Below are 115,343 nucleotides of genomic sequence, written 5' to 3'. Positions count from 1 at the left end.
GGAGGATCGGGTTTTTGGGGTGATGAAGTAGCCCTTTCTATCCGATACGCTTTCTAAGAAACAGAACAATAAAGTGTGCAAGGTCATGTTTTCAGAAACATGACCTTTTCTTTTTGTAAAAAGTACACTATAAAAAACTCATAATTTTCAAAAACAAAATATTATTCGGATTTGTGGGGAGTGCCAAATATTATTCTAAGGCTATATGATGTTGCATTGAATACCCTTGCCTTTCAAATAATTAACTTTTTCGCACTCTGAATTGCCAAAACCCACCCTATTTTTAAGATAGAAGTCAATTTTGCTTCCCCTCTTAATGGAATTGAAACCAATTTTCAAATCTTTTAATTTTTTTTCGAACTCATTTGGAACAAATTCTCCCACCTTTTCATCTGTTTGATCAAAATATATATAAAATTCAAAATACATGCGTATTTATTATAAAATATGTAATAAAATACGTTTAAAATTTTCTTGTATTGAAAGAAATACAAAATGTATTAAAAATAAAAAATTACACGCTCTTTTTGTTACCAAATAAAATTTTGTATACATCTACATAAGCTGCTATTTCCTAAATATTTGAAGTAGCTTATGACGTATTGCCAAATAATCACTTTTAAGCACCGCTTAGATGGTTTTTATGCCATTTGAATGAGGAATCCCCTGAAAATATAACAATGGTAAGATGGAATTAAAAAATATATATGAATAGCCTGTTAAAATTGGTTAAAAGTTTAATATTTCATGAAAATATAGAGTAGTCGAAGAATCTTGCGCCTATTTTGAAAAGTGCAATAAATAATTTTTCTTTACGCATCAACTAAACTAAATACCTTATGAGAAAAGCTTTACTCTTTGTTATTGCGCTTTTCACCATGGCACTCACGCTAGAGGTGTCGGCGCAACAACGGGTAATTACCGGAACGGTAATTTCCGATGAAGACGGACTGGGCTTGCCAGGCGCATCCGTTCTCGTTAAGGGTACAACCGTAGGTACTACCACCGATTTGGATGGTAATTACTCTATTAATGTACCTGACGGATCCAACGTTCTGATTTACTCTTTTGTGGGATTAAAATCCCAAGAAGAGGCAATCGGCAACAGATCCGTAATCAATGTAACCCTCACTATGGACGCTTCACAACTTTCAGAAGTTGTTGTAACTGCGATCGGTATTGAGAAAGACAAAAAAGCCCTAGGCTATGCAGTATCTACTGTGGGTGATGAACTCATCCAAAACAGACCGGAAGCTGACGTTTCAAGGGTATTACAAGGCAAAGTAGCCGGTGTAAACATTACCGCTACGAACGGTCTATCTGGTTCTGGTACCAACATCATTATCAGGGGTTACTCCTCTGCTACTGGTTCTAACCAGCCTCTATTCGTAGTAGATGGTGTTCCTTTTAGTTCTGGAACCAATACAGGTAGATCAGATGGTTCTTCTGGATTTTCCCAAGGTGCTGCAGCCACTTCATCTCGTTTCTTGGATATAGATCCTAACAACATTGAAAATGTCTCTGTGTTGAAAGGTCTTTCTGCTACTGTATTATATGGTGACCAAGGTAGAAACGGTGTGGTTTTGATCACAACCAAATCTGGTGCAAGCAAAAGAAGACAAGCTGAAGTAACTGTTAACCAATCAGTATTTGGTAACCAAGCTGCTTCTCTTCCTACTTTTGGACAGATTTATGGTAATGGTTTCCAGCAGCAGCCAGGTTTCTTCTTCTCTAACTTCGGTCCAAGAATGGATCAAGGTCTGCAAATTGGACATCCTATTTCTTCCTCAGGCGTTGCTTCAATCAGAAATGCATTCCCTGAATTCTTTGAAGCTGATGGAACTACTCCGATCAGATATGATTACCGTGCTTATGAAGATGTAGCTTCTGCTTTCTTCAGAACAGGTATTGTTTCCAACACTTCAATCCAAATCGCCGGATCTTCTGAAAGAACTTCTTATTCAGCTTCTTTCGGTTATACAGATGACGAAGGTTTTACTCCAGGTAACAACTTGAACAAGTACAACTTCGGATTGGGTATCAAGTCTTCAGTAACTGATAAATTGACAGTGAATTCATCATTCACTTTCGCTATCACTGACTTGGTTTCTCCTCCAGTTAACGCAGCTTTTGGTTCTGGACCTAGTGGTGGTATTCCTTCTGTGTTTGCGAACACCTTATATACACCACGTTCTGTCGATTTGAGAAATCTTCCATTTGAAAACCCAGTAGATAGGTCTAATGTGTATTTCAGAGGTAATAATGACCAAGTGAACCCTTACTGGTTGGCACAGAATTTCGTAGATGCTTCAACAGTAAACAGGTTCTTCAACTCTACCTCATTGAATTATGACATCAATGATAACTTCTCTGTTACTTACAGATTTGGTTTGGATACTTATTCTGAAAACAGACAATCTAGATACAACCGTGGTGGTGGTGGAGGTGTAAGCACCTTGATCAACACAGGTTATTTCAGGTCTATAGATGTAAACAATACAATTTGGAACCAAGATTTGATCATCAACTGGAGAAAAGATCTTTCTGAAAAAATCTCTATGTCTGCTTTGATCGGTGGTAACTCAAGATATGACAATTACGAGCAGGATGGTATAGCTTCAACTGGTCAATTGGCCTTTGATCTATTCAGACATTCTAACTTCCTTCAGGCATCAGCAAGAGATCCGTTGTCTAACTCACCTTTGAACTTCACACAAGAAGAAAGAAGAATGGGGGTTTATGCCAACATCACTTTTGATTATGATGACTATCTTTTCTTAAACTTGTCTGCAAGAAATGACTGGACTTCAACAGTAGAGCCGGAAAATAGAAGAATCCTATATCCAGGAGCTTCAGTTTCTTTCCTTCCTACTGATGCATTCAACTGGAATTCTTCTACGCTAAATGACTTGAAATTGAGATTGGGTTACGGTACTTCTGCCGGTTTCCCAAGCCCATATTCTACAAGAAACGTTTTGCAACAAAATGCAAGAGCATTCCAAAGCCCAGCTGGGTCACTTTTCCAAACGCAAACACTTAGTAACGAACTTGGTAATGCCAATTTGAAGCCTGAGTTGCATGAGGAAATTGAATTCGGTATCGAAGCTGGAATGTTCAATAACAAGTTAAGATTCGACCTTTCCTTGTATCAGAAAAACACCAGAGACTTGATCACATTTGCTCCGATTGATCCAGCTACAGGTTTTACGCGTTCTGCGATCAACATCGGTAGGATCAGAAACAGAGGTATTGAATTACAAGCAACAGCTAATCCTGTAACTACTGCTTCTGGTTTCAACTGGGAGTCTATTGTAAACTTTACACTTTACAGAACTGTAACCATGGAATTGGGTGAAGGTCTTGATGAGATTGTAGTAGCTGGTTTTACCAACTTGGGTAACTTCGCTATACCTGGAAGACCATTCAACATCATCAAAGGTTCTGGTTTTGCAAGAGATGAGCAGACAGGTCAGCCAATTGTATTGCCAAATGGTGATTACCAAACTGCAGGTGAATTGGTAGAATTAGGTGATCCTAACCCAGCTTGGACTGGATCATGGATCAACACTTTCCGTTACAAAGGCTTCTTTGCCAATGTGATGATGGAGTACAGACATAAAGGTGCTATCTTCTCAAACACAGTGACTGCAACTCTTGCAAGAGGTGTAACAAAAGATCCTGTAGTAGACAGAGAGTACACTTTTATCCTTCCAGGTGTTAAGCAAGATGGAACGCCTAATGATATTCAAGTAACGGCTTCTAACTATTTCTTCAACCAATACCACACAGGTGCTGACGAATCAAACGTATTTGATGGATCTGCAATTAGGTTGAGAGAACTTTCTTTCGGTTATGATTTGCCTACTTCAATTTTGGCTAGAACTCCTTTCAAAAGAGCTTCTGTAGCATTGAGTGGAACAAACCTTTGGTTCTTGGCGCTTAACTTCCCTCCTAACATGAACTTTGATCCAGATGTATTGGGTCTTGGTGTAGGTAATGGATTAGGCTTTGATTTCGTAACAGGACCTAGCTCTAGAAGATTTGGTGGTACAGTAACCCTTACTTTCTAATCCCCAAAAATGAAGATTATGAAAAAAATATATAGCTTACTTATCGCACTCAGTATGGTGTTGGTAAGTTCATGCGACTTGGATTTACAGCAAGATCCAAACAACGTATCTCCTGACACTGCCAGTTTAAACTTGGTGTTGAACAGGATTCAGATTGATTTTGCTACTTTCTTCAATCAGACTGGAGACACTGGTATGCGTTTGAGCAGAATGTTGAATCAAGGTTCTAACATTTATCAGCAAACACACTTACCTGTGGCAATGGATGCAAGATGGACCAATGCTTATGCAAACATCTTGAACAATGTGCAGTTTCTAGAGCCTTTGGCGCAAGAAGCGAATTTCAGAAGACACTTGGGTATGGCTAGAGTTATCAAAGCCTACACTTTGATGACTTTGGTGGATTATTTCGGTGATGTGCCTTGGAACGAAGCATTAAAACCTCTTGAAACACTAAATCCTAACTATACAGATGGTGCAGAGGTTTATGCAGTAGCTCTGGCTACATTGCAACAAGCTAGAGAAGATTTTGCAGCTACTACTATAGGTGCGCCACAGGATCTTTATTACAATGGTACTTGGGCCAACTGGGTAAAGTTGATCAATGCATTGGAATTGAAATACCATTTGAACAGAAAGTTGGTTGATCCTTCAGGCTCTGCATCTGCTATCAATGCTTTAGTTGCAGCAAATAACTTTATAGAGCCAGGACAAGAATTTGTATTCAGATTTGGTACAAACTTAACTGATCCAGATGCTCGTCACCCAAGATTTGCTGGTCAGTACACTCCAGGTGGAGGCGGTGATTACCAATCTACTTGGTTTATGTGGAGAATGACTGAAGAAAAATCAGTTACTGATCCAAGAGCTAGATTCTATTTCTACAGACAAAGAACTACTAATCCAACTGATCCAGATCAATTGAGATGTTTAGGTGAAATTGCACCAGGACATTACTTGGCTGGAGGATGGCCTTTCTGTCTTCCAGGAACAAGAGGATATTGGGGTAGAGATCACTTGAATGCTGAAGGTATTCCGCCGGATGGTTTGGGTAGAACTGCTTGGGGTGTATATCCAGCAGGTGGAAGATTTGATGACAATGCAGGTGCTCCTGTTAGTCCGACTGCTGGTGCAGGTGGACAAGGAATTCACCCAATCATGTTGCCTTCTTATGTTGATTTCATGATAGCTGAAGCTATTCACACCATGGATGGTGTGTCAGGTGATGCAAAGGCATTTGTAGAGTCTGGTATCTTGAAGTCAATGAACTATGTTAGGGCTTTTGCTGTAAGTACGAGCCAAGCAGGTGCTGTGAACACTTTCCAAAATCAAGCTGCTTTCAATGAGCAAGTTACGGCTTATATTTCAGTAGTAGGTAGAGATTGGGACTCAGCAAATGCTGACAACAGACTAGATATCATCGGTAGAGAATACTGGTTGGCTTTGTATGGTAACGGAAATGAGGCATACAACCTTTACAGAAGAACAGGTAAGCCTGATAACATGCAGCCTGGATTGTTGGAAAACTTCGGTGATTTCCCTAGAACCATGTTCTATCCTCAAAATCATGTTGTGACTAACAACAATGCTAGGCAAAGAGATGAAGCTAGAAGAGAGCGCGTATTCTGGGATACCAATCCTGAAGGTAACGGTTGGGTATATTAATCTCTAAATGACAGAAATAATGAAAATAAGAAAAATAAGTCTTGGTTTATTTGTGGTGCTCTTGGCATTTGTTTCCTCCTGTAGGGATTTTGTAGACCCCAATATTCCTTACTCAGAATTTGATACCGGTCTGTACTTACGTACTATAAGGGCAGCATCTACAAACAGTTTGTCTTTAAATTTCTTTGATCTTCAGAATTCAAGGTTTAATGTAACTGTTGAGGCTGTTGATGAAAAAGAAGGTACAAGTGTTTCATCTGTAGAAGTTAGAATCAGACATAGAAGGTTGATTCCTGGGGTAGGTTTAGAGTATACTCCAGCACAATCAGGAGGTCAAAGACAAGAAGTAACTGTTGCAACCATTTCTGGTTCTGAGTTCACTCAAAGTCCTGATAACAGATTCAAAAGAACTGTGATAGATGTCTCTGCAGCTGCGATGATTCAAGCTGTGGGCTTAACCGCAGATCAGATTGAAGGTGGTGATGTATTTGAGGTTCGCCTTTATGCAACAGATGATCAAGGTAGGGTTTTTGGTCCTGACAATAGATCTTCCGATGTGGCGGGTGGATTCTTCTACGATTCTCCATTCTTGTATAACGTGGCTATAGTTTGTCCAAGTGACTTGGCTGGAACTTACCGTTATGAATCTACAGAAATGCAGTCAGCTTTCGGATCATGTGCAGGTACTATCACAGGTGAAGTTTCTTTAACTGTGGCAGACAGCAACAATCCTCAAATCTATGTAGTTTCTGATGCCACTTTCGGTTTCTGGGGTTGCTATGGTGACACCTGGGGAAGTGGTAATGTCAGGCTGAATGATTCTTGTGGAATCCTTAGCTTCTCAGGAGCTGATAAATATGGAGATGGTTATACCATTGAAGTACTTAGCAACACTGGTTCTGAGCTACGTTTTATCTGGGTTAATAACTCTAATGAAACAGGTACTGTTACTTTGTTCGCTAACGAAGGAAGGCCATGGCCAGATACTTTAAGGTAAAAATTGATTTTATTGTATAATTTAAAAAGCCAGTCTAGCAATAGACTGGCTTTTTTTGTTTAGCAGGATTTTTTTCATCAAGCAACAGTTTCCATCGCATTTATGCGGTGGATAAGGGATGACCCTACAAAACCTAGGCTTCAGCCGAAATGCTATTTCGACTAAAGTCACTATGTCTTCGGTTTATGGCTTTGACCACTATCTGAAGATTTGGAAATTCTGGAGGTGGTTTTGGGTTTGAGTTTGGTACTTCCATTTGGGAGATGCCGCCGTTCGTGTCTTCACGAATGGCTAAAAATAGCTCCTTCAATCTACCCTATATTAATCCACGATCCGCTAAGCTCCCAATTTCCATCGCATTTATGCGGTGGATAAGAGATGACCCGACAATGACCAGGCTTCAGCCGAAATGCTATTTCGACTAAAGTCGATGAGTCCTTGGTTTGCAGCTATGGCCACTATCTGAAGATAGTGGAAATTTTGGGTCAAACCTTAAATCTAGATTGTCTTTACCATTCAGGGCTACCTCCAATTTCCATCGCATTTATGCGGTGGTTAAGGAATGACCCGACAATGACCAGGCTTTAGCCGAAAGGATTTTTCGACTAAAGTCGGGGGGGAGGGTCTAGGTTTAAGATGAAACCACTACTTAAAAGTAGTGGAAATTCTGTGGAGGTGGATTGTGGTTTTGGGTTTTGGTCCACGATTAAGGGTGATTTCAATTTCCATCGCATTTATGCGGTGGATAAGGGATGACCCGACAATGAATAGGCTTCAGCCGAAATGCTATTTCGACTAAAGTCACAATATCTTCGGTTTATGGCTTTGACCACTATCTGAAGATTTGGAAATTCTGGAGGTGGTTTTGGGTTTGAGTTTGGTACTTCCATTTGGGAGATGCCTCCGTTCGTGACTTCACGAATGGCTAAAAATAGCTCCTTCAATCTATCCTATATTAGTCCACGATCCGCTAAGCTCCCAATTTCCATCTCATTTATGCGGTGGTTAAGGGATGACCCTACAATGAATAGGCTTCAGCCGAAATGCTAATTCGACTAAAGTCGGGGAGTTCTTTGTTTGCAGCTATGGCCACTATCTGAAGCTAGTGGAAATTTTGGGTCAAACCTTAAATCTAGATTGTCTTTACCATTCAGGGTCACCTCCTATTTCCATCGCATTTATGCGGTGTTTAACAAAAAAACCTTTGGGGTCTTCAAGACCCCAAAGGTTATATACTTGCTGTAGATTTCTATGTTGGATTAAACCATCCTGCTGGACTTGTCCATTAAGTAGTATATACCGAATTGAACATCACATAATCGGTGGTCAGGTCCGTGCCCCATCCTATGCCTGTTTCGTGTCCGGTATTCAATTCAAGATGAACCCTTATTTGAGAGTCACGCAATAACTTTTTAACAAAGTTTTTGTCAAAATCCACAGGCTGCCCTTTTTCTAAAACTGGTACCAATTTGTCCTTGTCACCAACGAACAAGTTGACTTTGCTATAATTGAAATTTACGCCTGCGTTTCCACATGCCGCAATTATTCTTCCCCAATTGGGATCTCTTCCAAACATGGCAGTTTTCACCAAAGTAGAATCAGAGATGGCTCTCACAAGTTTTCTGGCAACTTCTTCTGAACGGGCTTTCGAAACCTTATATTCTATAAATTTGGAAGCACCTTCACCGTCAGAGACGATTAACTTGGCCAAATGAGTAAGGATTTCTTGAAGTTTTTCCCTGAACAGGATATATCCGGGCTCAGTTTCTTTTGTGATTTTTTTGTTTTCTGCCAGGCCATTGGCCATTATCGCTACCATATCATTGGTGGATGTATCTCCATCCACGGTAATCAAATTGAAAGTCCTGTCTACGCAATGTCTTAATGCCTTATCCAATAGCTTTTCATCAATGGAAATGTCGGTGACAATAAAACTTAACATGGTAGCCATGTTTGGGTGAATCATACCGGAACCTTTTGCAACCCCACCCATGTGAATGGTAGCTCCTTCATGTTCGAATTCTACAAAGCCTTCTTTGGCAAAAGTATCAGTGGTGAGGATGGCATTGGCTACAAAAGAGCCTGCTTTTGTGTTATCGGATAATTTTGGGATGTTTTCCTCAATACCCCTTATTACATCTTCGGTAGGGAATGGCTCCCCTATCAAACCTGTAGAGGCTACGATGACGTCTTCTTCAGGAATGTTAAGTAGCCTCGCGGTAGTTTTGACCATTGCTTCAGCTCCAAGTCTGCCCTGTTCTCCTGTACAGGCATTTGCGTTGCCTGCATTACAGACGATCACCTGGGCCCTGTTGTTGATTTTGATATTCCTTTCACTGATCTCTACCGGTTCAGCACGAACTTTATTTTGGGTAAAAACTGCTGCTGCTGCTGCTGGAACTTCAGAATATATGATAGCCAAATCACGTCTCATTGACTTCACTCCTGTATGGGCACCCCAACATTTTATTCCTTTTACACTGGATATATTCTTAATCATACTCATGATTTTAAGGTCTTAATGGTATTTGATTTAATCCTGATTGCTCATCTAATCCTAGCATCAGATTCATATTGTGAACTGCTTCGGAGGCAGCACCCTTGAGAAGGTTATCTATCGCTGCTATGCTGATGATACGCTTTGTCCTTGAATCCCAAAATGGGAAAATATCGCAGTAATGACTGCCTCTGACATCCTTGATAGAAGGTGCCGTTTCCCTTATTCTTATAAAGTGTTTGTCTTTGTAGAATTCTTCATAGATGCTCTTGAGTTTAGCTGAATCCATAGCTACTTTTGGTTTACTATAAGAAGTTACCAAAATTCCCCTATCTGCTGGGATCAAATGGGGAGTAAACTGAACCGTGGCAGTGGTGCCGGACAATGCCGACAGCTGTTCTTCAATCTCGACTGTATGTCTGTGTATGCCGATTCCATAAGCCTTGAAGTTGTCGTTGACATTGGAAAAATGCGTAGTAGCACTTGCTTTGATTCCAGCGCCTGTCAATCCTGATTTTGCGTCGATAATCAAAGAATCAGGATCAACCAGATTTGCTGCAAATAGTGGAGCTACAGAAAGGATAGACGCTGTAGGGTAGCAGCCGGGATTGGCTATCAATGAGCTGTTCTTAACTTTTTCTCCCATAAGTTCTGGAAGTCCATAGATGGCCTTTTCAAAACCATCGGTATAACTATGGTCCATGTTATACCAGCTTTTGTACACTTCAGGAGTACTTAACCTGAAGTCACCGGATAGATCTATTATTTTTGTTTTTTTGTCCTTCCACCTTTTCACAAACTCCATGGATACGCCATGAGGAAGCGCTAGAAAAATCACATCCAAATCAGCATTATCTATCACAGAGGCACTTTCCAGCTCTTTATCTACAATTTTCAAAAACTGTGGATGTAAAGTTGAAAAGGGTTTACCTGTATGGCTCTCGGAAGTAATATGCATGATCTCCACATGGGGATGCCCCGCAAGGAGACGGGTTAATTCAGATCCCGTAAATCCAGATGCGCCGACAATAGCTACTTTATATTTTGATCCTTTCATTTCTGTTCGATTTCAATTTTTTTGATTTCTTCTTTCAGTACCTCGATAAACTTTTCCAGATCTTCCATCGGAATATTTAAGGGGGGAACCAACCTCAATACATTTATTGCGGTTGCATTTGCGATAAAACCAGCTTTTAAGAGGCGTTGTACCAGATCGGCTGCGGGAATATGCAGTTCTACACCTAGCATCAAACCTTCTCCTCTTACCTCTTTGATAAGGCTACTTTCTAGCATCATTGCATTCAATTGGTCTTTGAGCCAATTTCCTTTTGTTTTGGCGGCAGAAAGCAAGCCTTCTTCCACGATCACTTGTAATGTGGCCAGTGAAGCTGCAGTTGCTAGAGGATTTCCCCCGAATGTTGTCCCGTGATCTCCAAATTGTATGGCAGAAGCGATTTTTTCATTACATAAAAAAGCGCCTATAGGCATGCCTCCGCCTAGCCCTTTGGCCAAAGTCATAATATCTGGTTGGATTCCATAGATATCTTTGGCGAACCATTTTCCCGTCCGTGCGATTCCGGATTGGATTTCGTCGAAAATCAAAACGATATCATGTTTCTCACAAAGGTCTTTAACCTCTTGGAGGTAAGATTGATCAGCCGGTCGAATACCTCCTTCTCCTTGGATAGGTTCCAAAATAATCGCAGCAATATCTTCGGAAAGCTCACTTTTTAGTGCTTCGATGTCATTTAAAGGGACTTGTACAAACCCATGTGGGATGGGGCCGAAGCCTTCTTGGTATTTGGGTTGTCCGGTAGCTATGGTAGCAAGGGTTCTTCCATGAAAAGAATTGTGCATGGAAATAATTTTACCGCCTCTGTCTTTACTATGTGAGTAGCGACGGGCGATTTTGATTGCTCCTTCCACTGATTCGGCACCGCTGTTTGTGAAAAACACCCTATCTAAGCCGGAGATGTTTACCAGCAATTCTGATAATGCCACTTGTGGTGGACTGACGAAAAAATTTGAAATGTGGATCAGGTCTTTAGCTTGTTCTTGTATGGCCTTGACCACCTTTGGATGACAATGCCCGACGTTGTTGACTGCAATGCCTGCTAAAAGGTCTACATATTCCTTGTTTTCAATATCCCAAAGCCTAGAACCCAATCCTTTGATAAAGGTTATCGGGATTCGCTTGAATGTAGGAAGGTAAAATTGTTGGTCTTTGATATGTAAATCTATGTTCTGCATGATTCAATGTGTTAAGGTTGTCCCGGCAATGCTGCCATTTTTGAAATAATCTTGCAATTGCGATGGTTTGGTGCCGTTTAGGATAAGTACATTTTTTACTCCTGATCTAAGTGCTTTTTCGCAGGATTGGATTTTGGGGATCATACCTCCTTGTATCGTTTTCCCATACATTTCGGTCAGATCTGTTAGTTTAATGCTTTTGATGATGGATTCAGGGTCAGGAAAATTACTATAAAGTCCGTCCACGTCTGTAAGAGAAATGTAGTAATCAGCTTGGATAGCTGCTGCCATAGCGCCGGCAAAATCGTCTGCATTGACATTCATACTATTTCCATTCTTGTCCGCTGCCACGCAAGCGATAATTGGTACAAACCCTGCGGAGATTAAGTGTTCCACCAAATTGGGCTGAATAGTTTCTATTTCACCTACTCTTCCTAAATCTGCAGTTTCATTTTGACCATCTTCCAAAATGCCTAAATGAAGTAATTTTTGCTTTACCCTTACCATTTTAGCATCAAGTCCAGAGATTCCTACTGTTTGAGTGCCGGCATGAGAAAACGCCCTTGTCAGATTGGCATTAACTTCTCCAATCAGTGTTTTTTGGATTTCAACCATGGCTTCAGGACTTGTTTTTCTCTGGCCTTGAATAAATTCAGAAGAAATGCCTGCTTCAGATAAAGCCTGATTGATAAACGGTCCTCCTCCATGTACCACACACACTTGGTGTCCTTGCTGTACAAGTTGGAAGATTACTTCTGCGATTTGATTTTGAAGAGAAGCGTTGATCATTGCATTCCCACCATATTTGATGAGAAGCTTTGAGGGTTTCATACGCGATTGTTTTTTTGTTTTTTATTGAAATTTACTTTCTGTTTTTCAGAATTTAATTTCGAAAAATTTAAATTTATAATATTTCTTATAATCTTATCAAATACCATTCCATGGCGGGCAAATAAAGTTGTTAATTTACTGCAAGTGTGTAATTCCTTTAAATGGTCTAATCTAGTATAAGAATATCCATAAAAATTTAAATCAAGAGAGATAGATTGTTAATTTGGCAGTCATATTGACCAATGAAATATGACACAGTTTTTTGGATTGATCTTGATAAATAAGTTTTATTCAAAATGAGCACAACATGACATCAATGGAGCTTGGAATCGGAAGCCAAATACGGCATCCTAAATTTGGAAAAGGGGTAGTGGTCGAAGCAGATGCTTCTTACTACAAAATTTACTTCAACTTCACAGCTGAGGTAAAAACCATAGCAAGGGATTTCCCTAATTTTGAATTGATCGAGAAAAAAGAGGCAGAATATATGCCAATCACGCTTTCTGATATAGAGAAGGCTGTCGAGAATGTTGTACGTAAAACCCAGCCAAAAGAGGAGATCACCAAAATCAGTATGGCGCAAAAATGGATAAATGGCACCTTGACATTCAATCCCTTCAACCCTGACTTGAGTAATAAGGAAATACCGATCAAGACATTTTTCCATAAAATTGTCATGCTTAGAGAAAGGTTGCGGGTTTTGGAACAGAACATCAATAATCACGCTAAGCTAGATGATGAAGACCGAATTCATCTGCAGCAGTATATTACAAGGATTTACGGTTCTTTGACTACTTTCAATGTGCTTTTTGTTGACAAAGCAGATCATTTTAAGGGTGCAGGGAAGGAGGATTGATTGGGGATTTTTAGTGGAAAAAGAGGGTTTCTTTCCCTTTGACTTCTGGGTTTCTAATCCTGTTTGATTGAGTCTGTAAATAAGTCAGATGCTATCAAGTTACTTTCACTCAAAACAATTAATCATAGTACAAAAATCAGAAGCTGTTTTAAAAGTAAGTATTAAAACTTAGGGCATTTATTAACTCAAAAATGGGCTGATTTACAATAAATCGGCCCATTTTGTTCTGGTTCAATTAGTATTGTTGGCTATCTTTTTTGTTAGCTATTCCGGTAATTTTGTTTCGGGATTTATTCCCTGTATATATTTTGTTTTTCAAGGTCTAGCCAGTTTAGCTACCAACCTTTGTTTTTCAAGTCTTTTGACTAGTTTTCTCGTCAAGTGATTATGAATTACATCATACCCACTAAGTACCGTACCATTAACTTTGAAATTCCCCATCCAGACAATTTGTAAGGTGTCTTTGTCTAGCAAGAAGCAATTGTAACTGGCATTTTCAGATACTTGCATATTTCCATTGACTAAGCGGACGTTCTGCCAAAAAGCCCTTTGATCTACTACAAGAATGCCTCGCGAGTTGTCATTATGTAATTTTTCCATATACTCTTCGAAACTTACATCTGACTGTACTTCAAAAAAATCTTCCATGAAATTCATGGGTGTTGGTTTGAAGTTTCTTTTCATACTTCTTTGAAACTGTTCTCGAAATTGAGTTGAGGCAAGTTTATTGAAGTTTGGTTTTATAGATTCATTAAAGAAATCTTCGGTCATGGCTGTATAATCAATTTCTCCACTTGAAGTGACCACCAACAAAGATGTGTAGAATCTTGGCTCTTCAACAACACGATTTTCTGTTACTCTGACCGATGCACAGGATGTGGCTATGCTTAATACTAAGATGAATGAAAAGAATTTTTTTATCATAATTTACTTTACTAATTAATTATCAAAAGGTTTAGTTAGTGTAGAAGTTTCAAGGAAGGTATTAGGATAGATTGGGATGACTGATTAGGCCATGTTTTTTGGATCCGATAGGTAAAAAAAAGCCTGCTAAAATCAAATGATCTTAACAGGCTTATTAGTTTATTCTGGAATAATTATCAATATCCAGGATTCTGCGGAAGTGGAGAGCTATTATTTGTTAAGATTTCCACCAAAGGAATTGGCCAAATAAACAAATGACTTGAATAAGGCATCTCATAATCCGTAGGGATTTCTCGATCAGTTGTATAAAAGTCAATGTTGTTAATAGACCTAGATGTTGCTTTTAATGGCACCCCCGGCATGATTCCAGCTCCTGCCAGTCTGTGGATATTAGGGAATCTTCTTCCTTCTGCAAGGAATTCGATTCTGGTTTCATTCAAAATTGCAGTTAGCAATTCACTAGGTGAAGCAAAGTCCGCTAAAGAATAAGAAGGAACAGTTTCCGGTAAAGCCCTGTCTCTCACTGAATTCAATAAAGTCAATCCTGCTGCTAAGTCCGGAGAAGATTTTCTGGCGTTAGCCTCGGCAGCTGCCAAGACTACTTCAGAGAATCGTATGATTACAGTAGGATCAGAGAAAGTTACATTATCAGTATACTTGTAAGTAAACATACCCAATGGACCTTGACTCACCATTCCATCAGCCTCACCGGCTATTGATCTCCTGGTGTCTTCTGGATGCCAAAAATCAGATCTCCAAATCAAAGGGCTAATTTTAACCAAACCTCTTGCACCATTTTCAGGGTTTCCATACATGTTAGGAAGAGCTCCGTTTACACCTGCATTGGATGCTTGGGTATTTTCAAAAGAGAAGATATTGTCAGAGCTTGTGCCACCTCTAAATGGAGTTAATGGGTTTGCTGTTACTTCAAAGCTACCAGCTAGTTTGTTGTATTCCGCCAAAACACCATCAAAATCTTCCATGTGAAGTTTAACTCTAGCTTTCAAGGCAATTGCAGCCGCTTTTCTAGCTCTAAATGCATTTCCAGCTTCAGGAAGTAAATCTTCCGACTCGTTCAAATCAGCAAGCAATTGTTGATAAACAGACTGTACAGTTCCTCTACCTACTTGTTCTCCTGGTTCCACTTTCGCCACATCGTTGATCGCAAATGTTCTATATGGAATTCCTAGTGTAGATGGATCATCAGCATAAGGTCTCGAGAAATAGACAACCAATTCATGATGAGCCAAAGCCCTTAAAAACAATGCTTCACCTCTATATCTGTCTCTTAAGGCGGGAGTCAAAACACCATTGTCTAAAGCAGGGTCAAGGTTTTCAAGTACGATATTGGCTCTGTTGATCATTCTATAAAGGGATATCCACTGGCCATTATTATTTGCTGTGTTTGGATTGTACTGATGTGTATAAGTGACTTCATAGAATAACTGGTCATTATACATGTCCTCACCTCTCATGTCCCCTTGTTGGGTTGATGCAGCGCCAAATGGATAACCTCTTTGGACAGAACCTAGGTAAAAGCCTCTTTGCGCAGCTTCATAAATACCCAAAACAGCTGCATTGATTCTACTTGCATCAGCAAACGCCTCATTATCAGGTATAATGTTTGCAGGCTGTAAATCCGTCACGTCGCATGATGTTACTCCTAACATTACAAGCGCAAACAGAACAAGTTTAATATTTATTGAAATTAACTTTTTCATTTTCTTAAATTTTAGAGTATTTTAATTAAAATCCAACGTTAAGACCCATAGACCATGTCCTGATGATAGGGGCAACGTTCCAGTCCACACCAAAATTCAATTGACCTCCAAATGCATTGGACTCAGGATCTAAACCTGAATATTTGGTAAAAATCAAAGGGTTTTGCACTTGAGCAAAAAATCTTGCACTTCTAATGTTGCCATTGAAAGTATTTTCTATAAATGTTCTAGGAACCCTATAACCTACTACAATATTCTGAACTCTTACGAAATCACCTCTTTCGATAAATCTTGAGTTAGCTGCAGAAGTTTGCCAAGTATTTGAATCTCTACCTGCATACAATCTTGGGATATCAGTCACTTGACCGCTTTCTGTCCATCTGTTTTGGATTTCTGAAAGGTTGTTTGAGAATCCAAGTCCTAGCAATCCTCTTTTAGACTCATTCATGATGTAGTTGCCACCTGAATATCTTATGAAGATTTCCGCATCCCAATTTTTATATGAGAAGTTGTTAGACCATCCACCTTGGTATTTCGGCAGGGTATTTCCTAAGAAAAACTGGGTAGGAGGTGTTCCTGCAACATCTACATTGCCTGGATCATTTGGATCAAATGCTCTCCATGAACTAGCACCTTGCAACTGCACGATATTGTCCTCGCTGTAATACATTGCATTTCCATTGGCTGGGTTTACTCCAGCCCATTTGAAACCATATAGCTGCGCTATAGGACCTCCTTCAACGGTTCTGTTATATGTACCTGTTAGAGGTTGTACCAATGTAGTCACTTCGTTATTCAACCATGTGAAGTTGAAATCAGTATTCCAGACAAAATCACCTCTTTGCAATACCTTGGTCATCAATCTTAATTCAAGACCTTGATTGAATAAAGCCCCAACGTTTTGACTAATGGTATTACCTGGTACGCCCAAAGATGGAGCTGTTGGAGCATTTAGCACTAAACCATCCACATTGTTATAAAAGTAGTCTGCAGCAATAGTTACATTTCCTACAGTCATATCCATACCGACGTTAAACTTCTTAGAAGTTTCCCACTGAAGTGCAACGTTTGCTACGTTAGAGTAACCAATACCGGCACCCGCTGCAGCCAATACAGGACCGAAACCACCGGCATAAGGGAAAGAACCACCAGGTAAGGATACGTTACCTACTTCTGCATAAGATGCTCTTACTTTAAAGTCGGATATCAAGTCACTATTGAAAAAGCCTTCGTCTGATACTCTCCATCCAATAGATCCACCTGGGAATGTACCTCTTCTGTTTTCTGTAGCCAATTGAGAAATGCCATCATTTCTTACAGTCAATGACAACAGGTATTTTCCTTTAAAACTATAGTTTAGCCTACCAAAATATGAATCAAATCCTTGCTCTTGGAAACCACCACCAGAAAACTGATTGTTGTAAGAACCTGAAATCAAGTTTCTATATCTGAAAAACTCATCTGAGAAGTCAGTTCCTTGTGCAGTGAAATTGTAAAAATTTGTATACTGGTATTCTACACCTGCAGTCAAATTAATATTATGATCTTCACCGATTACAGTCTGATAGTTCAAGGTGTTTTGCCAGTTCCATCTGAAAACAGGGTTGTATCTCTGTGTAACGGAACCATTTGAACTTCTTCCATCGCCATGTCTTGCATCTAAGGAGGTAAAGTCATCCGACATTGTCAAATCGATACCTATTTGTGATCTAGCTGTCAATCCATCTATGATGTCAACTTCAGCGTAGGCATTTCCCAATACCCTGTGAGCTCTGTTTCGATAAATGTTGTTTTCTAAAACATATACGATGTTAGGGATATTGTTGTCAGGACCGGCCAAGTTAGCGCCAAAACCAGTTGTTGCTCCGTTTGGTGTGATATTGAATCCACCAAAGGCAGTGTTTTCAGGATCATAAATCGGCACGTTTGGCAACGCTCTTGTAGCATTATAGATAGCGCCTGAAAGTGAATTTGCACCGTTGTTTAAGCCAACAATTTCAGTATAAGTGTAGGACAAACTCTTTCCTATGCGCAGTCTCTTAGAAATAGCATGATCAATATTTGACCTGAAAGCATATCTTTTTAAATCATTACTTCTAATAGCTGATTCTTGATCTGTGAATCCCGCTGAGAAAAAATATTTAGTGTTCTCTGATCCACCGCTGATTGAAAGGTTATGTTGCTGGGTTGTACCTCTTCTAAGGACAGCATCTTGCCAATCTGTATTTACTCCTGGATTTGCTAAAAGAGATTGGTTAAGGTTTGATCTCTTTTCGTTTGCAATTTCCACAAATTGGTCTCCAGTCAACAGATCAAATCTATTCACATCTTCATTGAAACCAGTACTCATGCTGTAGTTTACTTGAGCCTTTCCAGATTGACCTCTTTTAGTAGTGATCAATATCACACCATTGGCAGCTCTAGAACCATATATAGCAGAAGCTGATCCATCTTTCAATACTTCATAAGACTCAATGTCTGCAGGGTTGATATTAGAAAGTGGATTCGCTGATACAGAGTTAGAACGATCTGAGTCTACGACCGGTACTCCATCAATTACGATCAATGGATCGGCTCCACCTGAAAGGGAGTTGACACCTCTAATTCTGATGATAGGTCTAGCACCGATAATACCAGAAGGTACAGTAACTTGAACACCTGGAGCTCTACCCGCCAGTTGTGTATCAAAAGAAGGGGCAACCAGGTTCTCAATGGCTTCATTGTTGATCGAGGTAACAGAACCCGTTACATCTCTTCTTTCTTGAGTGCCATAACCAACTACTACAACTTCACTTAGAGTTTTTAAATCGGCTTCTAATAAAACATTGATTTGAGAGCTGTTTCCAATAGCCATTTCCTTAGTCATGAAGCCTACAAAGCTAAATGTTAGTACGCTAGAACCTTCCGGAACGCTTATCGAATATGAGCCATCTAGGTCTGTAATAGTGCCTAAGGTTGTACCTTTGACTCGAACGTTGACACCGGGGATACCATCTGGTTCTTCAACAGAAGTTACTTTTCCAGTTACCGTTCGGCTTTGCGCAGCTACAGTTAACACTGTCATGAATGCTAAGGCAAAGCTTAGTAAAATTTTTTTCATAGGATAGTTGTTGATTTTATCAAAAATTATTTGCGGCAATTATCTTGTTAAAAAAAGTTAAAAACAAGATGAAAAAACATTATAACTACGCAAAATCAGAATATTGTAAAAAAATGTAAATAATGTCCTCATTTACGAAGTGGATCATGTAACAAAGTAGATCATGTTCCTTTAAAAGTGATATCAGAAGACATACCTGTCTTTTATTCCTGCTTACAGGCCTTCTATCATGCTTTCTGACACATGGTAGGGTTTTCTCGTGACAGACTTGTTTGTATACGACCAAATTATATTTCATTTTCCGAAAAATTTGAATTTGACGCCTATCTGCATTAATTTGTTACCTGATTGACAAGTATATAAACCCATGGAACTTTACGCCAAAGCCCTTTCGATTGCCATTCCTTTTTTTCTTATCCTGATCATTATCGAGGAGATAGCTGCTCGTAAAATGAAAAAACAGGTCAATAGAGGCATGGATACCATTTCCAGCTTGAGTTCCGGAATGACAAATACGCTCAAAAACCTTATGGGATTGTCCATTGCTATCATTTCCTATGCTTGGTTGGTGGATAAAGTAGCAATTTTTGATATCAAAAGTACTTGGTTGGTTTATGTATTGGCTTTTATAGGGATTGATTTTGTGGGTTACTGGAGTCATAGGTTTGATCATAAAATAAACGCCTTTTGGAATAGGCATATCGTTCACCACAGTTCTGAAGAATTCAATCTGAGTTGTGCTTTGAGACAGTCCATTTCTGCAATTATTGGAATATATTTCTTCTTATATATTCCAATGGCGTTTTTAGGGATTCCTGCAGAAGTGGTGGCAATCATTGCACCTATTCATCTGTTCGCCCAGTTCTGGTACCATACCCGATTGATAGGAAAAATGGGTATTCTGGAGCATATTCTCGTTACGCCTTCCCATCATCGAGTGCATCATGCCATCAATGATGTTTATTTGGACAAAAACCTTTCTCAGATTTTCATTTTCTGGGACAAATTATTTGGGACCTTTCAGGAAGAACTGGAAGAAGAACCGCCTGTATATGGTGTCAAGAAACCTGTAAATACCTGGAATCCATTGATCATTAATTATGTGCATTTTTGGGCATTGATACAGGACGCTTGGAGGACTAAAAACTGGTGGGATAAGTTAAGGATTTGGTTTATGCCTACAGGTTGGAGACCGGCAGATGTTGCTGAAAAGTATCCTTGGTCTTATTGGAAAAATGCCTTTGATCAGGTGAAGTATGACAGCCAGCCATCTAAGTCCCTTCAAGTATGGTCTTGGGTACAGATGATCATAGCATTTGGAATGGTGTTTCATGTCTTGGTGGCCTTTGTACAATTCCAGTATTTGGAAGTCATGCTCTATGCGGTTTTTATGATGGTATTTATTTTTGCTTACACCAGCCTTATGGATAAGGCAAGGGTAGCTATTCCTGCTGAGATCGTCAGGTTTGCAATGGGAATTGCGCTTTATGTTTGGAACGGAGGCTGGTTTGGTCTACAGGAAATCATTCCTGGAGCTGATATGATTGTATTGGGATTTTTAACCATTTCCTTGTTTATGACCTTTAGATTTATCCAAAAAGAAGCGCCACAAAAATCTGCAAGTATAGTTCCGGAGGCGATGACAGCGGGGAGGTAATTTCTGTTTAACCGTGACCTGTAAAGCGCGGTTTATCATGAAATGCAATGGCATATCCGCCAATAACCAAATATTCCACTTTAATTGAATGATGAGCTTTTTTTAACTCATTAAATTGGCGTCAGACTTTTGCTCAATGGTTTCTTTGTCGGCAATTATCCAAGGTCATTTCGTTTTGTCCAGACGATATTCTTCTAAGTCTATTTTCAAAACGGTCCATAAAAAGGGTGGATTAAAAGTGGTTAAACAGAAAAATGAAATTCATAATCCTAATGCTAGAAGATTAGTGGCCACCAATACCCCCACCCAAAAAAATAATAAACCTAAATACAGACTGTATAAGGGGTTCTGAGTAGCGGGAACAGGATTCTATAAAAACACTGGTTTTTAGAATTTTCAGTATCGTGACAATTAGAGTGACGCAATTATTTTTATTGCGTCATTTTTGAGCTATTATTGTCACGATAAACATTGGATTGAAGATGGTAAATCGAGATGAGCTACAACTAATTGAAGAAACGATTGCGTCATCTTCTGATGGTTTAGGAATAGAACAACTTCTTAGGTTGCTCCCATTTCAAATTGAGAAGAGAGCGCTACAAAGAAGACTAAAAAGCCTTAGAGAAAAGAACTTGATCCTAATGAAAGGAGAGGCTCGGTCCACACGTTATTATGCAAATATCCCTGAACAAACACAGGATTCCAAAAGCATTAAATCAACAGAGGAGCCACAATCAACCATTCCACTTTCAGAAGAAGGAAAGGCTATTTTAGCCTTAGTTTCCCACCCTGAAATCCAAAAAACACCAGCCGGATATGTTCGATCCTTTTTAGAAAACTATCGCCCGAATAGTGACAGTTTTCTCAGCAAAGAAGAAAAACAAAAACTAGCTGAATGGGGGAAAACAAAGGATAATGAACAGCCGGCCGGAACCTATGCCAGAGAAATATTGAACCGTTTATTAATCGATCTTTCCTGGAATTCAAGTAGACTGGAAGGCAACACCTATTCCCTGTTGGATACGGAGTTGCTTATACATAATGGAAAAGCCCCCTCCAATAAATCTCCAATGGAAACGCAGATGATTCTTAACCACAAAGAAGCTATTGAGTTTTTGGTAGAATCTTCTGATGAGGTGGGCTTCAATCGCTATACTTTTCTCAATCTACATGCGCTTCTTTCAAACAACCTGTTACCCAATCCCGCAGCATCAGGTAGGCTTAGGACATTTGGTGTCGGAATTGCAAATTCCGTGTTTACCCCGTTAGGAATTCCGCAACTCATCGAAGAATCTTTTGACCTAATTCTGGCAAAAGTAAGACAAATAGAAAATCCATTTGAGCAGGCTTTTTTTCTATTGGTTCAGCTTCCCTACCTGCAGCCTTTTGATGATGTCAATAAGCGAGTATCTAGATTAGCAGCCAATATTTCGTTGAATCGACACAATCTTGCACCTCTTTCGTTTGTAGATGTGCCAGAACAAACCTATATCAAAGGAATGCTTGGCATTTATGAATTAAACCGAATCGAATTATTCAAGGATGTTTTTCTATGGGCATATGAGCGATCCGCTATGCGTTATGCTGCAATCCGTCAGTCTTTGGGTGAACCAGATCCATTTCGTATGAAATACCGGGAAGAAATACGTGCGATTGTCAATCAAATTGTTTGCAATGCAACGGAAAAGGAAAATGCATCAGAAATAGTTGAATCTGAAGCCAAAAAATTACCTGAAATTGATCGATCTAGGTTCTCTGAAGTAGTTGAAACCGAACTCCTCGAGCTTCATGAAGGTAATTTTGTACGTTATCGTATCAAACCTTCCGAATTTTCTGCATGGAAAAAGAAATGGGATTTCTAGAAAAATTCAATCAATTCGGAAACGCTACTATTTAAACTCTCATTGCAACCTACTTATTTTTTGCTTTCATAATTCTCAAAAACCTGAAAAAAGGGGGCATGCTTGGAGATAATTTGAATTAAATAGGATCTAAATACATTGATACACCACAAATGAGAGGCTATAAAACACAAAAAGTTGGTCGTAAAACGACCAACTGATTGTTTAGTAGCGGGAACAGGACTCGAACCTGTGACCTTTGGGTTATGAGCCCAACGAGCTACCAACTGCTCCATCCCGCGATATATTTTTAAAGCTTTCGAGCTTTTTATTTCAGTTTTTTTAAGGACTTCCTCCTTAATGATGACACAAAAGTATATGACCGTTTCTTAAAATGCAAATATCATCAGGCTTTTTTTGTTGTAGCATGAGTTTTAAAATAATTATTTTGGAATAAAGTCTTGATGGAGAGGCGTTTTTCGCTGAAATATTTTACAAATAAGTGTTTTTATATCCATGATCGGAAGTTTATTTGGTTATTGAAGCTTAAACTATCAGATACTCAAAAAATTAGAGTACCTTTGTGTAAAAAATTGTAGTCATGACCGAAAATACACACAAAGCAGGCTTTGTTAACATAGTTGGTAAACCCAATGTTGGCAAATCCACACTTATGAATGTGTTGATCGGTGAGAGACTTTCGATCATCTCCTCCAAAGCCCAGACCACCCGTCATAGGATTATGGGCATTATCAATGATGAGCAATATCAGGTGATATTTTCGGATACTCCCGGTATGCTCAAACCCAAATACGAGCTGCATAAAAGCATGATGGGTTTTGTTAATATATCTTTGGAGGATGCAGATGTGATACTTTTCGTAACCGATCTATTTGAAACTGATGAAGAAATAGAAGACGTAATTGAAAAGATCAATAATTCAGGTGTTCCTGTGCTACTTGTCATCAACAAAATTGACCTTTCTAAGGAAAATCAATTGGAAGAAGTCACGGCTTATTGGACCCAAAGAATCAAGGCAGAAACAGTCATTCCGATCTCTGCCTCCGAAAGTTTCAATACCGAACGCATTCTGGTTGAAATCCTTGATAGGATACCTATTCATCCACCTTATTACGATAAAGAAGAACTTACCGATAAGCCGGAGAGATTCTTTGCATCTGAAATTGTCCGGGAAAAAATCTTTCTGAATTATAAAAAAGAAATCCCGTACAGTACCGAAGTGGCAATAGAGGATTTCTATGAAGAGAAAAATATCATTCGTATCCGAGCGGTCATCTATGTGGAAAGAAATAGCCAAAAAGGCATTATCATAGGAGATAAAGGAAAGGCACTCAAAAGAGTGGGGATTCAGGCAAGGGAGGAAATGGAAAAGTTCTTTGGGAAGAAAATATTTCTCGAAACTTTCGTCAAAGTAGAAGATGATTGGAGAAAAAATAAAAATAAGTTGAGAAAATTTGGTTACGACCAATAAGTAATAGGATTATGGCAAATATAGTAGCAATTGTAGGTAGACCCAATGTGGGCAAATCTACCTTTTTTAATAGATTGATTGAAGAGCGTAAAGCGATAGAGGATAATGTGTCGGGAGTTACTCGAGATAGGCATTATGGCCATGCCACTTGGGGTGGAAAGTTTTTTTCAGTCATCGATACGGGTGGTTATGTGACCGGATCTGATGATATGTATGAAGCAGAAATCCGCAAACAAGTAAAGCTTGCATTGGAAGAAGCCAATGTCATTTTATTTGTTGTGGATTGTCATGACGGTCTCACAGATTTGGATAAGGAGTTTGCCAAAGAGCTGAGAGCAACAAAAAAGCCTGTTTTTATAGTGGCAAATAAAGCGGATACTCCTGAAAAGGCAATGATGTCAGCTGAATTCTACGCTATGGGATTGGGTGAAAATGATGTTTTTACCATTGCAGCTACAAGTGGCAGCGGTACAGGTGACTTACTTGATGAGGTGATCAAGCACTTCCCTGAAGATGGTGAGGAAGATCCAGAAGATGGAATTCCACGTATTGCCATTCTGGGAAGGCCTAATGTAGGGAAGTCATCTTTTCTAAATGCACTTCTTGGAAAAGAAAGGTCAATCGTAACAGATGAAGCGGGCACCACCCGAGATGCCATCCATACCAGATATAAATTGTATGGCAAAGACTTTATCATTACCGATACTGCTGGAATCAGAAAGAAAGCCAAAGTCAAAGAAGACATTGAGTTCTATTCAGTGATGCGTTCTCTGAGAACATTGGAAGAATCTGATGTGCTTATCATCATGGTAGATGCTACCCGAGGATTGGAAGCGCAAGATATGAACCTTATCTCTTTGGGTATCAAAAACAACAAAGGGATCATGATCATGATCAATAAGTGGGATTTGGTTGAAAAGGATCACAAGACCTTGGACACGCTTAAAAAGGATATGGTGGAAAGGTTGGGTGAGAATAAATGGATTCCGATTATTTCCACTTCTGTAGAAACCAAGCAAAGAATTTTCCAGGCAATTGAGCTGGCGGTAAAAGTTTATGATAACAAAACCAGGAAAGTAGCTACTTCAAAACTTAATGACAAGATGCTCCCTGAAATTGAGAATTATCCGCCACCGGCAAATAAAGGGAAGTACATCAAGATTAAATATATCACTCAACTTCCTACAAAAAACCCTGTTTTTGCATTCTTTTGCAATCTTCCACAGTATATCAAAACACCTTATACCAGGTTCTTGGAGAACAGGCTTCGTGAAAACTTTGATTTTGAGGGCGTTCCGATAAAAATTACTTATAAAAAGAAATAAAAAATATTCTTTTAAAAGCTTGAATATCCGTAGTAAAGAATTACTTTTGCGAGCTTAATTTTAAGAATCAAACCAAACATCATGAAAAAGGTATTTGCAATGTTCGCTGTAGCTGGTATGTTATTTACCGCTGCTTGTGGAAACAAAGAATCAAACGAAGAAACTGAAATCGAAGTAATCATCGAAGAAACAGAAGAAACTCTTGAAGAGTCTACTGAAGAAGTTGAAGGTGCTATCGAAGATTCAGTTGAAGTAGTTGAAGAAGAAATCGAAGCTTAATTTTCTTCTCATTCCATTAAAAAGTCCCGCAGAAATGTGGGACTTTTTTTATATTCGGGCATGAGTAAAGATTCAAGTTTTTTAGAGGCTTTCCAAAAACATATTCCCGAAGCTGCGGTGGATTATTGTTTTGGATTATGGAAGGAAGATCCATTTAATTTTTTGATTACAAAAGAAAGGCAGAGTAAACTTGGGGATTTTAGGTATAGGAGAGACAGGAAACTTCAGACCATTTCTATCAATTATAATTTGAATTCTTTTCAGTTTTTGATTACCTATTTACATGAACTGGCACATTACAGGGCATTCAAAAAGTATGGGCTCCAAATAGCACCACACGGGATAGAATGGAAAATGACATTCCAAGGCTTAATGATACCCATGCTAGAAAATCGAGTCTTTCCACAAGACATTCACTTGGCTTTGACCAAGCACATGTCAAATCCAAAAGCAAGTACAGGAGCAGATCTTTTTCTCAGCAAGGTCATCAAAGCATATGACAAGCAAAAACATGACGGAGTTTTGCTCTTGGCAGATCTACAGGCTGGAGATCAATTTGAGATCAAAGGGAGAAAATTTACGAAAGAACATCTTAGAAGGACCAGAGTTTTATGTGAGGAGGTGAGTACAGGGAGAAAGTACTTGATTTCAGCCCACGCAGAAGTGCTTAAGGTCTGATACAACCTACTCTTTTTCTTCTCCAATCTGATTTTCTTCCTGACTGAAATCTTTTGGCTGCGGCAGATCTGATATTTTATTTATTCCAAAATACTCCATGAATTTTTCGCTGGTACCATAGAGTATTGGTTTGCCGACCGAGTCCGCTTTACCTTTTATGGAGACCAATTCTTTTTCTAAAAGTTTTTGAATAGAATAATCACAACTAACCCCACGAATATGTTCAACTTCAGTTTTGGTCACAGGTTGCTTGTAAGCAATGATGGACAATGTTTCGAGTTGTGCAGTGGAAAGCCTCTTCTGAGATTGTTGTTTGAGGAGAATGGAAATACTTACCTGGTAGGCTGGTTTTGTTAAAAACTGGTAACCACCTCCTAAATGTTCAAGTGCAAAAGAAAATTCATCGCTGCTGTACTTTTCCTGAAGCATGGTGATCGCTTCTAAGATATGCTCTTTTGGTACATCTGATTCAAACATCTCCGATAGGCATTTTTGAATCTCTTCAATAGCTAGCGGAGATGTGGCACAGAAAATAAGGGCTTCAATATGTTTATGCAGAAATTCCAATTACTTCTTGGCAAGTTTAGCCTCTATTGAGTGCATGGTGTGAGGAACAGCCCTGAGCCTATCTTTGGAAATCAATTTGCCGGTATCCACACATACTCCATAGGTACCGTTTTTGATTCTTACAAGAGCATTTTCCAGGTTAATGATGAATTTTTGTTGCCTTCCAGCCAGTTGACTCAAGCTTTCTCTCTCCAAAGTGTCTGCACCATCTTCCAAAAGTTTGGATGTAGAAGCTGTAAAATCAGTTCCTGAATCGTTCTTTTTACTTAATGACTGCTTAAGTGAGCTCAATTCCTCCTTAGCCACAGTCAATTTTTTCATGATGATTTCTTCAAACTCTTTTAGCTCCTCTGGAGAATATGCTGTTTTTTCTTCTTGGCTCATAGTAATAATGTTTTAATGGTGAGTAATCCAATCTACCTGGAGTGATTGAAAAGTCCCCTAAAATACGCTTAGCATTTGAAAATCAAAAATAAAAAAACCGTCGTTGGACGGTTTTTAAAATCTTAGAGGTTTTGGACTCTTTTCATCAAGACTTTTTCATCCATGATCAGGCGGTAATGAACCCGAAGGTATCTTTGTATAACCTTGATTGTCTTGCCTTTTTCTACGAAATAGGTTTTTAATGTTTGAGTGATCAGATCGGGTTTCATTGCTTTCAGAATTTTAAGTGGATGCTTCTAAGATACTGAAATTGGAAGTTTTAAACTAGATAATTTTAAAATTTGGTACCTACAACTACAGTTTTTCTGATTTGAGTTACTTTTCCCTGCAGGTCAAAGATCTCTATCCAAATAATATAGTGTCCTGGCCTAACTTTTCTATTATTCATGTCTGTACCATCCCATAGGTAAAACCCTTTCTCTCCCCAGACAGCGTTTTGACATAATTCTTTTATTAAAATGCCTCCAGGATGATAAATGCGCATTGTGGCGATCTTTCCTGATTGGGACATATAATAGCTGATAGTAGTAAATGGTTGTTCACCCGCGGCTTCTGGAACGAAGACTCTCGGACTGATTTCGATGCCGAAATCCTCATTTCCTTCAAAGTTTTGGGAGTTTTTGTATCCAGGGCTTGCATATCCTTCTGATGACGAAGCAGATTGCCAATTGTTTGGGTCATTGACTGGTGCAAATGGAGAAAGCCTTTCAAGGGAAATCCCCCGTTTTTCCTTAATCAATGGATGATGCATTCTTTCTGAATAGCTGAAAATCTCGATCAACTCTTCTTCAGGATTGAGCAGCACAACATTTCCTGCTGATATTGGGAAACTTGGAAGGGAGCTGTATTCCACAAACCTGTCTTCCTTACCCTTTGGATATTCTTGTTTGAGTTTTGCTCTATCAGTTGTAAATACCAAAAATGAAAATGGTTCTAAAATCATGTCCTCCGAAAATAGGATTCGTCTATTTGCAACCTCATCAGAAGTATTTAGATTGGCTAGTTTCCAGTCTTTCATGTTGAGGAATTTTGAAGAAGAATTATAAATTTCAACGAATTTTGGTGCTCCTGTTCTGGGATTGAAAAGTACCTCATTGATGACAATATCTCCTTTTGATGCGAAGTCAGGAAGGATGAAATACACGGTTTCTTTTTCTTCAAATAAATTACCACTACAATCTCTGAGGCTGTTGATGCGGATATTGTATTTTGTATTTGCTTTTATTTTCTCTTCGAAATGAAGGATTAGCGAGTTTGGAGTAATCCCTATTTCGATTTTTGCAATGCTGAGGTTTGGACTGATTTCCAAGTTTACATTTCGCAGGTCTTGATTGAGAACTTTGTCAAAATTCAAGCTGACAATGTTGGCTTCCAATATTTGGAAGCTGAGAAATTTTGGGGAAGAGAGGTCAGGCGTTTCTTCAAAAACGGAATTCACTTTCCCTGGTGTACCGCGGGCAGGGTCTTGAGAAACCTTCAAGTTGCTTGGTAGATAGCATTTGAGGAATGGGTTTGCAAGCTCAAGACTATAGCCGCCACTAGCAAAGGAGGAGGATCCAAAAGAGCTTGAATTATAATTTAAACTGTCCAATACCTCTTCAGTAGCAGACAAGAGGTTAACCTGGTCTGCCGTGTTGAGTAAAGTTGGCCAATTGGTCAATCCCAAAACCTCACCATATTTTTCGAATTGGGTGCTTTGGTTTCTGGGTGAGAGTATGAGGTAGTTTTTGGGGCCAATCACAGCGCTTGGTAGTATACTCGCTCTCCGTGAATTCGCCAGTTGCATGCCTCCAAGGTATACCGGATGCTCCGTTGTGTTAAATACTTCGACATACTCAACATTTGGGAGCATATTTCCTGATCTTGGGGCAGGCATTATTTCATTGATGACAATGTCTTTATAGGAAATAGCCGGGAATTGTGTTGCATTGAAAGTCTTTATGAGATTTTCCGAGAAATTTCCATTGAGATCAGAGATTTTATTGATTTCCAGCACATAATTCAGTTCTGTTTGAAAGTTACTGTTCCACGAAAGAATAATTTGATGGCCTCTAATGACCACCTGACTGGGGTTTGTTCCTTCAATTGCATAGTTATTAAGAATAGATGCGAATATAGGGTCTATCTTTTCAGAGAAAATCAGCAATAAAGTGGATTCATTCAGAAGGATCACCTCGATCAAGTCTGGGGGAGTGATGTCATAAACAAAAGCCTGAGATGAACCAGGAAGGAAAAGTCCCCGACCACTTTTTCTATGAGGTATGTTCAGTGTATAATTAATGCCTTCATCAAGTGGAGCATCTGTATATAGTTTGAGCATTAGGCTGTCAGGCAAACTGACCTTGAATTCAAACTCAGGAAATTCTTCTATTTTGAAATGGAGTTCATCAATATCATCAGGATTTTGGGGAATACTACTCTGTACATAGATAGTATTTGGGTCAAGGGCAAAAACATCTTCTACATAATCTTTGTATAAAAATTCAAGGCTGCTTTTGTCAGGATTAGTTTCAGCCGAATTATTGGCAATATTTTCAGCCACAATATTGACAGTTTGGTCTAAAACTAGCGGCGTATTTAAGTCAAGAAGAATACTGAATTGATCATCTGAGAGTGTAATGCTGATGGGTGATTTTCCATTTACTGTAAAATTGGCTGTCTGACTTACGCTGCTTGGCGAGTAGAATTGGGTAAAATGTAATTTCAGTAAATCGGGAGAAAGAATTTCAGCTTCACCAATTGTAATCATCTCATTTATGACTATTTCAGACACTTTTGCAGTCACTTTACCTGTGCCGTCCTTGAGGTTTGAAATGTCAACAGTTGAAAAGGCTGGAATCGGTTGTTCTGTAAATATTATTAAAGTGGTATCCGTAGGGAAAAGTAAGTAATCAATCTTGTTTCCACTTATACTTATTTGAGGACTCTCAGGAGGAAATATCTTTCTGTTGAAGTCCATAGAAAAAGAGTAGGGACTTAATGTCTTTGTTCTTTTGATTTTCAGAGGATCAACCTCTTCTTCCGACTCAAAAAGACCCACATCGTCCATAAAAAATCTGGCAGCCGATCCAGTTCCCGGGCCAAATCTGATCTCATATTTGATCCATATAAGATCTTGATTTTGAAAAATGAGAGGTATTGGTATTTCAAAAAGTGTGTAGTCATTGTTGCGGTTAGCGAAAGTTTTTTCATCACCTACTTGAATGGGGTTTTCATAATTTTCGCCATCTGAAGAAAATGAAATATAGGGCAAAACAGGCCGGTCTCCAGTTCCATTAGATTTTGACTTGGCAAAAAAGGCCAGTTTGGGGTTTGTGAAGGTCTTGGTGGAGGTTTTATGGTAAATTACTCCATTGAATGAGCTGATCGCTTGAACCCCCAAGGCCTGGCTTCCAAATCTGCCTTCTCCCTTGGCTTGAAAAACTCTTGACGAAGTACCTCTCACCTCATTCGCAGACCAATTTGGTAAGAATTCCTTAGGATGGTTTAAAATAGTAAAGTCCTTCTCAAAATCTTGAATTTGAGCAAAGCCTGCAAACGAGTAAAAAGTGTACATTAGGGTCAAAAGTATTTTTTGAAATCCCTTTAAAAACCTCCTCTTCATGATACATAAAATTAAAAAAGAGGTTGATTTTTATATAAGATTATCCGATTAAGCAGATTTCTTTGATGTTTTTTTAAAAAACAGCCTAGATTTTTGGAAACTAATCAATTATACTGCCCTGATGTATCTTTTTTTGGGAATTCTTCTTTTACCTTTGCGGTTCCTTAAAAAATTAATCTAAACAAAAATGAAACTAGCAGTAGTAGGAGCTACCGGATTGGTAGGCTCAGAAATCCTCGAAGTGCTGGAAGAGCACAATTTCCCATTTGATGAATTATTACTCGTGGCCAGTGAAAGGTCAGCAGGAAAGAAGATGTCTTTCAAAGGTAAGGAATACACCATTAAGGGATTGAAACAGGCCGTTTCTGAGAAGCCTGATATTGCAATCTTCTCTGCTGGTGGAAGCACTTCATTAGAATGGGCGCCACAATTTGCAGCTGTGGGTACAATTGTAATTGATAATTCCTCGGCTTGGAGAATGGACCCTTCTAAAAAATTAGTAGTTCCTGAGATCAATGCCAAGGACATAAGAATTGACGATAGGATCATTGCGAACCCAAATTGCTCCACGATTCAAATGGTAGTGGCTCTCAACCTGCTGCATGAAAAGTACAAGATCAAAAGAATTGTAGTTTCTACTTATCAGTCTGTGACCGGAACTGGTAAGGCGGCTGTAGATCAAATGATGGCTGAGAGAGCTGGAGAGGCTGCAGAAATGGTTTATCCGCATAAAATTGATATGAATGTGCTGCCTCATATTGATGTGTTCCAGCCAAATGGTTATACCAAGGAGGAAATGAAGATGATCAATGAAACCAAGAAGATTTTTGGTGATGATAGCATTCAAGTGACAGCTACCACTGTCCGCATACCTACTATGGGAGGACATTCTGAAGCTGTCAATGTAGAATTCCATCGGGATTTCGATTTGAATGAAGTCATAGAGGTTTTGGCTAAAACGCCAGGAGTGGCCATACAGGATGATCCTGCCAATAATATTTATCCTATGCCATTGACTGCGCACAAAAAAGACGAGGTCTTTGTAGGCCGTCTAAGAAGGGATGAATCTCAGGCAAACACATTGAACATGTGGATAGTGGCAGATAATCTTAGAAAAGGCGCTGCGACCAATGCCGTTCAGATTGCAAGCTATCTTGTAGAACATAGCATGGTGTAGTTTGACTGGAGCGGAAGTATATAGCGATAAAATAAAACAATTTGTGCAGGACCACCTAACGGAGGATCCTGCACAATTGCTTTTGACCTATATGGGGAAAGTGGAATTCGACCTGAAGTTTGCTGTGCAGCAAATCAAAGCCCGCCAAAAAGCCAAATCAAAAATACCAAGCTGGTATGGGAATGAAAAGCTGATTTTCCCAGTCAGTCTATCTATGGAACAAGCTTCATCAGAGGAAACAGCATTGTTTAAGGCTGATCTGGTTTCTGGAAGAAAAATGATAGACCTTACCGGTGGTTTGGGTGTAGACAGTTTTTTTGTAGGTCAAAACTTTGACATAGTAATGTACTGTGAGCAAAATCCTGAGCTTTTTGAAATATCAAAATATAACCTTGAACAGCTATCTCCTTCTAAATTCCGGTTTTATAATGGCAATAGTATTGACTTCCTTGGCAAAGTGGTAGAAAAGGTTGATCTGATATTTGTGGATCCGGCTAGAAGGGGAGAAGGAAACCAAAAGTTGTTTAAGCTTGAAGATTGTGAACCAAATGTGGTACAATATTGGGAAATGTTCAAGTCCAGAGCAAAATCCATTATGGTCAAAGTCTCGCCTATGTTGGATATAAAATCAGCCTTATCTTTTCTTCCTGGACTGTCCAAAGTAATAGTGCTTTCCGTCAAAAATGAAGTCAAAGAAATTTTGTTGTTTTGGTCAGGAGAAGGTAAAGAGGATGAAGCTTTAATTGAAACTGTTGATATCAATAGGGAAAGTAAATCCACATTTTCTTTTACCTATATTGAGGAGGAGAATGCCACTAGTAAAATCTCTGACACTACAGAAAAATACCTTATAGAACCCAATGCGGTTATATTAAAAGCGGGTGCATACCAGACTTTTGGCGTTCGTTTTGGTTTGGAAAAAATCCATCCAAATTCACATTTTTATACCTCTAAAGAATTGGTGGAGGAATATCCGGGAAGGGTTTTTGCAGTAATCGCTGAAATAAACCAACCCAAAAAAGAGATCAAAAAGCTTTTTCCCAATGGTTTAGTAAATGTAATTACGAGGAATTACAGTATGCCTGCGGAGGCATTGAAAAAGAAATTCAGGTTAAAGGATGGTGGGGAAGATTTTTTGATAGGATCCAAGACTTCGAAAGGCTTTCAGCTGTGGCATTGCAGGTTGGTAAGTGAGTGAAGACTCTCACTTCGGTGATACCACTCACTTCGGCTGTGCCATTTACATCAGCAAAAGAGAACGCCCCCGTTAGTGTCTCCACTAACGGGTAATGGATAACTACGTCGGAGGAAAGAGAATTGAGTGAAGACACTCACTTCGGCGGTGGTAAAGGTACTCGTTTAGGATCTACACACTCATTTGGGCGCTAAATCTAATTTTTTAAGCGTTGGGAGTCTAAAAAATCTCCCTTTTTTGGGGAGATTTTTAGATTATTGAATTCATGTTAGTTTCGGGAGTTGTGCAACAAACCACCTTAAGATTTGCACCTTAATTCAAACCTTTAAAATCAGTTTTTGATCAAGGCTGAAGCTGAAGGTGCTTTCCTGTTTGACTTCGGTTTGTCATTGATAAAGGTGTAGAAAAATACCCTTCCTGCTTGTTGATCTTCTGAATAAAAGGTTTTACTCATTCCATCTACAACATCATATAATGTTTCAGTATTTTGTTTATCCAACCACTCTTGATCAAGATTTCTATAAAGGGAAGATACGGGTGCATAACTCAAATCTTCTTTTTGAATCTGAACTGGCGGTACTAATTTTCCATTTTCGATCTTGGCTTTTCCAAAATAGCATTGACTTTCACCATTGTAAATGATGCTGATGACTACATCATGATTTCCGTCAGGGATTGCTTTAGCCCCTCTTTCAGAAAAAATCTGGAAGTATTCCCCATAACAACCCTCTGCTTCTATGGAAGAAGCACTGGCTGATACACTCATTGATTGTGCATTTATTCCAAATGCAACCAAAATAATGGACAAACTTAAAACAAAGGTTTTCATAAAATTGCTTAATTTTTTTTGGAATATATAAACTTTCTGTTTGTCTACAAAAATCTAATTCAATCTCAGCGTTAAGAAAAGTGTATGTTCTAGCGCCTTTTGTTTTATGGGTTGAGGTATTTGACTCTCACTTCGGCGTTACCACTCACTTCGGCTGTGCCTTTTACATCAACAAAAGAGAACGCCCCCGTTAGTGTCCCCACTAACGGGTAATGGATAACCACGACGGAGGGGAGGGGATTGAGTGAAGACACTCACTTCGGCGATACCACTCACTTCCCCTGTGCCTTTTACATCAGCAAAAGAGAACGCCCCCGTTAGTGTCTCCACTAACGGGTAATGGATAACTACGTCGGAGGGGAGGGGATTGAGTGAAGACACTCACTTCGGCGATACCACTCACTTCGGCTGTGCCTTTTACATCAGCAAAAGAGAACGCCCCCGTTAGTGTCCCCACTAACGGGTAAAGGATAACCACGTCGGAGGGTTGGGGATTGAGTGAAGACACTCACTTCGGCGATACCACTCACTTCGGCTGAGCCTTTTACATCAGCAAAAGAGAACGCCCCCGTTAGTGTCCCCACTAACGGGTAAAGGATAACCACGTCGGAGGGAAGAGAATTGAGTGAAGACACTCACTTCGGCGATACCACTCACTTCGGCTGAGCCTTTTACATCAGCAAAAGAGAACGCACCCCCCCCCTTAGTGTCCCTACTAACGGGTAAAGGATAACTACGTCGGAGGAAAGAGAATTGAGTGAAGACACTCACTTCGGCGGTGGTAAAGGTACTCGTTTAGGATCTACACACTCATTTGGGCGCTAAATCTAATTTTTTTGCCCCCGTTAGTGTCTTCATTAACGGGTATTGGGTAAGCTGGTAGGAGGAAAGGGGAAGCGAGTGAAGACACTCACTTCGGCAGACATACTCACTTCGGCGATACCACTCACTTTTTGGAACTCAATAAAAAAAGTGAAGGATTTTAGTCCTTCACTTCTTCGTAGTCGATGTAATCACCACCTCTAATTTCCTTTGTCCTTTTTTCCTGATAGTCTTTCGGAATATGGTCTACACTTACATTACCATCTTTCGGCTTTCTTCTTCTTTCTTCTTCCCTCTTAAGGTCATTGGCATGATTGGCGAATTGCTTCAACTTGCTCCTCAAAAAAAACTTAAGTAAGCTTGAGAATATCCAAGATAATGCAACAGCGATAAATATAAATTTAAGTATAAAACCCATTTTCAATAGATGTAAGATGCTAGAATCAAGAAATAAGATAGGCCTTGCCTCTCCAAATGAGGCAAGGCTAGGTCCTTATTTTAGAAATTAACGGCTTAGATATAGATTTCGTTCAGAATAAATTTTCAAGAAGTAATCGTCCATCAAGTCATCAATAAAATAAATGGCCTCTCCTGTAGATTTCATTTCCGGTCCTAATTCCTTATTTACATTAGGGAATTTGTGGAAGGAGAACACCGGTTCTTTTATGGCATATCCTTGTTTGTAAGGTTTGAAATCAAAGTCGGTAACCTTTTTCTCACCCAACATTACCTTGGTTGCATAATTGACATACGGTTCTCTGTATGCTTTGCATATAAAAGGAACAGTCCTTGAAGCTCTTGGATTGGCTTCAATCACATAAACCTTATCATTTTTGATGGCAAACTGCATGTTGATCAAACCAACCGTTCTCAGTGCTAGGGCAATTTTTTTGGTATATGTTTCGATCTGTCTCATGACATAATCCCCCAAATTGTATGGAGGCAACACAGCATAAGAATCACCTGAGTGAATTCCGGCAGGTTCTATATGTTGCATGATGCCTATGATGTGGACATTTTCTCCGTCACAGATAGCGTCAGCCTCCGCTTCAATGGCTCCTTCCAAGAAATGATCAAGTAGGATTTCATTGTTAGGAATGTCTCGAAGCACGTTGACTACGTGTTCTTCAAGCTCTTTTTCATTGATAACGATTTTCATCCCTTGTCCACCTAACACATAAGATGGTCTTACAAGTAGAGGGAATCCTATTGTTTTGCACAATTCTAGAGCCTCATCTGTATTGTGGATTGTTCCGAACTCTGGATAAGGAACGTCATTTTCTTTGAGCAGGGTGGAGAATCTACCCCTATCCTCTGCCAAATCCAATGCTTCGTAGCTTGTTCCTATAATTGGGATGCCGTATTTATCCAGTTTTTCGGCAAGCTTGAGTGCTGTCTGACCGCCTAATTGAACAATTACGCCTACAGGTTTTTCTGCAAGGATAATTTCATAAATATGTTCCCAGAATACGGGTTCAAAATAAAGTCTGTCTGAAATATCAGGATCTGTTGAGACCGTTTCAGGATTACAGTTGATCATGATGGTCTCATAGCCACATTCTTTGGCTGCCAGCACACCATGTACACAGGAATAGTCAAATTCAATTCCCTGACCTACCCTGTTGGGACCTGAACCTAATACCACTACTTTCTTATTATCAGAAGGAATAGCTTCATTTTCTTCTCCAAATGTGGAATAATAATAAGGTGTCTTTGCCTCAAATTCAGCAGAACAAGTGTCTACAAGTTTATATACTCGCTTGATGCCCATCTCATCGTATCTTTTTGTAAATACTTCAGATTCCAGGCACCCTAGCAGATGGGCAATTTGACGGTCTGCATAACCTTTTCTTTTTGCCATCTCCATCAATTCCTGTGGAATGGTATCTAGTTCATATTTCTCTATTTCTGCTTCAACATGTACAAGCTCTTCAATCTGTTTTAGGAACCATTTGTCGATTTTTGTCAAATCTTGAATAGTCCTGAATGATATTCCTAATTTAAAGGCATCGTACACGTGAAACAACCTGTTCCAGCTTGGATTGGCAAGACTGTAAAGAATCTGGTCCTGATCTCTCAATTCCTTTCCGTCGGCACCAAGTCCATTTCTTTTGATTTCCAGAGATTGACATGCCTTTTGGATGGCTTCCTGGAAATTCCTTCCAATCCCCATTACCTCGCCTACTGCCTTCATGGATAGGCCAAGTCTTCTGTCAGAACCCTTGAACTTGTCAAAATTCCAACGTGGTATTTTTACAATTACATAGTCGATCGAAGGTTCAAAAAATGCCGATGTGGTACCCGTGATAGAATTGGTCAGTTCATCAAGGTTATATCCGATGGCCAGCTTTGCAGCGACTTTTGCGATTGGATATCCGGTAGCTTTGGAAGCCAAGGCTGAAGACCTTGATACCCTTGGGTTGATTTCTATGCCTATAATTTGGGAATTGTCTGGACTTACTGCAAACTGTACGTTACATCCTCCTGCAAAATTCCCTATGCTGTTCATCATGGTGATGGCATAATTCCTCATGCGTTGATAAACAGTGTCAGGAAGGGTTAAGGCTGGTGCTACTGTGATAGAGTCCCCAGTATGTACACCCATAGGATCAAAATTCTCGATAGAACAAATGACAATCATGTTGCCGATGTTGTCCCTCATTACCTCCAATTCGTATTCTTTCCAGCCTAAAATGGACTGTTCTATCAGCACCTCATGTACCGGAGATGCCTGCAAACCTGCTGAAAGCGCTTTTTCGAAATCTTCGGCTTTTTCTACAAAAGCACCACCAGCACCACCAAGAGTATAGGATGCCCTGATGATCAGTGGAAATCCGATTTCCTGGGCGATTTCTTTCCCTTGAAGGAAAGAGGTGGCAGTCGATCCCAAACAGACACCTACTCCGATTTTTTCCAAGAGTGCTTTGAACTTTTCCCTGTTTTCGGCAGTATCAATGGCGTCAATGTCAACACCAATCATACGAACACCAAATTTTTTCCATATCCCTGCTTTATCACAATCTATGGCAAGATTTAGGGCAGTTTGACCACCTACTGTCGGGAGGACACAATCAATGTCTGGATGCTCCTGAAGGATTTTGATGATAGATTTCTTTTCTAGCGGCAACAAATACACGTTGTCTGCTGTCACCGGGTCGGTCATGATTGTGGCTGGGTTGGAGTTGATCAAAGTGACTTTGATTCCTTCTTCCCTTAGTGATCTGGAGGCTTGAGTTCCTGAGTAATCAAATTCGCAAGCTTGTCCGATGACAATGGGTCCTGAACCGATAAGTAGAACGTGTTTAATGCTGGAGTCCTTAGGCATTCTTAATGAGGTTTTAAAAGAGAGTTAATTACTGACGGCTAAATTGGTGCAAATTTAGGGAAATAAATTAAAGGAGCCCGATTGAATTTGAAAAAAGCCATAGACGGTTAAATATTGACAACAGGATCAACGTCTCATTACCGTAAATAACCTTTGCTCCGCAGTTCTTTATGAAACTTCTCTATGTCTTCAGGGATTTCGCCTTTTAATGGCCAATTGACATCAAATCCATTGAAAATTGCAGTTTCCATAAGGTATGGATTTGCACCTATTTGTTTTCCCATTTTATGAAGTCCTTCCTGAAATTCAATTCTATAGTCAGGGTGTAATTTGTTGATAAGAAGAAGAATTTTAAAGGCTCTGGCAATTACAGAAGTACAGAACTTTCTTGCCTTGGCGTATGTCACATTTAAGATTTCACTATTAAATTCTTCCAGGATACGGCAGAGTAAAAATATATTCAAATCGACTTCACCTATTTTGTCATTGGTCCTGCTGACATGCTCATTGATCATTCCGCTTAGGTAACGAACGTCCATAAATAGAGAACCAATAGAGAATGAATAATTTGCTAAGGTTTGAATTTGTTTTTCCAGTTCATTTCGAACGGCTTGTCTTTCCTCGTCAACTGAATTATCACTTACCAGTTCAAAATGGAGCCGATTAGTCAGTTTTATATTTTTTTTGAGTAAGCGAAGCAAGAGCTTATCTTTTTCATTTTCAGGGAGATTGCAGAGAGCTTCCTTGAATTCTTTTGAAAATTTCATGTTTTTTTAAGAAAATTATGATCTAACTTCCGATTAACCTTTCCATTTGAAACTTTTATCATCAATTGCCCGCATCGTACATAGGACACCATCCAAATGATCGTTCTCATGTTGGACCAACTCGGAAATGGCACCTTCCACCGTCCAAGTTTGCTTTTCCCAATTTTCATCCAAATACTCCAAAGTCAAGGATTGATGTCTCTTGACTTTTACCAACAAATTTGGAAAGCTCATACAATCATCCCACAGTTCGAACATTTGATCACTTGGACCTTTGATTTCAGGGTTGATGATGATATATGGTCGGTCAAGGTTAAGATAAAACATCCTCTTCATGATTCCCAATTGAGGTGCAGCTATTCCTCTGCCAAAACCGTATCGGTTACGGATATCCTCCATGGCTTCATGCATGTCTTTAACCCAATCTTGGACAAGGCCTAATTCTTCTTTCTGGACAGGTTCGCAGACTTGATATAGTCTAGGATCGCCAAGTTTGAGTATGTCTTCTACGGTTTTCATATTTGGAATTGGTGATGGCTTTTACTGATGAATGGCCTAAAAATAAAAAAAGTTGGTCAGGTTTCCCCGCCAACTTTTATAATACGAAAAGGTTTTAAACAGTTACACTTCTACAGTGACCTCTTGAGCAACCCTTCCATCAATGATTGAACCTGGTGCTATCACCGCATCTTTCCCCTTTTTGGTTAGAAATAATAGGCAAACCAACACACCTAGAAGTATGGCAGCAGTTTGTCTGTCCTCTCCTTCTTCAAAAATTCGGGCACTCGTCAACCTTACTTCAGAACCATCTACGGCTTGTACAGAACGTACCTCAACTTCTACAGAACCTTCTTTTCCTAATCCTTTGGCTTTTTGTACCCTTATTACTTGAGCTCTTGCTGGAGCACCTCTTCGGATTACAGTCTTTCCATCGATTTTGACATCGTCGACGACAAAGAAGTCTATATTTTGACCAACGATTAAGTTTTGAGAACTGATTGGTGATGAATTCTCTACAGATACAATGGTTCCTGATGGGATTTTAACGCCTTCATAATTTTTACTTACAAATGACATGTTCAAAAAAGCAATAGCTAGGAAGAGACATGTAAATTTTGAGAATCTTGATTTTTGAATTAGTTGTAGCATGTGTTTAAAATTTGAATTGTTAATTGAAAGAGTATTTAAGTTTGTTTTTTAAAGCGTTTTTTCGACTTGTGTTTCTTCTTTTTGAAGCTTTGACTCCTCCACTGATAGATCCAGTATAAAATGCCGCAGTGAAAATTCCTGAAAGTATTCCCACTCCTGTGTTGTCACTTTGAAAGCTTGTGTATGTGGCATAACCCAAAAGTCCTGTCAGGACAAAAGCAGAAATGCCTGTAGTGGTATGGCCTGAATATAAATATCCTCCTCCCGGAAAAATGCCCATTAATCCAGCAATGGTAGGGTTTAAGGTTTTGATTTCAGATAGCTTTTTGACAGTCTGAATATTCCCCTGCACGTAATCGTGATATGGGTGAGAAGCGCCTACCTTATTGTAAGAGTTCATAGCTTGGACATATTCATCTGAAAAGGCATATACCAATCCCTCCAATTCAAAAATTTTGTCAGTTTTTCTTTCAAATGCCCCTTCAATAAAGCTTATAGATTCGGTGTATTCCTGAAGTTTGAACCATGCCTCAGATACTTTTAGGTTTATATCTTCGTCATTTTTCAAACTTTGATCCAATCCATACTTTTGATGAAATATGATTTTTTCATATTCTCCCAGTCCAAAAAGTGCTCTGTAATAATTGTGCTCTAAATCTTTTTTGCTCGATACCTCACCAGCGGCTTTCAACCTATGGTACTCATACAATGCTTCCTGAAAATGTCCTTCATCAATCAAAGTCTTGAATACCTGTAAATCAGGTGACGGGATAGTGTCACTCATTGAAAACAGTCTTTCTGGTTTCAGCATTAAACTCTTGGTTTCTTCCGAATGAATAGCTGGATCCAGTAATTTGTATTCACCTGCCATCATCAAAGCATCGTAAGAATCATGTTCATGTCCACATCTCATCAATCTGTCGGTGGTCAAAACAGCGGCTTTGAAGACGTTGTAATTCTTAAAGGCAGACATTGCATAGTTGGAGCAACTTGGGTACATAGGGCATTTGGTAGGTCTTATGTCACTGATGTACTTTTGATAAAAATTGTATATGTTACCCACACTTTCTTCCTGGGCAAAGGTGAATTGTGGGCTAAAGAAAAATAAAAATAGAATTACTGTAGAAAAAGTGATTCTCATACATTAAAGAATTGAAAGTAGTACATCATCCCGGTTGAATTGAACCTCAAAGCTTTTTAAGTCTTCGGCACTTTTTTTTAGCAATATTAGGATAAAAATTATTACGAAATGATAAAATATCCCGTAAAAATAAATAATAGTTTATTATGAGTACCTTATAGTTTTTAAATTTCAGAATTTCAGTACCTTATCGGATATGATCTATACAGAAAATAAAAAAACCTGCCTCGTTGAAAGGCAGGTTTTGATTAAAAGTTTGAATTTATAAGGATTAAATATGCAATGCCCTATTGTCGGTAGCGGCCAAACATGCTTCTTTAAACGCCTCTGTATAGGTGGGATGTGCATGTGACATTCTGGAAATATCTTCTGCGGAAGCTCGGAATTCCATCGCTACTACAGCTTCAGCAATCATATCCGCCGTTCTCGGGCCAATCATGTGTACACCTAGGATTTCGTCTGTTTCTGCATCTGCCATTACCTTCACCAAGCCATCAGTATCCATGGAAGCTCTAGCTCTTCCCGATGCCATAAATGGAAATTTCCCGGTTTTATATTTCACACCTTTTTCTTTTAATTGCTCTTCGGTGTATCCCACAGATGCCACTTCCGGCCACGTGTAGACCACGCCAGGTATCAAAAGATAGTTGATGTGTGGTTTTTGACCAGCGATGACTTCAGCTACGAAAGCACCTTCTTCTTCTGCTTTGTGTGCCAACATTGCACCTTTGACTACATCGCCAATGGCATAGATATTTGGTACATTGGTTCTTAGATGTTCGTCCACTTCCACCTGACCTCTTTCGGTGATTTTCACACCTGCGGCTTCTGCATTCAAGCCATCAGTGTAAGGCCTTCTTCCGATAGAAACCAAGACGTAATCTCCTTTTAGCTCTACAGTTTCACCTTTGGAATTTTCTGCCTTCACGACTACTTCTTTTCCTTTATTTTCTACCGCTACTACTTTGTGCTTCAAGAAGAATTCAAATCCAAGTTTTTTCAATGACTTCTGAAGTTCCTTGCCCATTGTTTTGTCCATGGATGGGATCAAAGAATCCATGTATTCGACCACAGATACTTTTGCACCCATTCTGCCGTATACAGAACCCAATTCCATCCCTATCACACCACCGCCAATGACAATCATATGTTTTGGGATTTCTTTTAAGTTCAAAGCTTCTGTAGAAGTGATGACCCTTTTCTTATCCAGTTTTATAAAAGGAAGAGAAGATGGCTTAGAACCTGTCGCAATGATGATGTTTTTACCTTCGATATTTTCTGATGAACCGTCCTCTTTGGTGACTTTCACGGTGTTTTTGTCTACAAAAGAACCTAAACCATGATGCACTTCGATTTTATTTTTTTTCATCAGGTATTGGATGCCATCCACGTTTTGCTTCACCACATCATCTTTTCTGGAAATCATCTGCTTCAGGTCAACTTTAAGACTACTGAGGTTAATTCCATGAGTTTTAAAAGTATGGGCTGCATTGTGATAATGTTCTGATGAGTCCAATAATGCTTTGGAAGGAATACAGCCTACATTGAGACAGGTGCCTCCTAGTGTAGAATATTTTTCTACGATAGCCGTTTTCATTCCCAATTGTGCAGCTCTGATTGCCGCTACATATCCTCCTGGACCGGAGCCGATTACGATTAAGTCGTACATGTTATAGACATTAGATTTTAGATGCAAGAAATTAGACTTGCAAATGATTTATTTAAACATATCCCTCTTTTTAAAAGAAGGACTGTATTAATTGATTCTGTTGAATCTTATATAGGGGACTCGATTTTATGAAACCTTTGGATATACCGTGATATTCACGAAGGACCTTTCTTGTTTCTGGATTCTCGTCTCTTGCTTCTCTTTTTAGACTCCAAACAATAACCTCGTTGGATCTTCAAGAAGCTGTTTTACCCTTACCAAGAAGCTTACAGATTCTCTTCCATCGATGATTCTGTGGTCATAGGAAAGGGCCAAATACATCATTGGAAGGATTTTTACCTCACCATTTACTGCCATTGGTCTCTCTACTATGTTGTGCATACCAAGGATTGCTGACTGTGGCGCATTGATGATTGGAGTAGACATCATTGAACCGAAGATACCTCCGTTGGTCAATGTAAATGTTCCGCCAGTCATCTCTTCAATCGATAATTTATTGTCTCTAGCTTTTGTGGCCAATCTTACAACCTCTTTTTCAATTTCTTCGAAGCTCATTGCCTCTGCATTTCTGATCACTGGTACCACCAAGCCTTTTGGTGCTGATACTGCAATCGAAATATCACAGAAATCATTGTACACAATTTCATTGCCATCAATCTGAGCATTTACGGCAGGCCATTCCTGAAGGGCTACACAGACTGCTTTGGTAAAGAAAGACATGAAGCCTAGGTTTACACCGTGTTTTTCCTTGAATTGATCTTTGAATTTCTTTCTCATTTCCATGATTGGACCCATATTCACTTCATTGAAGGTGGTCAACATGGCTGTTTCGTTTTTCACAGAAACCAATCTTCTTGAAACAGTTTTTCTGAGAGAAGTCATTTTTTCTCTTCTGCTATCTCTAGAGCCGGCAACTTTAGGCGCATCAGCTACTTTTTCACTTGCTTTTGCTGCAGCAGGTTTGGACTCTGATTTTGGAGCTTCAGGTGCTTTTCTCTCAGCTTTTTCGGCATCTTCCTTGGTAATTCTCCCGTCTTTGCCAGTTCCTTTGATGTCATTTGCATTGATGCCTTTCTCTGCCAATATTTTGGCGGCGGCGGGTGATGCGTGTCCGGTGGCGTAAGTGTCTTTACTTGATGTAGAAGCTGCACTTGCAGATGATGACTCTGATGTGGAAGAACTGTCTTCAGAAGATGGTGCTCCACCTTCGGTCACTTCGATTTTACATATCAAGCCACCTATTTCAAGTGTGTCTCCTTCTTGTGCTACATGTCTTAGAATTCCATTTGCTTCTGCAGGCAGTTCGAAAGTAGCTTTATCAGAATCCACCTCAGCGATGATTTCATCCAATTCCACATAGTCACCGTCAGCTTTTAGCCAATTGGCCAAAGTTACTTCAGTAATGGATTCACCTACTGTAGGCACAATCATTTCTTTGATTTCACCAGTTTTTCCTGAGGCAGAAGATTCAGCTTTTTTGTCAGCACCGGCATCCTCTTTGGGCTTGCTGTCTCCAGCTGCGGCATCTGTATCTATGCTACAGATAGTATCTCCGATTTCTAATGTGTCACCCTCTTGCGCTTGGATTTTGAGCACTCCGGCAGCTTCGGCTGTGAGTTCAAAAGTTGCTTTATCCGATTCTAACTCACAGATTACTTCATCCATTTCTACTTGGTCGCCGTCTTTCTTGAACCATTGACCAATGGTGACTTCTGAGATAGATTCCCCTACTGCAGGGACTTTCATTTCTAGGCTCATTGTTTTTTAGTTTACCCCCAAATCCACTAAAGCGAATTTAAGGTTAATTTAAATTTAGTTTATTAAATTAAACCTAAGCCCCGGATATTCCGGGATTAGGGGTTATAATATAAGTTTTAAGGCTTTTTTAACAATAGTAGACTGTTCCTCTACGTGAACTTTGTTGTAACCTGTAGCTGGAGAAGCAGACATTTTTCTTGCGATGACCTCCATTGGGAGTTCTCTGTACATCATCCTTAAAATGAAATTCCAGTAACCCATGTTTTCAGGTTCTTCCTGTACCCATACTACTTCTGCATCTTTGTATTGCTTCAAAGCTTCCATGATCTGCTTGATCGGCAAAGGATGTATTTGTTCTACTCTGATAATGGCTACATCTTTGACTTTTTCTTTTTCTCGAGCTTCGTCAAGATCGTAAAAGATCTTGCCAGAGCAAAGGAGAACTCTCTTGACATCTTTGGCCTTTACGGTATTGTCAAGTATGATTTCCCTAAACCTTCCTTGGGTAAATTCTTCTAAAGGAGAAACCACCTTTGGATGTCTTAATAGGGATTTTGGTGACATCACCACACATGGTTTTCTAAATTCCCAAGTCAATTGTCTTCTCAACAAGTGGAAGAAATTTGAAGGTTCTGTAATGTTGGCTACGACCATATTGTATTCTGCGGAAAGCTGTAAGAACCTTTCAGGCCTTGCATTCGAGTGTTCTGGACCTTGCCCCTCATATCCATGAGGAAGTAACATGACCAATCCATTCATTTTTTGCCATTTGGACTCACCAGATGATATAAATTGATCAATCATGGTTTGGGCACCGTTTGCAAAATCTCCAAACTGTGCTTCCCATACTGTCAATGCATTTGGATTTGCCATTCCATAGCCATATTCGAATCCTAGCACGGCATATTCAGAAAGCAAAGAGTTATAAATACTAAACAGGCCTTTACTTTCTTTTAATTCCTTCAAGAAATTATAAGGCTTGTTGGTCGTGGCATCATGTACCACAGCATGTCTGTGTGAAAACGTACCTCTCTGGCAATCTTGACCTGTGATCCTGACGGTCTTGCCATCAATCAATAATGAGCCATATGCCAAAAGTTCTGCAGCTGCCCAGTTAAGAGACTTGGAATTGAAGTACATGTCTTTTCGCTGCTTGAGTTGAACCTCAATCTGCTTGATAGGCTTAAAACCTTTAGGTACAGAAGTGAGGGCATTGGCAACAGCTTCAACTGTTTCTTGGGAAATGCCCGTATCTGGAGATTTGTCAAAATCTTCAGGAGTAGACCTTCTTAGGCTGCCCCATTCTTGTTCAAACTTGGTCTGCTGGTACGGAAGTGGTTTTTCCTTTACCATGTTCAACCTGTCTTGCAAAAGCTGACGGAATTCTTTATCCATCTGCTTGGCAATTTTAGCCTCCATTTCATCTCTTTCAGTCAATCTCTTGATGTAGATCTCCCTTGGGTTTGGATGTTTGGAGATGATGTTATATAGTTCTGGTTGCGTGAATTTTGGTTCATCAGATTCATTGTGACCATGTCTTCTGTAGCAGACCATATCCACAAAAATATCTTTGTCAAATTTTTGACGGAACTCTGCAGCAAGTTTGGCGGCAAAGACAACTGACTCTGCATTGTCTCCATTGACGTGGATGACAGGGGCGTCAATAATTTTAGCTACATCCGTACAATAGATTGAAGTTCTTGCATCATCAAAATCAGTGGTAAATCCTACCTGATTGTTGATCACAAAGTGAACAGTACCTCCAGAATTGTATCCTTTCAGTCCTGCCATCTGCGTAACTTCATACACAATGCCTTGACCGGCAATGGCAGCATCACCATGAATCAGAATAGGGAGTGCTTTTTTGCTGTCTCCTTTGTGCTGAGAATCTATTTTTGCGCGGATAAATCCTTCCACTACCGGGTTGACTGCTTCCAGATGCGATGGGTTTGGAGCAAGTTTTAAATTAACTTTCTTATTGCCCGTAGTCACAATATCAGAAGAGTAACCCATGTGGTATTTCACATCACCGTCTCCCATGGTAAGGTCAGGCTTGGCTGTTCCTTCAAACTCAGAGAAAATCTGCTCATAAGTCTTGCCCATGATGTTGGCCAAAACGTTCAGTCTGCCCCTGTGGGCCATACCTATCATGACTTCTTCTACTCCATGGTCTGCTGAGGTGTTGATGACTGCATCTAAAAAAGGAATAGTACTTTCACCGCCTTCTAGAGAGAATCTCTTTTGACCTAGGTATTTGGTATGTAGGAAATTTTCAAAAACAACCGCTTGGTTGAGTTTGTAAAGTATCCTTTTCTTTTCTTCTACGGAAGGATTGAATGCCAAAGCTTCTTTTTCTACTTTGGTTTTGAACCAGTCTAGTATTTCTGGGTCTCTTATATATAGGTATTCAAAACCAACCGATCCTTCATAGATCTTTTTGAGTGATTCTACGATTTTGGACAATTTGGCTTTTCCGATACCAATTTCATTTCCTGCCTGATATTCAGTGTTGAGGTCGTTTTGGTCCAAACCAAAATCATCCAAGTCAATCAAGGCTTTTCTATCCCTTCTTTCTCTTACCGGGTTGGTCTTGGACCTCAAGTGTGCCCGAGATCGATAAGCATGGATCAAGGCCCTGACTTTAATTTCTTTAGGCAATTCCTCCATGTCCATGATAGTGCCCTTTGTGGCAAGGGATCCATTTGGAGCGGATGAGGAAGTTGACTTTGGCGCTACCAGAGCTCCACCATTTTCATCTTCTCCGTACTGGGTAATGGCAAATTCAAAACCATCAAAAAAGGTTTTCCAGCTTGGATCTATGGAATCAGGATTATTTTTGTAATCTGCATATAGCTCATCGATGTAGGCTACATGTGCATTGGCGATATAGGAATATTTATCCATAATTGAGTTTTTGCTAACCTTACAAAGGTAAACCCAATTAATTTTCTTTAAAAATTGAATATGCGGATATACAAATATAATTGATAATCAGTAGTAATACTCCTTGGTGCTGTAATAAAATTTTGTCTGAACGCTCCATTTAGGTCTTGTTGCAAATTTTATTTCTTGATCTCCTGATTTCCATTACTGTTTTCGGTGAATTATGCTGGTTTACATGATTTTCCGGGAGAAAATATATACCTAATCAGCACATTTGTATTAGTGATACTGTGCTTTTATACCCATTTAAGAGAATGACTCGGTTTTTTAGTTTCCATCACCCGATTGGGATGTGTATTTTAGTTTTTTGAATTCTAGGAAACAAAAAATGATTTGTGGGCAAATAAGTCAATTTCATTTCAAGGCATTCCACAGCAACATGAAATTCAAAACTGAGATTAGGTGCGCTATCGTATAAGTTTCGGTTGCATGGCTTATATTGGTTTTTAATTTTGACGATATCTTTAAACTCAACTGATAATAATGAAGTCTGCCAAAAACGCTATGGACCGCCTAAGATTGCTTTTTGAGGAGCAAATCACCGTAATGACAATTGCAGAAAATCTAAAGGTCTTTGATTTGAATTCTTTCAGAGAAGAAATGGAAGCGGAAAATTTTAATACGGCAGTTATCCTTCATGAAGGGGAATGGATGAAATTTGATGTAGGAGATGATGAACCTAGTCCTGTAAGTGAAGATGAGTTGATGCCTGAAAGTAAGCCCTTATTGATGGCTTTCAGGATGTTATTGGAAAAACGTAGGTTTTTTATTCCTGATGAAAAGGGGGATCTTCAGTATGTAGTAACTAGGACAGACTTGGATAAAATTCCCTTAAGGATCGGGGTTTTTGGTTTGATAAGTCTTCTAGAAACTCACCTCAAGGAAATTATGAGAAGGTTTATCCCAGATTGGGAAGAAAGTTTGTCGGAAAATAGGCTTCAACAAGCCACCAAACTTTACGAATGGAAAAAGGAAAGAGGGGAGGAGATAGACTTGGTCCAATGCTTACAGTTTGGAGATTTGGGTTCTGTCTTTTCGAAAAAGCAGAGGTTCAGAAATTTTGAACCGGACTTCAGTCGTGATGACTGGGTAAACATGATGAATGGAATCGGCAGATTGCGAGATGCCCTGGCCCATTCTCAGCTGCGATTGGGATTTTCTTGGGAAGAGGTAGATAAGGTGATAATATTTATAAGAAGAATAATTGATGTTCAAGACATTAATTTTGATTAATAAAGATGCTCAGGCAACCCTTTCCAGTAAGGTTGCATTTTTAAAATAAAAGGGGAATCTGATTTGGTAGAAAAAAGAACCATAGAGAAAGCAGTCAATGGCAATCAGAAAGCTGAAAGGCTACTCTATGACGCTCTTTGTAAACCCTTGTTTATGTTGTGCTTGCGGTATTTGAAACATCAGGAAGATGCAGAAGATGTCCTTTCAAGTGCTTTGATCAAGGTGTTTGGTTCACTGCACAAGTTTGAATACGAAGGTGATGGTTCATTGGAAGCATGGAGTCGAAAAATCACGGTCAACGAATGTCTGATGTGTCTTCGCAAACAAAAAAGAAGTCCCATGATGGTAGAGCCTGATGAAAACATATCAATTGTTGATGAAGGGATCTTGGATAAATTATCAGCGGATGAGCTATTCGAATTGATTCTTCAGCTACCGGAAGGGTATAGGACCGTATTCAACCTGTATGAAATAGAGGGATACACACATGCTGAGATTTCAAAAAATCTTGGAATTAGCCTAGGGACATCCAAGTCTCAACTGAGCAAGGCTAGAAATTACCTCAAGAAATTAGTAACTGCAAACGGCTGGAACAATGCTTCGAAAATCATTTGAAAATATAGACCAAAGAGCCAAGGTTCCTACAGGTTTCGAATTTAAAAAGGAACGGATTTGGGAAAAGGTATCAAAAAGACCTAAAAAGGATTCTAGACGATTCTGGTATTGGTCAGCGGCGGCTCTGATTCCTTTAATCTTGCTCTCTTTTTGGTTTTTTAAACCTACAGTGGCGACTGAACCCAACTACTTGACTACCACTATTAGCTCAGGGTCATTTGAAATGATAGTGGAGCTCCAGACTTCAACTATTGATCAGAAACCGAAGAAGGCAATTGTTTCAATTCCAGATCAACCTGTGCCTTTTGACGAAAATGAAGTTTTAGAGACAATTTCGCCAGACAGCTTAGAATCGATATACAATGACGAGCCATCAAAAATTTTGCGGAAAACCATCGTTTTTGAAGACATTATCACTGAACCCGAAGAAAAAAAACTAAGCCCATCTGCTCTAGCGATTCAGAATGCTTTAGAAAAGACAAAAGTTGAACAAAAGGTCGAGGAAAGGATGATTGTGGAGAAATTGACTTTTGAACAAATGATTCAAGCCCGAAAGCAATACATGCAAGAGAAAGGAAATCCAACAAAAAACAAAAGGAAAGATGACTAAATCTAGGACGACGATATTGATGTTTTTGGTGCTATTTCCATTGATTAGCACCGTTTATGGACAAGGATTATATGACCTGCTACAACTTCATCCAAAAAGTTGGGAACATCCCCAAAAACCATTGGAGTATTTTTATGATCAACCTGACATCAAACTGAATACCGCTCATGATACCTTGGATATCATTATTCTTGGGCATAAAAAAGTGTCATACAGATGGCATGATGTCAACAGGCAAAAGGAGTTCAACGGTTGGTTTGGTTTTGACAAAGACATCCAGATTCTTTCAGAGAAGCTTGAGGCTATGGGCTTGGACTTTGACAATCAAAACTACCATATCATATTCAGTCCAGAATCTGATGAAATAAGGATTTTGCCGAATCAGGGTGCAAAATTCGCCAAAATTGGAGATGATTTTTTACCAACTTTAAGACATCATATTACCCTTACCTACTATTCTTATCTGATGGAAGTAGACTTCTTTTTGGGAGAAATTGATGAGCTGGAAGTGTTAAAAAATGCGGGGATCAATGATATGGTCAAAACTGCTGCTTTAGAAAATAACTGGTATGATCAGTATAAGAAAAGGAACCTGAATAAAGTGTTACTCATTGATGAAGCAGGAGAGCTTAGCCTTGACACTTATTATTCTAGAGAAAATCCTTACTATCCCAAGACAAACCTAGACCTCGGTGCGGGATATCTCTTTGGGAATGGTTTAAGTTTGTTCTTTCAGCCCAGATATAATATTAAACTGAGGACCAAAAAAACCAATACCCGTAGTAATACTTTATTCTTTGCATTTAGCGGTTATCTGTCCCACCTGCCACAAAGAGAAGCCTCATTTGAAGTGGCCCAAGATTATTTTTTAGGTTTAGGCTATGAAACAGACCAATTGGGGAATGAATTGACTGCCACATTGGGCTTTAGGACTTTTGGGAGAAATGGAATTCTTGACGAATTACCAGTCATGTTTAAGGTGGATTTTGAAATAATCCCAAGACTAAAAATCAGCCACTCTCTTTTTTATAGACCTTTTTCAGGTGAGTTTAGAGAGGCTCATTTGGTAGGGTTATCTTATATGATTTTTTGATCAGGATAAAATATATCGCAATATCCATTACTGTAATGATCATTACGATAAAAAATTGTCAAGAAATTCAAGATAAATGAAACTCAATACCTTCCTACAGCAAATGCCTTGATATCCATCTGACTTGCATGCCCTTCATGAAGGTCTGCGAGGATTTTTCCTGTGCCAGGAGCCATACTGACACCCATCATGCCATGACCGGTACCAAACCACACATTCTCATATCCAGGTGCGGCACCAATGTATGGGAGACCGTCCGGTGAACAGGGCCTGAGTCCTTTCCAAATTTTATCTTCTTTTGGGAATTGAGACTCAAAATCAGGATAAAAACGGTTGATGGATTCAAAAATCCCTTTGACTCGGTTGATGTTGATTGTTTCATCAGTTCCTGCGATTTCCATAGTGCCCCCAAATCGCACTTTTTGACCAAAGGGACTGACAGCAACTTTCATTTCAGTCAGGATAGCTGCCTGTTTGATTTCTGGGTTATTTTCCTGCATAAAACTGTAACCTTTGCCTCCCATCATGGGGAGCTTGAAGTCTAGATGTTTTGCCAATGAGGCTGACCATGCGCCACCACAAAGAATGACTTTTTCAGCGGGGATGCTTCCGTCACTTGTCAGGACATTATTTACTTTTCCATTTAATTTTTCAAAACCTAATACTTCCTGATTTGGTAAAAATTGTACTCCCTTATTTTTCAAATATGTTTTCAAAAAGTTGAAAAGATTGGATGGAGAGAGATGTGCATCGCCGGGGAAGAGTACCGCCCCACGGGCCTTTACTTGTAAATTGGGTTCCACTTTGGCAATATCGGCAGGAGAAAGAATTTCTGCATCAAGTCCATGTTTTCTGGCCAAGTGGGCAAATTCCACTTCCTCTTTTTCCACTTCTGAAGTCTGATAAAGCATCATCAAGCCTTTTTCGGCCATCTCCAAATCCACCGTATCCCTGTGGGTTTGATGAAACTCCTGATAGAGGGCTTTGCTAAGCAGGCTGATGTTTTTCAGGTATGGGATGCTTTTTTCGACATGAGTTGCATTGGCCGCTCGATAAAATAACCAAGACCATTCCAGGAGCTTTCTGTCAAGCTTGGGGTGAATGTAAAAAGGACTCTTGGAAGAAAACATCCAGGAAATTCCCTTTGCAATCATGCCTGGAGCTGCCAAAGGAATGATGTGACTGGGAACAATCATGCCTGCATTTCCCGTAGAGGTAGTCACCTGCATATCGCTTTTGTCTATTACAATGACCTCAACGCCTTTTTCTGACAAGTAATATGCTGTAAAAAGGCCAATAATGCCTCCTCCTATGATGATGGTTGGTTTCATGTTGATGAAAGTACGAGCTACCAAGTATTAAGTACAATGTATGTGAACACTCTTAGATTTGGGTGTGTATTTATGATACGAGAAATATAAGCAAATTTGACTATTACTTGTTTTTGAGGCGAATATAGAGATAAGTTAAAGTTTTGTAGATGGTGATTTTGACAAAAGATGGTATTCTATTGATGTGTGATGGGTCTTTGGAAAACAGGCTGGTAAATGTCAGGTAAGGGTTAGTTTTTCTTTCCCTAATTACTTACTAGGGTATATTTCTCACATTTGTTGAGTATTTGCTCTTGCCCTCAGCTCTACAGGTAAGGAATCGATAGTGCCATTTTCCATTGAGAATTTCAGAAAAGTTGAAAAAAAGACTGTGTCCGACTTTGTTTGGCGCAAAGCTTTCAGGTTGGTGACAATTTCCATTTCTAATGGAGTTTGATCTTCGAACAAGGGTTCTTTTTGAAATGCAATAAGATGGGAAACCAAGCTGAAATGGATTAGAAAAAATAAGCTTAAACATACGATCCATTGATTTTTCATTTTGAAGAAATATTGAGACGAATTTAAATATTTCTTATGAGTTTCAATTTAATATTTTTTGGGGTTTTAAACTCTTCCTTTATCGTCCGTGACAGACCTGGGGCTGGAATTCTATGGCATTACGTCATCGTCAATGAAATGTGATGACTCTTAGATTTCTGTCATGTCCTAAAATTCAACCCTTTCAGGGTTGGCATATCTGATTTAATCTTCTTTACCCCGCGTTTCACACGGGGCTATTCAAGGTTCAACCCTTTCAGGGTTATTAATTTTTTTCTTGTTTCTCGCTTCTTTGGATTGATTTGATGTGATAAACAGAAAATAGCCTCGTAAATCGTAAATCGTATATTCACCAATATCCTAACATCCATTCCCTTCTACCAATCAGCTCCTCCACAAGTAAGGAAACAATATATAGGCAGTCACAGCTACGATGACATTAATCGCAAGAAGCGTTAGAACTTTATCCACACTTACTGACCAGTCAAGTCCGTCTATGGCATTTTTGGAAACCCGAATGGCCATCAGTAGTATGGGGATAATGATAGGAAAACTCAAAATAGCCATCAATGTGGCATTGTTGCTTGCCTTGGAAGCAATACCACTGACCATAGTCAGACAGGCTGAGAAGCCTAAGGAACCCAAAACCAAGTTCAGCACAAATATTCCCTGATTTTGGACTGGGTTTCCCAAAATGACGCTGAATACCAAGTATCCTAGGAGTGCCAATACAAGCGTCAATAGCGAATTATATAGGATTTTGGATATAATAATGGCTTCAGGGGAAGCGATCATATAATAGTAAAGCTGTCTTCCCTGATGCTCCTGTACAAAACTTTTAGCCACTGCATTGACTGCCGAAAAAAGGATGATAATCCAATAGAGGGCATTCCAGGTAGTAACGGCAATATTTCCCTGCTTGGCTCCCACACTAAGATAGGTGATAAATACTGCAGATACCACGTAGAGCAATATCCCATTGAGGGCGTATTTTTGCCTCCATTCAAGGGTAAGTTCTTTGCGGATTAGGGTTTGTATTTGTTGGAGCATCTTTTTGAATTGAAGTTCAAAGTTATGAGGAATTGATATATGATAGAAATATGGTTGGAATACAACAGAAATAAAATGGAAATATGATAGAAATACGGTAGAAATATTGTAGAAATAAGATAGAAATTGGAGCTTTAGGGAAGCTTTCTAAGCGGAAGTAATTCAGGATAAAGAGGAAATATTGTGGAAACACGATGGAAATAAGGTAGAAGTATTTCAGTGCAGCCATGTCTCACCGTAGCTATATTTCTGCCATATTTTATCAAGAGGAAATTTAAGTTTTGCAAACCAAAAAAGACAAATTTTATGAAAGCAAGCGCCGAGCACAACGAAAGGATGGCTAAAATGACTTTTGCTTCTGTCTACCCACATTACCTGACCAAAGTGGAAAAGAAAGGCAGAACAAAAGAAGAATTGCATCAGGTTATTGAATGGTTGACAGGTTTTGATGATAAAAAGATCGGGGAACTAATTGATGAAAAATCAACCTTTGAATTTTTTTTTGAGCAAGCTAACCTAAACCCTAATGCATCCTTGATAAAAGGGGTAATATGCGGATACAGGATAGAAGAGCTTGAAAATCCATTGACCAAGCAAGTAAGGTATCTTGACAAACTTGTCGATGAACTGGCTAAAGGTAAAAGTATGGTTAAAATTTTAAGAACTGACAGATGAAATACACAACAATTTTTAAAAGTCAACTAACCTAAAGCCCATCAGTACAGTTAAAGTAAACTTTGAAAGTTGAACCTTTTCCGAGTTCACTTTCAACCTCAATGCTACCTCCGGCGAGCGTTATAATCTTTTTTACAAGGTACAAGCCAACTCCGCTACCTTCTACATGGTCATGTGCTCGTTTGAATTTGGCAAAGATCTCTTGTTTTTTGTTTTCAGGAATGCCCAAGCCATTATCCTGAACCGAAAGGATTATACAATCGTCCGATAAGACGGTACTGATCTTTATTTGAGGAGCACGGTCAGGAGAGCAATATTTAACTGCATTGCTCAAAATATTTGAAATGATACTCCTCATGTTTTTTCGCGAGAAGGGTATTTCCGGTACTTCGATATCCAGATTGATCTTGGTCCCCGATGCTTCAAGTTTATCCTTCATACTGAACCTGATTTCATTCAACATATTCTCAAAATTGATTTTTTCCACTTCTTCAATTTCACTCTCAATCTTGACGATATCGGAAAGTTCATTGATGATATGCCCAAGATTGGCAGTGGAGAGTATGGCCATGTCCATAATCTCGTGTTCTTCTTCAGAACTGTTCCGTAATGAATTTTTTAATATTGAAATTAAAGATTGTAGGTTGTTGAGAGGAGATTTTAAATCGTGGGACACAGAGTAAATAAAGGTATTGTGGTCCTCATTTATCCTGGAAAGTTTGTTTTGTACTTTTTTCAATTCCGTGATATCATTGAATGTAATGATGGCACCTGCATTTTCATTGCCACGTTGTTTGATATAGGGGACACACATCATTTGATACCATTTCCCATCCTGAGTCTGCACCTCTTTTTTTATGGTTTCCGCGTTTGAAATCACACTGCCTATATCATTCATAAGGGTTGAAAACCTGATGTTGGTAGAAATATCACTTATAGGTCTCCCCAAATCACTTTCTTTCAAGTTGATTTGTAAAATGGCTGAAGGGGTGTATTTCCTAAGGATTAGGTTTCTGTCCACGTATAGCTGGGCATTTATTGTCGACTTGAAATAGTTGTTCAGGTCATCATTCAATTCCGCCAGTTCCCTGATTTTTAATTGATGCTCGTTGTTCACAGTCTGCAATTCTTCATTCACAGATTGCAATTCTTCGTTTGTACTTTGTAGTTCCTCATTACCTGAAATCAGTTCTTCATTGTAGGAAGAGATATTTTCTTTGGAGATTTCCAGCGCCTCAAAAGCATCTCTTAGTTTGTCTTTGGTTTCTGCCAATTCAAGCCTCAAATTCTCTAAATAGCGTGCGGAATGTTCATCAATTTCAAAGATCTCAGTATCATTGGAGTTTATGTTTTTGATCTTTTTCTCGCTAAATAAGACCAAAAATATATTTTGAGATGTATGATCCTCTGATAAAAAGGGTCTTACAAGCAGGTTTATAGAATGTATTGCTTCATTTTTTTTGAATTTCACCTCATTGATCGTGGCTTTTCTTTTGTTACTCACTGCTTTTTTTAGTGTTGTGGAGGTGGCCATGGCAACTTCTTCCTGCAACATTTCAAGGAGATTGAAATTAAAAATTTTTGGAAGCAGGAATTTTTCATAATTCCCTGAAGTTTGGATGATCTCAAAATTTGCATCTACCCAAATTCCAGCCTCATATCCAGATTCTTCCAGAAGCGTTTGATTGGTGAATTCTGACAAGTTGTTATTAGCCTTACTTTTTTGTGTGGCAGCATTCCCCTTAGGATTTACCATTTGTTTTCCCAGTCCCGGAGTGCTATAGGTGGTGTTTCTTAAGTTATGGGCTACTTCGCTACTCTTGTAGACCTTCCATTTTTTGTCTCTTTCCTCAAAAGATTTTTTTAACTCACCCAAACTCTCACTTGGCCCTAAAAATAAATAGCCGCCTAAATTCAGGCAAAAGTGTAAAGAAGCCATGATTTTCCGTTGCAAAATAGGGTTGAGGTAGATCAAGAGATTCCTGCAACTAATCATGTCAATTTTTCCGTATGGGGGCTGTTTGATGATGTCGTGTTGTGCAAAAATGATCATTTTGCGAACGTTGTCACGCACCCTATATTTATTGCCTTGCCTTATAAAAAAGTTATCAAGCCTTTCTTGTGAAATGTCATTTGTTATTTTATTGGAATAGACCCCTTTAGAAGCATGTAGTATGGCTGATTTGTCAATATCACTTGCGAAAATTTTGACTTCTAGGTTTTTTTTAAGTTCGGTAAGTACTTCCAAAATCAGGATGGCAATCGAATATGCCTCTTCCCCGGTAGCACATCCTACCACCCATATTTTTAAAGTATCTACCTGCAACTTTGAATCAATGATATCTTTTAAAACGGTGTCTTTGATTACTTCAAACGCTTCCTTATCTCTGAAAAAGCGGGTGACACTGATCAGGAAATCATTTGCGAGATTGTTTGTTTCACTAGGGTTTGCCTTCAGAAATTCCGTGTAGTCTTTAAGCAATGTAATGTTGTTCTTACTCATCCTTTTTACTATCTTTCGGATAATGGTAGGACGCTTGTAGTCGGAAAAATCAAATTGGGTATGTTCCTGAATCAAGTTATGGATGTTGACCAACTCATCTTCATCAACTTCTGTGATTTGGTTGTTGAAATTGATTTCCAAAGATTTTTGCCGGAGGTAAGTAATTATTTCCTCAGGGATCAATTCCGGAGGTCGGATAGTATCTACATTTCCTGATTCTATCGCACTGATAGGCATTCCGTTAAATTTCGCACTTTCAGGATCCTGTACAATTACATAACCATTGTTGCTTTTGATTGAAGCAATTCCTTTTGTCCCATCGGTACCTGTGCCGGATAGAATTATGGCTATACTTTTCTCACCTAAGTCATTTGCCAATGAATCAAAGAAAATATCTATTGCAGTATTTGCCTGTAGTGCCCTGCTGTCTGTGAGCAACAATCTTCTGTTTTTGATTGTCATGTTTTTTCCCCTGGGCATTAGGTAGACGCAATTTGGTTTGACCAACATTTGATTTTCTGCAATTGAAATTTTCATTTTACTGTGGCTGGCAAGTAATTCTGCCATAAAGCTCTTATGGTCAGGGGAAAGGTGCTGTATAATCACATAGGCAACGCCATCTTCTGGAGTGTGGTCGAATAGCAAGTGGATAGCTTCCATGCCTCCAGCTGAGGCCCCTATAGCTATTATGAATAAATCATGTTGAAGGTTGTCGGTATCAGTAAGCATTTTTTAGCGTTTTATAATGGGGCGGCAAAGGTTTTAACTTGTTGGCACTCGAATAAAAATTCTTCTTTGATGCAGCTATTTTTTGGAATGGTCAATCAATAAAAATCGATTGGCTATCAGTAGTTATAACATGCCCAAAATGTAATATTTCGATAAGTTTAGTGTATTGAAAATCAAGTATGTTATTGAATTTCATATGGTTGTTACATCTATTTTGGTTTGGGGTCGATTCTGATGATTTTATTCAATTTAAAATTTGAAAAACGATGATAAAAAATAGGCGAGCTTATCGCCGAAGAACAGAATCAAGAGAAATTGACCAATTTTATTGTGGAATATCATTTCAATTATCCTTTTTTCGCAGTCAATTTTTCTCACGTTTGTTTGACTTATTTTACTCTCTCATTTTCCATTTTTGTTGGATTTAATAATGTATCGTTATGATCAAATAATAGCTTCCAAAGTATGTGCGGTTAAGACTATCTTTCTTCGGTAAGACAGATATTATAAAAACTGCCAAATTGACATTTTTTACCCTTTGGAACAGGCATTGATAAGGCTGTATTGTCAAAATGTTTATCAATAATTAAAATTCTATATAGCTATGCAGGAAAAAGGTACCATCTCGATACATACCGAGAATATTTTCCCGATCATCAAGAAGTTTTTGTATTCAGATCATGAGATTTTTCTCCGCGAATTGGTTTCCAATGCCGTGGATGCCACACAAAAAATCAAAAGGCTGGCTACATTAGGTCAGTACACCGGTGAGCTTGGAGACACTACCATCGAGGTAGCCTTTGACAAGGACAAAAAGACCCTTACCATTTCCGACAGAGGTTTGGGTATGACTGCCGAGGAAATCAAAAAATACATCAATCAGATTGCTTTCTCCGGTGCTACAGAATTTGTAGAGAAATTCAAAGACGCCAAAGATGCGAATGAAATCATCGGTAAGTTCGGTTTAGGTTTCTATTCAGCCTTTATGGTGGCTAAAACAGTAGAAATCAATACCCTTTCTTACCAGGAAGGTGCTCAGCCGGCAAGATGGACCTGTGACGGAAGTACAGAATTTGAAATCAGCGAAGGCGACAGAAAAGAACGTGGAACTGAAATCATTCTTCATATCAATGATGATTCTGAGGAATTTTTGGACAAGTGGAAGCTTCAGGGAATTCTTGACAAATACTGCAAATTCCTTCCTGTTCCAATCAAATTTGGAACAAAGACAGAAAGTGTAGAAGACGGCGTAGATGACAAAGGTGAGAAAAAGTGGAAATCTGTAGAGGTTGACAACTTTATCAATACCACAGCTCCTATTTGGACCAAATCTCCAAGTGATTTGAAAGATGAAGACTACCTCGCTTTCTATAAAGAGCTGTATCCAATGAGTGAGGATCCATTGTTTTGGATTCACCTGAATGTAGATTATCCTTTCAACCTAACAGGAGTACTTTATTTCCCGAAGGTGAAAAACGATTTTGAGTTCCAGAAAAACAAGATCAAACTTTTCAGCCGTCAGGTATTCATTACCGATGAGGTAAAAGATATTGTGCCCGAATTCCTGATGTTGCTCCACGGTGTGATCGATTCTCCAGATATTCCGCTGAACGTATCCAGAAGTTTCTTGCAGGCTGATGGCAATGTGAAGAAAATCAACAATTACATCACCAAAAAAGTAGCCGATAAATTGGGTGAACTCTTCAAGAAAGACAGAAAAGTCTATGAAGAGAAATGGAATGACATCGGTCTTTTTGTCAAGTATGGTATGATCAGCGAAGACAAGTTTGCCGAAAAAGGCAAAGACTTCACTTTGTTGAAAAACACCAAAGGGGAGCTATTCACTTTCCCTGAATACAAGGAGAAGGTCAGTGCCATACAGACAGACAAGGAAGGCAATACCATTTACCTTTACGCTACTGATGCGGATAAGCAGGATTCATTTATCCAGTCTGCCAATAAAAAGGACTACGATGTGTTGTTGATGGATTCTCCAATTGATAGCCATTTTATCCAGCATGTGGAAACAAAAGAAGAGAAAACACAGCTTAAAAGGGTAGATGCCGATGTGGTGGACAAGTTGATCCAAAAAGAAGACAGTTATGAAAATCTATTGACTGAGGAGCAGTCTACTAAAGTAAAAGAGATCTTTGAAAAGGCCATCAACAGTCAGACGTATTCAGTAGCAGTAGAAGGGCTTAGCCCGGAAGAGCTTCCGGTGACAGTGACCATGGATGAATTTATGCGCAGGATGAAGGACATGGCCCAGATGGGTGGAGGCATGAGTTTCTACGGTGCCATGCCGGACAACTACAAGGTAGCGATCAATGGCAATCACCCAGTGATCGATAAAGTCCTGAAAGCTGAATCAGAAGAAGATCAGACCAAATTGGCCAAACAAGCTTTTGATTTGGCATTGCTTTCTCAGGGATTGCTGAAAGGCAAAGACCTGACGGAATTTGTCAAAAGAAGTGTGGAGTTGATTTAATCCCCCTAAACCCTTGAGGTCTTCAAGACCTCGAGGGTTTTGTGATTTCAGCTGTCTGCCAAATTATTAAAAGCAGACACAATATTAGATCAAGATCTTCTGCATTTTGGTTCCGATAGGTTTTAGAACCTAAAGGTCAAATCATATTCCTTTGAGTCAGCCACGGCAGATTCAAGGGAATTTTTATTACCTAAAAGCATCCCGCTAACTAACATTTAAAATCCTGCCTTTGACCAAAGCTTTGAATAACTTCATTGCCATTTTTTTTATTTAAAAGAGATATTCGTAATGTTTTAAAAATCCCCTTTACATTTGCCTTCCTTTTCCTTCCATTTTCGGCATAAATTTTCCTTTTTGGGAAAGCATTTAACCCTACTTTATCAAATTAGAAATATATAGCCAGGTGGAATTTCCGCCCTTTTATGATGAAAAAATATGTCTTCCTTCTTTTTATTCCTTTTCTGATTTCCTGCAAAAACACCAAGTTTTTTCCGAGGCAGTATTGTAGTGTTTGTCTTCAAAATGCTGATTTGGTCTTACTGGACTTTAACATTCCAGAATTATCTTACAGAGAAGAACAACGCCTTTATCAAATTATTGAAAAACAATTTGCCAAAAGAAAGGATATCAAATTCGGGCTTTTGGAAGACTGGGACTATGAAATCATCGCCAATCAAATAAACCCTGGAGAAACAGCTAAATTAAAAGAGATTCTGGGTATAGACTATATACTGCAGGTTGGATTAAAAGGCTATAAAAATTCAGAAGGTTCTGATTGGTTGACTCCAGATGAAAATCAAGGACTATATCCCACGCCAAGAGTCCCTGTAACTTCCAATTCAACCATCGAAATGAAACTTATAAACACTGAAACAGGTAGGGGAGTATTTACTTTGGACTTGCTTACCCAGACTATCGAATATAGTAAGGACACTCAGGACGGTTCCGCTTTTTATTTCGATTCAGGTACAGTATGGGGTTCTATGAAAACAGGCACGCGAAGAGGAAGCAAATACCTACTTGCTGATTGTCGCTGTCCAAAAGGCAGCTATATCAGGTGGAGTAAGATTTTGCATTGGTTGTAGTTTCAATTCAAGAAAAACTTTCGAGGATTTTTTTATCTTTAAACTCAAGTTAAAATCAAAACATACAAAAACACCCCTTTCTTTATCAATATTTAAACGTTCATAGACAAATTTTTAATACCAATCCTTTTTGATTCATTTAGCTAACAATCAAATGCTTACCGCAAGACAAATTCCATTCAAATTAGAATTTTTCTTCCTGTAAATCAATGGTTTAACAATTGTAATGAAACGTTTTTTAGTTTAAAACTTGACAACTAAGTCATTTTTTTTAATTATAGAAGAATTAGTTTTTACCGGTAAATATTTTAATTCAGGCTTTTGATAGTCAGATGTTTTTTCATTAATTAAAAATAAATATGAGAATTTCATACATTTTATTGACTTTGCTTGTAATTTTTATTTTCAATTCGTGTTCCACTGATTCATCAAATGAGTACGGGTTAATTGAGGTGGATTTAAATGAAAGTAGAACAGGAAAATATTCTGATTTCTTTGAGTCAATTGATTATAAAATACTAAAGACCAATGAAATAAATCCTTTGGTTCGCCCCTATTCAATTAGATTTTCAGATTCTTTGATTTTTGTGCAGGACATGGTTCAGAATCATATTTTAATTTTTAACTCAAAGGGTGAAAATATATCTACTATTAAAAATGTGGGGGATGGTCCAAATGAATACAGAAGTATTGACGATTTTCAATTGAGCAATGGAAATTTATGGATAAAGGATGGTCTTGCCCAAAAAATGCTAAAATTCAGCTTGGAAGGGAATTTAATTGAGACCCAAAAGAACGAATTCCTAAGAGGAAATTTCTTTAAGTGCGATGAGTTCATCCTTTATTACCTTAACAATGATCCGGATTATAATGGAAGAATTTTAAAAGTCAAGGACAAGGAAATTGAAGAATTTGTTGATATGGATCAATGGCTGCAAAAAAGAATGGTTTCTCATATCAATGGATTCATAAACCCTAAGGGTTCAAATTCAATTTACTTTATGCTGCCTTTCACCTACGAAATTGCAGAATTCAATAGGTCAAGTGGTGTTCTAAGAAATCTTTACAGATTTGATTTTAAGGAATTTAATATTCCAAAAAGGATAAGGGAAGAGTTTGGTGAAATAAAAGGTGAATTGGACTATGCAGTTGAAAATTCGGCAGTATATGACCTAAGCAATTTTCTTCCTATAGGTTCTGGTTATTTAGTATTTCTCCGACAAGAATCCGGAAAAAGCCATTTCATATTTTTAAACAGTGAGTTTGGTGTAGAAAAGCAATTTTCTCAGTTTGACAATGATTTGGATGGTTTTGTAATTAAAAACATGCCTTGGACATTTTCTGAGGGTAAAATCTATTTTACGATGCATTCAAGGCAATTTTTAAATGAGTATAAAATTCAATTTGAAGAAGGTTTAAATTCAAATCAAAACATTCATAAATTCTACGATGAAAACATGGAGTATTTTGATGATGAGAATTTGGTATTGATTGGATTGACTGTGAAGTAATCAAAAAAAGGATTCTAATTTTTTGCATTTATATGCAACAAGCCCTTGAGTTCTTCATGAATTCAAGGATTTTTTTATGCTCAAAAAAAATTCTAAAATTAGAGAAATCTCAGTTTAAGCAAGACAAATTCAACCAAAATCCCGTCTTGTCAAAAAACGGATAACCATGAAATTATTCTGTACTGTATTCTTCCTCTTTTTTACTATCCGTGCAGCGGCCCAGCAAGATCATGGAAGTTTATCAACTTTACTTTACCCCGAGGTTTATTTGGTGATAGACCTGGAAAAGAAACAAGAATTGCCTTTGGTGGAGGTGATGGCCTTTTGTGAAGAATTGGAATTAGGGTGGATTGAAAATGAGGAGAAACTGGTCTTGTTTAAGGTTTTTCCTACAGCAATTGGAGTTGAAAAACACAGTCTCGATATTCAGGAAGCCTTAATCGAAAATCCAAAACTAAACCCTTTGTCTTTTAAAATGTATGGCAGGGAATATCTGCCAGCCCGATATCATGCTATAGTATCATTAAAAACACTTTAGGCAATACCGAAATGCTTCTTTTTCGACTTTCAGCCGCTTACTTGCAAGGCTACTTTTTTCCCCTATTTTTGTAACCATGCTATCCAAAAAAACCAAGTATGCTTTTCATGCCCTGACTTATTTGGGCAAACACCGTGATCAGAAGACTGTATTGATTCAGGATATTTCCGAAGAATATGGCATTTCACATAAGTTTTTGGAAAACATACTCTTAGAACTCAAAAAAGCCGGTATCCTGGGCAGCAAAAAAGGAAAAGGTGGAGGCTATTACCTGATCAAAGATCCCAAAGACGTCCCCCTTTCCAAAGTCATCAGACTACTTGATGGCCCTATTGCTTTGCTTCCTTGTGTCAGTCTCAACTACTACGAACCTTGCGTAGAATGCAAAGATGAGGTCAAATGTGGACTAAATAAGGTCATGATCCAAGTCAGGGATGAGATGCTCAATGTGCTGGAAAACAAAACCTTAGCAGATATTTTGGACAAAGAATAAAATTTTTTCCCTAATTACCCTATCTTTTTTATAGGTTTTATATACTTTTGTTATTCTGACATTGGAAAAGTATATGATTCTAGATCAACCTATCAAAAAATGGTTTGTAAACAGCAAAGGGCAAGACAGTAATGTCAAGAGCTTTTTGAAATCCATTTCCTGGAGAATAGTCGGGACACTCGACACCATGGTGATTTCCTTTTTTGTCACAGGACAATTGGTCATGGCGCTATCCATTGGCTCCATAGAAGTAGTAACGAAAATAGCCTTGTATTACCTGCACGAAAGGGCATGGGAAGGGGCCACTAAAGTCAAAAAAGATGAGCCTGAAAACGAATTTGCGTAGCCTTGGTGAAAAACTCGATGCACTCAATCCTGTAGAAGGGCTTGCGATGCTGTCTGACCTTTTTCCTAGCAAAGTGGTATTTTCCACTTCTCTAGGTCAGGAAGACCAGGTCATCACGCAGATGATTGCAGACAATAAGCTCAATATCCATATTTTCTCCTTGGATACAGGAAGACTGTTCCCGGAGACCTTGGATCTGATCGCCAGGACTGAGCAGAAATACCGCACACGCATTGAAGTGTTATATCCTGAGAGAAGATCGGTAGAGCCCCTAGTCACTAAGAATGGAATCAATGGATTCTATGAATCTGTAGAAAATAGAAAAGCCTGTTGCTTTGTCAGAAAAGTGGAGCCACTGCAGCGTGCACTTGCAGGTAACAGCATTTGGGTAACTGGTCTGCGGGCAGAACAAAGTCCAAATAGGTCGTCCATGAAAAGAATTGAATGGGATGAAGGCAATCAGATTATCAAATTCAATCCCCTCTTGGATTGGACTTACGATCAGATGCTTGACTATATCAACCAAAATAAAATCCCATATAATCCCCTTCATGACAAAGGCTTTATCAGCATAGGCTGTGCGCCCTGTACCAGAGCCATTGAACCCGGTGAGGATCCACGAGCCGGCAGATGGTGGTGGGAAGAGTCGAAAAAGGAGTGTGGGTTGCATGCGAGATGAGTGAGAAAGGATGAAGGATGAGGGAAGAAGGATGAAAAGGTGAGAATGGGTGAAGGGTGATCCTCAAATAGCCAGAAGCGAGAAAAAAAGTGACACTGGTTCAAGACTTCAGTCTTGGACCATAAGCTCGCAGTCTTCTGACTGCTCTGAAATGCTCTAATAATATGCTGCAAGAGACTCAGTATCCAGATCAAGGCCCCAACCCCGAAGGGGTTAAACCTTGATTAGCCCCGGGTTGCAACCCGGGGAATCAGGTTTAATCGAATAATAACAACCCTGAAGGGGTTGAACTGATGCCTTAATCAGTATAAAAGAAATGGGCAATGAGATAAAACATGAAAATGATGGCTGTCGCAATTTTCGACAAAAATCAAAAATCGTAAATCAAAAATAATTATGTCAAACCTATTAGTACCAAATCCCAAGGAAGCGGAATCCATCCATATCCTGCGGGAAGTAGCGGCTCAGTTTGAGAAACCGGTGCTGCTTTTTTCGGGAGGGAAGGATTCCATTACCTTGGTCAGGTTGGCTCAGAAAGCTTTTTATCCTGCAAGGATTCCGTTTCCATTATTGCATATCGATACGGGACACAATTTTCCCGAAACAATAGCTTTTAGGGACAAATTGGTGGCCGAGCTTGGTCTTGAACTGATCGTCCGCAATGTGCAGGATTCTATAGATGAAGGCAAAGTAACCGAGGAGCGAGGTAGATATGCAAGCCGAAACACCTTACAGACCACCACGCTTTTGGATGCAATCGAAGAATTCAAGTTCGATGCCTGTATAGGCGGAGCAAGGAGAGATGAGGAAAAAGCCAGGGCCAAGGAAAGGGTATTTTCGGTAAGAGATGATTTTGGCCAATGGGATGAAAAAAACCAAAGACCAGAGCTTTTTGACATGCTCAATGGGAAGATAGAACAGGGGCAAAATGTCCGTGTATTTCCTATTTCCAACTGGACAGAACTGGATGTTTGGGAATATATCAAAACTGAAAATATCGAAATACCTTCCATTTACTTTGCACACAAGCGGGAAGTCTTCTTCAGAGATGGGATGATCTGGACAGCTAATGAGCACGTTTTCAGAGAAGAACATGAACAAGTCGAAGAAAAAATGGTGCGTTTCCGTACCGTTGGTGATATGACCTGTACAGCAGCCGTATTGTCCGAAGCCACAAGTTTGGACGCAGTAGTGGATGAAATCAGGGCTTCCACCATTTCTGAAAGGGGGGCAAGAATCGACGACAAACGGTCGGAAGCAGCTATGGAGAAAAGGAAGAAGGTAGGGTATTTCTAGAAAGGATGAGGGAGGTAGGATGAAGGATGAAAAGATTAGAGTAGATGGAAGGGGATTATTAAGAAGCGAGCCCCGATAACTATCGGGGTAGAAGCGAGATGCGAGATACAAGAGACAAGAATCAAGATTCAAGACAGGTGTGACCTTTGAGGTTTTTAAAACCTCGAAGGTCTAAACCATAAAAACTGCATTCCCAAATGGTTCAAGACTGAAGTCTTGGACCACAAACTTGCAGTCTTCAAGCTACATAGAATTAAGGGACAGACTCATAAAGCTCATCTCTCACAATTTTCGAATTAAAAATATTTCTTGGCGCCTTAGCGTCTTTGCGAGAAAATAGAATTTGACATGGAAAACAGAAAACTCATCAAAATAGCAACGGCAGGTTCGGTGGACGATGGCAAAAGCACCTTGATCGGTCGCTTGCTATATGATACCAAATCACTGACAACTGATAAGTTGGAGGCGATTGAGAAAACCAGCAAGCAAAGGGGCTTCGACTACCTTGACTTTTCCTTGGCTACAGATGGTTTGGTAGCAGAAAGAGAACAGGGTATTACCATCGACGTGGCCCATATCTATTTCAATACCGAAAAAACAAATTTCATCGTTGCAGACACACCAGGACATGTAGAGTATACCAGAAATATGGTGACTGGTGCATCCACTTCCCAAGTAGCCATTATCCTTATTGATGCCAGAAAAGGTGTGATTGAGCAGACTTACAGGCACTTTTTCATCAGCAATCTGCTTCGTATCAGCCATGTTGTAGTAGCCATCAACAAAATGGATTTGGTCAATTATGACGAGGATGTATACCTTCAAATCAAAGATGATTTTGAAGCACTCGTGGAGAAAAGCAATTTCAAATCTGAACAGATAACCTTTATTCCTATTTCGGCTCTTAAAGGTGAAAATATAGCCAGCAAATCAAAGTTGATGCCTTGGTATCTCGGCAATACCCTCTTAGATCATTTGGAGGTGTTGGAGCCTGAAGATTTGCAGGAAAGTGCATTGGCGAGATTTCCGGTACAGTATGTTGTAAGACCCAAAACAGAAGCATTTCACGATTTTAGGGGATTTGGTGGAAAGCTTTATGGTGGAAATCTCAAGGTCGGAGATGAAGTGACTGTCCTTCCTTCCTTTACCACCTCCAAAATCAAAACCATCCAATTCTTTGATCAAGAATATCAAGAAGCCACCCCCGGCTCCTCTGTGACCATTACTTTGGAAGATGAAGTCAATATCAGTCGTGGTGACATGTTGGTAAAGTCCAATGAACTCCCGTATTCTGAAAAATCCATTTCTGCAACCGTCTGTCAAGTAAACAACAAGCCGCTGAAGATTGGTCAGAAATATACCCTGCAACATGGTGTTAACCGTGTTCTTGCGAAGGTGGAGGCCATTTCATCCAAGGTACATACAGACTTTTCGGGAGAAGAGTCCACGGATCAACTTGGCCTCAATGACATTGGGAAGGTAAGTTTCAGACTTAGCAAGCCTATTCATTTCGACAAGTACTCAAGCAATAAATCCAATGGCAGTTTTATACTGATTGATGAAGGAAGTTTTGATACCCTGAGTGTTGGGTTCATAGAATCTTAGATTTAAGATTTAAGATTTTAGAATCAAGAAACTAGATCTTGATTCTAACTTCTCGGCTCTCGTATCTCGCTTCTTTAAACAAAAAAATAGCAATTCAGGCTTAATAAACCTACTAAACCTATAGAGAATAAATAAAAAATGGAAAGCTTCAGAACAGAAATAGAAAATCCCATAGTCCAAAAAGACATCATAGAGCTCGAAAAGAAAATTAAGCTCTTCAGAGATGGGAAAATCGATGAGGAAAAATTCAGAAGTCTTCGTCTTGCAAGAGGAGTATATGGACAGAGACAGCCTGGCGTTCAGATGATCAGGATCAAACTTCCTTATGGAAAAGCTACTGGTGATCAGTTAGTGAGAATATGTGAAGTTTCGGAGAAATATTCCACTGGAAAGCTGCATATCACCACAAGACAGGATATTCAAATCCACTATGTGAGTTTGGACGAAACACCACAACTATGGGCTGACCTCGAAAAAAGCGACGTAACCATCCGTGAAGCTTGTGGTAATACTGTACGTAATGTCACTGCTTCAGAAACTGCCGGAGTAGATCCAAAAGAACCTTTTGATGTCACGCCATATGCAGATGCTGTTTTTCAATATTTTCTAAGAAATCCAATCTGTCAAGAGATGGGTAGAAAGTTCAAGATGGCTTTTTCAGCTTCAGAAGAGGATACGGCATTGAGCTATCTTCATGACCTTGGTTTTATTCCTCAGGTAAAAATTGAGGAAGGAAAGTCCTCCCGTGGATTTAAGGTTCTTCTGGGTGGAGGACTAGGTTCGCAGCCTAGACATGCTGACTTGATCACCGAATTTCTGCCTCAAGATGAGTTGATTCCATTTATTGAAGGGGTTTTGAGGATTTTTGATAGACATGGAGAGCGGGCGAGAAGAATGAAAGCAAGGATGAAATTCTTGATTAATGAAATGGGTGTGGAATCTTTTCTGCAACTGGTAAAAGAAGAACAAAAAGCCTTGCCCTATGGGAAATACCCGATTGATTTTGCTAGCTATGAAGCTTCCAGAGTTCTTTCCAAGCCGGAAGTTCCATTGTTGACGGAGCCTCTATCTCTTAGCTATGAACATTGGAAATTGACCAATGTATTGCCCCAAAAACAGGATGGGTTTGTCAGTATCGGTGTAAAGGTTCATTTGGGTGATTTCAGTACCAAGCAGGCAAGGCAATTAGCTGCCTTGGTTCAGCGCTATGGAAACGACGAAATCCGTTTTACCTTAAGGCAAAATATTCTCATCAGAGATGTTCAAAAGGAGGCTGTCCCTTTCTTTTTCCAGGAACTTCAAAAAATAGGTTTGTCTGATGCAGGATATGATAGTTTTGGAGACATCACCGCTTGCCCTGGAACAGATACCTGTAACCTGGGGATTGCCAGCAGCACTGGTATTGCCAAGGAATTGGAAAAAGTGATTTTCAATGAATACCCGCAGTACCTCAAAAACAAAGATTTGACAATCAAGATCTCAGGTTGTATGAATGCCTGCGGTCAGCATAATATGGCTCATATAGGTTTCCAAGGTATGTCCATGAAAGTCGGGAAAACAGTTTTTCCCGCGCTTCAGGTATTGCTTGGTGGAGGCACCTTGGGCAATGGCAATGGTAGGTTTGCGGACAAAGTGATCAAAATCCCAAGTAAAAGAGGACCGGAGGCCCTAAGGATATTGATCCATGACTTTGAGAGTTTTGGTGAAGATGCTGAAAGTTTCTTGGACTATTACGACAGGAAAGGTCAGATTTATTTCTATGACATTTTAAAAGTACTCACGGATACCAGCACCCTGACTGAAGAGGATCAGGTTGACTGGGGAAATGAGGACGCTTATAAAGTAGCCGTTGGGGTAGGTGAATGCGCCGGAGTGGTAATTGATTTGGTGGCTACCTTGCTTCTGGAAGCGAGAGAAAAGCTCGAATTGTCTGAGGAAGCTTACAAAGAACAAAGGTGGCCAGACAGTATTTACCATACCTATGCAGGATTGGTCAATGCTGCCAAAGCCATCTTGCTCAGCGAAGGAAAAAGCACCAATTCCTACGCCAATATTGTCAAATTGTTTGACGAGACTTTCACTGAAACCGGTAAAATTGAGTTAGGAAATAACTTGGAGGACATAGTTTTCCAAATTAAAACCACAGAACCGAGTCAGGCATTTGCACAAGCATATTATGCTGAGGCAGCGGCTGTTTTTGAAGCGATCAGTCAATATAGAGAAAGGGAGGTTACAGCATGATCAATAAAATCAAACCCAAAGTCACATTGGTTGGTGCCGGTCCAGGTGATCCCGAATTGATTACATTGAAAGCAGTCTTGGCATTGAACAAAGCTGATGTTGTCTTATATGATGCATTGATAGACAAGTCATTGCTCAAGCATGCGCCTGATAATGCGGTGAAGGTATTTGTGGGGAAAAGGGTTGGGAAACACAGTTGCCCGCAGGACGAAACCAACAGATTATGTGTAGAGCATGCATTGAAATTTGGTCATGTTGTCAGGCTCAAAGGTGGAGATCCCTTTGTGTTCGGAAGAGGAGCGGAAGAAATCGACTATATAGAAGCGTTTGGTATACCGACTGAAGTGGTGCCAGGAATCAGTTCGTCAATGGCTGTACCTGCAGCGGTAGGAATACCGGTTACCAAAAGAGGTGTGTCAGAAAGTTTTTGGGTGATAACAGGCACCACTTCGAGTGGCAAAATGTCTCATGATATCACCCTTGCAGCCCAGTCCACGGCCACTATAGTGGTCTTGATGGGGACAAGAAAACTACCGGAAATCACAGCGGCCTACCATAAAGCAGGTAAATCAGAACTTCCTATCGCAATCATCCAAAGTGGTACGACCAGTGAGGAAAAACTGGTAGCAGGAACTATCGAAGATATTCTCCCCAAAGCAGAAAGTGCTGGTATTGCTGCTCCGGCCATTATTGTCATCGGGGAAGTGGTTAGGGAGAGTTATAGGTTGAAGGAGGTTTATGCTGAAGTTGTAAAGGTATCCGTTTAATAAGAATGGATATTTATGGATATTGGATACTGATGGATATTATTTCCAACTTGAATGTATATACCATTCTTTATGGTTCTCGCTCAAATAATGGCGTCAATTCTACATTAAAAGAGGGTTTTGTTTGCTAAAACAGTATGTTTTTGAACCAATATCAATTACTATCTAGTATCAATCAATATCAAATTGATAATATATATTTAATTACAAATGGATTAACTAATGTTTAAAGTTCATGTCTAAAAACCCACTATATCCCATCTTCCTCAAAGTCCATCAACTCAACATCCTCTTGGTTGGAGGTGGATTTGTGGGGACTGAGAAGCTCAGTTTCTTGCTCAAAAGCAGTCCTAATGCGCAGGTCACTGCAGTATCTAAAGCATTTAATGATGAGTTTTTGGAAGAAGCGGGAAAAGCTCCTAATGTCACATTAATTCATGATGCCTACCATGAAAAGTATCTTGGAGGCAAGCATATGGTTATTGCAGCTACCAACTTTCCAGAGATTAATAAGCAAATTCACGATGAGGCAAAGGAAAGGTACATTTTGGTAAATGTAGCTGATACGCCAGCACTCTGTGATTTTTATTTAGGAGGAATTGTCACCAAAGGTAATCTCAAAATCGCCATCAGTACCAACGGCAAATCTCCAACTACAGCCAAGCGCCTTCGGCAGATGTTGGAAGAAGTTTTACCAGAGGAAATCGACGAAATGTTGGACAATCTCAATGCTTACCGAGATACTCTAAAAGGAGATTTTGAATATAAGGTAAAGGCGATGAATGAGATTACTGGACTCTTGGTGGATAAAGGGAAGACAGTCTAAAAATTTAAAATCTAGTTAGAAAAGGTATGATTTAGGACTCTTTCTCTTCAAGCTTTTTGCACCGCATATATAATGTTTTTATATCAAGAGTATACTTTGCCTTTGAGGGTATTGTGCTTAATGTGCTGTGAGATTTCAAGTATACATTTTTTGTCTTATACTTTTGACTTTTCTCTATTCTGGACAATTTAGCCAGACATTTCATCACCTTATTAGGTTTCTATTTTGCTGAATTTTAAAAAAAATGAAATCAGATATTTCTGCTGATTGATTTGGTTGAAATTCAAAATTTGAATGAAAATAATATTTGCGTAGGAACAAATATTGTTTTTTTTAATAATTTGCTCGGGATCGATTGGTTTTTGTTTTGGTTTAAATGCAAAACATAGACATGTTATGGGATTTTTAACTAACCTTTTTTTATGAGTTTATATTCTTTGATATCGAGTGGAAAATTTGATGAGGCAAAAGCTATTTTGGAAAAGGACTTTAGCGTTTTTGAAGCCCTCAAGCCCTTTGAAAAGAATGGAATTGTCCAGCAAAGTCTCAGGACTAAAAACTTTGAAGTTTTAGAAATTCTATTGGAAAATGATGCCTTTACCCTTGATTTATATGAATTGGATAAGTGGTATGGTAGTTTCATCGATGCAGTCTTCGTGAATCTGCCTTTGGTGATTAATCCAGGTGGTTTTGGTCCAAATAGGCCTGTAGTTGAGGATATTCAGCAAGTTGACAAGGAGTCTTTTAGATTTTTTGAAACAGTCTTTTCAAAAATCGAAAATATTGATGAAACGCTAGAGGGTAAAACCATGCTGGAGTATGCTATCAGTAAGAATATTCCCATTCCAGCACTTCAGGTGATTGTAGATAAAGGTTGTCCTGTCAACTATATGGATGCCTCTGAGAATACTCTGTTATTTAGAAAACTGCAAGCACCATTAGTGGGATGGCTTATTGGATTAGGTTTAGATGTCAATCACCAAAACAAAGGAATGGAAACCCCCTTGTTAAAAGCAATTGATTTCAACCAATTGGAAGTCACAAAAATTTTGCTGGACAATGGAGCTGACATGAACGTGAAAGACAAAGAAGGGAATTCTATATTTCATATAGCCCTTGTGGATAAGGTTTCATATGAAATGTTTGAGCTGCTCTGTGAGTATGACCAACCTGATATGACAGCAATGAATAGTACTGGCAGCTCTTTGCTATTCAATTATGTGGATCGTTTATATTCTTCAGGGCCTAAAGAGTTGGAGTATCTAGACAAACTTCTAGAAATGGGAGGAGATATCCATCATGTAAATAAAACCATGTACGGTCATGAAAAAACACCTTTTGAGCTGGCATGTAAAAAGGGGGTTGAGGTGTTTGAAAGACTTTTGAAACACAACACAAGAGATATCAATCATACGGATAATGAAGGCAATACCATACTTCATAAAGTATGTGCGGAAGAGCTTAATTATGATCAAAATAAAGCTAAAGACCTCTATAAAATCACAAAGTTACTTTTAAATAAAGGTGCAAATCCTTCCATCAGGAATACACAAGATAAAACCCCTATGGATTTGGCAATCAATGATAACCTTAAAGACAAAATAGTAGCATTGCTTTTAAAAAATAACTAAACCTTAATCTTTAAAACAACCCGTTTTATGTCAAAATCTTTTTTAATCGCTTGCGAAAATGGCAATCGGAAAATAGCTGAATTATTACTGCAACAAGAAGTAAAGGATGTCAATTATACAAATGAAAAAGGTCGAACGGCTTTGCATTATGCAGCACATAAAGGGTATCTTGAAATCTGTCAAAACCTTGTTGATCGAGGCGCAAACCTTGATTATGAAGACCATCAAGGAGAAACTCCTCTGTATTTTGCTACTTTGCAGAATCAAACCCCTGTAATTAAATATCTTTTACAAAAAGGGGCAAAAACAAGCATTACCGACAAAGTAGGTAACAATCTCCTTCATTTAGCTACGAGAAATGGGCAAAAACCACTTTGTGAACTTTTTCTCGAAAGTGGCTTAGACTTGGAGAGCCAAAACAATCAAGGAGATACACCTTTGATGTTGGCTATACTATCACTGAAAAAAATGTTAGTGGACTTCTTTATAGAAAAAGGAGCTAATGTCTTTGTGAAATCCAAAGCCGGCAACAACCTTCTTCACTTAGCCCTGGGCAGCGGGAATTTACCCATTATCAAAACCCTTTTGGAAAATGGGATTCCAGTCGATGAACCAGATAGCAAATCAGTGACGCCATTGCAATATGCTTGCTACAATAACAATGTAATGCTGGTTCGCCTATTTTTGGAGAAAGGTGCCAATATATTCCTCAATACCCCGAGTGGACTATCACCAATATATTATGTCTGTGCGCATAACCAAAAACAATTGGTACAGCTATTCCTAGAAAATGGATTGGATGTCAATTTTCAAACCCCATCACAAGGTGCAGTGACGGTTGGAAGTTATTTGGATTTTGTGGAAGCAGCTCAGGATATCTCTACAGACAGGCTGTTTAACCTTAGTAGTAGTTACACTTCTGGAGGAGAAAGTCTATTGCACATAGCTACTAAAAATGGCCACCTGTATATGGTGGAGCTGTTGTTGAAAAATGGAGCCAATGTCAACATTCAGGATGAATCTGAAAACACAGCCCTGCATTACGCAGCTTCTTGCGGTAAAAAGGATATTGTTTCATTGTTGATTGAAAATGGGGCGAATGTAAGCCTTAGCAATGCAAGGGAACAAAAACCTTTGGATTACGCGAATATCAAGGGGTATAACGAAATAGCAGCTTTGCTTTTGGGTGAAAGCCACAGTTCAGATAGCTTGCCAAAGTCTGATTCGATAAGTCAAAAACCAGCTCAAATTGTAACTGAAACTAAAACCGAAAGCTTATCCAAAGAAGAAATCAGAGCCAAGCTTAAAGATCTAAAAGAACTCTTTGAAGATGAGCTTATTAGTGAAAAGGAGTATAACCAGAAGAAAAGCGAATTGCTGTCGCATTTATAGAAAAAACTATGTGTCGCTGTTTGACTATGTGGTAAAAAAAAGTATAAAAAATGAGTGACAACTGCCTACATATCGTCCCCATTCACGAGGGAGACTATCCCAACGCTTCGCAAAAAGCCGAAGAAATTTTACAGTGGTTTATAGAAAAAGATATAGTTGAAAACGAGTTGTCTGACTGTACTTTGAGCTCTCAACAAGGCTATCGATTTAAACCCGCTATTGCCGATTTGTTTAAGGATGGTGAAATTTGGGCGTATAGCAAAAGCCTAAAAACCCATGGCTTAGAAATAACATCCGGCACAACCCGAAAGGTTTTTCATCCGATGGAGGGGATGTATCTTGAAATTCATTGCCCACATTGTAAAAACGAAATAGACGAAGAAACGGCTTTTTCTTGGGTTGGAAATTGGGCAAAAGGGCAAAACACCTTTCAATGTACGCATTGCCAAAATAAAGCACATTTAGTACGCTACACCATAGAACCCGAATGGGGATTTAGCAATATAGGCATCACATTATGGAACGCACATTGGGATGCGAAACCAGCGTTTATCAACGTCATGGAGCATTTATTTGAATGTCCCGTAATCCTAATTCAAGTTAGAATATGAAAATGATACTCTTCATACTAATCTATTTTCTTGCATTTGCACTTCCCGTGTACCTTTTTGAAATTACATATAGAAGTCAGTTTACTGAGCTTGAACTTAATTCAGGTGGCATTTATCGTGATGCACCTATTTTTTATCTGCCTCTTTCACTATTTCTTGCCTATTTAGTGAACTGGCTATCCACTCAAATTTCAGGGGAAACAGCATTTCATTTCATCGCTTTAATTGCTTATTCGATATTTTATTTGGGGATGTGTTTCTTTATCGCTGATGAATCCAAGCAATTGCTCGGCACCACTTGGGCTTATAAAGAAATACTGAACGACCTTGTTTTAAGCAAGTGGTATTTCTATGTTTTTGGAAGTTTAGGACTTGCTTTTTTCATTAACTATAATTCAAGTAAGATATAATGAATGAAAATTTAATTGATAGACTCAAAAATTTAGGTCTAGACGAACGATTTCTTTTCAAGAAAGAAGATTTTGAAAACTGGAATTCTCAATTAAGCTATCCAGAGCTAGTCGTTCTTGAAGGGAATGGTCGTTTTTCTGGCTATTTTTATAATGCTGAGTATCCTGTTGAGGTAGTAGATCATCAAAAAAACGTTGAATTTTGTGGTTATAAAGACAGCTATATTCAGTGGGGCGTAGATTTAGTAGCAATGGTGCTCACCCAAACTGATGTTTTGGAAATTCAATTGTCTCACTCCAAATCGGGGATAAAAAAACTATATGTTTACAGAGATCAAAGAAAACCCATAGATTATTTTGGCTTGAAATACAGCCATACACTAACAATGAAGTCGTTTAATTATTATTCCAGAAATGTAGTTCGCTATCCCTTTAATGAAGTAGAAGAGCTTTATATTCCTAGTTTTAATTATGCTTGGCAAAACGACCAAGAACGCTACAAACAAAACACACTTCCTGATTATGTTGTAATTAATGCGAGCACTGAAGGGCTTTTGTACTTGGCTGAAGTTTTTCTAAACTTTGGAAGAGTGCAAGAGCAAAACAATGAAATCAATTTTGAAAGAGTGTCCTCTGGTTTTTTGTTAAACAGTTTAGAAGCCAGGTTTTGGTTGCCTGGTAGCTTATTTTTTTACAACGATAATTTAGAATCACTTAACCCCTAAACAATGAAAAAAATGTGGTTAGCATTATTCGTTTTATTTTTGGTAGGAGGAGGAGTATTTTTTTACCAAATGATCAAACACAAAATTCAAAATTCGATGTGGGAAAAATGGAATTTTCCTTATCTAGATGAAATCAATCATACACGCACTTTTGAGGTTTCAGGATATGAATTTATCAAACTATCCAATCAAGATTTGGGAATGCGTAGTAGAATATTATTATATCCAGAGGAAGATTGGCACTCTGAAAAATTAAGTGGTGACCCACATTTTTGGACACAACAATCAAGGGTATTTTACAATAAAGAAAAAGCCCTTTTTGGAGTGGGTTTACAATATGCAAGCGAATGGATTTTTTTTGATGCCAACGGAGAACTCATAGAAGATCTAACTGAAGAAGATATGCCCCACGGCAACCATGAATCGTGGATAATGGTCGATAATTCACAAAAGTATTACCGCTTTGATGACCAAGAAGCAGCTATCTACGTGGCTTATTTTGCCAAAGAGCGCTACAATTGGTCAAGGCATAACCCCCTTGCGAATATTGGCAGTCCGACAGCCGGCCATGGGAGCTATTGGTGGTGGTTCGGCAATCCTTTTATGAAAGTTCAACTAGACAAAGGCATATTTGTATTCAAAACAGATGGACAAATGGTAGGGGTTGATTCTAAAGCACCAGATTATATGGTGTTGATTGACTATTATAACATTCCAAAGGAGTTTACCAATGGCAAGGAAGTGGTTTTGATATATCAAGATAGGTCCTTTACCAATATGGATTATGGCCTATATATGATTAGAGAAAAATAGCTGGATAGCTGATATTCAGCGTGCTTTGTGGAATAAGGATCAAATCAAACTTTTATAACAATCAACCCTAATTCATCATGACGGTAAAGACCCTAATCATTTTTGTATCTATCTTACTCTTATTGTTTTTGAGCTTTGAAGTCTGGAAGTTCTTTGGTAAGCCTTATTTAAAACTCTCCCTTATTGGAAAAGAATTTATCAGTGAAGCTGATGAACTGTACGCCTTCAACGATGGATTGGAGAAGCCTTATTTACTCGCCAAAAAATACTAGGACTCTAAAACTATGAATACCTTTATACTAATAATTACATTGATAGCTTTAGTAGGTTTTATTTTTTATGCCAAACAAATTAAAAAGTTAATCAAACAAGAACAAGAAGATTTTGAAAATGGGAACCAAATTATGCCTATGCTATCAAACCAAGAACTTTGGGATGCATTAGCCCAAAAAATCAAAACCCTTGCCCCTGAATTTACAATTGAGCTTAATGAAGGAGCAAGTCCCGAAGATTTTCAAAAACTTGAAGACCTTATTGGAGCTAGATTACCCGATGACTTCAAACGCCTTTATGCCTTGCACAACGGACAAAAGAGTTACAATCGGACTTTCTATTACACAGAAGAACTTTTGAGCATTGAACGTATTATTCAAGAATGGTCGGTATGGAAGCAACTTTTGGACAACAAGCACTTCCAACATCCCGATGGCACGCCCTACATCAGCGAGCCACATCCACACATAAAAAACAATTGGTGGAACCCCAAATGGATACCTCTAACTAGCGATGGCAATGGCAACCATTTATGCTTGGATTTAGACCATGCCGATGGAGGGATATATGGGCAAATCATTCAGATGGAACACGGCAATGCAGAGCGAGTGGTTGTTGCTTTTTCAACCGAAGATTTGTTTAACCAATACCTAAAAAAATTAGAAAGTGGCGATCTGTATTATAGTGATGACTATGGCGGTATCGTTGAAAAAAAGCAAGTATAATTACAACATCGGCCGGCTACCATGAGTTGGAATTCCATTCAGGACTATTTGCTTTTTTTATCCTTTTGGATGGGTATTCCTACTTCTTTAACCAAACACTTTCAGACCTACAGGAATTTTGTCCCAGAAAACTTACAGAAACTGGAGGGTCTTTTATTGTGGTAGCAAGCACAGAGCTTATTACCATTGAAGAAGAATAATAAAATTTAAAACCTTTTGTAACTAATGATGCCGGGTGGAGAAAATAAGAAAGAACTCTCGTTATCTTTTTATAATTTATTACAGCAAAAAATATCGGATAATTGAGCTACCCGATATTTAATTGAAAAATTGTAACTTCTTGTTGTGAGAAATGAATTTAACATAGGGCAATTGAGCGAGAATAGCTTGCAGCTGGTGCAGTCTGTGCATAAGAAAAAGAAACGGTTGGACGTGTTCCGTCCAATTCCCTATGCGGTTTTAACCAATATTAGAGAAAATTTGAATGTAGAATGGACATACAATTCCAATCATATTGAAGGAAATACACTCACACTGCAAGAAACCCGAATGGTCCTTGAAGATGGTATTACCGTGGGTGGGAAATCTTTGAACGAGCACTTAGAAATCGTAAACCACCAAGAGGCCATTAACTATGTTGATTCTTTAGTTGCTTCAGATTATAAACTCACCGAAAGAGATGTTTTGGGCATTCACGAATTGGTTTTGAATAAAATTCAAAAGGATTTTGCGGGCAGATTCCGTACCTCAGGTGCGCGAATTGGAGGCGCTAATTTCATACCGCCCAATGCCATAAAAGTCCCCGATTTGATTGCCGAGCTGATAGCCTGGGAGAATACTTGTCCTATGGATATTCTCAAAAAAGTTACCTTGTTTCATCATCGGTTTGTTTGGGTTCATCCTTTTTTTGATGGCAATGGCCGCACGGTTCGGTTGCTAATGAATTTACTTTTGATGAAAGAAGGGTTTCCTCCTGCGGTGATATTAGGTGTGGACAGAAAACGCTATTATCAAGCGTTGAATCTAGCCAATAAAGGCAATTTGGATAAGTTGCTGTTTCTTATTACGCAAGCTGTTGATAGATCGCTTACCATTTATTTAAACAGTCTGGAAGATACCACAGGGGATTTTGATGCCATTTCCAATATTGTCAAGGAACCTGAAGTGCCTTTTGGGCAGGAATACATTAGTTTGTTGGCACGCCAAGGAAAAATAGAAGCCTACAAAGAGGGTCGTGTATGGTACACCTCCAAAAAATCGATTGAGAATTACCTGAATGGAAAAAGAGAGAAGAAAGGATGAGTTTTAATTAAAAAAAATAATTTTTATGATTATCCGCAATCATGCCAATAATCAATTAAGCGAGGGTTTATTGGCAAACGGATACTAATAAATATTGGATATTATTGATATTGGTTCGAAATCACAGGTAAATTCTATTATTTAGATTCTACTGGTATGAAAGCGCATAATCATATAATTTTTAAATGGATACATAAAAAAACCAACTGAAAAATCCTCCGATAACAATCCTCAAATTACTTGTAGGGGTAAATAAGGAGTTGTAAAATCCAATTATGAATTGCTTTTTACAATAAAAGGAAGTGATTTATTGGATATCAAAAGTAGCGGAATTGATTTCTCAAATATCCCTTTGTGGAATGAAACATTAAAAAAGCCCTCTGGATACCCAGAAGGCTTTCTTGCGATTTTTTCTTAGAATTCGAGAAACCTTCGGGATCATAAAAACCCCAAAGGTAAATCACTCGCTTTTTTCTACTTATTCTTCTACCTCTGCAAATTCCTCGACAGGGATACAGCTGCACATCAAGTTTCTATCGCCAAAAGCGGAATCGATTCTGCGTACAGTTGGCCAGAATTTATTGGTTTTCACAAATGACAATGGATAGACTGCCTTCTCTCTGCTATAAGGTAAATCCCAATTGTCAGCAAGTGCCAAAGCCGCTGTATGCGGTGCATTTTTGAGCACGTTATTATCTTGATTTGCATTTCCATCCTGGATTTCCTGAATTTCGCTTCTGATGGCAATCATAGCTTCACAGAATCTGTCAAGTTCAGCTACTGTTTCCGATTCAGTTGGCTCTATCATCAGCGTGCCAGCCACAGGGAAAGAAACCGTAGGTGCATGGAATCCATAATCCATCAATCTTTTGGCTATGTCTTCCACTTCAATTCCCACTTCTTTAAATGCCCTGCAATCCAAAATCATTTCATGTGCAGCCCTTCCGTTCGAACCTGTATACAGAATAGGATAGTGCTCTTCCAATCTTGATTTAATATAGTTGGCATTAAGAATGGCGATTTTGGTAGCATTGGTAAGTCCATCTCCGCCCATCATTGCAATGTATGCATAAGAAATCGGAAGGATACTTGCACTGCCAAATGGTGCGGCAGAAATAGCAGAAATAGCTTCGGTTCCGCCTGTTTTTACCAAAGGATTACCAGGTAAGAAAGGTGCCAAATGGCTAGCAACGCATATTGGACCCATGCCAGGACCTCCTCCACCGTGAGGGATACAGAAAGTTTTGTGCAGGTTCAGGTGACAAACATCGGCTCCGATTCTTCCCGGGCTGGTTAATCCAACCTGAGCATTCATATTGGCGCCATCCATATAGACTTGGCCTCCATTGTCATGGATAATTTGACAGATTTCCTGGATAGCTTCCTCAAATACACCATGAGTAGATGGATACGTTACCATCAATGAAGCAAGGTCTTCCTTGTGTTGCTCGGCTTTTGTTCGAAGGTCTTCTACATCGATATTGCCTCTTTCGTCACATTTCACCAATACCACCTTCATACCGGCCATCACCGCAGAAGCAGGATTGGTGCCGTGTGCAGATGTAGGGATCAATGCAATATTTCTATGCGCATCTCCTCTGCTCAAGTGATAAGCCCTGATGACCATCAACCCAGCGTATTCGCCCTGAGCCCCGGAGTTTGGTTGCAAGGAGGTGTCTGCAAAACCAGTGATTTCTGTTAGCCAATTTCTTAAGTCTTGGAACATTTCATAATATCCCGCTGCCTGATCTTGAGGAGCGTATGGGTGTAACTGACCGAATTCAGGCCATGTCACAGGTATCATTTCAGTAGTCGCATTGAGCTTCATTGTACATGATCCCAACGAAATCATCGAGTGTACCAAAGAAAGGTCTTTATTTTCCAATCTTTTGATGTAGCGAAGCATTTCATGCTCAGAGTGGAATTGGTTGAAGACAGGATGCGTAAGGTAATCTGATGTCCTGTCAAGACCTTCGGGTAGGTTCACCTCCAGGCTTTCTACCAAAGCATTCCAATCTACTTGGGCTTTTTTGTTGGTAGATTTTTCAAATACCTCTACTACCGCTTTCACATCTTCGAGTGTCTTCACCTCATCAAATGAAAGGTATATATATTTACCTTCAAATCTGAAGTTCATTTCTGCTGACAGTGCAAAAGCATTGATTTTGGACTGCTGTACATCATCGGCTTTGATTTTGATGGTGTCAAAATAAACCTCGTTTTCCTGTTGGAAGCCTAACGCAGCAAGCGCTTTCGCTGTCAGCTGTGCAAGTCCGTGGGTTCTTGCAGCGATTTCCTTCAAACCCTTTGGTCCGTGATATACTGCGTACATGCCTGCCATTACGGAAAGCAATACTTGTGCAGTACAGATATTGGAAGTTGCTTTTTCTCTTTTAATATGTTGTTCCCTGGTCTGAAGAGCCATTCTGTAGGCTTTATTGCCTTCCCTGTCAACAGAGACGCCTATGATCCTACCTGGAACTTGTCTTTTGAAGGATTCTCTAGTGGCGAAAAATGCAGCATGAGGACCACCATAACCCATAGGAACGCCAAATCTTTGGGAAGTTCCTACTACAACATCCGCTCCCATTTCTCCTGGCGAAGTCAATAATGTCAATGCCAATAAATCAGAAGCAAAGCATGTCAAAACATTATTGTCTTTGGCTGTAGCTACCAACTGTGAGTGGTCTATCACCTCACCGTCTAGGTTTGGGTATTGTAGCATGACGCCAAATATATCCTGATTGGTCAAATCCAAATCAGATAAAGGTCCAATTACCAAATCAATCCCCACCGGAATAGACCGGGTTTTCAATAAATCGATTGTTTGAGGGAATACTTTTTCGTCAACAAAGTAAGTGTTTGCATTTTTTTTATCCCTAGGCTTGGATGCATGAAGCATTGTCATGGCTTCCGCTGCAGCTGTAGCTTCATCCAGCAATGAGGCATTAGCCATTTCCATCCCAGTCAATTCCATCACAGTTGTCTGGAAATTGATCAAAGCTTCCAATCTGCCTTGGGCGATTTCGGCTTGGTAAGGAGTGTAAGCAGTGTACCATCCCGGATTTTCAAGAATATTTCTCAAAATTACTCCAGGTACTATGGTGTCATAATACCCCAGTCCGATAAAGGATTTGAAAATTTTATTTTTTGAGGCTAATTTCTTAAAGTCTTTCAAAAAGACAGCTTCACTTTTCGCTTCTGGGAGGTCCAGATTTTTTTCCAATTGAATAGACTTTGGGATGGTCTGGTCAATCAGAACTTCAAGAGATTCAGCTCCAATTTTGTCCAACATCAGGCTGATTTCTTCTTCAGAAGGTCCGTTATGCCTGTTTTCAAATTTTGTAGTAGGGGAAAGATTAATCTTCATGATTGAAATTGCTATGGGGATTTATTTGGGTTATATCCTCATTGATTTTTGGATGTGCAAATGTATAAATTATTGAATGATAATAATTTTATAACCTGTAGAAATATACCACTGTAACATTCAAATTTATAAACGGTTCAAATTGATTTGGAATAATTTTTTAAGTTTGAATTCTGTTAATAAAACCAAAAATATAATTTATGAGAAAGAGATCTTGGATAGCGGGATTAATGGTCTTGGCATTTGCATGGCAAGTCAATGCGCAGGATGCTGCCGCTGTCAAATATGCTTCAACCATTACGGCTGAAGATTTGGAAGAATACCTGACTTTTTTGGCCTCTGATGAAATGGAGGGGAGAGATACAGGTGAAAAAGGCCAGAAGATGGCAGCCGAGTACTTGGCTAATTTCTACGAGGGACTCGGACTGACAGGTCCTGTTGATGGAAGCTATTTTCAAAAATTCAACCTTTCCTCTGTTTCTTACCCTCAGGTAAGTTTGAATGTAGGAAAACAAAAGTTGGCCAATAATGAAGATTTCATTTTCATTGGAGACGCAGATATGTCAAGGTCGGCAAAAACCGACTTGGTCTTTTTGGGATTGGCCAATGAAGAAAATCTTGCCAAAGTGGATGTGAAAGGGAAGCTAGTAGGCCTTTGGGCTATCGGAGCGAGAGCTCAGACGGTTGTGCCTGAAGTGATGGAAGCTGGTGCTGCCGGAATAGTCATTGTGACTATGGAAGGTCAAGCTAACTTTGACAGGATGGCCAATTGGTACAAATCATTGAGTGGAAGGGGAAGACTGGGTTTTGAGCAGGAAACAAAGCAAGAACCTATTTTCTTGGTAAGCTCTGACATGATGTCCAAGTTATTTGATACGCCTGTTGAGATTTTGAAAGAAGCTGCGAAAAACAATCCGGAATCTATCAAGTCTCAAAAAGTGAACTATCAAGTGAAGAAAAACACCAAGGTAGTCCCAACCGAAAATGTAATGGCCTTCTTGGAAGGAACCGATAAAAAAGAAGAGGTTTTGGTTATTTCTTCTCATTATGACCATACAGGTATAGACAGTCAAGGACGTGTCAACAATGGTGCAGATGACGATGGTTCGGGTACAGTGGCAGTGATGGAAATCGCCCAAGCTTTTGCCAAAGCTGCAGAGGAAGGACATCAGCCCCGAAGAAGTATTCTTTTCTTGAACGTTACCGGTGAGGAAAAAGGATTGCTAGGTTCTGAGTATTATTCTGACCATCCTATTTTCCCATTAGAGAACACGGTGAATAACCTGAATATTGACATGGTGGGAAGGATTGATTATGAGTATCAGGATGCAGAAGATCAAGATTATATTTATGTAATCGGTTCTGAAATGCTTTCTTCTCATCTCAAAATTATTAATGAGTATAACAACATCACCTATACCAATTTGATTTTGGACTATAGGTATGACGCCGAAGATGATCCAAATAGATTTTACTACAGGTCAGATCATTATAATTTCGCGAAACACAATATCCCTGTAATTTTCTTCTTCAATGGCGTACATGATGATTACCATCAGCATACAGATACTGTTGAGAAAATCGAGTTTCCTTTGATGACCAAAAGAACCAAGCTTATTTTCCATACTGCTTGGGACTTGGCCAATAGAGAAGAAAGGACTCCTGTAGATGGTTCAAATACGAGAGGGGAGAGGTAGAGAAAGGATGAAGGATGAGGGAGGAAGGATGCCCTTTGACTTCGCTCAGGGATCGAGGGGAGAAGCGAGAGATTAGATATAAGATACAAGAGAGTGTGACCTTTATGGTTTTCAAAACCTCAAAGGTCTAGAAAAAGATAAATGAGGTAGTAAGAAAGAGATAATAGAGCCGAGAGACGAGATTAAAGAAAAAGACCTGTTGGGAAATTTGCCTGACAGGTCTTTTTTTGATTTGGGATAAAAATGTTAACTTCATCACAACCCAAAACTATAAGAGCTATGAAAAATTATTTTATCTTAATCTGTCTTTTTTGTGTTGCGTATTCAACAGCAGCGCAACAAATCCCATCCAAAGAAATCCAAATCAAAACCGCTCTTTTGGCCGCACCTGATGAATTAAAAGATGGCGCTATGGTTTACGGATACGATGACAAAGGAGAATTTCTGGTTTTGAGAAAAGGCAGCAATGACCTTATTTGTCTGGCGGATGATCCAAATAGTCCAGGTTTTAATGCTTCTTGTTATTACAAGGGTTTGGATGAATTTATGGAAAGAGGGCGACAGTTACGAAAAGAAGGAAAAAATGCCAAGGAAATTTTTGATATCAGAGAAGAGGAAGTAAAGTCCGGTAAACTCAAGATTAAAGATGGAGCCACACTATTTGTGTTGACCGCTGATGATGAAGATTATGATAGAGAAAAAGGAGAGGTCAACAATTCCTATTTGAGGTATGTTGTCTATTTACCTTGGGCTACCGCTGAAAGTACAGGGCTTCCACTCCGTCCTTCTGGACCAGCAATGCCATGGATAATGGATCCTGGCACGCATAGGGCGCATATCATGATCAATCCTCCAAGAGATTGACAATATAAGAAGTGCTAATACTTGGAAAAATAAAAAAGTCCTGCAAATCGTTTTGTAGGACTTTTTTTAGAATACCGATCATTTTTTTTGCACCTAAAAAGTATCTGCTTGATAAGCATTTCAATTTACGGCACCGATTTATTTCAAGACATCATATTCTTTTAAAATACCACATGGATCGCCACTTTTCCACTTGAATTTTAGAAATCTGGAGTATGTCTATGGCGAATTCTTCGTAATATTCTTTGTTTCTCAGTTTCATTCATCCCCAAATCAATCCCCCTTTTTCTTCCACTTGCCCTGAGTTTTCATTTGGTTCCTATTCCTTTTGGCCTTGGAGTTTTTATTCCCTCTTTTTTTCTCTTTGACAAGCGGGTTTGGCTTTGGCCTTGCCTTCTTTTCATGAAATCCACCTTTGAAATCCGGATTCTCTTTGCGTTTTTGATTATCTATCTCCCTGGCATAGGCTTGACTTTCTTCGAAGGGAGTTTTTGCAATGATAACTTCTGCGGGTATCTGAACCTCAGGAACCTGCATTCTGATGATTTCTTCTATTCTGTCAAAGTGGTAGATTTCAGCTGGGTTGATGAAAGAAATGGCAATGCCATCTTTTTCGGCCCTTCCTGTCCTTCCAATTCTGTGAACATAATCTTCATATATAAGCGGAACGTCGAAATTGATCACATGGCTGACCATACTGATGTCCAATCCTCTTGCCGCCACATCTGTAGCGACTAGAATCCTAACCTCACCTGACTTAAAATCTTCCATGGAATTGATCCGGGTATTTTGGCCTTTGTTGGCATGTATGACTCGTATCTCGCCCAGCTTTTTCCTTTCGAGATAGCTGTATACGGATTCGGCATTTTTCCTTGACTTGGTGAAAACAATGATCCTATTTAGGGTTTCCTCTTCAAGAAGGTGTTCCAGGAGATTGATTTTGGTCTTGATATTTGGGACAGAATACTTGATTTGATGAATGGTCTCAGCTGTAGTTGCCTGTGGATCGATTTCTATCCGTTCTGGAAATTCCAAAAACTCCTGAGAGAACTTATCCACTTTGGCACCAAAGGTTGCCGAAAAAAGGAGGTTCTGTCTTTTGGTGGGGATTACTTCTAAAATCGACCTTATCTGTGGCATGAAGCCCATGTCCAGCATTTTATCTGCCTCATCTAATACCATCGTTTTGATTTCTTTGGTGAAGACTTCGCCTTTTTTGTATAGGTCTAAAAAGCGACCTGGGGTAGAAATAATGATATCTACACCTTGCTGGATTTTTTCGATTTGCGTCTTAGGCCCAAGACCACCGTACAAACTCACGAATCTCAAGTCAGTAAACTTTCCAAAGGAAATCACAGCCTCTTCAATCTGCATGACCAATTCCCTTGTCGGAGCCATGATCAGCGCCCGAGGATGCATCCCTTGAGCGTACTTTATTTTCATCAAGATCGGCAATACATACGCAGCTGTTTTTCCTGTACCTGTTTGCGCTATCCCCAAAAGATCATGCCCTGCCAATGCCAATGGGATGGCTTTCTCCTGAATAGGCGTTGGTTTTGTATACCCGGCATCAGCCACAGCTTCCAAAAGTTGTTTGTTCAATTTAAAATTCTCGAAAGTTTGGATAGCTTCGGACATGTTTTGTTATTTTTGAGAAACCCAAAAAAGGAAATCAATGAAACCTAGATGGGTGCAAAAGGATTGTTTGTATAGAACAGCCTGATTTGCAGACTATTTTGAATTACTTAGACCGTTCAAAAAAACAATTTTATGAAGAGTATATTAATTACAGGTGCAAATATAGTAAATGAAGGTAAGATAACCCGTTCTGATATTTTGATCAAAGAGGGAATCATCTTCAATGTGGGCAAAGACCTCAGCGAATTTGAAGCTGATATGACCATCGATGCGAGTGGAAAGCATATTTTTCCTGGTGTCATCGATGATCAGGTGCATTTTCGTGAGCCAGGTCTCACGCACAAGGCCGACATTTATACAGAAAGTAAGGCAGCGGTTGCTGGAGGTGTCACCTCATATATGGAAATGCCAAATACGGATCCGCAGTCTGTTACCATAGAGCTATTGGAAGAGAAATATAAAATAGCTTCTGAAAAATCACTGGCCAACTATTCCTTCTTTTTTGGGGCTACCAATGACAACCTGGAAGAAATTCTAAAAGTTGATCCAGAGAATGTCTGCGGGATAAAGGTGTTTCAAGGTTCTTCGACTGGCAATATGTTGGTTGACAATCAAGAGAGTCTGGAGAGAATATTCCGTGAATGTAAGCTTTTGATAGCTACACACAGCGAAAATGATAATATCATCAAAGAGAATCTTGCCAAATACAAGGAAAAGTATGGTGATGATATTCCGATGAAATACCACCCACTCATTAGATCTGAGGAGGCCTGTTACGACGCTTCCAAAAAAGTAGTGGATATGGCGAGAAAATATGGTACCAAGCTTCATGTTCTCCATATCAGCACAGGAAAAGAGGTCAAGTTGTTTGATGATAGGCTTCCTTTGGAGGAAAAAAGGATAACAGCAGAGGCCTGCATACATCACCTTTGGTTTTCGGAGGAAGATTATGAAGAAAAGGGCACATTGATCAAATGGAATCCTGCTGTCAAGACAGCTCAGGATAGAGATGAGATTTTGGAAGGAGTCCTCAATGGAAACATAGATGTGATAGCCACCGACCATGCCCCCCATACACTGGGAGAAAAAAATAATCCTTACACTTCAGCACCTTCGGGCGGTCCACTGATTCAGCACAGTCTGGTAGCGATGTTGGACCTCTACCATCAAGGTAAGATCAGGTTAGATCAGATTGCTGAGAAAATGTGCCATAATCCTTCTATTTTGTTTGAAATAGAGAAAAGAGGCTATATCAGACCAGGCTATCATGCAGACTTGGCCATAGTGGACCTGAATGATCCATGGACAGTAGATAAAGATAATATTTTGGCTAAATGTGCATGGTCTCCTTTTGAAGGGCATGAATTTAAGTCAAAAGTAACGCACACGATCGTTTCTGGACATTTAGCTTATGAAAATGGTACATTCAATGAGGAGAAAAAAGGAGCACGATTAAAATTTTCTAGAAAAATACAGTAGATAATGTTGCGAAGTAAAAAGCGTAATATTACATTTGCACTCCATTCAGATAACGATGTGAGTGGGAATTTAAAATGGTGATTGTAGCTCAGCTGGTTAGAGCGCTGGTTTGTGGATCCAGAGGTCGCCGGTTCGAACCCGGTCTTTCACCCAAAACCCCTCCCAAAAGAGGGGTTTCTTATTTTATATTGTTTTTGATGAACCCAAATGGCATAAATTTTGTCTAATTCAAATAAAAACTAAGAGGTATGTTTACATTATTTAAACCTTCGCCGAGGTTTCCTCAAATCAAAAGAATAGATTTAAAATCGGTTCATTTATATTTGAGCAAGTTCGAAGAGTCTATCAAGAACTTCGAGGAAATTCAAAAAGAGAGAATCACTTCTCATTAAGTGAAAAAACCAAAGGTTATAGAAATATAACCTTTATTTTTATCTACTAATATTTTTCTTTCGGGCTCAAAAGGGTATTTTTATGCAAATCTAAATAACTTTTAACCTCTATGAGTTATATCCATTTTGACAAAACCCAATTAATCAATCTCAATTACTCTTTGGATAGAGAAATTATTCGTACCAACCGTGGCGGCTGTTATACCAGTACTACTATTATTGGTTGTAATACCAGGAAGTACCATGGGCTTTTGGTAGCGCCTCAGCCACAGATTGATGAGCAGTTGCATGTCATGCTCAGCACTGTTCACGAAACAGTGATTCAGAGGGGGGCGAGTTTTAATCTTGGGATTACCAAATATCCAGGCAACTACTCACCACGAGGGCATAAATACTTGGAAGATTTTGACTCCGAGCCTATACCCAAACTGACTTACAGAGTAGGAGGTGTATTGCTACAAAAAGAGTTGATATTGGACACCAACAGGGATCGTTTGATGATAAGATACACCCTTTTGGAAGCCCATTCACCAACAAAAATACGCATAAGTCCCTTTTTGGCTTTTCGGGGGTATCATAACTTGTCCAAAGCCAATGACAGGGTGAACAGAGAATTTGAAAAAATTCCAAATGGGGGGAAGTTTCAGCTTTACCAAGAATATAACCCACTCTATTTGCAGCTTTCTAAGAAAAATAAGTTTACCGCCACGCCTGATTGGTATCACAATATTGAATATATCATGGAGCGTGAGAGAGGTTATGAATATCAAGAAGACCTTTTTGTTCCTGGATTTTTCGAATTTGATATAGAAAAAGGTGAATCCGTCATATTCTCTGCAGGTTTAGTAGAGGCCGATCCTAGTACCAGGCAAAAGGCATTTGAAAAAGAAATAGCCAGAAGAATCCCAAGGAATAATTTTGAGAATTGCTTAAAAAATTCGGCGGGTCAGTTTATCCAAAAGAGAGATGGGAAGACCCATGTGATTGCAGGCTACCCGTGGTTTGGGTGGTGGGGAAGAGATACTTTTGTGGCAACACCAGGATTGACATTACCTCAAGGCAATAAAGAGACCTTTTTGGAGATCATGGACACTATGGTCGCCGATTTACATGGCCCACTTTTTCCAAATGTAGGAAGTGGTGTAATGAGAAACTTGGCATCTATGGACGCGCCACTTTGGTTTTTTTGGTCCCTTCAGCAATACATTGCCTTTACCTCGGATACCAATACCATTAAGAAAAAATACCTCGGCAAAATGAAAGGTATCATCGAGGGCTATATGAAAGGTACCGATTATAACATCCATATGTTAGATAGTGGTTTGCTCTACGGTGGTGAAGAAGGTATAGCTTTGACTTGGATGGATGCAGTGAATTCCGATGGTCCAGTCACACCAAGAATAGGCTGCCCTGTTGAAATTAATGCCTTATGGTACAATGCGCTCTGTTTTTATGCAGAATTGACAGACGATGAAGAAATAAAAGCCCTTACTCAAAAAGTCAAAACCTCCTTTGTAGAATTTTTCTGGGATGAAGAAAAAGGGTATTTGGCAGATTATGTGGATGGATTCTACAAGGACTGGGCTATTCGACCAAATATGATTTTTGCGACCTCATTGCCTTATTCACCTTTGGAAGAATACCAAATGGAATCTATATTAGAAAAGGTCAAATCCAAATTATTGACAAGTAGAGGTCTAAGGTCCCTTGCCCCAGATGACCCTGGATACAAGGGTTACTATCAAGGAAATCAATACTTCAGGGACATCGCTTACCATAATGGCACTGTGTGGGTATGGCTTTTAGGACATTTTGTGGAGGGGTATCTTAAGCTGCATGGCAAGTCAGGGAAGCATTTTGTCAACAAAATCATTAAGGAATTTGATGGAGTAATGACACAATACGGTGTAGGTACCGTGGCCGAAATCTATGATGGAGATGCTCCTCATCGTCCTAAAGGAGCGATATCTCAAGCATGGAGCATCGGTGAATTGCTAAGAATGATGCATTTAATTAATAAAGTTTAAATTAATTTTTATGAAGGTTTTAATGTTTGGCTGGGAATTTCCCCCACATATTTCTGGAGGTTTGGGTACAGCCTGTTATGGACTGATCAAAGGACTTAACGTGCACAATCAGGAAGTGATTTTTGTAGTGCCGAAACTTTACGGTGATGAAGAGCCTTTGGCTGATTTTGTCAATGCCAGTGATGTGGAGGTTGATTACAGGGAAAAGAAATTCCAAGACACATGGGCTAACCTTACATACCTTGAAATCAATAGCTACTTGGTTCCTTACTTGGGCCAGGAAGAATTTGAAAAATATACAGATTATACCCTACATCATAGGTCAGACATAGAAGAGACCGTTTTTTCCAATAAATTTGAATTTTCAGGAAAGTATGGCAAAAACCTCATGGAAGAGGTTGCCCGCTATGCCTTGGTGGCCACACAGATAGCAAAAGTCAAAGACCATGACCTGATTCATGCACATGATTGGCTGGCATATCCTGCCGCTATAGCTGCCAAAGAAATAAGCGGTAAGCCTTTTATTGCACATATCCATGCTACCCAGTTTGACAGGGCAGGACAGGGCGGTGCTTCTGGACCTGTATATGAAATTGAAAAAGCAGGTTTGAGAGCTGCAGATCATATTCTTGCAGTAAGCCATTTGACCAAAAAAGTGGTGGTAGAAAAGTATGGTGTCAATCCTGATAAAGTTAGTGTACTCCACAATGCAGTCTTGGATGCAAGTATTATCAAATCAGAGATCCAAAAGCATGTTCCAGAAAAAATTGTCACTTTTTTAGGTAGAATCACTTATCAGAAAGGTCCGGAATATTTCGTTGAAGCTGCCAAAAAAGTTATCCAAAGAGACCCGAATGTAAGGTTCGTGATGGCAGGAAATGGAGACCTGTTGAACAAAATGGTAGAACGTGTCGCAGAATTGGGGATGGGGACCAAGTTTCACTTCACTGGATTCCTCAAGGGGAAAGATGTGGATGATATGTATGCCATCTCGGATGTGTACGTCATGCCTTCCGTATCCGAACCATTTGGTATCGCACCACTCGAAGCAGTAAGACACAACACTCCGGTAATCATTTCAAAGCAATCTGGTGTAGCAGAGGTCTTGAGAAATGCCATTAAGATAGATTTTTGGGATGTCGACGCCATGGCAGACGCTATTTTTGGATTGCTTCATTATCCTAGTATTGCTAAGATGTTTAAAGAGTTGGGAAGTGAGGAATTGAAAAATTTGAAATGGGAGCATGTAGCTGCCAAACTAGTAACCGTATACGAAAAACTACATAATCAAAAGCCATGAGAACCATTTGTTTTTATTTTCAGGTACATCAGCCACTAAGAATCAAACCTTATCGTTTTTTTGATATTGGGGATGATCATTATTATTGGGATGATTATAGCAATAAGAGTATCATCAGAAAGGTGGCACAAAAATGCTACCTGCCAATGAATGCATTGCTCTTGGATATGATTAACCATTACAATGGCAAGTTTAAGGTGAGCTTTTCCATTTCGGGAGTATGTTTGGATCAGTTTGAATCCTATGCGCCTGACGTCTTGGAAAGTTTTCAAAAGCTTGTTGCCACGGGTCATGTGGAATTATTGAACGAAACTGATGCTCACTCTCTCAGTGCACTGGCAAGCAAAACTGAGTTCAATAGGATGGTCAATGCCCACAAAGAAAAAATCAAAAGGCTTTTCAATGGCTATGAACCGAAGGTTTTTCGAAATACAGAACTGATCTATTCAGACAAAATCGGTGAAATGGTCGCTGATATGGGCTTTGAAGGCATGCTTACTGAAGGGGCCAAACATATCCTAGGTTGGAAAAGCCCTAATTTCGTATACGAAAACAACATCAACCCGAACTTGAAAATTCTTTTGAAAAATTTTCAGTTGAGTGATGACATAGCCTTTAGATTTAGCAACAAATCTTGGTCAGATTATCCACTGACTACTGAGAAGTTTGGTAAATGGCTGAATGCCGTACCTAAAGAACAGGAGACTGTAAACCTGTTTATGGATTATGAAACTTTTGGTGAGCATCAGTGGGTAGAGACCGGCATATTTGAATTTATGAAAGCTTTGCCAAATATGGTCTTTTCGCAAACTGATTTTACATTCAGTACGCCTTATGAAGTGGTGAAAGGTGGTAAACCAATAGCCAAAATAAACGTCCCTGTGCCGATTTCATGGGCAGACGAAGAAAGAGATTTGACGGCTTGGCTGGGGAATGACCTGCAGAATGAAGCATTTGCCAAACTATATGAGTTGGAGGACAAGGTTAAAAAAATAGATGATCCTGAAATCCAAAGAGACTGGTCCTACCTGCAAACTTCCGATCATTTCTATTATATGTGTACCAAATTCTTCTCAGATGGTGCCGTCCATTCATACTTTAGCCATTATGATACACCTTACGATGCGTTTATCAATTATATGAACGTCTTAAGTGATTTCATTCTCAGGGTGGAAAGTAAAGTGAAAGAAATGCAGGCTACTTAATCGTGCACAATTAATAATGACATTAGATTGAAATAGAAAGAGGGGCTTGTAAGTATTTGCAAGCCCTTTTCAAATCCAAAAACCAATACTTATGAAATATTTACCAATAAGCTTCCTTTTAATTTTCTCCTTAATCACTTCCTGCGCGCAAAACAACGATGCGTCAATTGAAGAGGAAGAAAAAGAAATCCTAAGGTATGACAGAGCAGATGCTAGTATTTTGAAAGGTGTGTATATCCCTAAAGGGAAAGAGATTTTTTATACATCAGGATTGGTGGCACCTGTTAAAGATCCTGATGCTGAAGTTGGCACCTACGGTAGATTTGGCGATACTTACGAACAAAGTATTGGTATTTTGGAGAGAATCAAGGAAACTTTGGATGAGGGAGGATTTGCTATTGAAGATGTTTTTTTTCTGAGGGTTTATCTAGCCCCAGACAAGGATGGTAAAATAGACTGGGATGCTTGGTTCAAAGCTTATGGTGAGTATTTCAACAATGATGAAAACCCAAACAAAGTAGCAAGGTCAACTATTGCCGTTTATGCCTTGGCAAATCCTGAATTGCTCATAGAAGTTGAAGCTGTAGCCGCCAAATAATGAAAAATTCCCTACCCTTACTGGTAATCTTGTTTGTGATCAGTTCATGTTCCTGTGAACCGGAGAATCTTATCAAAGGAGCTATGTGGGGATTTAGTAAAATGGTAGGTGAAGGGTATTTTCCCTCTGAAGAAATCCTTGAATTTGGGGAATTTGAACGGGTTGAGGTCAATATGAACAGGAGTAATGTGGATGGAGAGAACCATAGTTTTGTGCAACTACGATTTTACAATGGAAAAAACCCTGCCTTACAATACAATCAGGAAAATATAGCGCTTCGCTGTGCCGAACTGTATGCTCAAGAATACAGCAAAATAAAAAAATATAAAGAAATCCAGATCGTATTCATTCAGTCAGATCCTATCAACCCGGACAACTTTGCCATGAATGAATACAGTTTTAATGTTCAAGATTTGTTAAACACTAAAAACCCAACGCTATGAATTTTGACCAAAGTTTCAAGCATCCACCAGTGAATACAGGAGACTGGTTAATCACCATTTTGATTACCAATATACCTGTTGTGGGATTCATCATGTTGATTGTATGGGCTTTTGACAAGGAAGGTAACCCGAGTAAGGCCAACTGGGCAAAAGCAAAATTGATATGGTATTTGATTGGTTTTGGCTTAGTAATTCTAGTTTTGATGATGGTAGGTTTTGGAGCAATTACCGGTGTTTTTGAAAATTTTACTCTTTAAAATTTAGAAAAGTTAATGCAGATTAAAGCCATTTGTACTGATATAGACGGTACATTACTCAATGGGGACAGGGTATTGTCTCAAAGATTACTTCAAGCAATTGCCAAATTACCAAAGGATTTCCCAATCATTCTTGCCTCTTCCAGGATGCCAGATGCCATGAGACATCTGCAACATGATATGGGGCGTATAGGGGAACCTTTGATTTGCTACAATGGCGGTTTCGTTATTCACGATGAGCAAAAGCAAATCCTTGATGATGTTTCTATTCCCTTGGACTATTGTGAGGCCTTGGTGAAAATAGCAAAAGGGACTCAAGTTCATGTGAGCTTATATCAAGGAGAAGACTGGTTTGAACCCTTGTATGATTCTTGGGCAGAGCGTGAGGCAAAAAACACCAGAGTAAAGCCTACAATTCAGCCTTCAGATCTAGTCCTTTCTATGTGGAAATCTGGGGAAAAAGGAGCGCACAAAGTCATGTGTATGGGTCCTCCCGAGGAAATTGAATTTTTCTTTCGTAATGCTGAGCAACAAATGGGGACGGACTTGCATCTCTACAGGTCAAAGGATACCTACATTGAAATTGCACCTAAATCTATTTCCAAAGCTTCGGCATTAGCTCTTTTGTTAGAAAAAAAGTATGGCTTTGGAATGGAATCGGTGATGGCTTTTGGAGATAATTATAATGACATAGAAATGCTTGAAGCCGTGGGCATGGGTGTAGCTGTAGGTAATGCCAGAGAAGAAGTCAAAGCTATTGCAGACCGTCTCACCTTGAGCAATAAAGAAGATGGTGTTGCGGTGATAATTGAAGAGGTTTTGCTTTAATAGAGATATTACAACAATCCTTCTCCACTTTCAGCTTCATCAGAGGCTTTGTGAAGGAAGTCGTGGAAAGGTTTCATCACCCTAAAGGCGTCAATAGTTTTGGTCTTAAAGTTACCTGAAGAAATGTCTTTGTCTTCCAACGGAGTAGAGACGATAAAACTCTTATATCTCAGCAAATCGATATATGGATGTGCGGAATCATAATCTCTGGGACTCGTTTTGAGTTGTTCACCTTCTAGACTTGAAAAGTGTTGCTTAAAAGTTTTTTCATTCAGGATATTCAATAATTCCTCACCCGAATAATCGATTTCCTGACGGATATTTTTCAGGACATCAGCGGGTGGCATCCAGATACCTCCAGCGATAAAACTCCCTCCGGGCTGAATATGCAGGTAATACCCAGGGCCGTTTGATTTTTTACCCCCAACTGAAAAATAAGCTGCCAAATTAGTCTTGTAGGGATCTTTATTAGCCGAAAATCGGACATCCCTGTTTTGGCGAAACACACAATCCTTGGGCTTGAAGGCGCTGAGTGCTGGTTCCCAAGTGCTGATACCTGCCAAAAGCTCAGCTACATCATCAATAAACTCAGCCCTAACTTCCTGGTACCAGTCTCTGTTGGCATCCATCCAGTCTTTGTGGTTGTTTTCTGCCAGGTGGGATAAAAATGAAAGGTAATTTTTGCTCATACCTCTAATAATTGAACTTGTATCTTATTTGTTCATTTTGGAGCAAAATAATTACAAACTTGAATATACTTGTCATTTCTTTTTATAGATCCATATCATCAACTTTGAACTAATTTATTTTTCGATTAATGATATATTATAAACTAATCTCATATTTTTGCTGAAATTTTTATTATAAAACAACAAAATGAAATATACCGCCATCATAATTTTATTTATAGTGCTTTCCGCTATAACTTTTGAATCTGAGGCACAAACAGTTGATTTATGGAAGCTTAACCTCATTACTCCAAGTCTAGAATTTGAAAAAAGCCTAAGTCCTAAGATTACTCTAGCCCAAAAGGCAGGCATTACTTATTCCGGGAGCCATCCACCATTGACAGAACCTTCTATTTCCACAGGATTGCTCCTTCAATTAGCGCCTTTTTATGATATACAGGCCAGGAGGTATTATAATTTTGAAAAAAGGAAGGCAAAGGGGAAATCTATTGAAAACAACAATGGAAATTACCTGACCCTGAGAGCCCAATATGTAGGGCCTGAAATCACTGCCAGTTTTGTAAGGTATTCACCTCATACTTTTAAAATCGGTCCCCATTGGGGCCTGCAAAGAAATGAGGGGGTAATTCAATATTACTTCAATATCGGTCCTGCCTATATTTTTGATGATATTGGGAATTCAGCTATTTGGCCCATAGAATTTGAGTTTAGACTTGGTTGGCTTTTGAAAAAGAAAAACAGGGGAACTTTATAATAAATTGGGTAAAACCCCAGATTAAAAAACCTGACTAGAATCGCTTTATTTTAATTATAAAGCGACCTTGTCAGGTTTTTATTTGAATATTATCCTTAAATAAAATCCACCAAACCCTCCAACTTCATTCCTCTACTTCCTTTGATCAGGATCAGGTGGTCCTCAAATCGAGAGTCCTGAAGCCAATTGCGGAAGGAAAATGGATCAGGAAAATACAATGCTCTCATGGGAGCCGATTCCAAAGCGGCCTGCACATATTTTCCGGTAAAGCATATCTTATCAAAGTTGTATTGAGATACTATTTCACCAAGCTTTTTATGTTCCTCGACGGTGCTCTCTCCCAATTCATACATGTCTCCCAAAATAACCATTTTGTGTTTTTTGCCTGTCATTTTTCCAAAAGTATCAATGGCTACTTCCATACTGGATGGGTTGGCATTGTAAGCATCCAAAATGATCAGGTTACTGCGTTTTTCTACCAATTGAGAGCGCATATTGGAAGGATTGTAGGACTTTACTGCACTTACTGCTTTGTCCATAGCCACATCAAAATATTTGCCTATGCAGAGGGCATTGGCAATGTTTCCAAAATTATAAGCTCCTATTAGTTGTGATCTGTGTACTTCTTCAGCTCCTTCCACTTTAAATTCTACAAAGGGGTTAGCCCCCTTAAAAATCACCTCACAGAAGTCGCCTTTGGCAGGATAAAGGACAGGATTTTCAAAACGCTTGGCCATATTGGAAAGTATGGGGTCTTGGGAATTGATGAATACAGTTCCTTTGTTTTCCCTGAGATGCTGGAAAAGTTCTGTCTTGGTCTTCAATACACCTTCAGGACCTCCCATTCCTTCCAGGTGTGCCTTCCCGATATTGGTGATAAAACCATGGGTAGGCTCAGCAATGTCACAGAGTTCTTTGATGTCACCTTGCTTGTTGGCTCCCATTTCGATAATGGCCATGTCGGTATCATCAGGAATAGCCAGCAGTGTCAAAGGAACTCCGATGTGGTTGTTGAGATTACCCACTGTGGCGGAGGTCTTATATTTTTGTTTCAAAATGGCGTGCAGCAATTCTTTGGATGTAGTTTTTCCATTGCTGCCAGTCAGGCCAATTATAGGGATAGAAAGCTGCTTTCTTCTGTAATTGGCTAATTTTTGCAGAGTAGACAGCACATCTTCTACCAAAAAATACCGGTCATCTCCAGTGATGGCGTGTTCCTCTTCGTCCACAACGGCAAGCATGGCGCCTGTTTCCAAAGCCTTTGTTGCAAATGCATTGGCATTGAAGTTAGGACCTTTAAGCGCAAAAAATATATTGCCTTCTTTGATATTTCTGGTATCAGTACTTACTCCGGTGGAGCTTTGATAAAGCTTGTATAATTTCTCTATTTCCATGGTCTCAATTAATTCTCTAAAATTAGCGGATTACTTATATCCTATATCATTTAGAAACGTTTAATTTTAGGTTCATACAGGAAAGCGCATTGATGAGGTATTTAGTTTCAGTTTCATTTTTGTTTTTTAGTCTTTTGTCATTTGGGCAGCAAAATTTCACTTTTGATCAGTCTATACCTGTATCTACCTCAGAGGGGCAAGTATCTATGCCCTTTACCCCTGGCATCAATGCGGCCCAATTTCAGGAAATGGATACCAATGGAGATGGGAAGGATGAGTTGGTGGTCTGGGATATCAATTCCCGCAGGATTCTGGTTTTTGCTTTTGACGGGGAGCAATTTAACTTTCTGCCTGGAATGGGACTTTATTTCCCCTCCGATGTCAATGGCTTTTTGGTATTGGCGGATTTTGATGGAGATGGCCGAAAAGACCTTTTCACCTCCAGTCCATTTGGAATAAAGGCCTACAAAAATATAACCCCTGCCGGTTCAGCTATTCCTCAATGGGAGGTTGCCCAGAATTTCCTACGCTTGGACAACGGTAGTAATGTTACAGCCAATAATTTGGATACACCGCTATTTATTGATATTGATGGAGATGGTGATTTGGATATTTTGACCTTCAATTTTGCTTCAGGTGACTATGTTGAGTTTTTTCGAAACACCAGTATGGAGCGGAAGGGTATGCCTGATATCGATGGTTTTGCCTTTCCGGAAGCAAGGTGGGGAGGTTTTGAATTCTGCGATTGTGGGATTTTCAGTTTTGGGATAACCTGTTCTGGAATGCCCATTGGAATGGTGGAGGAAGAATTGCCTCAAGGGAGAATTGAACATGCAGGGGGGCATTCTCTACTTTATGCAGACTTTGATGGAGATGGTGTGAAGGATTTACTGATGGGGCAAGACGAATGCAATACTTTATACTTTTTGCCCAATAAAGGCGCCAACTCAAATCCTGTTTTTGATGAATTTCTATTGGAGCTCCCTGGTTTTGGAAGGCTCCCGGAATTCCCGATTTTCCATGCAGCGTATTTGTGGAAAAATAACCTGCTGGTGAGTTCATTGGCTTCGGGCACAGCAGCAACATTTCAAGCTGATTATGGCAACAATATTTTCAAAGGAGAAGGAAATGGATTTAGTTCTTTTCTGCAAGATCAGCTACTTGATTTAGGGGAGAATTCCCGTCCATTCTTCAAAGGATTTGCCAGTGATGGAGAATTGATCATGACCGCCAACTCATTTTTCAATGGAAAAGTAGTGGGCAAAGCGGTCAGGTTTAGTGTCACGGAAGATGTATGGACCCTGCTGGACGAAGATTACTTAGGACTATCATCCTTTGATTTGCTCGACTTGCAGTATTTCGAATACCAAAATGCAGCGGGCAATCGCTATTATTGGTTGGTGGGTACTGACACTGTCAACTTTGCCTTGACCAGAAAAATATATATAAGCTCAAGCGCTGACTTTGTTGAGAAAAGAGAGGTAGTAATCCCGAATCTTCAGTCATCGCCTTTGGATCAAATAGCTCTTTTTAATTACGAAGGTACAGATCACCTATTGTTGGCCAGACAAACAGGTGAGTTGGTGTTGTATAAGTCAAGGGATAATTTCAATTCGCTCGAATTGGTGGAGCGGCAGTTTTTGGGTTTTTCTGATAATCCGGCCAATAGAAACCTGAATATCCATATCGTTCAAGAAGGTACAACTTCTTTGTATGCAGTCGATCAAAGGGGAGTGCTGACCTATATCAATGACTTTATGAACCAAAATCAAAGGGAAACTGTGCAACTCAGAGGGTCAGCGTCACTAGACTTTTTGCCGAGCAGGTTAGGGCGGATTACTTCCATCAGCAGTATCCCAAGACCATTTGACAATTCACGGGATTTGCTGTTAGGCTCATCTGGAGGAGGATTGGAGTTTCTTAAAAATGAACTCACACCACAAATACCAGGAGAAGAGCTCTTGCTCAAAGTTTTCCCAAATCCTTCATCCGGCACTTTTTCAGTGCTCAGCACACAGCGGTTAGATCTTCGTGTGGTCAATACCTTAGGGCAGGTCATTGCCGAAGGTCTGGAAATACCTGCCAATAGAAGTAATACTTTTCAATTTCCACTGCTGAATCCTGGGGTGTATATCTTGGATTTCACAACGGATACAGGGAGAAAAATCACCAGAAAACTGATTGTCAGGCCTTGATTTTTTAAGGGTTATCCGTACTGGTGGGTATACGGAAATACAATTAGAAGGGTATTTTTTGAAAAGGTTGATTTGGGGACTTTTACTATGTGAATTTATTCATGTCTTTTTAACCCCCAAAATTCTCAATCATGAAGAAAACAGTAATAGTTTGCCTAGTCGGCATAATGGTCAGCCTAAATGTTTCTGCTCAAGACTTATTTGAAGGCATAGGGACTAAAGGTTCCCAAAATAGAAACATTAAGGGAGCTGAAGGTTTTATTGTCCCTCAATTGAGTGTTGGCTTTGAGACCTTTATTGAAACAGTCAAAATCCAGCAAGAAAGCAAGTTGAGTAATGTCAGAAACAACTTGGCCACAGTCGGTACCAATAAAAATTATGTACGAAAATCCGGTGCTGCAAAAGTGACGACTATACTTAGTGTGGATATGGGTCCTGAAGATTTTCAGAGCCTAACCAACGATTTTCAAAAAATACTAGAGGAAGAAATTGAGAATGCAGGATTCAAAGTGACGCCATTAGGTGAGCTTGTTAAATTCAATTCCTATGCTCCTATCAAAGAAAGGTTTGGCAATAAAACCGAAAAAACTAAAGGCAAAACAGCCGAAGTAGAAGTTGGGGATGGGAAGGTGATGTTTTTGCCTGAAGGTGGTATCATGATGTACAATGGAGATTTGAGGTCAGTTTCAATGGGTATTGGCCTGATTAAAAACCTCAAGAATCTCATGCAAGAATCCAATTCTGTGATATTGATGCAAAATCTTGACATTGACTTTTCGAATGTTGAGTTGGATGTGGATTTTAAAAGCAGAATGCGGGTATCCACTTCAAATGTGGGTTATTACAAAGTAACCTCTTCTGACAATAGCACTTCCACTGATGCCAGTTACAATGTTTATCCTGTAATGAAGATCAAAAACAACAATATGGGCATTGTGGATAAATCCGGTTCTATGCCAGCGGCACCTGTATCCTTAAAAGAGGATTTTGTTTCTGACATTCCTTATGAAGCCAATTTGTACACGGACAAGAAAAAAAGTGAATCCTTATTCACTCAACTTTTTTCATTAAAAAGAAAAGTGGATGTTGATTTTGATCCTATCATCGTGGAAATGAGTAAAGAAGCGTACATGGATGCGAGCAGGCATTTGTTTAGAAAGTACAGCCAGGAATTTGCAAAAACACTGGCAATCGGAGCCAAGGGGGGTAAATAATCCGATCATTTTTTAGGCCGGGGAGATTCTTCCCGGCAATTTTTTATATCAGGTTGTTTGCATAGGCAAATTTGATCAAACCTACCAAAGTTCCAGTTTTAGTCTTTCGGAATATATTTTTCCGGTGGGTTTCCACTGTTCTCTCGGAAATAAACAATTGCTCTGCGATATCTTTGTTGGAATATTCTTTTGCGATTAACTTGAGGATTTCTCTTTCTCTATCTGTCAAAAGCCTGTCTTCATCCGGGAAATTCAGACTGTTGATGATGATTCTGTTTATATTATTGCTGAGGTAGATTTTACCTTCCCTCACATATTCAATGGCCAGTTTTAACTCGATGTGAGAGTCATTTTTCAGTACGTACCCTTCTACCCCCTCTCTTAAAATTTCTTTCACCAAATGGGTTTCATCATGCATACTCAGCACTATGATCTTGATGTTTGGGCTTATTTTTTTTACCAACCTGACCAAGCTAAGGCCATCCATTCCGGGAAGGTTAAAATCCGTAATGAGTAGATCCACAGCCTTGGTTTTTAATAACTCTAGGGCTTGTTCTGCTGAATTGGCTTCTCCTATGACATCTATCGATGCTTCCTGAGACAACAAGCTTTTTATCCCATCCAAAAGAATAGCATGATCATCCACCAACAATACTTTCATTTTTCCAATACTTTAGGTTCCAGTATTTTTATTTGAGGCTTGAATGCAAGTATCAAAGTAGTCCCCTTAGCCGAAGGATTGGAATCTACTTCCAAAGCTCCTTTGATTAATTTCACTCTTGAATTGATATTTTTCCAACCATGCCCTTTGCTTTCTTCCAAAAGGACTGCATCAAACCCTTTACCATTGTCTTCTATGGTCAACCTGAGTTCATCTTCATCATTGACCAATTGGATATCGATTCGGTCAGCACCACTATATTTGAGGATATTGTTACACCATTCCTGAATGATCCGGTAAAGAGAGATTTCCTGAATTTCAATAAGCCTTCCGTCGAAATCAAAGGACTGAACACCCACCATGACTTTTTTACTGGAGTTCAACCGTTGGGCAAATTCCCTGAGTGCAGGCATGAGTCCATGCTGCACCAAAGTTTCGGGCATCATATCAAAAGCGATCTGCCTTATTTCTTTGTGCATTTCTCCGAGGATATTTTCCGAATGCTCAAATAGCGCCATTTTCTCTTCAAGATTCTTATCATCATTTAATCCTGAAATATTCAATCTCAATGCAGTGATCAATTGTCCGAAGCCATCATGGAGGTCTTTGGCAAATCGTTTTTTCTCTTCCTCTTGGGAAGAAAGTGCAGCACGGATGGCCGCTTCACGTATTTGGATTTCCTTTTCCTTTTCCAGCAATTCCTGTTTCTTTTGGAATCTGTTCTGATTCAAAAAATGGATAACTATCAAGAGTCCAATGATCACCACGAGAAGCAAAACAAAAAATATGATCCAATTGAAACGGGCTTGGTTTGCCTTCAATTCCGTTTCTTTTTCAATGATTTCTCTATCCTTGAGGGCAGTGCGGTATTTGGTTTCCAAGTCTTTGGCTACCTTGACCCGGTCTGCTTCAAACAAGGAATCTTTGATGTCAATCAGTTTTACCAAACTATTGATGGCTTCCGGGTAATTTCCAATAGCATTGTAGATTTTGAATTGTTCGTCATAAATCCATTTATACATTTCGGCATATTTGGACTTTTGCGAATAGTAGAGTCCGGAATCCAGCAGTGCCAATGCCTCTTTATAATTTTGAGCTGAGTTTTCAGTCATGCCTGCGTTGATATACACCACACTTTTGGCATAATCATTATTTGTTTTCTTGTAAAAATCAAGGCCCAAGTTGTTATATAATCTAGATTGCTCAATATCTCCTTTCAGCAAATAAGCATATCCGGTATTTACAATAGTAGGCCCTATGGTCATTGAGTCCAGAAAAGGGGTGAGTTCCAGTATTTTTTCGTAATAGAAGATTGCGCTATCAGGGAGGTTCATTTCACTGTATGCAGCTCCAATGATATTCAAAGCATTTGTTTGGGAAATCAAGTATTGATTGTCCTTACTTTGGGCTACTTGGTAGGCCTTTTTTCCAAATTCTACTGCTTTTTCATAGTCATGAAATAGCCTGTGAATTTGAGATAGAGACTTATTGATCTCACTCAAAATTTCAGGATTTCCAATTTTTTCTGCAAAATCAAGTGCATCGAGATAGTGTTTTATACCTTGATCATATAGCCCTGCTACTTCATAATAGTAGCCTATTCGCTTGTAGACTTTGATTAATCCTTGTTTATCGTTGCCGGACTCAAGCAATGGAATCAGTTCCCTTTCCAAGGCCATCATGGAATCCCTGTCATGCAGACGGCTAAAAAAGCTATGCTTAGCATTTAGGTATTGAATCTTGTCATCCTCTGATTTGATCAGGCTTTTGGCTTTGGAAAAATAAGCCTCATAATCTGATTTGCTGTTTATGGCGCTATCAAGAACTGTGGCCAAATCCTGACCAGAGCTAATGGATAAAACAAATAAGAAAAGAAAGTGTGAAAACAGTAATTTCCTCATTTATCGGGGTTTGTTGTCTAAAAATAAACAATTGCATATAAAAATAAACACCTCAATCCCAATAATTAATGCTTTAAAACTGACGACCCAAAATGGAGCTAATCAATAGCTCTCATTTTCATTCGGGAATGACTTGTTTTTGACATCAGCAATATAATTCTGAACTGCCCCGGTCATGACTTCCTGAAGGTTGGCATATTGTCTCAAAAATCTAGGTTTGAACTCCTGATTGATACCCAACATGTCGTGGACTACAAGAACTTGCCCATCTACTTGACCTCCTGCACCAATTCCAATAACAGGGATCGTTACTGTCTCAGCTACTTTCTTGGCCAAGGATGCAGGGATTTTTTCCAGAATAATGGCAAAGCAGCCACACTCTTCCAAAAGCTTTGCGTCTTCTACCAGTTTATTTGCTTCTTCTTCCTCTTTTGCCCTTACGGTATAGGTTCCGAATTTGTAGATGGATTGTGGGGTAAGTCCCAAGTGGCCCATTACCGGAACGCCTGCACTTAGGATTCTTGCTACTGATTCTTTGATTTCTGAACCACCTTCTACTTTGACAGCATGAGCACCTGATTCTTTCATGATGCGGATAGCCGAACGTAAAGCCTCTGACGAATTGCCTTGGTAAGAACCAAATGGAATATCGACCACTACAAATGCTCGCTTCACTGCCCTGACTACCGAAGTAGCATGGTATATCATCTGATCCAAGGTGATAGGAAGGGTGGTTTCGTGCCCAGCCATTACATTGGATGCAGAATCTCCAACCAAGATGATATCAATACCCGCGGAGTCCACAATTCCTGCCATGGAAAAATCATAGGCAGTAAGCATGGAGATTTTTTCCCCGCGATTTTTCATTTCCTGAAGAATGTGGGTGGTGATTCTTTTGATATTGGATGATTGGTGTACAGACATTTTGTATCAGTGAAGGTGGACGGTTTGGGTTTCCGGAGATAAATCTACGGTAATGTGCTCATTGAGAGTGGTAGCCAATTCAAGGCCAGTGTAATCAGGGGTGACCGGAAATAATTTATGACTTCTGTTGACCAAGACTGCCACTTCCATTTTTTTGATCGGGATATCTAAAAAGGGCTTAAGGGCATATACCAAAGTCTTGCCGGTATTGAGTACATCATCCACGATGATGACACATCTGTCAGTAAGGTCTGTTTTTTCGGAGAGCTGAACTTCTCCTCTGAAAACATCCTTTTTGTCTAAGTTGATCTCAAGCACTGTGGTTTGAATATCAGAGATGTTTTCCAGTGATTCGGCCAAAAAACCAGCAAGTAAATGGCCCATTCCAGTAATACCTGCGAAGACTATATTGTCTTCAGAAGCATTTCTTTCATAGATTTCGAATGCCATTCGGGTGATTTTCTGCTTGATTTTTTTTTGATCTAGGACCAAGGTTTTTAGGCTGCTCATCTGGATATGATAATTCTGGTTTTAGTGTCTGAAAATTAAGTTAATTGGGCTTGGATTCAAAACAAGTGTCTGCAAAGTTCCTGATCTATCTGTGATCGTCTTCCTCATGAAGGATATTGACATAGCTTTCGTATCGGTAGGGATGGATATATCCTTCTTCGAGTTTGTCCAAAATGACGCAGCCAGGCTCGTTGAGATGCTTGCAGTTGTTGTACTTACATTGACCAAGGTATTTCCTCATTTCCACAAAGTAATGGGAAAGCTCGTAATCATCTATATCCAAAATACCAAATTCCTTGATTCCCGGAGTATCAATCAAGTAGCCACCATTCTCCAGTTCAAACATTTCCGCAAAAGTGGTGGTATGTACCCCTTTTGAACTGAATTTTGAAATCTCTTTGGTGGTTTGCCTAGCTGAAGGGATTAATTTGTTGAGAAGGGTAGATTTGCCTACCCCGGAATGACCAGAGAGAAGGGTTGTTTTGCCTTGTAGTAGATCAGAAAGTTCGTATTCAAAACTGTTGTCCTCCAAAGCGGAAATCTCAAAAACAGGGTAACCCAAAGTTTCATAAATATCATGGATATCTTGAAGGAAATCGAGGTCTTTCTCTTTGTATTCCAAGTCCATTTTGTTGACGATGATTGAAGCGGGGATCCTAAAGCTTTCAGTACTTACCAAAAATCTGTCTATAAACCCAAGAGAAGTCCTAGGGCTTCGAAGTGTAACAATCAAAAATGCCTGATCAATATTAGAAGCAATGATATGGGAATGGTGGGCTTTTCTTGTTGACTTTCTGATGATGTAATTTTCTCGGGGGAGGATGTCAGCTATCACAGTGGACTCATGGTCACCTTCGTTTTCCAAAAGCACTTGGTCACCTACAGCAATAGGATTGGTCAGCTTGAGATCTTCTTGCTTAAACTTCCCCCTCAACCGGGCATTTTTGATGCCATCTTCTGTCTGGACCACATACCAGCTTCCTGTGGATTTGATTACTCTTCCTTTCATAGTGGGTTGCTTTATAGCTCTAGGGTTTTTTCTAACCAACCAGTGATTTTCTTTTGTTGTTCAATACTACATAGTTCCAGACTCTGAACATTCATAAAAAGTATTGAAGGGTTCTTTTCACAGCTTTTTAATTTTTTATCTATGTAATTTTTATTCCTGCCATAAGGGTGAAGGTATATAAAGGAAGGTTCGGAAAAGTTTTTATTCCCCTCGTTTATTTCCAAATGATAATATAAAGCAGCGCAATTGAATTGTGAATTATGCCTGAATTTGTATTTGATCTGATCAATTAGAATTCCGGGTTTTTTTTGAAAAAAGGAGGACGCATTTTGACCGTTTACGGTATGTGGAGTATGACTTGAAAAAAAATATTTCCATTTGAATCCCGTTACTTTTGCAGCATTCCATTGGCCAACATGGAAAGATGGCTTAGGTTGAAATGTTTTGTTTTTGATTATGTCATGATGATAAAATTGCCTAAGTCCATTCCATAAGTTTCTTAAAACGGGTCTCAACAGCCATTTTCCTCGAATTACCGGTTTTCCCTTGATAAAAAGATTTTCAGGTACTAAAGGCTTTACAATAAACATATCATCGCTAAGGAAAATAAAATTATCTGAAATGCCTTCAATTTTCCATAGCAATGCTTCAATAGCGCGGCTATTGAATGTTGGAAGAAACTCGAGATGATCTCTAAAAATCTCCTTATGATCAACGATCCTTAAATCAGGGAGTTTCTGTGGGAAATACTCCTTTATGTAAGAATCAATATTTGGGTTTTGATTGTCTGTAACAATGTAAATCTTACGGATAAATGGAGCAAACTTCAAAATTGATAATACACAATATAGAAGTTCATTGGCATTTCCAAATCTTGTTTTTTCTGCACCGGGGACATGTTTTCTAGATGTACCTCCTAGAGCTTTTTCTATTTTTTTTTGATGTGCTGGGTCTTCACCATTCACCCAAGTGATTACGGCATCGATTGGTATATTAGTATTTGTTATCCCCATTTTGTTAGACAATTCCTTTAAACCTGTCAGGTATTTCTACTACAAGTTTTAATTTAAGCATCGTTGGTTTGTTCCATGCCCAAATGGGCCTTGCATAACTTTGAATTTTTCTAGCTATGCGAAGCCAGTTTTCGTTGGTTTTGGGATTTGCCTTCGTTATTATATCTATCGTTTTAGCTCTTTTTTTGATATGGCCTTCCCTTCCTGTTGACATGCGATCCTTATCAAGAAATCGATCTTGAATCATTTTGTAATCTACGGATCCAAAATGGAAAAGGTATAAGTTTGGATCTATTTTAAAGTTGTGTCCTTTGACCCTATGAAAACCAGATCCCCAATTTACAGGTTTTGAAATCACAGATGGTTTGGTGTATCGAGAAGATAATAGGGCATAAGATCTTTGTTCCAAAAATGATCCGGATTTATCCAAAGTTTTCTCCAGTTCCATATCTTGTCCTACATCCATTCCCAGTCCCGAAATGGAAGGCGATATGGAGACTTCGCTTAAATACTGTGCTAATGATTTATTGCATTTTGGATCTACTAGTAAAAATTCATCTGCATCCACGCCAATGATGATGTCATATTTATTTAGTAGCTCTTTTGCTCTGTCAGACAAAAAGTTAAGTCTCCTTTTTTCAGCTTTCACAACGTGTTCGGCAACTCTTTCTACATGAATAATATTCGATTTTCCTGCATTTTTAGGCACAGGCTGGTCTTCGCCATCCAAATAGATGTACAGGTTTTCTTCATCCAGTTCTCTGCCGTAATATTCAATCCACTTTGTGAGGAAAAAATCGTCATTCCTTGCCATAGTAATTACAGCGATTTTTTTCTTGGAGGAAATTTTGATACTACCTGTCATTTCTAAGCTGTATTTTGAGGCAAAGTTAGGCTTATTTAACTTTATCGGAAACAAAAAAAGTCCTGAAACTTAGTTCCAGGACTTTAACACTCTTTATAAGAAGTATTAGTTTTTGCTCAAGTATTCAGCTACACCTTCTCTGGTTGCTGACATAGCTTCTTTACCTTCTTCCCAGTTAGCAGGACATACTTCACCGTATTTTTCAACGTGGTGCAAAGCATCTACCAATCTGATCATTTCGTCAATGTTTCTGCCTAATGGAAGATCATTGATAGTTTCTTGTCTTACCACACCTGCTTTATCAATAAGGAAAGTTCCTCTGTATGCAACTGGTGCTCCTTCGAAAGTTAAATTACCTTCTTCATCGTAGTTCCACTCACCTGCCAATACACCGAAATTGTGTGCAACAGTCTTTGAAGAATCAGCTACAAGAGGATAGGTAACTCCTTCGATACCACCGTTTGCTTTTGGAGTCATCAACCACGCCAAGTGAGTTTCTTCTGTATCCGTAGAAGCGCCAACTACAGCGACTCCTCTTTTTTCGAATTCAGCTAGTTTTTCTTGGAATGCAAGAATTTCAGTTGGACATACAAAAGTGAAATCTTTTGGATAAAAGAAGAATACTACTTCTTTGTTGCCGATATATTGCTCTAAAGAGAAACCTTCTACGATCTCTTCGCCATTGATAACAGCCGGAACTGAAAATAAAGGTGCTTTTTTACCTACTAGTGACATAATTTATTTTGTTTATTAGTTTTATAATATTGTTACTTTTTTCTTCCTTTAAATACAATAGAAACTTCTTCTACTTCAAAGTCTTTAAGTTTGTGACCTGAAATGAAATTGTGGATTATTTTTTCCAATTCTTCATTTCTGAAATCCTTGATTTCGTGAGTTTCTTTGCAATACAAATGACTATGGGCATCGATAATCGCATCAAAGCGCATAACCCCGTTTTGATCCATGAATTTTTGGATCAGTCCGGTTTGCACAAAACTGTCCAAGGTCTTGTAGACTGTTCCTAGAGAGATACTGGGATTGGCCGATTTTATATCCTCAAAAACCTGATCAGCAGTCGGATGACTGTCTGCCTGATGCAGTGCGTCATAGATCACCCATCTTTGATGGGTAAACTTTAATCCACTGTCGGTAATCTTATTTTTGATGAATTCGGTTGTCATATATTGTTAAATAAGAATAATTCTTATTTGATAATTGTTGCACAAAGGTAACTCTTGACTTTTGTCTTAGCAAACAAAATTTAGAATATTATTTCGAAATCGATTGCGAAAAGGAATTGAAACAGTTTAAAATTTTGAATAAATAGTTTTAATGTTTAATAAATTTTTCAAAAATCTAATTATCAATGTGTTATGTGTGTAATTTTTTCAAAAATCGAGTATAAGTTTTTCTTTCAAGAAAGTATTCTGGATAAATTTTATTTAAATTGTAGCATTGATGACGATCACCCACAACCATTAATATCCTCATGATTAAAGTGTTATTCGTATGCCTTGGAAATATTTGTAGGTCCCCACTTGCTGAGGCCATATTCAATCACAAGCTCAAGAGTGTAGCATTAGATTATAAAATAAAATGTGACAGTTGTGGAACTTCTGATTACCACATCGGGGAGCTGCCAGATGAAAGAACCATAACCTGTGCTCAAAAACACAAGATTCCAATAAGCCATCGAGCGAGGCAGTTGAATAGGGTTGATTTGAGAGAGTTTGATTATATAATTGCCATGGATCAGTCTAATATGGACAATATCGAACAACTGATTCTTAAGAATTCACTAAAGCATCAAAATGTTTATCTGATTCGGGAGTTTCAACCAAACACAACCAATTTGGATGTACCGGATCCTTATTATGGAGGACAGGATGGCTTTGAAAATGTTTACAATATTTTGGATGATTCTCTAAACCATTTTCTTGAGCACCTTAAATTGGAGCATCAGGTTTATGTTTGATAATTCTGAATTTTTTGAAAAAGCGATTTTTTTAAGTTTGGGTAAAAATATACCTATTCAACAAGCCACACTGATAGCTGCCGGCAATATCAATCAAGGTGTTTTGTTGGAGACATCAGAAGGACGATTTTTTTTGAAAACAAATTTTGAAACCGAAAAAGATATTTTTGATAAAGAAGCCATGGGGCTAAAGGTTTTGCGAGAAAATACACCTCTGGAAGTTCCTTTGGTGCATGGATCCGGAAGGATTGGGGAGCAGAGTTTTCTTTTGATGGATTGGATTCAATCTGGCAAGCCAAATGTTTCCTATTGGAAAGAGCTTGGTCTTGGTCTGGCACAACTACATATGGTAACGCAGCCTGCTTTTGGCTTTCATGAAGACAATTACATTGCCTCATTGACACAATCAAACAATCCCCAAACTTCATGGGCGGATTTTTTTGTAGAAAACAGGCTTGAGCCCATGATGGGCAAAGCATACTATGAAGGCTTGATTCCTCTGGGTTTTTACAAGAAATTCCAGCTAATATATCCTCTTTTGGAATCGATTTTTCCAAATGAAAAACCAGCTCTATTGCATGGAGACCTGTGGTCAGGAAATATTATAAAGGGAAAAGACGGAAATCCCGCATTGATTGACCCCGCTGTATACTATGGGCATAGAGAAATGGACTTGGCTTTTTCCAGGTTGTTTGGAGGTTTTGATGGCGAGTTTTACGAAGCATATAATACCCTTTTCCCTCTCGAGCCTGGTTTTGAAGAAAGAGAGTCAGTCTATAATCTTTACCCGCTTTTGGTTCATTTACTTTTATTTGGAAAAAGCTACTTGCCCGGTATTCAAAAGACTGTGCAAAGACTTTTAGGATAATGGGGTTAAAACTGCTTGAAAGGTAACCCTGGTAATTTGTTCCAAAAGTACATTCTGTCCATTGATGCAATCTTCAATTAGTTTCTGGGATGGGTTTTTGATAGTGAGGAGCTGCAAACCTTCATTGTATTTGATTTCATATTTTGAATCAAGCTTCCCAACCAGTTTTTCCAGTTTGAAAAGCTGCTTGTCTATGACAATGGAAATACTTATGGCGGAGGTTTGAAGCAGGTTGACCCTGAGTTTTAATTTTTCCAGCTCTGCATATACCTCATGAATGTGTGATTCATTGATAAAAGTAAAATCAGTCACTTTAAAACTCACCAATACTTGTTCATCTTTCACCACCAAGCAGGGTGTTTTGTTCACCTCTTTTACATGGTGGATTTTTGTGCCACTTTGCGCAGGGTCCAAGAAGGATTTGACAAAGAGAGGTATTGAGTGATTTGCAAGGGGCTTGATGGTCTTAGGGTGAATGACAGAAGCTCCGTAGTAAGTGAGTTCAGCTGCTTCTTTGTAATCCAGCTCTTCAAACTTGACGGTGTTTTCAAACCGCTTTGGATCAGCATTGAGCACTCCGGGTACATCCTTCCAGATTGTCACAGAGCTTGACTTCAAAGCTGTGGCTAAGATTGCAGCTGAATAGTCAGAACCTTCCCTACCTAGTGTGGTAGTTTTTCCGGTAATGCTTCGGGCAATGAAACCCTGGGTAAGAACAGGAAACTGCAATAGCTTTGGCAATAAATACTTCTTGATATTCGCTTTTGATTTTTCCCAATCTACTAATGCAAACCGGAAATCATCATTGGTAATAATCAATTCCCTTGCATCTTCCCAAAGGCAGTATTGCCCTTGTTCACACAAAAACTCCTGCACTATACGGGAAGCAATAATTTCCCCAAAGCTTATAACGCTGTCGTAGACTTCATCATAATTGTCCTTGTGTAATGCTCCGTCCAATGTACGGGATAGTTTTAAAAACATATTTTCAATTGCTGGAAAAATGGCGTGCTTGGGTTCAAATAAATCAGAACAAATTTGAAGATGATGGTCTTTTAAAATTGTAATATTTGAAGAATATTCCTCGTTATTAAGTTTTTTACTTAAGATAAGTTCTAAAGCATTAGTAGTTTTTCCCATAGCCGAAACCACAATTACAGTATGATTTCGCAATCGATTGTGCAAAATTTTAGATAAGTTTCTGATAGAATCTGCATCTTTGATAGATGCTCCTCCAAATTTGAAAACAAAAGTTTTTGCCATTAAAATTAATTTGTAATTTTCGAAAGGTATAAATCTTATATATAATTTTTCTAATATTTATGAAAATTAAAAAATACACTCCAGATAAGTCTGGTCTAGCCTATTCAGTAGGTGTCACTTTAGACAGATTTATCAAGATCAAGCAAGAAGACTTTACTTTTGCTTCGGGAGAGCTGTCTCAATTGCTAAGGGATATTGCACTTGCTTCAAAGATAGTAAATCGTGAAACCAACCGAGCAGGCCTTGCCAATATTGGAGGAGCTTTTGGACAGACCAATGTACAAGGAGAAGAGCAGCAGAAGCTGGATGTCATTGCCAATATCCGTTTTATGCGAGCATTATCCAAAGGTGGTGAAGTATGTGCCATTGTCTCTGAAGAAGATGATGAAGTGATTGATCTGCAAAACAAATCGGGTAAGTATGTAGTGGCTATTGATCCTTTGGACGGGTCTTCTAATATTGATGTAAATATTTCCATTGGCACTATTTTTTCAATATACAGGAGGATAACACCTGTCGGAAGTCCTATCCAAATTGAAGATGTTATGCAGCCTGGAGCCAATCAGGTCGCGTCCGGCTACGTCTTGTATGGTTCATCTACGATGCTCGTATACACCACAGGACATGGTGTTAATGGTTTTACGTATGAACCCTCCCTAGGGGAGTTTTTTCTGTCTCATCCAAACATGAGAGCACCGCAGAATGGGAAGATTTACAGTGTCAATGAAGGTACTTACAATCATTTTGATGATGGTCTGAAATCATATATTCAGGAATGTAAAAAAAGAGAGTACAGTGCAAGGTATATCGGTAGCTTGGTGGCTGACTTTCACCGAAACCTCCTCAAAGGTGGAATCTACATCTATCCTGCTACAGCAAAGGCACCAAATGGAAAGCTTAGGCTACTCTATGAGGCTAATGCACTTGCATTTATAGCGGAGCAAGCAGGAGCCAAAGCAACTGACGGTAAGCAAAGGATTTTGGAAATAATGCCTTCCTCTTTACATCAGAGAACGCCCTTGTATATAGGATCAGTCAAGATGGTGGATGAGGTAGCTCAATATCAAAAAAACAACATTGCAATAGTTTCTCAATAGATCAAAAAGGGCTGTCTGATGACATTTGACAGCCTTTTTTACATAAAGTCACTGTACTTCCTGCGAATTTCGATTTTTAGGATTTGTCTTTCTATAATTGCTATTGAAAGGTCTTTGGCCATTTCTTCAGGTGAGGATTCGTGGAGTATTTTTTTCAATTTGTTCTCTCCAAGGTCTATGCGGTAGCATATTTGAAGAAGCCTCTCAAAATCACGGTCTAGCATTCTAGAGACCAATGGGACTAATAGCTGAAGCAAGTAACCTTGATCCTTCACTTCTATCTCGGAAGGAAATTCAAAGTCCTTTTTCAAAATACTGAATACTTCTTCTGCTACTTCCATTTATTTTTAATACTTCACTTTCAAAAGTCTTTATTCGGGTCTCCGGATTTTTTTTCCTATCTAAAAAGAATAATCAAAACCACAAAATCAAAAAAGCTGTCGGGATATCCCGACAGCTTCTAAGCTAATAGATTAGACGGCATTATTCCGCAGAGTCACTTTCTGTCTGATTTTCTGCTGAGTCTTCAGTTTCCTGCAAGGCTTCTGGAGCATACGTCCTGATGATTTTATACCATGCCACCAATTTCTTGATGTCTGAAGCATACACTTTGGCTTCGTCATACTCGGGAAGAACATGTTTAAGAAAAGCCCTAAGCTCGTCTGCATCAGCTCCGCTCTCGAGTCCAAGATCACCTTCAAATTCTTTTTCTATAGTGGCCATGACATCTTTTAGGGCAGTAGCACCTTCTTCATTCATGGTGTAAATAGAGATTTCGGCAAGAATACTCACCCTATGGCTGGCACCTACTACAAGCTTGGACTTCTTTTCGTCTAAACTCTCCAAAATGACCCCACCTTTGGTAGGTTTCAATATTTTGTACAATCCGGGCTTGCCGGATACAGTTGCTATTTCATTAAAATTCATAAACTATGCTGTTTTGAGGCTACAAATATAGAACATACCTCTTAATGCCCAAGGCTTACTTTAGGCTATCGTAATATTCAATGACTTCGTTGTCAATAAATGCAATTACATCTTCCTTACCTTCAGCGTTTTGGGCGGAGGTAATAAAATATTGAGGAGCTTCACCAAATATTTTCACACATTCATCCAAGAATTTGCTTACGTTTTGATTTGTCTTCGATTTTCCTTGTTTATCGGACTTAGTAAAGATGATGACGAATGGAATACCATGTTGTCCACA

At 39.1% G+C, this 115,343-nt stretch carries 98 protein-coding genes and 2 tRNA genes (2 of these 100 only partly in view); 56 read left to right on the top strand and 44 right to left on the bottom strand.

What is annotated here, in order from left to right; genetic code table 11:
* Window positions 1–57: the 3' end of a hypothetical protein gene (locus CLW00_RS15850; protein WP_106134673.1), read on the top strand. It extends 420 nt beyond the left edge of the window; the window shows 57 of its 477 coding nt (coding positions 421–477); the start codon falls outside the window, past its left edge; its stop codon occupies window positions 55–57.
* Between the two features lie 144 nt (window positions 58–201).
* Here the strand turns inward: CLW00_RS15850 and CLW00_RS21550 are convergent, their stop codons facing one another.
* Window positions 202–429 carry a hypothetical protein gene (locus CLW00_RS21550; protein WP_106134672.1) on the bottom strand — a complete coding sequence of 76 codons (228 nt, stop codon included), beginning with the start codon at window positions 427–429 and terminating at the stop codon, window positions 202–204.
* A 410-nt stretch (window positions 430–839) separates the two neighbouring features.
* Here CLW00_RS21550 and CLW00_RS15840 point away from each other — a divergent pair, with 410 nt between their 5' ends.
* The 3 genes from CLW00_RS15840 to CLW00_RS15830 are packed head-to-tail and all read left to right on the top strand — an operon-like array spanning window position 840 to window position 6,732.
* The gene (locus tag CLW00_RS15840) at window positions 840–4,070 is read left to right on the top strand and encodes a SusC/RagA family TonB-linked outer membrane protein (protein WP_106134671.1); all 3,231 of its coding nucleotides are present in this window, start codon (window positions 840–842) and stop codon (window positions 4,068–4,070) included.
* Between the two features lie 18 nt (window positions 4,071–4,088).
* Entirely contained in the window at window positions 4,089–5,735 is a 1,647-nt protein-coding gene (locus CLW00_RS15835) for a SusD/RagB family nutrient-binding outer membrane lipoprotein (protein ID WP_342747913.1), read from the top strand.
* A 19-nt stretch (window positions 5,736–5,754) separates the two neighbouring features.
* Window positions 5,755–6,732, top strand: coding sequence for a hypothetical protein (locus CLW00_RS15830; RefSeq protein ID WP_106134669.1), 978 nt, complete (start codon window positions 5,755–5,757; stop codon window positions 6,730–6,732).
* Window positions 6,733–8,017: 1,285 nt separating this feature from the next.
* Here the strand turns inward: CLW00_RS15830 and argJ are convergent.
* Genes argJ through argB form a run of 4 tightly spaced genes read right to left on the bottom strand, consistent with a single transcriptional unit; the run spans window position 8,018 to window position 12,310 of the window.
* On the bottom strand, window positions 8,018–9,232 hold the full coding sequence (argJ, locus tag CLW00_RS15825) for a bifunctional glutamate N-acetyltransferase/amino-acid acetyltransferase ArgJ (RefSeq protein WP_106134690.1): 1,215 nt from the start codon (window positions 9,230–9,232) through the stop codon (window positions 8,018–8,020).
* 10 nt (window positions 9,233–9,242) lie between these two features.
* Window positions 9,243–10,286 (bottom strand): N-acetyl-gamma-glutamyl-phosphate reductase, encoded by a 1,044-nt coding sequence (gene argC / locus CLW00_RS15820; protein WP_106134668.1) that lies wholly within the window; start codon window positions 10,284–10,286, stop codon window positions 9,243–9,245.
* Window positions 10,283–11,479, bottom strand: coding sequence for an aspartate aminotransferase family protein (locus tag CLW00_RS15815; protein WP_106134667.1), 1,197 nt, complete (start codon window positions 11,477–11,479; stop codon window positions 10,283–10,285). The genes argC and CLW00_RS15815 overlap by 4 nt, the downstream gene beginning before the upstream one ends.
* A 3-nt stretch (window positions 11,480–11,482) precedes the next feature.
* On the bottom strand, window positions 11,483–12,310 hold the full coding sequence (argB, locus tag CLW00_RS15810) for an acetylglutamate kinase (RefSeq protein ID WP_106134666.1): 828 nt from the start codon (window positions 12,308–12,310) through the stop codon (window positions 11,483–11,485).
* A 307-nt stretch (window positions 12,311–12,617) separates the two neighbouring features.
* Here argB and CLW00_RS15805 point away from each other — a divergent pair, with 307 nt between their 5' ends.
* Window positions 12,618–13,166, top strand: a complete 549-nt coding sequence (locus tag CLW00_RS15805) for a hypothetical protein (RefSeq protein WP_106134665.1) — start codon at window positions 12,618–12,620, stop codon at window positions 13,164–13,166.
* Window positions 13,167–13,481: 315 nt separating this feature from the next.
* Here the strand turns inward: CLW00_RS15805 and CLW00_RS15800 are convergent, their stop codons facing one another.
* From CLW00_RS15800 to CLW00_RS15790, 3 genes are all read right to left on the bottom strand, one after another.
* Window positions 13,482–14,090 (bottom strand): hypothetical protein, encoded by a 609-nt coding sequence (locus CLW00_RS15800; protein WP_106134664.1) that lies wholly within the window; start codon window positions 14,088–14,090, stop codon window positions 13,482–13,484.
* A gap of 176 nt (window positions 14,091–14,266) precedes the next feature.
* A complete protein-coding gene (locus CLW00_RS15795; RefSeq protein WP_170073232.1) occupies window positions 14,267–15,811 on the bottom strand; it encodes a RagB/SusD family nutrient uptake outer membrane protein in 1,545 nt (514 codons plus the stop codon).
* A gap of 25 nt (window positions 15,812–15,836) precedes the next feature.
* A complete protein-coding gene (locus tag CLW00_RS15790) occupies window positions 15,837–18,911 on the bottom strand; it encodes a SusC/RagA family TonB-linked outer membrane protein (RefSeq protein ID WP_106134663.1) in 3,075 nt (1,024 codons plus the stop codon).
* A gap of 367 nt (window positions 18,912–19,278) precedes the next feature.
* Here CLW00_RS15790 and CLW00_RS15785 point away from each other — a divergent pair, with 367 nt between their 5' ends.
* Window positions 19,279–20,568 carry a sterol desaturase family protein gene (locus CLW00_RS15785; protein ID WP_106134662.1) on the top strand — a complete coding sequence of 430 codons (1,290 nt, stop codon included), beginning with the start codon at window positions 19,279–19,281 and terminating at the stop codon, window positions 20,566–20,568.
* 482 nt (window positions 20,569–21,050) lie between these two features.
* Window positions 21,051–22,430: a Fic family protein gene (locus CLW00_RS15775; RefSeq protein WP_106134660.1), complete on the top strand. Its 1,380-nt coding sequence runs from the start codon at window positions 21,051–21,053 to the stop codon at window positions 22,428–22,430.
* A gap of 208 nt (window positions 22,431–22,638) precedes the next feature.
* On the opposite strand, the gene CLW00_RS15770 is transcribed toward CLW00_RS15775, so the two are convergent.
* A tRNA-Met gene (locus tag CLW00_RS15770) sits at window positions 22,639–22,711 on the bottom strand.
* 299 nt (window positions 22,712–23,010) lie between these two features.
* On the opposite strand from CLW00_RS15770, the gene era reads away from it, so the two are divergent.
* From era to CLW00_RS15750, 4 genes are all read left to right on the top strand, one after another.
* Window positions 23,011–23,901: a GTPase Era gene (gene era / locus CLW00_RS15765; RefSeq protein WP_106134659.1), complete on the top strand. Its 891-nt coding sequence runs from the start codon at window positions 23,011–23,013 to the stop codon at window positions 23,899–23,901.
* 11 nt (window positions 23,902–23,912) lie between these two features.
* Window positions 23,913–25,226: a ribosome biogenesis GTPase Der gene (der, locus tag CLW00_RS15760; protein WP_106134658.1), complete on the top strand. Its 1,314-nt coding sequence runs from the start codon at window positions 23,913–23,915 to the stop codon at window positions 25,224–25,226.
* Window positions 25,227–25,307: 81 nt separating this feature from the next.
* Entirely contained in the window at window positions 25,308–25,505 is a 198-nt protein-coding gene (locus tag CLW00_RS15755; protein ID WP_106134657.1) for a hypothetical protein, read from the top strand.
* 60 nt (window positions 25,506–25,565) lie between these two features.
* Window positions 25,566–26,183 carry a SprT family zinc-dependent metalloprotease gene (locus tag CLW00_RS15750; protein WP_106134656.1) on the top strand — a complete coding sequence of 206 codons (618 nt, stop codon included), beginning with the start codon at window positions 25,566–25,568 and terminating at the stop codon, window positions 26,181–26,183.
* A 6-nt stretch (window positions 26,184–26,189) separates the two neighbouring features.
* On the opposite strand, the gene scpB is transcribed toward CLW00_RS15750, so the two are convergent.
* From scpB to CLW00_RS15735, 4 genes are all read right to left on the bottom strand, one after another.
* Window positions 26,190–26,750 carry an SMC-Scp complex subunit ScpB gene (scpB, locus tag CLW00_RS15745; protein ID WP_106134655.1) on the bottom strand — a complete coding sequence of 187 codons (561 nt, stop codon included), beginning with the start codon at window positions 26,748–26,750 and terminating at the stop codon, window positions 26,190–26,192.
* Entirely contained in the window at window positions 26,751–27,134 is a 384-nt protein-coding gene (locus CLW00_RS15740) for a TraR/DksA family transcriptional regulator (protein WP_106134654.1), read from the bottom strand.
* A gap of 122 nt (window positions 27,135–27,256) precedes the next feature.
* Window positions 27,257–27,403 (bottom strand): hypothetical protein, encoded by a 147-nt coding sequence (locus tag CLW00_RS21425; protein ID WP_170073231.1) that lies wholly within the window; start codon window positions 27,401–27,403, stop codon window positions 27,257–27,259.
* A gap of 65 nt (window positions 27,404–27,468) precedes the next feature.
* Complete coding sequence (locus CLW00_RS15735; protein WP_170073230.1) at window positions 27,469–30,750, bottom strand: lamin tail domain-containing protein; 3,282 nt, start codon at window positions 30,748–30,750, stop codon at window positions 27,469–27,471.
* 235 nt (window positions 30,751–30,985) lie between these two features.
* On the opposite strand from CLW00_RS15735, the gene CLW00_RS15730 reads away from it, so the two are divergent.
* The gene (locus CLW00_RS15730) at window positions 30,986–31,975 is read left to right on the top strand and encodes an aspartate-semialdehyde dehydrogenase (protein WP_106134652.1); all 990 of its coding nucleotides are present in this window, start codon (window positions 30,986–30,988) and stop codon (window positions 31,973–31,975) included.
* Window positions 31,976–32,018: 43 nt separating this feature from the next.
* Window positions 32,019–33,173, top strand: coding sequence for a class I SAM-dependent methyltransferase (locus tag CLW00_RS15725; RefSeq protein ID WP_245917317.1), 1,155 nt, complete (start codon window positions 32,019–32,021; stop codon window positions 33,171–33,173).
* Window positions 33,174–33,501: 328 nt separating this feature from the next.
* On the opposite strand, the gene CLW00_RS15720 is transcribed toward CLW00_RS15725, so the two are convergent.
* The 10 genes from CLW00_RS15720 to CLW00_RS15675 all read right to left on the bottom strand — a co-directional run bounded on the left by CLW00_RS15720 (window position 33,502) and on the right by CLW00_RS15675 (window position 47,534).
* Window positions 33,502–33,999 carry a hypothetical protein gene (locus CLW00_RS15720; RefSeq protein WP_106134650.1) on the bottom strand — a complete coding sequence of 166 codons (498 nt, stop codon included), beginning with the start codon at window positions 33,997–33,999 and terminating at the stop codon, window positions 33,502–33,504.
* A gap of 982 nt (window positions 34,000–34,981) precedes the next feature.
* Window positions 34,982–35,239, bottom strand: a complete 258-nt coding sequence (locus CLW00_RS15715; RefSeq protein ID WP_106134649.1) for a DUF4834 family protein — start codon at window positions 35,237–35,239, stop codon at window positions 34,982–34,984.
* 87 nt (window positions 35,240–35,326) lie between these two features.
* A complete protein-coding gene (carB, locus tag CLW00_RS15710; protein ID WP_106134648.1) occupies window positions 35,327–38,146 on the bottom strand; it encodes a carbamoyl-phosphate synthase large subunit in 2,820 nt (939 codons plus the stop codon).
* A 137-nt stretch (window positions 38,147–38,283) separates the two neighbouring features.
* A complete protein-coding gene (locus CLW00_RS15705) occupies window positions 38,284–38,913 on the bottom strand; it encodes a hypothetical protein (RefSeq protein WP_106134647.1) in 630 nt (209 codons plus the stop codon).
* A 33-nt stretch (window positions 38,914–38,946) separates the two neighbouring features.
* Window positions 38,947–39,432, bottom strand: coding sequence for a peptide deformylase (locus CLW00_RS15700; RefSeq protein ID WP_106134646.1), 486 nt, complete (start codon window positions 39,430–39,432; stop codon window positions 38,947–38,949).
* 102 nt (window positions 39,433–39,534) lie between these two features.
* On the bottom strand, window positions 39,535–40,062 hold the full coding sequence (locus CLW00_RS15695) for a hypothetical protein (protein WP_146131438.1): 528 nt from the start codon (window positions 40,060–40,062) through the stop codon (window positions 39,535–39,537).
* Between the two features lie 19 nt (window positions 40,063–40,081).
* Window positions 40,082–41,203 carry a membrane protein insertion efficiency factor YidD gene (gene yidD / locus CLW00_RS15690; protein ID WP_106134644.1) on the bottom strand — a complete coding sequence of 374 codons (1,122 nt, stop codon included), beginning with the start codon at window positions 41,201–41,203 and terminating at the stop codon, window positions 40,082–40,084.
* Window positions 41,204–41,474: 271 nt separating this feature from the next.
* Window positions 41,475–42,872 (bottom strand): dihydrolipoyl dehydrogenase, encoded by a 1,398-nt coding sequence (gene lpdA / locus CLW00_RS15685; RefSeq protein ID WP_106134643.1) that lies wholly within the window; start codon window positions 42,870–42,872, stop codon window positions 41,475–41,477.
* 204 nt (window positions 42,873–43,076) lie between these two features.
* The gene (gene odhB / locus CLW00_RS15680) at window positions 43,077–44,630 is read right to left on the bottom strand and encodes a 2-oxoglutarate dehydrogenase complex dihydrolipoyllysine-residue succinyltransferase (RefSeq protein ID WP_106134642.1); all 1,554 of its coding nucleotides are present in this window, start codon (window positions 44,628–44,630) and stop codon (window positions 43,077–43,079) included.
* Window positions 44,631–44,732: 102 nt separating this feature from the next.
* A complete protein-coding gene (locus CLW00_RS15675) occupies window positions 44,733–47,534 on the bottom strand; it encodes a 2-oxoglutarate dehydrogenase E1 component (protein ID WP_106134641.1) in 2,802 nt (933 codons plus the stop codon).
* A gap of 522 nt (window positions 47,535–48,056) precedes the next feature.
* On the opposite strand from CLW00_RS15675, the gene CLW00_RS15670 reads away from it, so the two are divergent.
* The 4 genes from CLW00_RS15670 to CLW00_RS15655 all read left to right on the top strand — a co-directional run bounded on the left by CLW00_RS15670 (window position 48,057) and on the right by CLW00_RS15655 (window position 51,124).
* The gene (locus tag CLW00_RS15670) at window positions 48,057–48,806 is read left to right on the top strand and encodes a hypothetical protein (RefSeq protein WP_106134640.1); all 750 of its coding nucleotides are present in this window, start codon (window positions 48,057–48,059) and stop codon (window positions 48,804–48,806) included.
* A 63-nt stretch (window positions 48,807–48,869) separates the two neighbouring features.
* The gene (locus tag CLW00_RS15665; protein ID WP_106134639.1) at window positions 48,870–49,421 is read left to right on the top strand and encodes an RNA polymerase sigma factor; all 552 of its coding nucleotides are present in this window, start codon (window positions 48,870–48,872) and stop codon (window positions 49,419–49,421) included.
* Entirely contained in the window at window positions 49,402–50,031 is a 630-nt protein-coding gene (locus CLW00_RS15660) for a hypothetical protein (RefSeq protein ID WP_106134638.1), read from the top strand. The genes CLW00_RS15665 and CLW00_RS15660 overlap by 20 nt, the downstream gene beginning before the upstream one ends.
* A complete protein-coding gene (locus tag CLW00_RS15655) occupies window positions 50,024–51,124 on the top strand; it encodes a hypothetical protein (protein WP_146131437.1) in 1,101 nt (366 codons plus the stop codon). The genes CLW00_RS15660 and CLW00_RS15655 overlap by 8 nt, the downstream gene beginning before the upstream one ends.
* An 83-nt stretch (window positions 51,125–51,207) precedes the next feature.
* Here the strand turns inward: CLW00_RS15655 and CLW00_RS15650 are convergent, their stop codons facing one another.
* The 3 genes from CLW00_RS15650 to CLW00_RS15640 form a co-directional block, all read right to left on the bottom strand.
* On the bottom strand, window positions 51,208–52,455 hold the full coding sequence (locus tag CLW00_RS15650) for an NAD(P)/FAD-dependent oxidoreductase (RefSeq protein ID WP_106134636.1): 1,248 nt from the start codon (window positions 52,453–52,455) through the stop codon (window positions 51,208–51,210).
* A gap of 270 nt (window positions 52,456–52,725) precedes the next feature.
* Complete coding sequence (locus CLW00_RS15645) at window positions 52,726–52,992, bottom strand: hypothetical protein (RefSeq protein WP_106134635.1); 267 nt, start codon at window positions 52,990–52,992, stop codon at window positions 52,726–52,728.
* A gap of 384 nt (window positions 52,993–53,376) precedes the next feature.
* A complete protein-coding gene (locus tag CLW00_RS15640; protein WP_106134634.1) occupies window positions 53,377–54,042 on the bottom strand; it encodes a heme exporter protein CcmB in 666 nt (221 codons plus the stop codon).
* A gap of 306 nt (window positions 54,043–54,348) precedes the next feature.
* Here CLW00_RS15640 and CLW00_RS15635 point away from each other — a divergent pair, with 306 nt between their 5' ends.
* Entirely contained in the window at window positions 54,349–54,717 is a 369-nt protein-coding gene (locus CLW00_RS15635; RefSeq protein WP_106134633.1) for a DUF2200 domain-containing protein, read from the top strand.
* Window positions 54,718–54,748: 31 nt separating this feature from the next.
* Here CLW00_RS15635 and CLW00_RS15630 read toward each other — a convergent pair whose 3' ends face one another.
* Entirely contained in the window at window positions 54,749–57,949 is a 3,201-nt protein-coding gene (locus tag CLW00_RS15630) for a chemotaxis protein CheB (RefSeq protein ID WP_106134632.1), read from the bottom strand.
* A gap of 604 nt (window positions 57,950–58,553) precedes the next feature.
* Between CLW00_RS15630 and htpG the strand changes: the two genes are divergently transcribed.
* From htpG to CLW00_RS15525, 21 genes are all read left to right on the top strand, one after another.
* The gene (htpG, locus tag CLW00_RS15625; protein ID WP_106134631.1) at window positions 58,554–60,437 is read left to right on the top strand and encodes a molecular chaperone HtpG; all 1,884 of its coding nucleotides are present in this window, start codon (window positions 58,554–58,556) and stop codon (window positions 60,435–60,437) included.
* 422 nt (window positions 60,438–60,859) lie between these two features.
* Complete coding sequence (locus tag CLW00_RS15620; protein WP_146131436.1) at window positions 60,860–61,522, top strand: hypothetical protein; 663 nt, start codon at window positions 60,860–60,862, stop codon at window positions 61,520–61,522.
* A gap of 359 nt (window positions 61,523–61,881) precedes the next feature.
* Window positions 61,882–63,033 (top strand): 6-bladed beta-propeller, encoded by a 1,152-nt coding sequence (locus CLW00_RS15615; RefSeq protein WP_106134629.1) that lies wholly within the window; start codon window positions 61,882–61,884, stop codon window positions 63,031–63,033.
* 166 nt (window positions 63,034–63,199) lie between these two features.
* Complete coding sequence (locus CLW00_RS15610) at window positions 63,200–63,571, top strand: hypothetical protein (protein ID WP_106134628.1); 372 nt, start codon at window positions 63,200–63,202, stop codon at window positions 63,569–63,571.
* A gap of 76 nt (window positions 63,572–63,647) precedes the next feature.
* Entirely contained in the window at window positions 63,648–64,064 is a 417-nt protein-coding gene (locus CLW00_RS15605) for an RrF2 family transcriptional regulator (protein ID WP_106134627.1), read from the top strand.
* 73 nt (window positions 64,065–64,137) lie between these two features.
* Window positions 64,138–64,410: a DUF2061 domain-containing protein gene (locus CLW00_RS15600; protein WP_106134626.1), complete on the top strand. Its 273-nt coding sequence runs from the start codon at window positions 64,138–64,140 to the stop codon at window positions 64,408–64,410.
* Complete coding sequence (locus tag CLW00_RS15595) at window positions 64,385–65,089, top strand: phosphoadenylyl-sulfate reductase (RefSeq protein WP_106134625.1); 705 nt, start codon at window positions 64,385–64,387, stop codon at window positions 65,087–65,089. The genes CLW00_RS15600 and CLW00_RS15595 overlap by 26 nt, the downstream gene beginning before the upstream one ends.
* A 396-nt stretch (window positions 65,090–65,485) precedes the next feature.
* Complete coding sequence (cysD, locus tag CLW00_RS15590) at window positions 65,486–66,385, top strand: sulfate adenylyltransferase subunit CysD (protein WP_106134624.1); 900 nt, start codon at window positions 65,486–65,488, stop codon at window positions 66,383–66,385.
* Window positions 66,386–66,733: 348 nt separating this feature from the next.
* On the top strand, window positions 66,734–67,990 hold the full coding sequence (locus CLW00_RS15585; protein WP_106134623.1) for a sulfate adenylyltransferase subunit 1: 1,257 nt from the start codon (window positions 66,734–66,736) through the stop codon (window positions 67,988–67,990).
* 138 nt (window positions 67,991–68,128) lie between these two features.
* Entirely contained in the window at window positions 68,129–70,231 is a 2,103-nt protein-coding gene (locus tag CLW00_RS15580; protein WP_106134622.1) for a HEPN domain-containing protein, read from the top strand.
* The gene (gene cobA, locus CLW00_RS15575) at window positions 70,228–70,998 is read left to right on the top strand and encodes a uroporphyrinogen-III C-methyltransferase (protein ID WP_106134621.1); all 771 of its coding nucleotides are present in this window, start codon (window positions 70,228–70,230) and stop codon (window positions 70,996–70,998) included. The genes CLW00_RS15580 and cobA overlap by 4 nt, the downstream gene beginning before the upstream one ends.
* 235 nt (window positions 70,999–71,233) lie before the next feature.
* Window positions 71,234–71,824: a precorrin-2 dehydrogenase/sirohydrochlorin ferrochelatase family protein gene (locus CLW00_RS15570; RefSeq protein ID WP_106134620.1), complete on the top strand. Its 591-nt coding sequence runs from the start codon at window positions 71,234–71,236 to the stop codon at window positions 71,822–71,824.
* 422 nt (window positions 71,825–72,246) lie between these two features.
* Window positions 72,247–73,455 carry an ankyrin repeat domain-containing protein gene (locus tag CLW00_RS15565; protein WP_106134619.1) on the top strand — a complete coding sequence of 403 codons (1,209 nt, stop codon included), beginning with the start codon at window positions 72,247–72,249 and terminating at the stop codon, window positions 73,453–73,455.
* 27 nt (window positions 73,456–73,482) lie between these two features.
* Window positions 73,483–74,847 (top strand): ankyrin repeat domain-containing protein, encoded by a 1,365-nt coding sequence (locus CLW00_RS15560; protein WP_106134618.1) that lies wholly within the window; start codon window positions 73,483–73,485, stop codon window positions 74,845–74,847.
* A 50-nt stretch (window positions 74,848–74,897) separates the two neighbouring features.
* Window positions 74,898–75,458 carry a hypothetical protein gene (locus CLW00_RS15555; protein WP_106134617.1) on the top strand — a complete coding sequence of 187 codons (561 nt, stop codon included), beginning with the start codon at window positions 74,898–74,900 and terminating at the stop codon, window positions 75,456–75,458.
* Window positions 75,455–75,868, top strand: a complete 414-nt coding sequence (locus CLW00_RS15550; protein ID WP_106134616.1) for a hypothetical protein — start codon at window positions 75,455–75,457, stop codon at window positions 75,866–75,868. Before CLW00_RS15555 ends, CLW00_RS15550 begins: the two co-directional genes overlap by 4 nt.
* Window positions 75,868–76,593, top strand: coding sequence for a hypothetical protein (locus CLW00_RS15545; protein WP_106134615.1), 726 nt, complete (start codon window positions 75,868–75,870; stop codon window positions 76,591–76,593). Before CLW00_RS15550 ends, CLW00_RS15545 begins: the two co-directional genes overlap by 1 nt.
* 12 nt (window positions 76,594–76,605) lie before the next feature.
* Complete coding sequence (locus CLW00_RS15540; RefSeq protein ID WP_211300204.1) at window positions 76,606–77,406, top strand: hypothetical protein; 801 nt, start codon at window positions 76,606–76,608, stop codon at window positions 77,404–77,406.
* A 77-nt stretch (window positions 77,407–77,483) separates the two neighbouring features.
* Window positions 77,484–77,678 (top strand): hypothetical protein, encoded by a 195-nt coding sequence (locus tag CLW00_RS15535; RefSeq protein WP_106134613.1) that lies wholly within the window; start codon window positions 77,484–77,486, stop codon window positions 77,676–77,678.
* Window positions 77,679–77,690: 12 nt separating this feature from the next.
* Complete coding sequence (locus CLW00_RS15530; RefSeq protein WP_106134612.1) at window positions 77,691–78,404, top strand: SMI1/KNR4 family protein; 714 nt, start codon at window positions 77,691–77,693, stop codon at window positions 78,402–78,404.
* A gap of 345 nt (window positions 78,405–78,749) precedes the next feature.
* Window positions 78,750–79,706 (top strand): Fic family protein, encoded by a 957-nt coding sequence (locus tag CLW00_RS15525; RefSeq protein ID WP_106134611.1) that lies wholly within the window; start codon window positions 78,750–78,752, stop codon window positions 79,704–79,706.
* A 478-nt stretch (window positions 79,707–80,184) separates the two neighbouring features.
* On the opposite strand, the gene gcvP is transcribed toward CLW00_RS15525, so the two are convergent.
* A complete protein-coding gene (gene gcvP, locus CLW00_RS15520) occupies window positions 80,185–83,076 on the bottom strand; it encodes an aminomethyl-transferring glycine dehydrogenase (protein ID WP_106134610.1) in 2,892 nt (963 codons plus the stop codon).
* 200 nt (window positions 83,077–83,276) lie between these two features.
* Here gcvP and CLW00_RS15515 point away from each other — a divergent pair, with 200 nt between their 5' ends.
* A complete protein-coding gene (locus CLW00_RS15515; protein ID WP_106134609.1) occupies window positions 83,277–84,773 on the top strand; it encodes a M28 family peptidase in 1,497 nt (498 codons plus the stop codon).
* Window positions 84,774–85,052: 279 nt separating this feature from the next.
* A complete protein-coding gene (locus CLW00_RS15510; protein ID WP_106134688.1) occupies window positions 85,053–85,637 on the top strand; it encodes a hypothetical protein in 585 nt (194 codons plus the stop codon).
* Between the two features lie 273 nt (window positions 85,638–85,910).
* Here CLW00_RS15510 and CLW00_RS15505 read toward each other — a convergent pair whose 3' ends face one another.
* Window positions 85,911–87,275 carry a DEAD/DEAH box helicase gene (locus CLW00_RS15505; protein ID WP_106134608.1) on the bottom strand — a complete coding sequence of 455 codons (1,365 nt, stop codon included), beginning with the start codon at window positions 87,273–87,275 and terminating at the stop codon, window positions 85,911–85,913.
* 132 nt (window positions 87,276–87,407) lie between these two features.
* Between CLW00_RS15505 and CLW00_RS15500 the strand changes: the two genes are divergently transcribed.
* From CLW00_RS15500 to CLW00_RS15460, 9 genes are all read left to right on the top strand, one after another.
* Window positions 87,408–88,754 carry a dihydroorotase gene (locus CLW00_RS15500; protein WP_106134607.1) on the top strand — a complete coding sequence of 449 codons (1,347 nt, stop codon included), beginning with the start codon at window positions 87,408–87,410 and terminating at the stop codon, window positions 88,752–88,754.
* Between the two features lie 76 nt (window positions 88,755–88,830).
* Window positions 88,831–88,906: transfer RNA gene (locus CLW00_RS15495), tRNA-His, on the top strand.
* 350 nt (window positions 88,907–89,256) lie between these two features.
* Window positions 89,257–91,173, top strand: a complete 1,917-nt coding sequence (locus CLW00_RS15490; RefSeq protein WP_106134606.1) for an amylo-alpha-1,6-glucosidase — start codon at window positions 89,257–89,259, stop codon at window positions 91,171–91,173.
* A 10-nt stretch (window positions 91,174–91,183) separates the two neighbouring features.
* Window positions 91,184–92,473, top strand: coding sequence for a glycosyltransferase family 4 protein (locus tag CLW00_RS15485; RefSeq protein ID WP_106134605.1), 1,290 nt, complete (start codon window positions 91,184–91,186; stop codon window positions 92,471–92,473).
* Complete coding sequence (locus CLW00_RS15480) at window positions 92,470–93,678, top strand: glycoside hydrolase family 57 protein (protein WP_106134604.1); 1,209 nt, start codon at window positions 92,470–92,472, stop codon at window positions 93,676–93,678. The genes CLW00_RS15485 and CLW00_RS15480 overlap by 4 nt, the downstream gene beginning before the upstream one ends.
* A 91-nt stretch (window positions 93,679–93,769) precedes the next feature.
* A complete protein-coding gene (locus CLW00_RS15475; protein WP_106134603.1) occupies window positions 93,770–94,276 on the top strand; it encodes a RidA family protein in 507 nt (168 codons plus the stop codon).
* Window positions 94,276–94,719: a hypothetical protein gene (locus tag CLW00_RS15470; RefSeq protein ID WP_106134602.1), complete on the top strand. Its 444-nt coding sequence runs from the start codon at window positions 94,276–94,278 to the stop codon at window positions 94,717–94,719. Before CLW00_RS15475 ends, CLW00_RS15470 begins: the two co-directional genes overlap by 1 nt.
* Entirely contained in the window at window positions 94,716–94,976 is a 261-nt protein-coding gene (locus CLW00_RS15465; RefSeq protein WP_106134601.1) for a hypothetical protein, read from the top strand. Before CLW00_RS15470 ends, CLW00_RS15465 begins: the two co-directional genes overlap by 4 nt.
* A gap of 15 nt (window positions 94,977–94,991) precedes the next feature.
* The gene (locus CLW00_RS15460; protein WP_106134600.1) at window positions 94,992–95,804 is read left to right on the top strand and encodes a Cof-type HAD-IIB family hydrolase; all 813 of its coding nucleotides are present in this window, start codon (window positions 94,992–94,994) and stop codon (window positions 95,802–95,804) included.
* 8 nt (window positions 95,805–95,812) lie between these two features.
* On the opposite strand, the gene CLW00_RS15455 is transcribed toward CLW00_RS15460, so the two are convergent.
* The gene (locus tag CLW00_RS15455; protein ID WP_106134599.1) at window positions 95,813–96,493 is read right to left on the bottom strand and encodes a DUF2461 domain-containing protein; all 681 of its coding nucleotides are present in this window, start codon (window positions 96,491–96,493) and stop codon (window positions 95,813–95,815) included.
* Between the two features lie 187 nt (window positions 96,494–96,680).
* On the opposite strand from CLW00_RS15455, the gene CLW00_RS15450 reads away from it, so the two are divergent.
* Window positions 96,681–97,247 (top strand): hypothetical protein, encoded by a 567-nt coding sequence (locus CLW00_RS15450; protein WP_106134598.1) that lies wholly within the window; start codon window positions 96,681–96,683, stop codon window positions 97,245–97,247.
* Window positions 97,248–97,342: 95 nt separating this feature from the next.
* Here CLW00_RS15450 and CLW00_RS15445 read toward each other — a convergent pair whose 3' ends face one another.
* Entirely contained in the window at window positions 97,343–98,641 is a 1,299-nt protein-coding gene (locus CLW00_RS15445) for a UDP-N-acetylmuramoyl-tripeptide--D-alanyl-D-alanine ligase (RefSeq protein WP_106134597.1), read from the bottom strand.
* A 92-nt stretch (window positions 98,642–98,733) separates the two neighbouring features.
* On the opposite strand from CLW00_RS15445, the gene CLW00_RS15440 reads away from it, so the two are divergent.
* Window positions 98,734–100,836 carry a T9SS type A sorting domain-containing protein gene (locus tag CLW00_RS15440; protein WP_106134596.1) on the top strand — a complete coding sequence of 701 codons (2,103 nt, stop codon included), beginning with the start codon at window positions 98,734–98,736 and terminating at the stop codon, window positions 100,834–100,836.
* Between the two features lie 131 nt (window positions 100,837–100,967).
* Window positions 100,968–102,050 carry a hypothetical protein gene (locus tag CLW00_RS15435; RefSeq protein ID WP_146131435.1) on the top strand — a complete coding sequence of 361 codons (1,083 nt, stop codon included), beginning with the start codon at window positions 100,968–100,970 and terminating at the stop codon, window positions 102,048–102,050.
* 43 nt (window positions 102,051–102,093) lie between these two features.
* Here CLW00_RS15435 and CLW00_RS15430 read toward each other — a convergent pair whose 3' ends face one another.
* The 9 genes from CLW00_RS15430 to CLW00_RS15390 form a co-directional block, all read right to left on the bottom strand.
* Complete coding sequence (locus CLW00_RS15430; protein ID WP_106134594.1) at window positions 102,094–102,711, bottom strand: response regulator; 618 nt, start codon at window positions 102,709–102,711, stop codon at window positions 102,094–102,096.
* On the bottom strand, window positions 102,708–104,612 hold the full coding sequence (locus CLW00_RS15425) for a tetratricopeptide repeat-containing sensor histidine kinase (RefSeq protein WP_106134593.1): 1,905 nt from the start codon (window positions 104,610–104,612) through the stop codon (window positions 102,708–102,710). Before CLW00_RS15425 ends, CLW00_RS15430 begins: the two co-directional genes overlap by 4 nt.
* A gap of 102 nt (window positions 104,613–104,714) precedes the next feature.
* A complete protein-coding gene (panB, locus tag CLW00_RS15420) occupies window positions 104,715–105,536 on the bottom strand; it encodes a 3-methyl-2-oxobutanoate hydroxymethyltransferase (protein WP_106134592.1) in 822 nt (273 codons plus the stop codon).
* 6 nt (window positions 105,537–105,542) lie between these two features.
* Window positions 105,543–106,046, bottom strand: coding sequence for a phosphoribosyltransferase family protein (locus CLW00_RS15415; protein WP_106134591.1), 504 nt, complete (start codon window positions 106,044–106,046; stop codon window positions 105,543–105,545).
* 85 nt (window positions 106,047–106,131) lie between these two features.
* The gene (gene rsgA, locus CLW00_RS15410) at window positions 106,132–107,055 is read right to left on the bottom strand and encodes a ribosome small subunit-dependent GTPase A (protein WP_106134590.1); all 924 of its coding nucleotides are present in this window, start codon (window positions 107,053–107,055) and stop codon (window positions 106,132–106,134) included.
* Between the two features lie 11 nt (window positions 107,056–107,066).
* Window positions 107,067–108,068 carry a Stealth CR1 domain-containing protein gene (locus CLW00_RS15405; protein WP_106134589.1) on the bottom strand — a complete coding sequence of 334 codons (1,002 nt, stop codon included), beginning with the start codon at window positions 108,066–108,068 and terminating at the stop codon, window positions 107,067–107,069.
* Between the two features lie 4 nt (window positions 108,069–108,072).
* Complete coding sequence (locus CLW00_RS15400; protein ID WP_106134588.1) at window positions 108,073–108,933, bottom strand: glycosyltransferase family 2 protein; 861 nt, start codon at window positions 108,931–108,933, stop codon at window positions 108,073–108,075.
* 105 nt (window positions 108,934–109,038) lie between these two features.
* Entirely contained in the window at window positions 109,039–109,668 is a 630-nt protein-coding gene (locus CLW00_RS15395) for a peroxiredoxin (RefSeq protein ID WP_106134587.1), read from the bottom strand.
* Window positions 109,669–109,700: 32 nt separating this feature from the next.
* Window positions 109,701–110,114 carry a Fur family transcriptional regulator gene (locus CLW00_RS15390; RefSeq protein WP_106134586.1) on the bottom strand — a complete coding sequence of 138 codons (414 nt, stop codon included), beginning with the start codon at window positions 110,112–110,114 and terminating at the stop codon, window positions 109,701–109,703.
* Between the two features lie 308 nt (window positions 110,115–110,422).
* Here CLW00_RS15390 and CLW00_RS15385 point away from each other — a divergent pair, with 308 nt between their 5' ends.
* Together CLW00_RS15385 and CLW00_RS15380 are read left to right on the top strand one after the other, a co-directional pair.
* Window positions 110,423–110,908 carry a low molecular weight protein-tyrosine-phosphatase gene (locus CLW00_RS15385; protein ID WP_106134585.1) on the top strand — a complete coding sequence of 162 codons (486 nt, stop codon included), beginning with the start codon at window positions 110,423–110,425 and terminating at the stop codon, window positions 110,906–110,908.
* Window positions 110,901–111,776, top strand: a complete 876-nt coding sequence (locus tag CLW00_RS15380; protein ID WP_106134584.1) for a fructosamine kinase family protein — start codon at window positions 110,901–110,903, stop codon at window positions 111,774–111,776. The genes CLW00_RS15385 and CLW00_RS15380 overlap by 8 nt, the downstream gene beginning before the upstream one ends.
* On the opposite strand, the gene CLW00_RS15375 is transcribed toward CLW00_RS15380, so the two are convergent.
* Window positions 111,768–113,039: an aspartate kinase gene (locus CLW00_RS15375; RefSeq protein ID WP_106134583.1), complete on the bottom strand. Its 1,272-nt coding sequence runs from the start codon at window positions 113,037–113,039 to the stop codon at window positions 111,768–111,770. The two genes, CLW00_RS15380 and CLW00_RS15375, sit on opposite strands and share 9 nt — an antisense overlap.
* 59 nt (window positions 113,040–113,098) lie before the next feature.
* On the opposite strand from CLW00_RS15375, the gene fbp reads away from it, so the two are divergent.
* Entirely contained in the window at window positions 113,099–114,136 is a 1,038-nt protein-coding gene (fbp, locus tag CLW00_RS15370) for a class 1 fructose-bisphosphatase (RefSeq protein WP_106134582.1), read from the top strand.
* A gap of 38 nt (window positions 114,137–114,174) precedes the next feature.
* Here fbp and CLW00_RS15365 read toward each other — a convergent pair whose 3' ends face one another.
* From CLW00_RS15365 to yihA, 3 genes are all read right to left on the bottom strand, one after another.
* Complete coding sequence (locus tag CLW00_RS15365; RefSeq protein WP_106134581.1) at window positions 114,175–114,477, bottom strand: hypothetical protein; 303 nt, start codon at window positions 114,475–114,477, stop codon at window positions 114,175–114,177.
* Window positions 114,478–114,619: 142 nt separating this feature from the next.
* Window positions 114,620–115,063, bottom strand: coding sequence for a DUF5606 family protein (locus CLW00_RS15360; protein WP_106134580.1), 444 nt, complete (start codon window positions 115,061–115,063; stop codon window positions 114,620–114,622).
* A gap of 55 nt (window positions 115,064–115,118) precedes the next feature.
* Window positions 115,119–115,343, bottom strand: the 3' portion of a protein-coding gene (yihA, locus tag CLW00_RS15355; RefSeq protein WP_106134579.1) for a ribosome biogenesis GTP-binding protein YihA/YsxC. Its footprint extends 384 nt past the window's final position; the window shows 225 of its 609 coding nt (coding positions 385–609); its start codon lies beyond the right edge, outside the window; its stop codon occupies window positions 115,119–115,121.

This window comes from Mongoliibacter ruber, from assembly GCF_003003005.1.
In the GTDB taxonomy this organism is placed as follows: Bacteria; Bacteroidota; Bacteroidia; order Cytophagales; family Cyclobacteriaceae; genus Mongoliibacter; species Mongoliibacter ruber.
The sequence above is the reverse complement of the archived record's forward strand: the minus strand, read 5'-3'. Positions and strand labels throughout refer to the sequence as shown.

Coding starts and splice junctions, on each gene's coding strand:
- CLW00_RS15785 (WP_106134662.1), top strand. CDS start 19,279: ATGGAACTTTACGCCAAAGCCCTTTCGATTGCCATTCCTTTTTTTCTT.
- CLW00_RS15830 (WP_106134669.1), top strand. CDS start 5,755: ATGAAAATAAGAAAAATAAGTCTTGGTTTATTTGTGGTGCTCTTGGCA.
- CLW00_RS15540 (WP_211300204.1), top strand. CDS start 76,606: ATGTGGTTAGCATTATTCGTTTTATTTTTGGTAGGAGGAGGAGTATTT.
- CLW00_RS15530 (WP_106134612.1), top strand. CDS start 77,691: ATGAATACCTTTATACTAATAATTACATTGATAGCTTTAGTAGGTTTT.
- CLW00_RS15605 (WP_106134627.1), top strand. CDS start 63,648: ATGCTATCCAAAAAAACCAAGTATGCTTTTCATGCCCTGACTTATTTG.
- htpG (WP_106134631.1), top strand. CDS start 58,554: ATGCAGGAAAAAGGTACCATCTCGATACATACCGAGAATATTTTCCCG.
- CLW00_RS15740 (WP_106134654.1), bottom strand. CDS start 27,134: ATGAGCCAAGAAGAAAAAACAGCATATTCTCCAGAGGAGCTAAAAGAG.
- CLW00_RS15755 (WP_106134657.1), top strand. CDS start 25,308: ATGAAAAAGGTATTTGCAATGTTCGCTGTAGCTGGTATGTTATTTACC.
- CLW00_RS15720 (WP_106134650.1), bottom strand. CDS start 33,999: ATGAAAACCTTTGTTTTAAGTTTGTCCATTATTTTGGTTGCATTTGGA.
- CLW00_RS15630 (WP_106134632.1), bottom strand. CDS start 57,949: ATGCTTACTGATACCGACAACCTTCAACATGATTTATTCATAATAGCT.
- CLW00_RS15560 (WP_106134618.1), top strand. CDS start 73,483: ATGTCAAAATCTTTTTTAATCGCTTGCGAAAATGGCAATCGGAAAATA.
- fbp (WP_106134582.1), top strand. CDS start 113,099: ATGAAAATTAAAAAATACACTCCAGATAAGTCTGGTCTAGCCTATTCA.
- CLW00_RS15835 (WP_342747913.1), top strand. CDS start 4,089: ATGAAAAAAATATATAGCTTACTTATCGCACTCAGTATGGTGTTGGTA.
- carB (WP_106134648.1), bottom strand. CDS start 38,146: ATGCCTAAGGACTCCAGCATTAAACACGTTCTACTTATCGGTTCAGGA.
- CLW00_RS15800 (WP_106134664.1), bottom strand. CDS start 14,090: ATGATAAAAAAATTCTTTTCATTCATCTTAGTATTAAGCATAGCCACA.
- CLW00_RS15695 (WP_146131438.1), bottom strand. CDS start 40,062: ATGCTACAACTAATTCAAAAATCAAGATTCTCAAAATTTACATGTCTC.
- CLW00_RS15375 (WP_106134583.1), bottom strand. CDS start 113,039: ATGGCAAAAACTTTTGTTTTCAAATTTGGAGGAGCATCTATCAAAGAT.
- CLW00_RS15470 (WP_106134602.1), top strand. CDS start 94,276: ATGAAAAATTCCCTACCCTTACTGGTAATCTTGTTTGTGATCAGTTCA.
- CLW00_RS21550 (WP_106134672.1), bottom strand. CDS start 429: ATGTATTTTGAATTTTATATATATTTTGATCAAACAGATGAAAAGGTG.
- CLW00_RS15400 (WP_106134588.1), bottom strand. CDS start 108,933: ATGACAGGTAGTATCAAAATTTCCTCCAAGAAAAAAATCGCTGTAATT.
- argC (WP_106134668.1), bottom strand. CDS start 10,286: ATGAAAGGATCAAAATATAAAGTAGCTATTGTCGGCGCATCTGGATTT.
- CLW00_RS15700 (WP_106134646.1), bottom strand. CDS start 39,432: ATGAAAACCGTAGAAGACATACTCAAACTTGGCGATCCTAGACTATAT.
- CLW00_RS15650 (WP_106134636.1), bottom strand. CDS start 52,455: ATGAAACCAACCATCATCATAGGAGGAGGCATTATTGGCCTTTTTACA.
- CLW00_RS15815 (WP_106134667.1), bottom strand. CDS start 11,479: ATGCAGAACATAGATTTACATATCAAAGACCAACAATTTTACCTTCCT.
- CLW00_RS15395 (WP_106134587.1), bottom strand. CDS start 109,668: ATGTCACTAGTAGGTAAAAAAGCACCTTTATTTTCAGTTCCGGCTGTT.
- CLW00_RS15640 (WP_106134634.1), bottom strand. CDS start 54,042: ATGCTCCAACAAATACAAACCCTAATCCGCAAAGAACTTACCCTTGAA.
- CLW00_RS15620 (WP_146131436.1), top strand. CDS start 60,860: ATGATGAAAAAATATGTCTTCCTTCTTTTTATTCCTTTTCTGATTTCC.
- CLW00_RS15390 (WP_106134586.1), bottom strand. CDS start 110,114: ATGACAACCGAATTCATCAAAAATAAGATTACCGACAGTGGATTAAAG.
- lpdA (WP_106134643.1), bottom strand. CDS start 42,872: ATGTACGACTTAATCGTAATCGGCTCCGGTCCAGGAGGATATGTAGCG.
- CLW00_RS15465 (WP_106134601.1), top strand. CDS start 94,716: ATGAATTTTGACCAAAGTTTCAAGCATCCACCAGTGAATACAGGAGAC.
- argB (WP_106134666.1), bottom strand. CDS start 12,310: ATGAAACCCTCAAAGCTTCTCATCAAATATGGTGGGAATGCAATGATC.
- CLW00_RS15500 (WP_106134607.1), top strand. CDS start 87,408: ATGAAGAGTATATTAATTACAGGTGCAAATATAGTAAATGAAGGTAAG.
- gcvP (WP_106134610.1), bottom strand. CDS start 83,076: ATGAAGATTAATCTTTCCCCTACTACAAAATTTGAAAACAGGCATAAC.
- CLW00_RS15675 (WP_106134641.1), bottom strand. CDS start 47,534: ATGGATAAATATTCCTATATCGCCAATGCACATGTAGCCTACATCGAT.
- CLW00_RS15480 (WP_106134604.1), top strand. CDS start 92,470: ATGAGAACCATTTGTTTTTATTTTCAGGTACATCAGCCACTAAGAATC.
- rsgA (WP_106134590.1), bottom strand. CDS start 107,055: ATGAAAGGAAGAGTAATCAAATCCACAGGAAGCTGGTATGTGGTCCAG.
- CLW00_RS15570 (WP_106134620.1), top strand. CDS start 71,234: ATGTCTAAAAACCCACTATATCCCATCTTCCTCAAAGTCCATCAACTC.
- CLW00_RS15660 (WP_106134638.1), top strand. CDS start 49,402: ATGCTTCGAAAATCATTTGAAAATATAGACCAAAGAGCCAAGGTTCCT.
- CLW00_RS15795 (WP_170073232.1), bottom strand. CDS start 15,811: ATGAAAAAGTTAATTTCAATAAATATTAAACTTGTTCTGTTTGCGCTT.
- CLW00_RS15595 (WP_106134625.1), top strand. CDS start 64,385: ATGAGCCTGAAAACGAATTTGCGTAGCCTTGGTGAAAAACTCGATGCA.
- CLW00_RS15555 (WP_106134617.1), top strand. CDS start 74,898: ATGAGTGACAACTGCCTACATATCGTCCCCATTCACGAGGGAGACTAT.
- CLW00_RS15750 (WP_106134656.1), top strand. CDS start 25,566: ATGAGTAAAGATTCAAGTTTTTTAGAGGCTTTCCAAAAACATATTCCC.
- CLW00_RS15435 (WP_146131435.1), top strand. CDS start 100,968: ATGAAGAAAACAGTAATAGTTTGCCTAGTCGGCATAATGGTCAGCCTA.
- CLW00_RS15735 (WP_170073230.1), bottom strand. CDS start 30,750: ATGTACACTTTTTACTCGTTTGCAGGCTTTGCTCAAATTCAAGATTTT.
- CLW00_RS15360 (WP_106134580.1), bottom strand. CDS start 115,063: ATGAATTTTAATGAAATAGCAACTGTATCCGGCAAGCCCGGATTGTAC.
- argJ (WP_106134690.1), bottom strand. CDS start 9,232: ATGATTAAGAATATATCCAGTGTAAAAGGAATAAAATGTTGGGGTGCC.
- CLW00_RS15440 (WP_106134596.1), top strand. CDS start 98,734: ATGAGGTATTTAGTTTCAGTTTCATTTTTGTTTTTTAGTCTTTTGTCA.
- CLW00_RS15600 (WP_106134626.1), top strand. CDS start 64,138: ATGATTCTAGATCAACCTATCAAAAAATGGTTTGTAAACAGCAAAGGG.
- CLW00_RS15385 (WP_106134585.1), top strand. CDS start 110,423: ATGATTAAAGTGTTATTCGTATGCCTTGGAAATATTTGTAGGTCCCCA.
- CLW00_RS15425 (WP_106134593.1), bottom strand. CDS start 104,612: ATGAGGAAATTACTGTTTTCACACTTTCTTTTCTTATTTGTTTTATCC.
- CLW00_RS15635 (WP_106134633.1), top strand. CDS start 54,349: ATGAAAGCAAGCGCCGAGCACAACGAAAGGATGGCTAAAATGACTTTT.
- CLW00_RS15615 (WP_106134629.1), top strand. CDS start 61,882: ATGAGAATTTCATACATTTTATTGACTTTGCTTGTAATTTTTATTTTC.
- CLW00_RS15430 (WP_106134594.1), bottom strand. CDS start 102,711: ATGAAAGTATTGTTGGTGGATGATCATGCTATTCTTTTGGATGGGATA.
- CLW00_RS15610 (WP_106134628.1), top strand. CDS start 63,200: ATGAAATTATTCTGTACTGTATTCTTCCTCTTTTTTACTATCCGTGCA.
- CLW00_RS15490 (WP_106134606.1), top strand. CDS start 89,257: ATGAGTTATATCCATTTTGACAAAACCCAATTAATCAATCTCAATTAC.
- CLW00_RS15405 (WP_106134589.1), bottom strand. CDS start 108,068: ATGGGGATAACAAATACTAATATACCAATCGATGCCGTAATCACTTGG.
- CLW00_RS15840 (WP_106134671.1), top strand. CDS start 840: ATGAGAAAAGCTTTACTCTTTGTTATTGCGCTTTTCACCATGGCACTC.
- CLW00_RS15565 (WP_106134619.1), top strand. CDS start 72,247: ATGAGTTTATATTCTTTGATATCGAGTGGAAAATTTGATGAGGCAAAA.
- CLW00_RS15585 (WP_106134623.1), top strand. CDS start 66,734: ATGGAAAACAGAAAACTCATCAAAATAGCAACGGCAGGTTCGGTGGAC.
- era (WP_106134659.1), top strand. CDS start 23,011: ATGACCGAAAATACACACAAAGCAGGCTTTGTTAACATAGTTGGTAAA.
- CLW00_RS15670 (WP_106134640.1), top strand. CDS start 48,057: ATGAAGTCTGCCAAAAACGCTATGGACCGCCTAAGATTGCTTTTTGAG.
- CLW00_RS15705 (WP_106134647.1), bottom strand. CDS start 38,913: ATGAAATTTTCAAAAGAATTCAAGGAAGCTCTCTGCAATCTCCCTGAA.
- CLW00_RS15460 (WP_106134600.1), top strand. CDS start 94,992: ATGCAGATTAAAGCCATTTGTACTGATATAGACGGTACATTACTCAAT.
- CLW00_RS15445 (WP_106134597.1), bottom strand. CDS start 98,641: ATGGAAATAGAGAAATTATACAAGCTTTATCAAAGCTCCACCGGAGTA.
- CLW00_RS15550 (WP_106134616.1), top strand. CDS start 75,455: ATGAAAATGATACTCTTCATACTAATCTATTTTCTTGCATTTGCACTT.
- odhB (WP_106134642.1), bottom strand. CDS start 44,630: ATGAGCCTAGAAATGAAAGTCCCTGCAGTAGGGGAATCTATCTCAGAA.
- CLW00_RS21425 (WP_170073231.1), bottom strand. CDS start 27,403: ATGAAACCCGATCTGATCACTCAAACATTAAAAACCTATTTCGTAGAA.
- CLW00_RS15510 (WP_106134688.1), top strand. CDS start 85,053: ATGAAAAATTATTTTATCTTAATCTGTCTTTTTTGTGTTGCGTATTCA.
- CLW00_RS15365 (WP_106134581.1), bottom strand. CDS start 114,477: ATGGAAGTAGCAGAAGAAGTATTCAGTATTTTGAAAAAGGACTTTGAA.
- CLW00_RS15580 (WP_106134622.1), top strand. CDS start 68,129: ATGGAAAGCTTCAGAACAGAAATAGAAAATCCCATAGTCCAAAAAGAC.
- der (WP_106134658.1), top strand. CDS start 23,913: ATGGCAAATATAGTAGCAATTGTAGGTAGACCCAATGTGGGCAAATCT.
- yidD (WP_106134644.1), bottom strand. CDS start 41,203: ATGAGAATCACTTTTTCTACAGTAATTCTATTTTTATTTTTCTTTAGC.
- CLW00_RS15535 (WP_106134613.1), top strand. CDS start 77,484: ATGACGGTAAAGACCCTAATCATTTTTGTATCTATCTTACTCTTATTG.
- CLW00_RS15730 (WP_106134652.1), top strand. CDS start 30,986: ATGAAACTAGCAGTAGTAGGAGCTACCGGATTGGTAGGCTCAGAAATC.
- CLW00_RS15655 (WP_146131437.1), top strand. CDS start 50,024: ATGACTAAATCTAGGACGACGATATTGATGTTTTTGGTGCTATTTCCA.
- CLW00_RS15485 (WP_106134605.1), top strand. CDS start 91,184: ATGAAGGTTTTAATGTTTGGCTGGGAATTTCCCCCACATATTTCTGGA.
- cysD (WP_106134624.1), top strand. CDS start 65,486: ATGTCAAACCTATTAGTACCAAATCCCAAGGAAGCGGAATCCATCCAT.
- CLW00_RS15515 (WP_106134609.1), top strand. CDS start 83,277: ATGAGAAAGAGATCTTGGATAGCGGGATTAATGGTCTTGGCATTTGCA.
- cobA (WP_106134621.1), top strand. CDS start 70,228: ATGATCAATAAAATCAAACCCAAAGTCACATTGGTTGGTGCCGGTCCA.
- panB (WP_106134592.1), bottom strand. CDS start 105,536: ATGTCTGTACACCAATCATCCAATATCAAAAGAATCACCACCCACATT.
- CLW00_RS15455 (WP_106134599.1), bottom strand. CDS start 96,493: ATGAGCAAAAATTACCTTTCATTTTTATCCCACCTGGCAGAAAACAAC.
- CLW00_RS15475 (WP_106134603.1), top strand. CDS start 93,770: ATGAAATATTTACCAATAAGCTTCCTTTTAATTTTCTCCTTAATCACT.
- CLW00_RS15380 (WP_106134584.1), top strand. CDS start 110,901: ATGTTTGATAATTCTGAATTTTTTGAAAAAGCGATTTTTTTAAGTTTG.
- CLW00_RS15545 (WP_106134615.1), top strand. CDS start 75,868: ATGAATGAAAATTTAATTGATAGACTCAAAAATTTAGGTCTAGACGAA.
- CLW00_RS15450 (WP_106134598.1), top strand. CDS start 96,681: ATGAAATATACCGCCATCATAATTTTATTTATAGTGCTTTCCGCTATA.
- CLW00_RS15415 (WP_106134591.1), bottom strand. CDS start 106,046: ATGAGCAGCCTAAAAACCTTGGTCCTAGATCAAAAAAAAATCAAGCAG.
- CLW00_RS15805 (WP_106134665.1), top strand. CDS start 12,618: ATGACATCAATGGAGCTTGGAATCGGAAGCCAAATACGGCATCCTAAA.
- CLW00_RS15715 (WP_106134649.1), bottom strand. CDS start 35,239: ATGGGTTTTATACTTAAATTTATATTTATCGCTGTTGCATTATCTTGG.
- CLW00_RS15790 (WP_106134663.1), bottom strand. CDS start 18,911: ATGAAAAAAATTTTACTAAGCTTTGCCTTAGCATTCATGACAGTGTTA.
- CLW00_RS15505 (WP_106134608.1), bottom strand. CDS start 87,275: ATGTCCGAAGCTATCCAAACTTTCGAGAATTTTAAATTGAACAAACAA.
- CLW00_RS15645 (WP_106134635.1), bottom strand. CDS start 52,992: ATGAAAAATCAATGGATCGTATGTTTAAGCTTATTTTTTCTAATCCAT.
- CLW00_RS15775 (WP_106134660.1), top strand. CDS start 21,051: ATGGTAAATCGAGATGAGCTACAACTAATTGAAGAAACGATTGCGTCA.